The organism is Mesorhizobium sp. WSM4848 (assembly GCF_055811375.1).
In genome coordinates this window covers 1-115,343 of record NZ_JBVVPX010000001.1, presented here as the reverse complement: position 1 = coordinate 115,343, position 115,343 = coordinate 1, and the positions used below count along the sequence as shown (strand labels likewise).

General features: G+C 59.5%; 101 protein-coding genes and 8 pseudogenes (1 of these 109 running past the window's edge). 62 read left to right on the top strand and 47 right to left on the bottom strand.

Annotated elements, in window-relative coordinates:
- The 3 genes from AC0L16_RS00545 to AC0L16_RS00535 all read left to right on the top strand — a co-directional run.
- Positions 1-982 carry the 3' portion of a malonyl-CoA decarboxylase gene (locus tag AC0L16_RS00545; RefSeq protein ID WP_473618425.1) on the top strand. 413 nt of this gene lie to the left of the window's left edge, so 982 of the gene's 1,395 nt are visible here — the last part of the coding sequence; its start codon lies beyond the left edge, outside the window; the stop codon is at positions 980-982.
- Positions 983-1,004: 22 nt separating this feature from the next.
- A complete protein-coding gene (locus tag AC0L16_RS00540; protein WP_473618424.1) occupies positions 1,005-2,525 on the top strand; it encodes a malonate--CoA ligase in 1,521 nt (506 codons plus the stop codon).
- Between the two features lie 111 nt (positions 2,526-2,636).
- Complete coding sequence (locus tag AC0L16_RS00535; RefSeq protein WP_473618423.1) at positions 2,637-3,986, top strand: SLC13 family permease; 1,350 nt, start codon at positions 2,637-2,639, stop codon at positions 3,984-3,986.
- 179 nt (positions 3,987-4,165) lie between these two features.
- Here the strand turns inward: AC0L16_RS00535 and hutC are convergent, their stop codons facing one another.
- The 10 genes and pseudogenes from hutC to AC0L16_RS00485 form a co-directional block, all read right to left on the bottom strand.
- Positions 4,166-4,897 carry a histidine utilization repressor gene (gene hutC, locus AC0L16_RS00530; protein WP_473618422.1) on the bottom strand — a complete coding sequence of 244 codons (732 nt, stop codon included), beginning with the start codon at positions 4,895-4,897 and terminating at the stop codon, positions 4,166-4,168.
- Entirely contained in the window at positions 4,894-5,895 is a 1,002-nt protein-coding gene (locus AC0L16_RS00525) for a zinc-dependent alcohol dehydrogenase (protein ID WP_473618421.1), read from the bottom strand. Before AC0L16_RS00525 ends, hutC begins: the two co-directional genes overlap by 4 nt.
- 6 nt (positions 5,896-5,901) lie before the next feature.
- Complete coding sequence (gene hisD, locus AC0L16_RS00520) at positions 5,902-7,224, bottom strand: histidinol dehydrogenase (protein WP_473618420.1); 1,323 nt, start codon at positions 7,222-7,224, stop codon at positions 5,902-5,904.
- A 35-nt stretch (positions 7,225-7,259) separates the two neighbouring features.
- Positions 7,260-8,060, bottom strand: a complete 801-nt coding sequence (locus AC0L16_RS00515; protein WP_473618419.1) for an ABC transporter permease — start codon at positions 8,058-8,060, stop codon at positions 7,260-7,262.
- Positions 8,057-9,001 (bottom strand): ABC transporter permease, encoded by a 945-nt coding sequence (locus AC0L16_RS00510; protein WP_473618418.1) that lies wholly within the window; start codon positions 8,999-9,001, stop codon positions 8,057-8,059. The genes AC0L16_RS00515 and AC0L16_RS00510 overlap by 4 nt, the downstream gene beginning before the upstream one ends.
- A 66-nt stretch (positions 9,002-9,067) precedes the next feature.
- Entirely contained in the window at positions 9,068-10,174 is a 1,107-nt protein-coding gene (locus AC0L16_RS00505; protein ID WP_473618417.1) for an ABC transporter substrate-binding protein, read from the bottom strand.
- 32 nt (positions 10,175-10,206) lie between these two features.
- Positions 10,207-11,352: an ABC transporter ATP-binding protein gene (locus tag AC0L16_RS00500; RefSeq protein WP_473618416.1), complete on the bottom strand. Its 1,146-nt coding sequence runs from the start codon at positions 11,350-11,352 to the stop codon at positions 10,207-10,209.
- A 115-nt stretch (positions 11,353-11,467) separates the two neighbouring features.
- On the bottom strand, positions 11,468-12,241 hold the full coding sequence (locus AC0L16_RS00495; protein ID WP_473618759.1) for an SDR family NAD(P)-dependent oxidoreductase: 774 nt from the start codon (positions 12,239-12,241) through the stop codon (positions 11,468-11,470).
- Positions 12,242-13,075: 834 nt separating this feature from the next.
- Positions 13,076-13,666: a flavodoxin family protein gene (locus AC0L16_RS00490; protein ID WP_473618415.1), complete on the bottom strand. Its 591-nt coding sequence runs from the start codon at positions 13,664-13,666 to the stop codon at positions 13,076-13,078.
- 212 nt (positions 13,667-13,878) lie between these two features.
- Positions 13,879-14,232 (bottom strand): annotated as a pseudogene (locus AC0L16_RS00485) (ATP-binding protein); the annotation flags it as partial.
- A gap of 109 nt (positions 14,233-14,341) precedes the next feature.
- Between AC0L16_RS00485 and AC0L16_RS00480 the strand changes: the two are divergent.
- The gene (locus AC0L16_RS00480; protein WP_473618414.1) at positions 14,342-14,773 is read left to right on the top strand and encodes a PIN domain-containing protein; all 432 of its coding nucleotides are present in this window, start codon (positions 14,342-14,344) and stop codon (positions 14,771-14,773) included.
- A 197-nt stretch (positions 14,774-14,970) separates the two neighbouring features.
- Here AC0L16_RS00480 and AC0L16_RS00475 read toward each other — a convergent pair whose 3' ends face one another.
- Positions 14,971-15,330: a hypothetical protein gene (locus AC0L16_RS00475; RefSeq protein WP_473618413.1), complete on the bottom strand. Its 360-nt coding sequence runs from the start codon at positions 15,328-15,330 to the stop codon at positions 14,971-14,973.
- A 426-nt stretch (positions 15,331-15,756) separates the two neighbouring features.
- Here AC0L16_RS00475 and AC0L16_RS00470 point away from each other — a divergent pair, with 426 nt between their 5' ends.
- The 5 genes from AC0L16_RS00470 to AC0L16_RS00450 all read left to right on the top strand — a co-directional run bounded on the left by AC0L16_RS00470 (position 15,757) and on the right by AC0L16_RS00450 (position 22,406).
- Positions 15,757-16,383, top strand: coding sequence for a transglutaminase-like cysteine peptidase (locus AC0L16_RS00470; RefSeq protein WP_473618412.1), 627 nt, complete (start codon positions 15,757-15,759; stop codon positions 16,381-16,383).
- A gap of 674 nt (positions 16,384-17,057) precedes the next feature.
- The gene (locus AC0L16_RS00465; RefSeq protein ID WP_077381146.1) at positions 17,058-18,863 is read left to right on the top strand and encodes an ABC transporter ATP-binding protein; all 1,806 of its coding nucleotides are present in this window, start codon (positions 17,058-17,060) and stop codon (positions 18,861-18,863) included.
- 6 nt (positions 18,864-18,869) lie between these two features.
- Complete coding sequence (locus tag AC0L16_RS00460; protein ID WP_077381145.1) at positions 18,870-20,048, top strand: glycosyltransferase family 9 protein; 1,179 nt, start codon at positions 18,870-18,872, stop codon at positions 20,046-20,048.
- Between the two features lie 8 nt (positions 20,049-20,056).
- The gene (locus AC0L16_RS00455) at positions 20,057-21,244 is read left to right on the top strand and encodes a glycosyltransferase family 9 protein (RefSeq protein ID WP_143744668.1); all 1,188 of its coding nucleotides are present in this window, start codon (positions 20,057-20,059) and stop codon (positions 21,242-21,244) included.
- Between the two features lie 247 nt (positions 21,245-21,491).
- Positions 21,492-22,406 (top strand): glycosyltransferase family 9 protein, encoded by a 915-nt coding sequence (locus tag AC0L16_RS00450; RefSeq protein ID WP_143744667.1) that lies wholly within the window; start codon positions 21,492-21,494, stop codon positions 22,404-22,406.
- 116 nt (positions 22,407-22,522) lie between these two features.
- Here the strand turns inward: AC0L16_RS00450 and AC0L16_RS00445 are convergent, their stop codons facing one another.
- Positions 22,523-23,257, bottom strand: coding sequence for a hypothetical protein (locus AC0L16_RS00445; protein WP_473618411.1), 735 nt, complete (start codon positions 23,255-23,257; stop codon positions 22,523-22,525).
- A gap of 21 nt (positions 23,258-23,278) precedes the next feature.
- Here AC0L16_RS00445 and AC0L16_RS00440 point away from each other — a divergent pair, with 21 nt between their 5' ends.
- The 3 genes from AC0L16_RS00440 (at position 23,279) to AC0L16_RS00430 (ending at position 25,124) form a co-directional block, all read left to right on the top strand.
- Positions 23,279-23,638 carry a hypothetical protein gene (locus tag AC0L16_RS00440; RefSeq protein WP_473618410.1) on the top strand — a complete coding sequence of 120 codons (360 nt, stop codon included), beginning with the start codon at positions 23,279-23,281 and terminating at the stop codon, positions 23,636-23,638.
- A 38-nt stretch (positions 23,639-23,676) separates the two neighbouring features.
- A complete protein-coding gene (locus tag AC0L16_RS00435) occupies positions 23,677-24,441 on the top strand; it encodes a sulfotransferase domain-containing protein (RefSeq protein ID WP_473618409.1) in 765 nt (254 codons plus the stop codon).
- Between the two features lie 107 nt (positions 24,442-24,548).
- Entirely contained in the window at positions 24,549-25,124 is a 576-nt protein-coding gene (locus tag AC0L16_RS00430) for a sulfotransferase family protein (protein ID WP_473618408.1), read from the top strand.
- An 18-nt stretch (positions 25,125-25,142) separates the two neighbouring features.
- Here the strand turns inward: AC0L16_RS00430 and AC0L16_RS00425 are convergent, their stop codons facing one another.
- Positions 25,143-26,063 (bottom strand): sulfotransferase family 2 domain-containing protein, encoded by a 921-nt coding sequence (locus AC0L16_RS00425; RefSeq protein WP_473618407.1) that lies wholly within the window; start codon positions 26,061-26,063, stop codon positions 25,143-25,145.
- A 313-nt stretch (positions 26,064-26,376) separates the two neighbouring features.
- Between AC0L16_RS00425 and AC0L16_RS00420 the strand changes: the two genes are divergently transcribed.
- From AC0L16_RS00420 to AC0L16_RS00380, 9 genes are all read left to right on the top strand, one after another.
- Complete coding sequence (locus AC0L16_RS00420) at positions 26,377-26,994, top strand: sulfotransferase domain-containing protein (protein ID WP_167378820.1); 618 nt, start codon at positions 26,377-26,379, stop codon at positions 26,992-26,994.
- 111 nt (positions 26,995-27,105) lie between these two features.
- Entirely contained in the window at positions 27,106-28,275 is a 1,170-nt protein-coding gene (locus AC0L16_RS00415) for a glycosyltransferase family 4 protein (RefSeq protein ID WP_473618406.1), read from the top strand.
- A gap of 109 nt (positions 28,276-28,384) precedes the next feature.
- The gene (locus AC0L16_RS00410) at positions 28,385-29,200 is read left to right on the top strand and encodes a glycosyltransferase family 2 protein (RefSeq protein ID WP_473618405.1); all 816 of its coding nucleotides are present in this window, start codon (positions 28,385-28,387) and stop codon (positions 29,198-29,200) included.
- A 78-nt stretch (positions 29,201-29,278) separates the two neighbouring features.
- Positions 29,279-30,010 carry a glycosyltransferase gene (locus tag AC0L16_RS00405; RefSeq protein ID WP_473618404.1) on the top strand — a complete coding sequence of 244 codons (732 nt, stop codon included), beginning with the start codon at positions 29,279-29,281 and terminating at the stop codon, positions 30,008-30,010.
- A 730-nt stretch (positions 30,011-30,740) separates the two neighbouring features.
- The gene (locus AC0L16_RS00400; RefSeq protein WP_473618403.1) at positions 30,741-31,880 is read left to right on the top strand and encodes an acyltransferase family protein; all 1,140 of its coding nucleotides are present in this window, start codon (positions 30,741-30,743) and stop codon (positions 31,878-31,880) included.
- A 923-nt stretch (positions 31,881-32,803) separates the two neighbouring features.
- The gene (locus AC0L16_RS00395; RefSeq protein ID WP_473618402.1) at positions 32,804-33,499 is read left to right on the top strand and encodes a Crp/Fnr family transcriptional regulator; all 696 of its coding nucleotides are present in this window, start codon (positions 32,804-32,806) and stop codon (positions 33,497-33,499) included.
- A gap of 406 nt (positions 33,500-33,905) precedes the next feature.
- Positions 33,906-34,676 carry a response regulator transcription factor gene (locus tag AC0L16_RS00390; RefSeq protein ID WP_051505894.1) on the top strand — a complete coding sequence of 257 codons (771 nt, stop codon included), beginning with the start codon at positions 33,906-33,908 and terminating at the stop codon, positions 34,674-34,676.
- Between the two features lie 59 nt (positions 34,677-34,735).
- Positions 34,736-36,676, top strand: coding sequence for a GNVR domain-containing protein (locus tag AC0L16_RS00385; protein ID WP_473618758.1), 1,941 nt, complete (start codon positions 34,736-34,738; stop codon positions 36,674-36,676).
- A 437-nt stretch (positions 36,677-37,113) separates the two neighbouring features.
- A complete protein-coding gene (locus AC0L16_RS00380) occupies positions 37,114-37,812 on the top strand; it encodes a sugar transferase (RefSeq protein ID WP_473618401.1) in 699 nt (232 codons plus the stop codon).
- A gap of 71 nt (positions 37,813-37,883) precedes the next feature.
- Here AC0L16_RS00380 and AC0L16_RS00375 read toward each other — a convergent pair whose 3' ends face one another.
- Positions 37,884-38,129, bottom strand: coding sequence for a hypothetical protein (locus AC0L16_RS00375; protein ID WP_473618400.1), 246 nt, complete (start codon positions 38,127-38,129; stop codon positions 37,884-37,886).
- Between the two features lie 151 nt (positions 38,130-38,280).
- On the opposite strand from AC0L16_RS00375, the gene AC0L16_RS00370 reads away from it, so the two are divergent.
- The 5 genes and pseudogenes from AC0L16_RS00370 to AC0L16_RS00350 form a co-directional block, all read left to right on the top strand.
- Positions 38,281-39,714 (top strand): hypothetical protein, encoded by a 1,434-nt coding sequence (locus AC0L16_RS00370; RefSeq protein ID WP_473618399.1) that lies wholly within the window; start codon positions 38,281-38,283, stop codon positions 39,712-39,714.
- A 68-nt stretch (positions 39,715-39,782) separates the two neighbouring features.
- Positions 39,783-39,952 (top strand): annotated as a pseudogene (locus tag AC0L16_RS00365) (IS66 family transposase); the annotation flags it as partial.
- A pseudogene (locus tag AC0L16_RS00360) lies at positions 39,942-40,255 on the top strand (transposase); the annotation flags it as partial. The pseudogenes AC0L16_RS00365 and AC0L16_RS00360, both read left to right, overlap by 11 nt.
- A 103-nt stretch (positions 40,256-40,358) precedes the next feature.
- Positions 40,359-41,156: an FkbM family methyltransferase gene (locus AC0L16_RS00355; protein ID WP_473618398.1), complete on the top strand. Its 798-nt coding sequence runs from the start codon at positions 40,359-40,361 to the stop codon at positions 41,154-41,156.
- A 68-nt stretch (positions 41,157-41,224) separates the two neighbouring features.
- Positions 41,225-41,779 (top strand): annotated as a pseudogene (locus AC0L16_RS00350) (transposase); the annotation flags it as partial.
- Between the two features lie 18 nt (positions 41,780-41,797).
- Here AC0L16_RS00350 and AC0L16_RS00345 read toward each other — a convergent pair.
- Both AC0L16_RS00345 and AC0L16_RS00340 read right to left on the bottom strand, forming a co-directional pair.
- The gene (locus tag AC0L16_RS00345; protein ID WP_077381127.1) at positions 41,798-43,234 is read right to left on the bottom strand and encodes a polysaccharide biosynthesis/export family protein; all 1,437 of its coding nucleotides are present in this window, start codon (positions 43,232-43,234) and stop codon (positions 41,798-41,800) included.
- A 14-nt stretch (positions 43,235-43,248) separates the two neighbouring features.
- Positions 43,249-44,115, bottom strand: coding sequence for a glycosyltransferase family 2 protein (locus tag AC0L16_RS00340; protein WP_473618397.1), 867 nt, complete (start codon positions 44,113-44,115; stop codon positions 43,249-43,251).
- 334 nt (positions 44,116-44,449) lie between these two features.
- Here AC0L16_RS00340 and AC0L16_RS00335 point away from each other — a divergent pair, with 334 nt between their 5' ends.
- The 5 genes and pseudogenes from AC0L16_RS00335 to AC0L16_RS00315 all read left to right on the top strand — a co-directional run.
- Positions 44,450-45,733 carry a glycosyltransferase gene (locus tag AC0L16_RS00335; protein ID WP_473618756.1) on the top strand — a complete coding sequence of 428 codons (1,284 nt, stop codon included), beginning with the start codon at positions 44,450-44,452 and terminating at the stop codon, positions 45,731-45,733.
- Between the two features lie 233 nt (positions 45,734-45,966).
- Positions 45,967-46,950 carry a class I SAM-dependent methyltransferase gene (locus AC0L16_RS00330; RefSeq protein ID WP_473618396.1) on the top strand — a complete coding sequence of 328 codons (984 nt, stop codon included), beginning with the start codon at positions 45,967-45,969 and terminating at the stop codon, positions 46,948-46,950.
- 30 nt (positions 46,951-46,980) lie between these two features.
- Positions 46,981-47,940, top strand: a complete 960-nt coding sequence (locus AC0L16_RS00325; RefSeq protein WP_473618395.1) for a glycosyltransferase family 2 protein — start codon at positions 46,981-46,983, stop codon at positions 47,938-47,940.
- Positions 47,941-47,980: 40 nt separating this feature from the next.
- Positions 47,981-48,970: a hypothetical protein gene (locus AC0L16_RS00320; RefSeq protein WP_473618394.1), complete on the top strand. Its 990-nt coding sequence runs from the start codon at positions 47,981-47,983 to the stop codon at positions 48,968-48,970.
- 503 nt (positions 48,971-49,473) lie between these two features.
- A pseudogene (locus tag AC0L16_RS00315) lies at positions 49,474-49,705 on the top strand (transposase); the annotation flags it as partial.
- Positions 49,706-49,738: 33 nt separating this feature from the next.
- Here the strand turns inward: AC0L16_RS00315 and AC0L16_RS00310 are convergent.
- Together AC0L16_RS00310 and AC0L16_RS00305 are read right to left on the bottom strand one after the other, a co-directional pair.
- On the bottom strand, positions 49,739-51,184 hold the full coding sequence (locus tag AC0L16_RS00310) for a lipopolysaccharide biosynthesis protein (protein ID WP_473618393.1): 1,446 nt from the start codon (positions 51,182-51,184) through the stop codon (positions 49,739-49,741).
- Positions 51,185-51,811: 627 nt separating this feature from the next.
- Positions 51,812-52,021 (bottom strand): hypothetical protein, encoded by a 210-nt coding sequence (locus AC0L16_RS00305; RefSeq protein ID WP_473618392.1) that lies wholly within the window; start codon positions 52,019-52,021, stop codon positions 51,812-51,814.
- A 175-nt stretch (positions 52,022-52,196) separates the two neighbouring features.
- Here AC0L16_RS00305 and AC0L16_RS00300 point away from each other — a divergent pair, with 175 nt between their 5' ends.
- Positions 52,197-53,021, top strand: a complete 825-nt coding sequence (locus AC0L16_RS00300; RefSeq protein ID WP_473618391.1) for a PIG-L deacetylase family protein — start codon at positions 52,197-52,199, stop codon at positions 53,019-53,021.
- A gap of 1 nt (position 53,022) precedes the next feature.
- The gene (locus AC0L16_RS00295) at positions 53,023-55,305 is read left to right on the top strand and encodes an FG-GAP repeat domain-containing protein (protein ID WP_473618390.1); all 2,283 of its coding nucleotides are present in this window, start codon (positions 53,023-53,025) and stop codon (positions 55,303-55,305) included.
- A 208-nt stretch (positions 55,306-55,513) separates the two neighbouring features.
- Here AC0L16_RS00295 and AC0L16_RS00290 read toward each other — a convergent pair whose 3' ends face one another.
- Positions 55,514-56,854: a nucleotide sugar dehydrogenase gene (locus AC0L16_RS00290; RefSeq protein WP_287374588.1), complete on the bottom strand. Its 1,341-nt coding sequence runs from the start codon at positions 56,852-56,854 to the stop codon at positions 55,514-55,516.
- Between the two features lie 321 nt (positions 56,855-57,175).
- On the opposite strand from AC0L16_RS00290, the gene AC0L16_RS00285 reads away from it, so the two are divergent.
- Entirely contained in the window at positions 57,176-58,138 is a 963-nt protein-coding gene (locus AC0L16_RS00285) for an NAD-dependent epimerase/dehydratase family protein (RefSeq protein WP_287227199.1), read from the top strand.
- Between the two features lie 23 nt (positions 58,139-58,161).
- Entirely contained in the window at positions 58,162-59,451 is a 1,290-nt protein-coding gene (locus tag AC0L16_RS00280; protein WP_287227196.1) for a glycosyltransferase family 4 protein, read from the top strand.
- A gap of 802 nt (positions 59,452-60,253) precedes the next feature.
- On the opposite strand, the gene AC0L16_RS00275 is transcribed toward AC0L16_RS00280, so the two are convergent.
- The 7 genes and pseudogenes from AC0L16_RS00275 to rfbF form a co-directional block, all read right to left on the bottom strand.
- Positions 60,254-61,309, bottom strand: a complete 1,056-nt coding sequence (locus tag AC0L16_RS00275) for an acyltransferase family protein (protein WP_473618389.1) — start codon at positions 61,307-61,309, stop codon at positions 60,254-60,256.
- A 167-nt stretch (positions 61,310-61,476) separates the two neighbouring features.
- Positions 61,477-61,616, bottom strand: a pseudogene (locus tag AC0L16_RS00270) (IS630 family transposase); the annotation flags it as partial.
- A gap of 158 nt (positions 61,617-61,774) precedes the next feature.
- Positions 61,775-62,947 carry an acyltransferase family protein gene (locus AC0L16_RS00265; RefSeq protein WP_473618388.1) on the bottom strand — a complete coding sequence of 391 codons (1,173 nt, stop codon included), beginning with the start codon at positions 62,945-62,947 and terminating at the stop codon, positions 61,775-61,777.
- A gap of 145 nt (positions 62,948-63,092) precedes the next feature.
- A complete protein-coding gene (locus AC0L16_RS00260; RefSeq protein ID WP_473618387.1) occupies positions 63,093-64,307 on the bottom strand; it encodes a class I SAM-dependent methyltransferase in 1,215 nt (404 codons plus the stop codon).
- 2 nt (positions 64,308-64,309) lie between these two features.
- The gene (locus tag AC0L16_RS00255; protein ID WP_473618386.1) at positions 64,310-65,563 is read right to left on the bottom strand and encodes a class I SAM-dependent methyltransferase; all 1,254 of its coding nucleotides are present in this window, start codon (positions 65,561-65,563) and stop codon (positions 64,310-64,312) included.
- 19 nt (positions 65,564-65,582) lie between these two features.
- A complete protein-coding gene (locus AC0L16_RS00250; protein ID WP_473618385.1) occupies positions 65,583-66,626 on the bottom strand; it encodes an NAD-dependent epimerase/dehydratase family protein in 1,044 nt (347 codons plus the stop codon).
- The gene (gene rfbF, locus AC0L16_RS00245) at positions 66,562-67,401 is read right to left on the bottom strand and encodes a glucose-1-phosphate cytidylyltransferase (RefSeq protein WP_473618384.1); all 840 of its coding nucleotides are present in this window, start codon (positions 67,399-67,401) and stop codon (positions 66,562-66,564) included. The genes AC0L16_RS00250 and rfbF overlap by 65 nt, the downstream gene beginning before the upstream one ends.
- Positions 67,402-67,490: 89 nt before the next feature.
- Between rfbF and AC0L16_RS00240 the strand changes: the two genes are divergently transcribed.
- The 4 genes from AC0L16_RS00240 to AC0L16_RS00225 all read left to right on the top strand — a co-directional run bounded on the left by AC0L16_RS00240 (position 67,491) and on the right by AC0L16_RS00225 (position 72,220).
- On the top strand, positions 67,491-68,315 hold the full coding sequence (locus AC0L16_RS00240) for a PIG-L deacetylase family protein (protein ID WP_473618383.1): 825 nt from the start codon (positions 67,491-67,493) through the stop codon (positions 68,313-68,315).
- A gap of 229 nt (positions 68,316-68,544) precedes the next feature.
- Complete coding sequence (locus tag AC0L16_RS00235; RefSeq protein WP_287374573.1) at positions 68,545-69,123, top strand: FG-GAP repeat domain-containing protein; 579 nt, start codon at positions 68,545-68,547, stop codon at positions 69,121-69,123.
- A gap of 108 nt (positions 69,124-69,231) precedes the next feature.
- Positions 69,232-69,978, top strand: coding sequence for an FkbM family methyltransferase (locus AC0L16_RS00230; protein ID WP_287227175.1), 747 nt, complete (start codon positions 69,232-69,234; stop codon positions 69,976-69,978).
- A 157-nt stretch (positions 69,979-70,135) separates the two neighbouring features.
- Positions 70,136-72,220, top strand: coding sequence for an oxidoreductase (locus AC0L16_RS00225; RefSeq protein ID WP_287227172.1), 2,085 nt, complete (start codon positions 70,136-70,138; stop codon positions 72,218-72,220).
- 51 nt (positions 72,221-72,271) lie between these two features.
- On the opposite strand, the gene AC0L16_RS00220 is transcribed toward AC0L16_RS00225, so the two are convergent.
- Positions 72,272-73,852, bottom strand: a complete 1,581-nt coding sequence (locus AC0L16_RS00220; RefSeq protein WP_473618382.1) for a DUF4214 domain-containing protein — start codon at positions 73,850-73,852, stop codon at positions 72,272-72,274.
- Positions 73,853-74,123: 271 nt separating this feature from the next.
- On the opposite strand from AC0L16_RS00220, the gene AC0L16_RS00215 reads away from it, so the two are divergent.
- Together AC0L16_RS00215 and AC0L16_RS00210 are read left to right on the top strand one after the other, a co-directional pair.
- Positions 74,124-75,290: a glycosyltransferase family 4 protein gene (locus AC0L16_RS00215; RefSeq protein WP_473618755.1), complete on the top strand. Its 1,167-nt coding sequence runs from the start codon at positions 74,124-74,126 to the stop codon at positions 75,288-75,290.
- 94 nt (positions 75,291-75,384) lie between these two features.
- Positions 75,385-75,840 carry an NUDIX hydrolase gene (locus AC0L16_RS00210; RefSeq protein WP_473618381.1) on the top strand — a complete coding sequence of 152 codons (456 nt, stop codon included), beginning with the start codon at positions 75,385-75,387 and terminating at the stop codon, positions 75,838-75,840.
- 30 nt (positions 75,841-75,870) lie between these two features.
- On the opposite strand, the gene AC0L16_RS00205 is transcribed toward AC0L16_RS00210, so the two are convergent.
- A complete protein-coding gene (locus AC0L16_RS00205; RefSeq protein ID WP_473618380.1) occupies positions 75,871-76,980 on the bottom strand; it encodes a calcium:cation antiporter in 1,110 nt (369 codons plus the stop codon).
- A 396-nt stretch (positions 76,981-77,376) separates the two neighbouring features.
- On the opposite strand from AC0L16_RS00205, the gene AC0L16_RS00200 reads away from it, so the two are divergent.
- On the top strand, positions 77,377-78,033 hold the full coding sequence (locus tag AC0L16_RS00200) for a TerC family protein (protein ID WP_077381109.1): 657 nt from the start codon (positions 77,377-77,379) through the stop codon (positions 78,031-78,033).
- A gap of 238 nt (positions 78,034-78,271) precedes the next feature.
- On the opposite strand, the gene AC0L16_RS00195 is transcribed toward AC0L16_RS00200, so the two are convergent.
- Together AC0L16_RS00195 and AC0L16_RS00190 are read right to left on the bottom strand one after the other, a co-directional pair.
- Positions 78,272-79,402 carry a site-2 protease family protein gene (locus tag AC0L16_RS00195; RefSeq protein ID WP_473618379.1) on the bottom strand — a complete coding sequence of 377 codons (1,131 nt, stop codon included), beginning with the start codon at positions 79,400-79,402 and terminating at the stop codon, positions 78,272-78,274.
- 428 nt (positions 79,403-79,830) lie between these two features.
- Positions 79,831-80,268, bottom strand: coding sequence for a CBS domain-containing protein (locus tag AC0L16_RS00190; protein WP_473618378.1), 438 nt, complete (start codon positions 80,266-80,268; stop codon positions 79,831-79,833).
- Positions 80,269-80,559: 291 nt separating this feature from the next.
- Between AC0L16_RS00190 and AC0L16_RS00185 the strand changes: the two genes are divergently transcribed.
- Positions 80,560-80,970 (top strand): DUF427 domain-containing protein, encoded by a 411-nt coding sequence (locus AC0L16_RS00185; protein WP_473618377.1) that lies wholly within the window; start codon positions 80,560-80,562, stop codon positions 80,968-80,970.
- Between the two features lie 56 nt (positions 80,971-81,026).
- Here the strand turns inward: AC0L16_RS00185 and AC0L16_RS00180 are convergent, their stop codons facing one another.
- Both AC0L16_RS00180 and AC0L16_RS00175 read right to left on the bottom strand, forming a co-directional pair.
- A complete protein-coding gene (locus AC0L16_RS00180; RefSeq protein ID WP_473618376.1) occupies positions 81,027-81,443 on the bottom strand; it encodes an HD domain-containing protein in 417 nt (138 codons plus the stop codon).
- 169 nt (positions 81,444-81,612) lie between these two features.
- Positions 81,613-81,849 carry a hypothetical protein gene (locus AC0L16_RS00175; RefSeq protein ID WP_077381104.1) on the bottom strand — a complete coding sequence of 79 codons (237 nt, stop codon included), beginning with the start codon at positions 81,847-81,849 and terminating at the stop codon, positions 81,613-81,615.
- Positions 81,850-82,052: 203 nt separating this feature from the next.
- On the opposite strand from AC0L16_RS00175, the gene AC0L16_RS00170 reads away from it, so the two are divergent.
- Entirely contained in the window at positions 82,053-82,433 is a 381-nt protein-coding gene (locus tag AC0L16_RS00170) for a hypothetical protein (protein WP_473618375.1), read from the top strand.
- Positions 82,434-82,599: 166 nt separating this feature from the next.
- On the opposite strand, the gene AC0L16_RS00165 is transcribed toward AC0L16_RS00170, so the two are convergent.
- The 4 genes from AC0L16_RS00165 to AC0L16_RS00150 all read right to left on the bottom strand — a co-directional run bounded on the left by AC0L16_RS00165 (position 82,600) and on the right by AC0L16_RS00150 (position 85,043).
- Entirely contained in the window at positions 82,600-84,006 is a 1,407-nt protein-coding gene (locus AC0L16_RS00165; protein WP_473618374.1) for a PAS domain S-box protein, read from the bottom strand.
- A 174-nt stretch (positions 84,007-84,180) separates the two neighbouring features.
- Complete coding sequence (locus AC0L16_RS00160; RefSeq protein ID WP_023799553.1) at positions 84,181-84,345, bottom strand: DUF3309 family protein; 165 nt, start codon at positions 84,343-84,345, stop codon at positions 84,181-84,183.
- Between the two features lie 285 nt (positions 84,346-84,630).
- A complete protein-coding gene (locus tag AC0L16_RS00155; RefSeq protein WP_254021342.1) occupies positions 84,631-84,852 on the bottom strand; it encodes a hypothetical protein in 222 nt (73 codons plus the stop codon).
- A gap of 8 nt (positions 84,853-84,860) precedes the next feature.
- Entirely contained in the window at positions 84,861-85,043 is a 183-nt protein-coding gene (locus tag AC0L16_RS00150) for a hypothetical protein (protein ID WP_292481750.1), read from the bottom strand.
- A gap of 171 nt (positions 85,044-85,214) precedes the next feature.
- On the opposite strand from AC0L16_RS00150, the gene AC0L16_RS00145 reads away from it, so the two are divergent.
- Entirely contained in the window at positions 85,215-85,646 is a 432-nt protein-coding gene (locus AC0L16_RS00145; protein ID WP_287061255.1) for a hypothetical protein, read from the top strand.
- A gap of 115 nt (positions 85,647-85,761) precedes the next feature.
- Here AC0L16_RS00145 and AC0L16_RS00140 read toward each other — a convergent pair.
- Positions 85,762-85,869, bottom strand: a pseudogene (locus AC0L16_RS00140) (DUF4396 domain-containing protein); the annotation flags it as partial.
- A gap of 168 nt (positions 85,870-86,037) precedes the next feature.
- Here AC0L16_RS00140 and AC0L16_RS00135 point away from each other — a divergent pair.
- From AC0L16_RS00135 to AC0L16_RS00120, 4 genes are all read left to right on the top strand, one after another.
- Complete coding sequence (locus AC0L16_RS00135) at positions 86,038-86,244, top strand: sugar phosphorylase (protein ID WP_473618373.1); 207 nt, start codon at positions 86,038-86,040, stop codon at positions 86,242-86,244.
- Positions 86,245-86,306: 62 nt separating this feature from the next.
- Entirely contained in the window at positions 86,307-87,713 is a 1,407-nt protein-coding gene (locus tag AC0L16_RS00130; protein WP_473618372.1) for a Do family serine endopeptidase, read from the top strand.
- Positions 87,714-87,884: 171 nt separating this feature from the next.
- On the top strand, positions 87,885-88,322 hold the full coding sequence (locus tag AC0L16_RS00125; protein WP_473618371.1) for a DUF2267 domain-containing protein: 438 nt from the start codon (positions 87,885-87,887) through the stop codon (positions 88,320-88,322).
- A 50-nt stretch (positions 88,323-88,372) separates the two neighbouring features.
- A complete protein-coding gene (locus AC0L16_RS00120) occupies positions 88,373-88,837 on the top strand; it encodes a YbhB/YbcL family Raf kinase inhibitor-like protein (RefSeq protein WP_473618370.1) in 465 nt (154 codons plus the stop codon).
- Between the two features lie 28 nt (positions 88,838-88,865).
- Here the strand turns inward: AC0L16_RS00120 and AC0L16_RS00115 are convergent, their stop codons facing one another.
- Positions 88,866-90,341: an FAD-dependent oxidoreductase gene (locus AC0L16_RS00115; RefSeq protein WP_473618369.1), complete on the bottom strand. Its 1,476-nt coding sequence runs from the start codon at positions 90,339-90,341 to the stop codon at positions 88,866-88,868.
- Positions 90,342-90,739: 398 nt separating this feature from the next.
- On the opposite strand from AC0L16_RS00115, the gene AC0L16_RS00110 reads away from it, so the two are divergent.
- Complete coding sequence (locus AC0L16_RS00110) at positions 90,740-91,492, top strand: hypothetical protein (protein ID WP_473618368.1); 753 nt, start codon at positions 90,740-90,742, stop codon at positions 91,490-91,492.
- Between the two features lie 138 nt (positions 91,493-91,630).
- Here AC0L16_RS00110 and AC0L16_RS00105 read toward each other — a convergent pair whose 3' ends face one another.
- Positions 91,631-92,689: a LacI family DNA-binding transcriptional regulator gene (locus tag AC0L16_RS00105; RefSeq protein WP_473618367.1), complete on the bottom strand. Its 1,059-nt coding sequence runs from the start codon at positions 92,687-92,689 to the stop codon at positions 91,631-91,633.
- 210 nt (positions 92,690-92,899) lie between these two features.
- Between AC0L16_RS00105 and AC0L16_RS00100 the strand changes: the two genes are divergently transcribed.
- The 7 genes from AC0L16_RS00100 (at position 92,900) to AC0L16_RS00070 (ending at position 100,499) form a co-directional block, all read left to right on the top strand.
- Positions 92,900-93,889 (top strand): autoinducer 2 ABC transporter substrate-binding protein, encoded by a 990-nt coding sequence (locus tag AC0L16_RS00100; protein ID WP_292397206.1) that lies wholly within the window; start codon positions 92,900-92,902, stop codon positions 93,887-93,889.
- Between the two features lie 86 nt (positions 93,890-93,975).
- Entirely contained in the window at positions 93,976-95,490 is a 1,515-nt protein-coding gene (locus tag AC0L16_RS00095) for a sugar ABC transporter ATP-binding protein (RefSeq protein ID WP_473618366.1), read from the top strand.
- Positions 95,483-96,484 (top strand): ABC transporter permease, encoded by a 1,002-nt coding sequence (locus AC0L16_RS00090; RefSeq protein WP_473618365.1) that lies wholly within the window; start codon positions 95,483-95,485, stop codon positions 96,482-96,484. Before AC0L16_RS00095 ends, AC0L16_RS00090 begins: the two co-directional genes overlap by 8 nt.
- Complete coding sequence (locus tag AC0L16_RS00085) at positions 96,481-97,476, top strand: ABC transporter permease (RefSeq protein ID WP_473618364.1); 996 nt, start codon at positions 96,481-96,483, stop codon at positions 97,474-97,476. The genes AC0L16_RS00090 and AC0L16_RS00085 overlap by 4 nt, the downstream gene beginning before the upstream one ends.
- Positions 97,477-97,481: 5 nt before the next feature.
- The gene (locus AC0L16_RS00080; RefSeq protein WP_473618363.1) at positions 97,482-98,330 is read left to right on the top strand and encodes a sugar phosphate isomerase/epimerase family protein; all 849 of its coding nucleotides are present in this window, start codon (positions 97,482-97,484) and stop codon (positions 98,328-98,330) included.
- A 4-nt stretch (positions 98,331-98,334) separates the two neighbouring features.
- Positions 98,335-99,810, top strand: coding sequence for an FGGY family carbohydrate kinase (locus AC0L16_RS00075; RefSeq protein WP_473618362.1), 1,476 nt, complete (start codon positions 98,335-98,337; stop codon positions 99,808-99,810).
- Positions 99,807-100,499, top strand: a complete 693-nt coding sequence (locus AC0L16_RS00070) for a class II aldolase/adducin family protein (RefSeq protein ID WP_473618361.1) — start codon at positions 99,807-99,809, stop codon at positions 100,497-100,499. Before AC0L16_RS00075 ends, AC0L16_RS00070 begins: the two co-directional genes overlap by 4 nt.
- A gap of 75 nt (positions 100,500-100,574) precedes the next feature.
- Here the strand turns inward: AC0L16_RS00070 and AC0L16_RS00065 are convergent, their stop codons facing one another.
- Entirely contained in the window at positions 100,575-101,048 is a 474-nt protein-coding gene (locus tag AC0L16_RS00065; RefSeq protein ID WP_473618360.1) for a phosphatidylglycerophosphatase A family protein, read from the bottom strand.
- Between the two features lie 265 nt (positions 101,049-101,313).
- Here AC0L16_RS00065 and AC0L16_RS00060 point away from each other — a divergent pair, with 265 nt between their 5' ends.
- Positions 101,314-101,940, top strand: coding sequence for a CDP-alcohol phosphatidyltransferase family protein (locus AC0L16_RS00060; protein WP_473618359.1), 627 nt, complete (start codon positions 101,314-101,316; stop codon positions 101,938-101,940).
- Between the two features lie 66 nt (positions 101,941-102,006).
- Here the strand turns inward: AC0L16_RS00060 and AC0L16_RS00055 are convergent, their stop codons facing one another.
- Positions 102,007-102,681 (bottom strand): protein-L-isoaspartate(D-aspartate) O-methyltransferase, encoded by a 675-nt coding sequence (locus AC0L16_RS00055; RefSeq protein WP_473618358.1) that lies wholly within the window; start codon positions 102,679-102,681, stop codon positions 102,007-102,009.
- Between the two features lie 42 nt (positions 102,682-102,723).
- Complete coding sequence (locus tag AC0L16_RS00050) at positions 102,724-102,972, bottom strand: hypothetical protein (RefSeq protein WP_473618357.1); 249 nt, start codon at positions 102,970-102,972, stop codon at positions 102,724-102,726.
- Positions 102,973-103,253: 281 nt separating this feature from the next.
- Here AC0L16_RS00050 and AC0L16_RS00045 point away from each other — a divergent pair, with 281 nt between their 5' ends.
- Positions 103,254-104,246 (top strand): glycosyltransferase family 2 protein, encoded by a 993-nt coding sequence (locus AC0L16_RS00045; RefSeq protein ID WP_473618356.1) that lies wholly within the window; start codon positions 103,254-103,256, stop codon positions 104,244-104,246.
- Between the two features lie 187 nt (positions 104,247-104,433).
- On the opposite strand, the gene AC0L16_RS00040 is transcribed toward AC0L16_RS00045, so the two are convergent.
- Entirely contained in the window at positions 104,434-105,669 is a 1,236-nt protein-coding gene (locus AC0L16_RS00040) for a polysaccharide biosynthesis/export family protein (protein WP_473618355.1), read from the bottom strand.
- A gap of 160 nt (positions 105,670-105,829) precedes the next feature.
- Here AC0L16_RS00040 and AC0L16_RS00035 point away from each other — a divergent pair.
- The 3 genes and pseudogenes from AC0L16_RS00035 to AC0L16_RS00025 form a co-directional block, all read left to right on the top strand.
- A pseudogene (locus AC0L16_RS00035) lies at positions 105,830-105,960 on the top strand (molybdate ABC transporter permease subunit); the annotation flags it as partial.
- 479 nt (positions 105,961-106,439) lie between these two features.
- On the top strand, positions 106,440-106,655 hold the full coding sequence (locus AC0L16_RS00030) for an exopolysaccharide production repressor protein (RefSeq protein WP_473618354.1): 216 nt from the start codon (positions 106,440-106,442) through the stop codon (positions 106,653-106,655).
- Between the two features lie 576 nt (positions 106,656-107,231).
- The gene (locus AC0L16_RS00025) at positions 107,232-109,100 is read left to right on the top strand and encodes a Wzz/FepE/Etk N-terminal domain-containing protein (RefSeq protein WP_473618353.1); all 1,869 of its coding nucleotides are present in this window, start codon (positions 107,232-107,234) and stop codon (positions 109,098-109,100) included.
- A 274-nt stretch (positions 109,101-109,374) separates the two neighbouring features.
- Here AC0L16_RS00025 and AC0L16_RS00020 read toward each other — a convergent pair whose 3' ends face one another.
- The 4 genes from AC0L16_RS00020 to AC0L16_RS00005 all read right to left on the bottom strand — a co-directional run.
- Entirely contained in the window at positions 109,375-110,478 is a 1,104-nt protein-coding gene (locus AC0L16_RS00020; protein WP_473618352.1) for a glycosyltransferase, read from the bottom strand.
- Between the two features lie 273 nt (positions 110,479-110,751).
- Positions 110,752-111,717 (bottom strand): glycosyltransferase family 2 protein, encoded by a 966-nt coding sequence (locus tag AC0L16_RS00015; RefSeq protein WP_473618351.1) that lies wholly within the window; start codon positions 111,715-111,717, stop codon positions 110,752-110,754.
- Entirely contained in the window at positions 111,714-112,994 is a 1,281-nt protein-coding gene (locus AC0L16_RS00010; protein WP_473618350.1) for an O-antigen ligase family protein, read from the bottom strand. The genes AC0L16_RS00015 and AC0L16_RS00010 overlap by 4 nt, the downstream gene beginning before the upstream one ends.
- Positions 112,995-113,271: 277 nt before the next feature.
- A partial coding sequence (locus tag AC0L16_RS00005; protein WP_473618349.1) for a LamG domain-containing protein occupies positions 113,272-115,343 on the bottom strand: 2,072 nt, incomplete at its 5' end.

Genomic DNA, 115,343 nt, shown 5'->3' with positions numbered 1-115,343 from the left:
CGAGCGCCTATTAGCCATGAAGGATGCGACGGAACCGTTTCGCGCCGTCGATGCCGACTTCGCCCACCTGTTCGGCTCGTGGTTCAATCGCGGTTTTCTGACCCTGCGTCCGATCGACTGGTCGACGCCGGCCGACATCCTGGAGAAGATCATCAGATACGAGGCGGTGCATGAAATCGCCGGCTGGGAGGAACTGCGGCGGAGGTTAGCTCCAGCCGACCGCAGGTGCTTTGCGTTCTTCCATCCGCGACTCGCAGACGATCCGCTGATCTTCGTTGAGGTTGCGCTGACCAAGGCGATTCCCTCCGCCATCGCTGATGTGCTCGATGTAAACCGTTCGCCGATCACGGCCCAGGACGCCACCACCGCTGTCTTCTATTCGATCTCCAACTGCCAGGACGGACTGCGTGGCATCTCTTTCGGGAACTTTCTGATCAAGCAGGTGGTGGAGGATCTGCGCCGCGACCTGCCTGGCTTGAAGACCTTCGTGACGCTGTCGCCGGTTCCGGGTTTCGCTGGCTGGCTGGCAAGACTGCGCAAGGCGGCCGATGCCAGCCTCGATGATCAGACCCTCAAGACGCTCGAGCTGCTGGACGATCCGGGCTGGGCGGACAGTCCGCAGAAGGCACGGGTCGTTGAACCTGTGCTTCTCCCGCTCGCCGCACGCTATTTCGTTAGGGAACGGGCCACCGGCAGACGGCCGGTCGATCCTGTGGCGCGTTTTCATTTGGGCAACGGCGCCCGCCTTGAACGGCTGAACTTCCTCGCCGATCGCTCTGCCAAGGCGATGCGGCAGTCCCACGGCTTGATGGTCAACTACTTTTACAAGTTGGACGACATCGAGGCGAACCACGAAGCCTTGGCGCAACATGGCGAGATCGCTGCTTCGCCGGAGGTGAGAAAACTGGCGGCAGCCGCTTCGACCGACGCCGATATCGGCGCCCCGGTTCGTCGACGCCGCACCGAAATGCAGAAAACCTGACAAGCAAATTGGGAGGAGTTCAATGAGCAATCACCTGTTCGACGCCATGCGAGCATCCGCCAGGTCAGGCGAGTCGATTTTCATCGAGACGATTGATGGTCAGCGTTGGACCTATGCAGATGCGCTGCGGCTCTCCGGACAGATCGCCAGCGCAATTGATGTGCTCGGCGTTCGCCCGGGCGACCGCGTCGCGGTCCAGGTGGACAAGAGCCCGCTGGCTCTGATGCTCTATCTCGCATGCGTGCGCTGCGGGGCGATCTATCTGCCGCTGAATACCGCCTATACGCTGGCTGAACTCGACTATTTTATCGGTGACGCCGAACCGCGGCTCGTCATCGTCTCCTCGAAGTCGCGAACTGATGTCGAGAGGATCGCGCACGGCCACGGCGCGATTGTCGAAACGCTCGATGCGGACGGCGCCGGGTCGCTCATGCAGTTGGCCCGGGACGAGTCTGCCGATTTTCTCGACGCGGCGCGCGCGCCTGACGATCTCGCCGCGATCCTGTACACATCTGGGACCACCGGCCGTTCCAAGGGCGCAATGCTGACGCACGACAACCTTTTGTCCAATGCAATGGCACTGCGCGAATGCTGGCAGGTGACGGCAGCCGACCGGCTGATCCACGCGCTGCCGATTTTTCACACGCATGGGCTCTTCGTGGCGACCAACGTCACGCTCATTTCCGGCGCCTCGATGTTTCTGCTGCCAAAGTTCGAGCCGGAGGAAATCCTTTCTCTGATGCCACGGGCGACGCTGATGATGGGCGTGCCGACCTTCTATGTCCGGTTGCTTCAGCATCAGGGCCTGAACCGGGAGACGGTCGCCAATATCAGGCTGTTCATCTCCGGCTCGGCGCCGCTGCTCGCTGAGACGCACGCCGCATTCAAGCAGCGCACCGGTCACGCCATTCTCGAACGCTACGGCATGACCGAAACCAACATGAACACCTCAAACCCCTATGACGGCGAGCGAAGGGCAGGGACAGTAGGTTTCCCACTCCCGGGCGTGTCGGTGAGGGTCACCGATCCGGCCACGGGCGAGACGCTCGGACCAGGCAAAACCGGCATGATCGAGATCAAGGGCCCGAACGTTTTCCGGGGTTATTGGCGGATGCCTGAAAAGACGGCGGCGGAGTTCACCAAGGACGGCTATTTCATCAGCGGCGACCTCGGCAAGATCGATGAGGCGGGCTATCTCCACATCGTCGGCCGCGACAAGGACCTGGTGATCTCCGGCGGCTACAATATCTACCCGAAGGAAGTCGAGGGTGAGATCGATCAACTCGACGGCGTCGCCGAGAGTGCGGTCATCGGCATTGCACATCCGGATTTCGGCGAGGGGGTGACGGCCGTCGTGGTGCTCAAGCCCGGTGCGACGATGGACGAAAAGGCCGTGCTCAACGCGCTGCGCGACCGCCTCGCGCGCTTCAAGCAGCCGAAACGGGTGATCTTCGCCGAGGACCTTCCGCGCAACACCATGGGAAAGGTGCAGAAGAACCTTCTGCGCGACCGGTTCAAAAGCCTTTACATGCCTGCCTCCTAGGAGGCGCTGACGACCCTGCGTTGGTGCTTGGGAGCGAGACCAACGCGGCTGATCCACTACCGATGAAAATGAGAACGGGCGCCTGAAGGCGTTTCCCGAAGGGAGGAAGCTATGAACATCCAGATTCTGTCGATTGCGCTGCTGGTCGGCATGTTCGTGATCGCCACCATGCAGCCGATCAATATGGGCGCGCTCGCCTTCGCGTGCGCTTTTCTGGTCGGCTCGCTCGTCATGGCCATGAAGCCGGCGGAAATATTTGCTGGCTTCCCGAGCGACCTCTTCCTGACACTGGTCGGCATTACCTACCTGTTCGCCATCGCCCAGATCAACGGCACTATCGATTGGCTGGTCGAGGGCGCGGTCAAATTGGTGCGCGGACATGTGGCGTGGATTCCCTGGGTCATGTTCCTGGTCGCCGCCGTCATCACCGGCTTCGGTGCGCTCGGACCTGCGGCGGTCGCCATCCTGGCCCCGGTGGCGCTGGGTTTTGCGTTCCAGTACCGCATCAATCCGGTCATGATGGGATTGATGGTTATTCACGGGGCACAGGCGGGCGGCTTTTCGCCGATCAGCGTCTATGGCGGCATCACCAACCAGATCGTCGAAAAGGCGGGGTTGCCGTTCGCACCGACATCGCTGTTTCTCTCCAGCTTCTTCTTCAACCTAGCCATCGCAGTCCTCGTGTTCTTCGTCTTCGGCGGCTCGAAGGTGCTGCATAAGTATTCGGTCGCGTCGGGACCGCTGCCTGACCTCCACCCCGAGGGCGTGACGCAGTCAATCGTCGGCCACGGCGGCACGCTGGCTACTCCGATCAGCCATCACGTCTTTGAGGAGCAGACAAAAAATGTATCGGCGCTTTCCGGCCTGACTACGGAAAGGTTGACGACATTGATCGGCCTGACCGCGCTCGCGGTCGGCGCGCTTGTCTTCAAGTTCAATGTCGGCCTGGTGGCGATCACTGTCGCGGTCGCGCTGGCGCTGCTCTCGCCGAAGACCCAGAAGGCGGCGATCGACAAGGTCAGCTGGTCGACGGTGCTCCTGATCGCAGGCATCATCACCTATGTCGGCCTCATGGAGAAGATCGGCACGATCGACTACGTCGCCCAAGGCATTTCGAGCCTGGGCATGCCACTGCTGGTCGCACTTCTCCTGTGCTTCACCGGCGCCATTGTATCGGCATTCGCCTCGTCCACGGCATTGCTGGGAGCCATCATTCCGCTGGCCGTGCCCTTCCTTCTACAGGGGCAGATCAGTGCCATAGGCGTGGTTGCCGCGATAGCGATCTCCACCACCATCGTTGACACAAGTCCGTTTTCGACCAACGGCGCGCTGGTCGTCGCCAATGCCCAGGAAGCAGAGCGCGAGGGCGTGCTGAAGACGTTGCTGATCTACAGCGCGCTTATCGCCATCATCGGCCCGGTCATCGCCTGGCTGGTTTTCGTGGTCCCCGGGTTGGTTTGAACGGCCGGCCAATCAGTCTGGCCGCTCCGGTGCAATTTTGACCGGCGGCCAGGCTCGATACCCAACCTGATCTGGTCGGCATGAATAAGAAAAACGGCGGCGCAGGCAGAGCCGATGCCCTGTCAAGGCAGCCATTGGGCCGATAGCGCCGCCCGCCCTGCCTGGCGGGCCGTCGCTGCTCATGCGGGTGAGGGCGCGTAGCGGCTGCCCAGCGAATAGCGGCTGCCGACATAGGTGAGCTTGTTGACGGTGGCGACGGCCGCGCCCGACCAGGTCCGCCGATGCAGGAGCAGGCAGGGGTCGCCGGGTCGGATCCTCAGATGGCGGGCCACCATTTCTTCTGCCGCGACGGCCGAGATCACATGCTCCACTTCCGTCAGCGGTGTCGCCCGCTGCAAATAGTCGTAGGTGGCGGTCGCCACGAAGTTTTGCCGATGGTAGTCCGGTGCGAGCGCCGGATTGACAAAACGTTCCTCGAGCTGGACCGGCACATCGTCCTCGAAATGCACGATGATCGAATGGGCGACCGGCCTGCGGCGCGTGAACTCGAAGGCGACGACGAGGTCCAGCGCCGGATTGCGGATCCTCTCAAGGACGACGACCTCGGCCCTATGGCGTGCGCCGCGCGCGGCGATCTCGCCGGCGATGTTCCTGATTTCGATGAGGGCCGATTGCGGTTTCGGCGGTGCCACAAAGGTGCCTACGCCCTGGATGCGCAGCAGGTGGCCTTCCGAGGTCAGTTCTCTCAGCGCCCGGTGCACGGTCATGCGCGAGACGCCGAGCGTGCTGACCAGTTCGTTTTCGGAAGGCAGCCTGCGGTCCTTCGGCCAGTTGCCGCTGCCGATATTGCCGAGCACGTAGTCCTTGACCTTTTCGTAGAGCGGTCCGGCGGTTTCGGTAAGCCTGATCATCCTCTCTCCATTCGGACGATGGTCTTCAACCCGCCGCTCGCGCCGGCGATCAGGCGCTGGTAGGCGGCGGGAATCTCGCCGATCGCTATCTCGTCGGAGACGAAGAGCGACAGCGCGGGCGCGAGATCGCCAAGCATCGCGACGGCCGGCGCAAGCTCGTCGGCGGAGGCGTGGCAGCCGACAAGCGCGATCTCGCGCTCGACCAGCAAGTTGGGGTCGAGGTCGAGGCGGCCATGCGAAATGCCGACCAGCGCCAGCGTGCCGCCGCCGGCCAAGACATCGAGCAGCCGCGCCATCACCGTCACATTTCCCGTCGCGTCGATGGCATGGCGCAGATTGGGATCACGGGGCAGGGCGTCCAGGTCGACGACAGTCGCGCCGCTCACCTTGGCCACAAGATCTGCACGCGCCGCATTGCGGTCGGCGACGAGGACCTGTCTCTCGCCCGGCCGCGACAGCAGCAGCGCAGCCAATCCGCCGATCGGGCCGCAACCAGCGATAAGCACCGGCGCTCCGGCCGGCGCCGCCAGCCGTTGCACTGCGTGCAGGGCGACCGCCAGCGGCTCCGCCATGGCGGCGATTGCGGGATCGAGCGTGGCGTCGTGGCGCACAAGCAGCCGCGCCGGCAGCTGCGTCTCTTCCGCGAAGCCGCCGTCGCAGACCTCGCCTACAAAGCCCAGTCTGGCACAGACATTATGCCGGCCGGCCCGGCAGGCAGGACACTCGCCGCACCAGAAGCGCGAATCGGCCACGACCCGGTCTCCGAGCGCAAACTGGGACACGCCGGCACCCACGGCGATCACCTCGCCGGCGAACTCATGCCCGGCGACGCTCGGCGCGCGGCTGATCCACTGACCGGTGCGGAAGTTGTGGAGGTCGGAGCCGCAAATGCCGGCGGCCGTCACCCTGAGCCGCACCCAGCCAGGCGCCGGTTCGCCGGGAGATGGCACGTCCTCAACCCGCAAATCGCCCGCCGCATGGAGTCTGGCCGCCTTCATCATCCGCTACCGCGCCAGATATCGGTCGCGCACGCCGGAAACGGCGTGTTCGTGCGAGGAGAAGCCTTCATAGCGGGCAAGTGTGCGGGCATGGCGCGCGAATTCCGGATAGGCCGCGGCCGTCACGTAGCCGATGGAAGAACGCTTGACGAAATCCGTGACCGAGAGCGGTCCACAGGTACGCGCCCAGCGGCTGGTCGGCAGCACGGCGTTGGGGCCCAGCCCGAAATTGCCGATCGAGATCGGCGTGTGCGGCCCCATCAGGATCTCGGCAGCTTCGGTGATGTGGCCAAGGTGCGCGAAGGGGTCGGTGGAGAGAATCTCCAGATGCTCCGGTGCGTAGTCGTTGATGAAGCGGTAGCTCTCCTCGATCGAGGCCGTCAGCACGATGCCGCCACAGGCGCCGGTCAGGACCGCGGTGGAGAACGCGACCCGCTGCTCGGTCATGCGCGCCCAATGCTCGGGCAGCGCCGCCAGTGCCTCCTCCGCCACGCGGCGGCTGTGGGTCACCAGATACGCCGACGAGTCCGGTCCGTGCTCCGCCTCGATGAGGAGGTCGAGCGCGGCCAGCCCGCCATGCACGCTGTCGTCGGCGAGGATGATCGCTTCGGACGGACCGGCGGGAAGGCCGGGATCGATGACGCCGGCAAGCAGCCGCTTGGCCGCAACCACCCAGGGGCTGCCTGGACCGACGATCTTGAGCGCGGCGTTGATCGTCTCTGTGCCGTAGGCGACCGCGGCGACCGCCTGCGCGCCACCACATTTGTAGACCGTTTCGACACCGGCGAGGCGCGCCGCAACCAGCGTCGCTGAGTCCACCGAACCATCGGGCGCCGGCGGCGTGACGATGGCAAGCTCCGGGACGCCCGCCACCACTGCGGGCACTGCGGTCATCATTGTCACCGAAGGGAACGCCCCTTTGCCGCGCGGGACATAGAGCGCCACCGAGCGGATCGGCGTGAAGCGGTCGCCGGCAAAGGCGCCTGGCCGCATTTCCTTGAGCCACATCGCTTCCGGTTTCTGCTCTTCATGGAAATGCCGGATGTTGTCGATGCCGAAGCGAATGGCGGCGATCACGTCCTCGTCCACCATGCCGAAGGCGGCGTCGAACTCGGCGGGGCTGACCTTCAGCCGCGCGGCATCGAGATCTGCCTTGTCCAAGTCGCGGGCGAAGCGGACGAGCGCGGCGTCGCCTTCTGTCCGGACCGCCTCGATGATCGGTGCGGCCTTCTCCATAAAGCCGGAGAGATCGGTCTCTGAGCGCCGCATCAATGCCGAACGAGCGGCGGCGTCGAGTTGGCTCAGATCGTGGATTGATACGTTTGGCATAAAATTTCCTTTGCGGCCCGACGAGCCGGCTTTCCTCATTTCGATTTCAGGAAGATGTCGAGCCCAACCAGCCTGTCGAGCAGGAAGACGGCGATGCCAGAGCAGGCGATGAAGACCACGGAGATCGCGGCAAGATCCGGCGTGATGATCGAGCGGATGGAGTTGTAGATCAGCACCGGCAGCGTCACGATACGCGCATCGACGAGCAGCAGGCTGACCAGGAATTCGTTGAGCGCCAGGATGAACATCAGCAGCGAGCCGGTGATCACCCCCGGCATGACCGCCGGCAAGGTGACGGAGAAGAACACCTGGAGCGGCGGCGCGCCGCAATTGGCGGCGGCCAGTTCAAGATCCGGGTCAAGCCCGGTGGCACTCGCCGTGACCGCCCAGATCATGAACGGCAGGTTGATGACGCAGCAGGCGATGCCGACCGGCCAGAGCTGGCCGAGAATGCCGGCGTTGCCGAAGATCAGCATGAGGCCGATGCCTGATCCGATCAGCGGGATGGTGAAGGGCAGCAGCAGATAGATCTGGATCGTCTTCTCAAAACGCACCGCATATTTCGCCAGCGCGATGCCGGCCAGCGTGCCCACTGGAATGGCAACGATCGTACAGACCGTCGCGACCTGGAGCGTGCGCAGGAAAGCATTGCGCAGGTCGGAGGCCTGCGAAATACGCGCGTACCACCGCAGCGACAGCCCATCCGGCGGAAAAATGATGATGTTGCCGCCGGTAAACGAAGCGCCGAGCACCACGATCGTCGGCGCCGAAAGGGTCACCAGGGCGATCGTCACCAGGGTCCACAGGACAATCGATTTGCTGCGCGAGCCGCTCACGCCCGGGACCTCCCCATGGCGAGCGTTCCGGCTCCAAACAACGCGAACACCAAGCCGACAAGGATTGACCCGAGCGCGACCAGCATAAGCGCCAGCATCGCGCCGAGACCCTGGTCGGAGGTCCGGAAGAACTGATCGTAGATGGCGTTGGCGATGAAATCCTGCGAGCCGCCGCCAAGGATCGCGGGGACTGCGAAATCGGTGAGCGAAAGCGTCAGCACCACCACGCCGGCGCCGATGAAGCCTGGACGAGCGAGTGGCAGCACGATGTGGATGAACGTGCGAACCCAGTTCGCGCCGAGCGATCCAGCGGCTGCCTCCAGCTCTTCGGGAATGGCGGTGAGTGCCGGCGCCAGCATCAGCACGGCAAAGGGCAGCATGTACTGGACGAGGCCGAACAGCACGGCGGGATAGTTGTAGATGAGCCGCATCGGGGCGACCCCGACAAGGCCGAGCGCCTCGTTCAGCATGCCCTGGTTGCCGAGGATGATCAGCCAGCCATAGGCACGCACCACTTGGCCGATGAAGAACGGCAGGAACAGCGCGATCAGCAGGAATTTGCGCAATCCTGGCGAACGCGTGCGTACCATCAGATAGGCGTAGGGAAAGGCGAAGACCAGCGTCACCGCGGTGACGATCAGGGCGGCGACCAGGCTGCGCTGCGCGACAACCAGGAACAGTGGCTCGGTCAGCGCGCGGCGGAAATTGGTGATGGAATAGTCGTCGGAGAACTGGAAAGTCGTGGTGTCGAGCGTGCGCAGGCTTGCGTCCGCGATCTGGATGAGACCGAGCACCAGCAGCCCGACAAGCAGCACCGCCGGAAGCAGCATCAGATAGGGCGTAGCGCGCCTGAACCGCGCAGGCCAGATAGCGGCGGCAACGCCTTCCAACGCATCCATGATGCGCCATGTCAGGGGATAGGCTGTCCTGGTTGCCCGCATGAAAAATCCGTATACGACGTCGTCAAGGAGCCGGTGCCGCACGAGCGCAGCACCGGCCGACCGGCGTCAGCCCTGCATGATCGCCTTGAACTTGGAAAACCACTCGCTCTCATTCTCGACCTGGATCTTCGACGAGATGCGGATAAGGCGCTGGAAATCCGCTTCGGTGGTCGGATAGGACGGATCGCCCACCAGATCCTTGGGCGGTGTGAGGCCCGGCACCACGCCCGGCAAGCCAAGCCCGTCCAGCCAGACCTGCTGGGCTTCCTTGGTCAGGGCATGATTGATGTACTGCTTGGCCCAGTAGAGTTCGTTTTCCGGCAGGCCCTTGGGGATCCACAAACCGTCCGTGTCGAATTTTGCACCCTCTTCCGGCACCACCCATTCGATTTTGACGCCGTTCTTGCGGGCCTCCCGGGCGTTGGTCGAGATGGTGCAGGCGGCGTCGATCTCGCCGTTCTGGAACCAGGTGGTGAAGTCGGGATCTTCGCCGAGCAGCGGCTGCTGCGCCTTCATCTTGGTGATGAAATCCCAAGCCGGCTGCATGTTGCCCGGTATGTCCTCCAGCTTGCCGCCACCGGCGACCTGGGCGGGGAAATGGAAGCCGATGCCGTCATTGTAGAAGGCAAGCCGACCCTTGAACTTCGGGTCAAGCAGATCTTTCCAGGACTTGGGCGGTCCGTCCGGGAATGCCGCAGGCCGATAGGCCAGCACATAGACATAACCGTAGGTATTGACGATCGGGAAGCCTTCCAGCCCGGCCGGCTTGGCAAGGTCCGTCACATTGGCGAGGTTCGGCAGGTCGGAGAGGTCTTCCGTCACGCCGCGCAGTGCCGATTTCGTGGCATTGGTGGTGGTGTCCCAGTTGATATGGATCGGCGGGACGCGTTTCTGCGCCACGGCCGCCCAGACCTTGGGCTGAATCTCGTTGTCTTCGGTCAGGTCGTGACGGACAGCAATCCCCGTCATTTTGGTGAAGCTGTCGGACACCCCGGCCTTCAGGCTGTCCACCCAACTGCCGCCCCAGGCGCGCACGATGATCTCTGCCGGCTTTTCCGGCTCCTGCGCATAGGCGCCGCGCAGGCCGAGCGCCGAGGCGCCGCCGAGCGCAGCTGAGGCCTGAAGGAAGGTTCTGCGGGAAACATGGGATATCCTCGGCTTGAAGCGCTTCATCTGCATTCTCCTCTGGGTTTGAGTTTCCGGTTCTATCGAAAAACGAGCATATCCCTGGCGTTCCACCCCAGGAACACGCTTTCGCCTATGTCGAACTGCGTGTGCGCGGCGGGATCATGGTCGAAAACGCGAATGACCTCGTCGCCAATCGCGGCGCAGGCTACCTCATAGACCATGCGCTCGCCTTCGAAGATCGTGTCGGTGACGGTCCCGGCCAGCACGCAATCGAGCGTCGACAGCTGCGCAGCATCGCCGGCGAGACGGATCTGCTCGGCGCGGATCGCTCCCGATGCCTTGTCGCCCTCGGCAGGCGGATTGACCGGATCGCCGACCTTTCCGGCGAGCATCAGATCACCCCGAACGATGGAGACGTCGCCCGCTTCCGATACGGCCCGTACCGTACCGGCAATGAAGTTGGTGACGCCGATGAAATTGGCGACAAAGGCGTTGCGGGGCTGGCGGTAGGTGTGGATCGGCCGTGCCTTCTGCTGGATCTCGCCCTGATCCATGACGACGATATCGTCGGAAACCACCAACGCCTCGCGCTGGTCGTGGGTGACATTGATCGTGGTGACGCCGAGCTCACGCTGGATGCGGCGGAATTCGAGCTGCATTTCCTCGCGCAGCTTGCGGTCGAGCGCAGCCAGCGGCTCGTCGAGAAGCAAAAGGTCGGGCTCAAACACCAGCGCGCGCGCAATCGCGACGCGTTGCTGCTGCCCGCCGGACAGTTCGTGAATGCGCCTGCCGCCGTAGCCTCCGAGCCGCACCAGTGCCAGATACCGCTCGACGCGGTCGGGAATGGTGCGTGCGTCGCGCCGGCGCATCTTCAGCGGGAAGGCGACATTCTCGGCCGCCGTCATATGAGGAAACAAGGCAAGCCTCTGAAAGACCATGCCGATCGACCGCTTGTGCGGTGGCACCGCGCTCACCGCTTCACCGTTGATGAAGATCTCGCCTCTGCTCGGAGTCTGGAACCCGGCGATCATGCGCAGCAGGGTCGTCTTGCCGGACCCAGACGGCCCGAGAATAGTGAGAAACCGGCCCTTCGGCAGATCGAAGGACGCATTCTTGACGGCTTGAACCCCATCGAAGTCCATCCCGACGTTGCGGACCGTGACGGCGATTTCCCCGTCGCCTTCCGCTTCGCGCGAGGCTGTGGCCCCGAAAGGCTCCTGCATTGTGGTTCCCCTTTTGTCGCCGGTCGCATGCAAGGGCGCCCAGCGTGTCAGGTGGTATATACAACCATATACAAGCTCGGTCTACACAGTCCTCGTTGCTCCGCATCTCAGTCGCTCAGATGGATGCGAGATAGCCGCCGTCCACCGGAAGGCAATGCCCGGTGACATAGGCGGATGCCCCGCTCGCCAAAAACACGACAGCTCCGGCCAGATCCTGCATCGTGCCGAAGCGCCGCTGCGGGATCTTGGCCAGCATCGCCGTCTGCCAGTCGGGATCCTGATAAAAGACATCCGTCATCGCCGTATGGAAATACCCCGGAGCGATGGCGTTGACGCGGATGCCGAGCGATGCCCATTCCGCGGCGAGTGCGCGGGTCATGCCCAGAAGCCCGGACTTGGACGAGCCGTAGGGTACCGCGGTCGGAATGCCGACATAAGAGGTCAGCGAGCACAGATTGATGATCGCGCCACCACTCTTGTCGGCAGCCATCCGCCGCGCCGCAGCCTGCGCGCAGAAGAAGGCGCCCTTCAGATTGGTCGATACGATGCTGTCCCATACCGCCTCGTCGACGTCGAGCGAGGGCTGGACTTTTTCGTAGCCGGCGTTGTTGACCAGGATGTCGAGCCCACCAAAGGCATCCGCCACCTCTTCGACCACCACGCGGATGCGATCGGTGTCGAGCACGTCCAGAGACCGGCAAAGCGACCTTCGCCTGTGTGCGCCAATTCGGTCCGCCGTCTCACGAAGGGAATTTTCGTCGCGGGCGGTCACCGCCACATCGGCACCGGCCGCCGAGAGCGCCTCCGCCATGGCCTGGCCGATGCCGCGGCTGGCGCCCGTCACCAGCGCCTTTTTTCCCGTCAAGTCGAACAGGCGAGCGGCGTCCATGGCGGTTTCCTGCATTCCCGAAAAACACATGCGGTCGGATTGGAAACGAACACCAGTTGCGGCCGGTTGTCTATACATGTTGCGTATTGCGGGGGGCGGTCGCAACCCTAAGGTCGGTGAACTGATCCGATCCGTCGAGGCTGCTCGGGGTTGCGCACCTGGGCGGTTCAGCGGGTTGGGGTTCAGGCGCGACGAAATCACGAAGCCGCTCGGTGAGGTCTGCCGAAAGGAAGAGCTGTTCGGGTCGGAGACAGGTGACGAAACGACTCGGGAGATAAAGCCCTTCGACGGCCCGGGCGTGATGGACATCGCGCACGGAGACGATCGAAGCCGTTCGCGCGACGCATTCGTGAGTTGCGCGAGGATTCGGTCCGCGTGACCGACGGAACGACAGGCGATTTCGAGCCGCAGAAGAAACGGGTGCTCGTCATCGTCGTGCCGAACGAGAAGCGCCACCGGCTCCGTTTCGACCGTGACGAGAAAGAGGCCGTTCGTGGGATACGACAACGGCGCCGCGTGATCATCGGCGAGGCGCTCGAACTCGATCGGCCCGGCCCACCATTCGTCGGCACCCGGGGCGAGTAATTCCGCCAGTGACACCCGTTTACTTCCCTGCCTACCGTACACTCCGAACGAACATGCGGTATCGGGCTGGGAAGATAGTTGCTCCACCGCCGATTGAATACCCGCGCCGAGCACGAGGAGCTCTTGCGATTTCAGGACGCAAAGCGGTAACCGGCCGAGACTCAGGTGTTCCGAAAGTCGGGTGGGAAGATTGGTCATGTTTGGGCCCCTCGTGTCTCACCACGCGAGGAGGCAAGAGATGTGCCGGTATCACCTGCTCCCGACCCACTGCCGGATCTCGTCAGCCAATTGCTCGAGAACGCCCATCGTCCCGGCGGGGAGCGGGTCCGGAAACCGTTGCTCGGGATACGCGAGCGTTCCCCCCAGATGGACCGGCTGGACGCAGGGCATCTCGTGCTGTTCGAAAAACTTGATCATGTTGTCCGCGCATAGGCGCACACTCGGATCGTCCGCGGGATCGGTGGCGCCGTTGACGATGACCGCTCCGAGTTTTCCTTTGAGCTGTTGTCCGTCGCGCCACAGGGGATCCGATCTGTCGAGCAAGACGACGCCCAGGGCCGGCGGCATTCCGAAGCAGGTGGGAGTAGCCATCAGAATCATGTCCGACTCTTTCATCAGTGACAGAACACGATCGATCCCGTCGCCGTGGTATCCGAACGTTTGATAACACTGCTCGCACCCGAGACAGTCGATACGCTCATCGGCCAGACGCACCTGTTCCACGACCTTCACCCGCCGATCTCTCTCGAGCGAGCGAAGAACCTCGCCGAGCATCCGCGCTGAGTTACTGGACGCGCGTGGGCTGCAGTCTATTCCAATGATGGTCGTCGCTTTGTCCATGTGAGGATCCCTAGTAAGGCGTGACCGCTCGATACCGAATGGCACGGGGCGAAGTTTTGAGTATCCCCACCGATGGCTTCAAAGTCGACGATACTCGCTCTTTACCTTTGAATTTTCCGGATCACAATATTGACCCCCTAAGGTCGGTGAGCTGATCCGATCCGTCGAGGCTGCTCGGGGTTGCGCACCTCGGCGGTTCAGCGGGTTGGGGTTCAGGCGCGGTTCTTGAAGCGCCAGCTCTCGTTGCCGGTCTCGACGATATCGCAGTGGTGAGTGAGCCGGTCGAGGAGCGCGGTGGTCATCTTGGCGTCACCGAAGACCAAGGGCCATTCCCCGAAGGTCAGGTTGGTGGTGACGATGACCGAGGTCTGCTCGTAGAGGCGGCTGACCAGGTGGAATAGCAGTTGGCCACCGGACTGGGCGAATGGCAGATAGCCAAGTTCATCGAGCACGACGAAGTCTTTGCGCCCGAGATAATCGGCCATGCGTCCCTGCCGGCCGGCTCGGGTCTCAGCCTCGAGCTTGTTGACCAGATCGACGACATTGAAGAAGCAGCCGCGGGCACCCGAAGGGAACGGGCGTGCTACTCGTCCCTGTGCCGAAGCGGGAAGCGCTGAAGGGACTGGCGAAGGGCGCTTCGGCGACGGAATATCGCGACCGGTCGGACCGTGTCTGATGGTGCTCGTCGATACCTCGGCTTGGATCGAATGGCTGATAGGCTCCACGACTGGAGAGCAGGTGGCCGAGCATCTGCCCGAGCGAGCCGACTGGCTCGTTCCGACCATGGTACAGTTGGAACTCGCAAAATGGCTCACTCGCGAAGTAGGCGAAAACAAAGCCGATCAGACCATCGCCTTTACGCAGGTCTGTAAGGTGGTCCCGCTTGACACGGAGATCGCCCTAGCAGCCGCCGAAGCCTGCCGGAAGCACAAATTGGCGGCCGCAGATGCGATCATTTTCGCGACCGCTCGGGCGCATGACGCGACGCTCCTGACTTGTGACAAGCATTTCGAGAGCCTGCCAGTTGTCACCCTCATCGAAAAATCTGACATTATTGCGCCGCGGGGTAATGTCGGCTCCCTACGGCATGATTGCTGCGAAAGATGAATGGCGGCGGTTTGGCGACGCGGAATTTGGGTGACTTCGGCACGACTGGTCTCAAGTTGTTCTCTCCGTGGGAGTTCTGACCCGTCGGATCTGGCTCATTCAGGACTGACGGCAGGCTTTCTAGCGCCCTTGTCCAACCACCCCCGCTGAATGCGGGGTGATTGGACAGTTTTGCATGGGAAGAAAAGTTCAGCCTATCAACGGCTGCCCGCCCATGGCGCACGACCCTTAAGGACCTCGCCGGGCTGTGGCTGTTCTTCTTTCGGAGCTGCCACCGGTTGAGGCAAGGAAGCCGTGTGACTGGTATCCAGGGTGATTCCGCTGTTGTCGACGCCAGTAGAGAAGCCGCGGGTCGGGTCGCGATCCGGGTTTTGATTGGCAGCGAGCGAGACGCCTGTCGACAGTGCGAGGAGGGCGATAGCGGTTACAAGTTTGTTCATCGTAGTTTTCCTTTCAATAATGAGCAGGCCCGCCAACGGCGGCTCGCGCGGAATTGACTCCTGCTTGCGAAATCCCGTCGGCTCCGAAATCTCGTCGGCTCTCTGTCTCGTCACCATGACGAGGCTTCCTGCTCACGGATGAAACTAGGCTACGCCTGTCGCAGAGGTTTGCCCGAGTGCTATCGAAGTGTATCCGAATGTATGAGAATCCATGCGAGGGCCCGTGGCTCTGGGACTTCGACAAATTTGGCTACAATTTTTTTCGGCCGCCTGTCGGCGTTGGCGCAGTCAAGTACCTGTCGGCGTCGTCATCAGGTCCGGCAAGCGGCGCTGCCGAAGACCGCCGATGGCGTAAAAGCGCGGGACAATTCCCCTGATGGGGTGAACGCACAATTTGCTGATTGGGCGACCGCGCGGCGCCCACCGTCAGGTGGTTCGCGACTGTCGCTCTAAATTGTGCGGCGGCTGTGTTGATGCGCCTGGGAAAAGATGGTAACGCGGTATTAAAGATTGTTTCGGGTCGTTACCTCAGGGGCGGGGCGAATGGGATTGGTGGTACCGCGGGCATGGCTGTGTGCCGGCCTACTGATAGGCTTGATGATGTCCGCGACGCCGATGCAGAAGGCCTCGGCCGACGTCGTGCCTGGCGCCATGGCCACCGGGCAGCCAACCTCCGTCCCTGTCGGCTACATCGAATTCTGCAGACGGCGGGCCGCGGAGTGCGCAATTCGATCAGGCATCAGCGCTCCAGTCATTCTGTCCGCGGGCATGGAAGGCAAGCTCGCCTCCGTCAACAAGCTGGTGAACAGATCGATCAGGCCGGCGAGCGATTTGGACGTTCACGGCATGATGGAGTTCTGGTCCTATCCTGATGGCGCGCTCGGCGACTGCGAGGACTATGTCCTGCTTAAGCGCCGGTTGCTCAGGCAGCAGGGCATATCGCTGTCGAACCTTCTGATCACCGTCGTCAGGAAACAGGACGGCGAGGGGCACGCGGTGCTGACCGTCAAGACCGACAGAGGCGACTACGTGCTCGACAACCTTAACGACGATGTGAAGCCTTGGTCGGCAACTGGATATCGATTTATAAAGAGGCAGTCGTCTACGCATACCGGGCGCTGGGTCGCGATAATTGAACACCCCGATGTTCTGGTCGGGGCAGTCGACTGAATCTCCCGAATTAGCGGATCGACAACGCTTGGCCGGGCGCCATGCCGAAGAACGGCCAGGGATGCCCGGCTCCGCGTCTGTTTCCGGACCGGCCGAGCAAGTGACCCGTGATCTTGAGTCGCACTCCATGGGAGTTCCATTCCAGGCATAGGCAACTCATCTACAATGGCCTGCGCGGGGTCGAAGTTGATATTTCTGTAAGACGGAACACACGCGATCTGTCTGCTTGTCAAGGCACGTCGAATTTCCTGCGCGAAGCAACTCCCCATCGTGAAGAATATATCGTCAGAAGTGAATATTGAGGTTTTTTGGATTGTAATGGTGCCAGAACTGACAAATTTATCATACTTCTTGTTTGATTTGTTCGATGCCATCAACCGGATCGGTTTAACGTATCCGAGTTGGTGGCGGAGCCGAAGGTACTTTCGTCGAACTCGCTCTAGGAATGTCACTATCGCTCCATGATCATAATAGGTGGCCGCCCACAGCAATGCCTGACACGTAGTCCGCTTCGCCGCTAGCAGCAATCAGGAGGATTCAAGATTGACTATAACTTCGAACGAAGTCAGACGTCAGATATTAGTTTGGCGCATGTGTGACGGCGTCGAGAGAATTTTCATGGATCGGCAGCAGCGAGGGTCGTCAGAAAACGATACATCGCATCGGGAAACGGAATGAGCGCAAAGAAACGAATTTCAGCGGCCCTGGCATACCCGCTGGTCAAGCGCCTGATCATTGAGAACCTGCCGCCGCACATAAAGCTGTATGTCGCCGGTTTGCTGTGTTCGATCGCCGCTGCGGCGGCGACCGCCGCAGCGGCTTGGATCATGAGTGTCATGGTCAATTCCATCTATGTGGATCGGAACGCCGCCGCCGCAACGGGTATCAGCGCCGTGATTATCGGCATTTTCCTGATCAAGGGGATCGCCGCCTACTGCCAGACTATTACGACGGGGAAGATTCGCCGGGCTATCGTTTCGGACCTTCAAAACCGCCAGTTTTCCCGAATGGTGCGGTTCGACATCAGCCGCTTCGCCAACCAGCATCCGGCGAAGTTCGTCTCCAAGATCATGTTCAACGCGCGCGCCGGGGCCGCCGTTATTCTCACCCTCACGAGCAGCACCGTTTCCGATGTGCTGACGCTGATTGGTCTGGCAAGCGTCATGGTCAAGCAGGATCCGGTGATGTCGCTGGTATCCGTGGCGGTTCTACCGCTGCTGTTCCTATCGGTGGGCGTCATAACCAGGAAGCTCAAGGCGCTGGCAAGGGGCGAGACGGAGTTGGCTGCATTGGTCCAGTCGATCGGCACGGAAGCCGTCGAAGGTATCCGCACAATCAAGTCATTCCAACTCGAAGACAAGGCTGCCGCCAGCTTCGCAAAGGCCGTCCGCAAGATGGAAAGGCGCGGCATCCAGATCAACCGGACATCAGCGTTGATGAGTCCATTGATGGAGACCGGCGGCGGCGTGATCATCGGGCTTTTCGTCATTTATGCCAGTTGGCAGACGCTCGGCAACGGCAAGACGCCTGGCGAATTCATGGCCTTCATAACCGCCTTTCTGCTTGCCTATGAGCCCGCCAAGCGGTTGGCTCGGGTCAATGTCGACATCCAGAAGCAAATGGTGGCCGTCGAGCAGATGTATGATTTGATCGATACCCCCGAACAGCGACAACTCGCAACTGCGGGCGAGCATCTCACCGATGTCGAGGGCAGCATCCGTTTTGAAGATGTCGCCTTCACCTATGGCGGCAACAGCCCGGCGCTGCACGGTGTTTCCTTCGCGGTGCGACCTCGTGAGAAGCTGGCGATCGTCGGCCGCTCCGGCGCCGGCAAGACAACCATCGTCAATCTTGTCCTGCGCCTGATGGAGCCGGACAAGGGCAGGATTCTCCTCGACGGAAAGGATATTTCGAAGATCAGCCTGTCCGACGTTCGCGACAATATCGCACTGGTGTCACAGGACGTCTTCCTGTTCGAAGGCTCGATCCGTGACAACATTCGTGACGGACGCCCGAACGCCACCGATCGGGAGATCGAGGCCGCGGCGGACCTCGCCCGGGTCACCAGCTTTGCCTCTAACCTGGAAAACGGGCTCGATACGCTTGTCGGGCCGAGCGGTACCAATCTGTCGGGCGGGCAGAAACAACGCGTTGCCATCGCACGCGCCCTGCTCAAAAATGCTCCCGTGATTGTCTATGATGAAGCAACATCGGCGCTCGACGGCGAAAACGAGCGGGCCGTCATGGAGGCAGCCTTCGACGATGCATTTCAGCGCACGGTGATCTGCATTGCGCACAGGCTTTCAACCATCAAGGCGGCCGATCGCATCCTCGTATTCGACGCAGGCTTGCTCGCGGACTCCGGGACTCATGACGAGCTTGCCGGGCGCAGCGAAATCTATCGCTCGATCTTCCATCTGGAAGCGTCCGCCCCGCGCGTCGAGGGCGGCAAAAAGCTGCGTCAGAGCGTATTGCGCTGAAGGCCGATGACCAGCTTTTACCACGGTTCCTATATCCGGTACGTGATTGGAGGATTGGGCCTGCAGTTGCGCCGATACACAAAGGCCGTGCGGAGGCTGTTTACCGGCTCCAAACCTCGTTCCGTTCTTGAGCAGCAGGCCAGGGCCGACGCGCTGATCGCGCGCAGGGACTGGACAGGGCTTGAAGCAAGTACCAATGAAATGGCCATCATGGCCGATCGTGCCCGCGACCCTGAAATGATGCAGAAGGCGGGCCAGGCATTCGAACGGCTGGGCAACTTCGCGCGCGCGGCCGAGCTTCGGCTTTCCGCTCGCCGGCAACGAAAAGGGAAAGGTGCCAATGAGTGGACTGGAGAAGACCTCGGTTCGGATACACTGCTGATCGATCTTGTAGAGGATGACCCTCGCAGTCTTGGCCGGGTTATCCGTCATGCGCGACTGGCCGGCGCCGCCGCTGCATGTGCGCAAAGCGCGACCATTCGGGTCGAGCCTCGGCTCGTATCACTTGTGCAGCGGACGTTCCCGAATGCGACCGTGGTCCCAGCGCAGCAGAATGTCGTAGGCGACAAATTTGCGACCTTCGAAAATCTCGCCTGGGTTTTCGGCCGCGATGCCGAAAGCCTTGCCGCCGATTTCGTGCCGCTGCGAGCTGATCCTGAACTCGTCGAGACATTCCGCAAGCGCTATCGCTCGATGACGGATCTGCCACTGGTGGGTCTTTCCTGGGGCAGCAAATCACACACCAAGGACGTGCCCGATTTCCCCGAATGGGCACGGTTCATCGCCCAGACACGCGCGACATTCGTTTCCCTCCAGTATGGACAGATCAAGCCGGCGCTGCGGCGCCTGCGCAACGGCAATGACGCGCGGCTTATCTATGACGACAGTGTCGACCAGATGGTTGATATGGAGCGTTTTGCCGCGCAGATCGCCGCGCTCGATGCCATCGTAACGATCAGCAATACGGCGGCCCATCTGTCTGGAGCACTCGGTGTTCCGACCGTTTTCCTGATCGATGACAATTTTCAGACGGCGTGGCCAGTGATTGGCGATCGAACGCCATGGTATCCTAACGGCGTCGTCATTCGCAAGGAAGGCCGTGCGTGGCCGGTGGTGCTCGACGACGTCGGCCGCCGGCTCTCGTCGATTTTGACGGCGCGTTCGACGCTGTCTAGCGATAGTTGAGGGTCGCCGTGCCGAACAGACGATCCATCCTTGAAAAGGCGAAAGCCGCCGACCTGCGCCCGCAAGGCGTTGACGGCAAGGGGCTGAAGAAGGTTCTCGATCGGGCGAAAAAGTTTTTTAGGCGTCCCTCGCGCCATGCTGAAGAAAGCGTCGAACGGCATGTCAGCCTGATGGCGCAGAGTGTCGAGCGGCGTGACTGGCATGCGGCCCGGGATCATGCGCTGGCACTCGGCCTGCTCGGTGAGCAGCTTGGCGATCCCGGGCTTGTCAAGAAAGCCGGGCGTGGACTGAGACGCCTCGGCGGCGGGAATCGTGCCTGGCAGTTGATCGCGTCGAGCAAGCAAGTACCCGGCCGGCCCGAATGGGATGGCGGTGATCTTGCAGATTGCAAGCTTGCCGTCGAGCGGCGCGAAGGCGATCTTGCAATCTTCTTCCAGTTCGCGTCGCTGCTTGGCCCGGTGGTCGCAACTGCCAACCGATGCACCGTCTTGGTCGAGCCGCGACTCGCGCCACTTTATCGCCGAACATATCCTGCGCTCGATGTCAGGCTAGAGGGAGAAGGGGAGGTGGCGGCGGTCGACGCCGATGTCTTCGCCAGTTTCGAGACATTGGCGAAGTTCTTCTGGCCGGATGAGCCGACAGCGCGCGCGCCATTCATTCCGTTGGAGCCGGACCGGCGGCTGGTAGCCGAGCTACGCAGCACCTATCTCAATCGTGGCTCGGGGCCTCTGATCGGCTTCGCCTGGGGAAGCCTGAACAAGAGCAAGGATTTGCCGGCTCTGGATGATTGGCGGGCGCTGCTCGGCAATCTGCCGGGACGTCTCATCAGTTTGCAATATGGCGATGTCGGCCCAGCGCTCGCCGAATTCGAACGCTGGGCGCCGGGACGCATCATCCATGACGCTTCCGTCGACCAACTGTCGGATATGGACCGCTTTGCCGCGCAAATCGCAGCACTCGATGCGGTGGTGACGATCAGCAATACCGGCGCCAATCTGGCGGGAGCGCTTGGCGTTCCGACTGTCGTCATGCTCGACGATGGGTTTCGGCTGTCGTGGCCTGCCTTCGGCGACACAGTAGCCACATATCCAACCGTTCGACTGGTTCGAAAGGGCGGCCAGGAATGGGCGTCCGCAATGCAGGAAGCAGGCGGACGGGTTATGCAAATCGTCGGTGGAGTTGGTGATGGCCGGTAGCCAACTCCTTCGCCGGTTCCGCGGCGTTGTCGCGCTTGCAGGCTACAAATATAAGGTCTGGTTCCGACGCCACCGGCGGCAGCTTTTCCTTCGCTGGCGTGATGGCGACATTGCCGACCAGATGGCGGATTATCGGCGAAGCATCGAGGCGCGCGATTGGTCGGCCGCGCTGCCGAAAGCCCTGGCTCTTGGGTCGATCGCGAAGTCGAGGGGCGAGGTTCACCTGCTCGACGAGCTTAGCAAGGCGTTGATGCGCATGGGCGCGTACGGCCCGGCGGCCGAGCTCAAGATCGCCCGGCGCCATATTGTTGAAGGCCGCGTCAGCGGCGAATGGCTCGGCCAGGATATCTCGGGCCAGGTCCTCCTCGTCGATCTGATGGAGACCGAAAAGCAGGGTCTGGCCACCGCGATCCATCATGCGAGTTCCGTCGGCCGTGCGCTCGCCCGGGCTGCTCGTTTGATCGTCCTGGTCGAGCACCGCTTGGTGCCGCTCTTTCAGCGGACATTTCCCGCGGCCGATGTGCGAGCGGTCGGTCCCGGGAACAAGGCCGCCTATGGCGAGGCCCAGGCCTTTGCGGGCGTTCAGCATCTGACTGCCGTGTTCGAGACCGATGAGACCACGATCCGGGAGCATTTCGTTCCCCTGAAGCCGGATCCGGCGCGGGTCGCTGAACTTCGCGCCCGCTATCGGAAGGACGAACGGCCGTTGGTCGGCGTCGCATGGGGCAGCTCCAATCCTGGCAAGGACCTGCCGCCACTTACGGCATGGCGCGGGCTTATCAGTCGTCCGGACCTCCGGTTCGTTTCGCTGCAATATGGCCAGGTCGAGTCTGACCTGAAGATCCTGACCGATGGCGGGCTCGCGCGTATCCTGCATGACGGGTCAATCGACCAACTCGTCGATATGGACCTTTTCGCGGCGCAAGTGGCCGCGATGGACGCCGTGGTAACCATCAGCAATACCGGGGCGCATCTGGCGGGCGCGCTCGGCATCCCGTCGGTCTTTATTCTTGGTGACGGTTTCAAACGCTCCTGGCCGGTCGAGGGCGATCGCACGCCCTACTATCCTTCCGCCGTGCTTGTCTCGAAACGGGAACGGCCTTGGGCCGCGGTGATGGAAGACGCACAAAACCACATGGGCTTACTCATCAGCGCTATTTGAATCCACCATGCAAGGCATCGCGATCGCGAGTGTGAAAGGCAACTCACAACCGGCGGAGTGGTCAAGCGCCTTTCTTGACGGCGGGGGGATTGTAAACTACCCGGCGGGCGGCCGTTCTAAATTTCACGGATAAGAGGCGATGCATATCTTTGGGTAGGTTGGGAAACAAGGCGGCTTCTCCTGTCAGCGAAGGCGTCGTGCAGCGGCTCCTCGCGGCGTATCGGCTTGTGCATCCAGGAAATCTGTTGAAGCGTGGGCGTATCTACGCTCGCGGCAGGGCAGCGACAAGGACCGTCTACTTCGTCCCACACAACCGCAACAATGTTCGTCTGCTGGCCGACGCGGCAGAAATTCTGGCTGATCGCGGCATCCGATGCGTGTTCGCGCATCTTGATGGATTGAAACGCGGCGGCGTAGCACGACCTGAACTCGACGCCCGGAAAATGTCGCATATCGGCTTTGCCGAACTCGAGCGGATGATCAGGCCCGGCGACATGCTGGTGACTGGAAATGACTATGCGCCACAATTCTTTAGGCGATTCATCGATTCCATCAACTTCGGCATGGTCCGTGTGGTCGGGCTCATCGGAGGTGCGCGACTGCTGCAGCCGCATCGATTTGTGAGAGCTGACTACATCCTGTCGATGGGACCAGCGGCGCTGCAGCAAAGACGACAGCCGACATATGTTGTCGGTTCCCCGGTCATTGAGCGTGCCGTCGGGAGCGCTGGCGCCAGGCACGACGAAGGGCTTTTTGTGCTGATCAACTTCAAGGGGGATATCGAGAACCCCGCAGATCGCCGGGCGATTGAAGCCGTGGCAGCCGCATGTGCGAAACTCGGCCTTGCCCATGTCGTTAGCGTCCACCCTACGATGTTCGCAAAAGTCGATGTGCCGAACAAATCGCCCCTGGATTTCGCACAGCTGCTCCCGGACGCTCTGGCGCTCGTAACGCGCCCAAGCACGACTGTTTACGAAGCAGTCGCCTGCGGCATTCCGGTGGTGCTGTTTCCGCTCGTTTCGCCCATGGTCGAGTTCGACAGGCCCATGGGCGCCTTCAAACCAACATTGTCGGGGCATGACCTCGTCGAGGATATCCGCGCTGCGGTCAGGTCAAGGCCGACCTATTTTGAGCAAAGCCGGGACTTCCTCAATGCCAATCTGTCGATCGATCCAGAGGTGCCGGCTTCGCAACGGATCGCCAATGCCCTAATCGATATTTACAATCGCTGATCTGCTCGATCAAAATGCCCGCAATCGGAGTTCGCACGTTGAGTTTGTTGTCCAACTTTTTTGCAAGAAAGCCGTCGCTGCTTGTCGTCTCATTCCCCAAGTCCGGGCGGACCTGGCTGCGCGTAATGCTTGACGATCTGGGCGTTGATGCGGCCTACACGCATGACGGTTCCGACCACAAGGATCTGCGTGACATTACGCAGATCAGCGCCGACAAATCCCGCTATAAACGGCAACGGATTCTGTTCCTGACGCGAGACCCCCGCGACACTGCGGTGTCAGGATATTTCCAGGTCAACAAACGCCATGGGCTGGAAGCAGGTCCGATCGGCGATTGTATAAGAAGCCCCAAGCACGGTGTCGAGAAGATCGCGCTTTTCAATCTGCAGTGGTTCGCAGCCGCAACTCACATGCGAAAGATTGCGCTTCTGCGCTATGAAGATGTGCAGCGGGATACAAACGACGCATTGCGCAGCATCGGAAAATTTTTGGGAAGATCTTTTGACGAGTCCCAGCTTGCCGATGTTGCTGTCAGCAGATCGTTCAAACAAATGCAGCAATCTGAAATCTCAGGAGAACTGGGTGCGCGCTACGGCGGGAGATTGCAACCGCGCGATCCTGACGACCCGGAAAGCTTCAAGGTTCGAAAGGGTAAGGTCGGTGGTTATTTGGACTACCTCAGCGCGGACGACGTAGCCTTCTGTGACGACGTGCTTGCGCGGCTCGATTACTGGAGGCGGCTCGATGAAGCCTTTCAGCGGCATGGCATATCTTATGCCGACGACAGGGCAGGTGTGAATTGATCCGATGCAAAGGCTTTGTCTGCGGATGCGGACATAGCGGCACCACGCTGATAGCGACGATTCTTGCTTCGCATGCCGATGTCTTTTTGCCATTCGAAGAAACCAACGTGTTTTTCAAATGGGCTCCACTTGCGCTGTATCGCTACTCGAAGCTGAAACGGGCGGCCATTGGGGCGGGCAAGTCGGTGCTGCTTGAAAAGACACCGCGTCATATCAGGCGTGTCGACCGGATACGACGCCTGGTGCCGGGCGCGAAGTTCGTGATGCCGGTACGCGATGGGCGCGATACCGTTGCATCGCTGACCAGGCGGCTTGGCGATGCGACTGAGAGCCTGGATCGCTGGATTTCGGACAACACAATGGTGCTTGCCGAGCGCGGCAGCACGGACGTCCTGATTTACCGCTACGAAGATCTTGTCGATGACCCGGAAGCAACCGTCGAAAAGATCTGCATCTTCCTGGGATTGTCGTTCGACCAGAGTTTGCTCGACTATCATCGGAGCCCGCAACGATGGTTCACACTTGATGCGCAACCCCAACATGCAGCGTTGCGCAACCAGCAGGTGAACCAGCCAATCTATGATGGCCGCGGCCGCTGGAAGAGCGAACTGGGTCAGCAGGAATTGATGGAGCTTACCGAGGGGCGTGGGAAGCCCCTGATGCAGGCGTTCGGATATCTTTGAGACAGCGGCGCGACCGCTTTACGCTGGAAGCGCGCGCGGATAGCCAAACTGATCGAAGTCGCGCTCATACGCACGATAGATGGTGTCAGCCAGTTCTGGCGTGAAATAGTCCGCAAGCCTGCGGCGCGAGGAGGTGTGCAGAGGTGGCATCGCCGCGCGTCGCACCTCGTCGCTCGCATCGACATGATCGAGAACCCGTTCGAAATCCTTTGCGAAAGTTTCGGTCTTGCCAATAAGGTCGAACGCAACGCCTGGGAGGTCGACGATGTCGCTTTGGCTCTGCCAATGCTTGTCGATGCGCCATGTGGACGTCGTGCAGGCAAAGGCGACGAAATCTGCAAAGGACAGGCTCTTGTCAGCACCGACAGGCAGTGCCGGATCAGCCCTTTCGCGGTGGGCCAGATAGACCTCCACCCTGCCGTAACCAGGCACAAGAGGACGGTCGCGGTATTGGTCGGCCCAGCACGACAACAGCCTTGTATAGGGATTGCGAACGAAGGTGAACCGCAAGGCGTCGGGACTTGTGGCCATGCGATGGAACTGCACGACGCCATGACGAGGCGCCTGCAAGTTCGACGCCTTTCGGTTGTGCACCTTCCAGTTTTGGTCGCTGCGCCAAGCCGACACGGTGTCGTTTCCGATCATGGCTGCAAGGTTGCTTCGGATGCGGCTGCTCGCCGCCTTCGGCATGGCGAGGTACAGGATTTTGAGTTGCGGCACCACGTCGATCAGGTCGTCCGGCAGATATGCGGTTTCCATCGCCCTGCGGTAGAATGCCAGCGCCTCGGGATTGCGCCAGCTCAAAACCTGCTCGACAACCCGCCACCGGAGCGACCGCAGCTTGGGCCTCAACTGGCGCTCGATTCTCCTCAATCCACGAGCCTGCTTCGATTTCGGGACGGGAATCTCATACGAGAGGTGGGGGGTGCTGGTATTCATCCGCTGTTTCCTGTTGATTTCTAAATGCCTCACCAGTGGGAAAACCGCAAGCAACACCCGCCGCCATGATTGGAAAGCGCTTACGGACGAGGCGCGACAAAATATGTGGTTGCTCATTGGCTAAGTTTGATCGAGATCACCCGTCATGTCATAAGGCCCGGAAGCCGGGTCCTTAGCAGCCGGCAACTGATAGGGTGTTTGCGAGGTGATCATGAAATTACTGCGGTGGCTCAGGCCGAAGGCACAAGAAAACTCCAGTAATTTGGGCCTTTGCATTTCCTACCCAAAGTCAGGGCGGACGTGGTTAAGAGTCATGCTTGACCAGCTTGAGGTCTGCCTTGATTATAGCCACGGCGGCAGCGCGTTTCACAGCAAATCTTTCCGCTCGGCCGAAGCTTTTTTGGGAAAACGGCCCTTGCTTTTTTTGCATCGCAATCCGATCGACACAACGATTTCCGGATATTTTCACGTCACCAAACGCGAAGCATGGCGCGACTTATTCCAAGGCGATTTGTCAAGCTTTGTACGAGACCCACGGTTTGGTATCGAGAGGACCCTCCGCTTCAACGCAATGTGGCTGGCGGCAATAAGCGAAAGGGATGATGTGTTGATCACACGCTACGAAACGCTCCACAGCGATGCCGTCTCCGAGCTTAGACGAATCGCAAAATGGTTGAAAGTAGAACCAGACGAGGACAAAATTGGGAAAGCAATTGACGCCGGTCGATTTGACTCCATGAAAAGCAAGGAGTCCTCGGGGCAATACGACGAGCGCTATGGGCATCGCTTAAGAACAGCAGACGCAACCGATTCCGATAGCTTTAAAGTTAGACGCGGCCTAGTTGGCGGGTATAAGGATTATCTTACCGAAGAAGAAATTTTATACTGCGAAAAGGTCATGGAAAGTTATGGTGTATCTTCCTATAAATGAATAGTCTTTACTCCAGCAGCGCGCGGATAGCCAAACTGGTCAAAGTGCGCTCATGTGCGCGACTGATCAAATTCGCCAGTTCCGGAATGCAAAAGGGCGTATCGAGATCGCATGGGTTTGTCACGGCATGATCAACGGGTTCAAGCTGACCCGAAGACGCCTATCCTGTTCGTGCGCCAGCGCTACGCGCCCTTTGGCGGAGGCGAGATCATGCTGGAAAACATCATGGCGGCGTTCGCCGCGCGTCAACGGCCGGTGGCCGTGCTGTCAGGCGACTGGCCGCGACACGAAGGCATAGAGTTCATCCAGTGCGCCGGCCGCCGCTTTCCCCGCTACCTGCGGGCGACGTCCTTTGCACGAGCCGTCTGCCGCAAGATCGCCGAAATGCCGCCGGCCCTGGTGCAGAGCAACGATCGCCTTCCGTGCTGCGACGTCTTCCGGGCCGGGGAAGGCGTCCATGCCGCCTATCTTGCCGAGCGACGGCGTTTCGAGACGCGGCTTGGCAGGGCAGCGATGGCGCTGAGTCCGTTTCACCGCCAGACGCTGCGCCTCGAGCGCGCGACCTATGCCAGCCCACGGCTTAAAGCGGTGATTGCCATTTCGAAAATGGTGGCCGAGGACGTTGTCCGTCACTACGACTATCCGGCCGAACGCGTGCACCACATTCCCAACGGGGTCGACTTGGACCGCTTCAACCTGCAGTTGCGTCAACGGCATCGGGCCGCGGTCCGCTCACGGCTTGGCGTCAACGATGACAGGCCGGTCGTTCTCTTCGTAGGCTCGGGTTTTGCGCGAAAAGGACTTCTTGCCTTGATGAAGTCCGTCGCAATGCTCGATGGTGAGCCGGAGTTATGGGTCATTGGCCACGATTCGCGCGCCGATACCTTCCAGCGGGCTGGTGACAGGCTTGGTCTTGGTGCAAGGCTTCGCATGCTGGGGCCGCAAAAAGATACGCTGCCATGGTACGGCGCCGCCGACATTGCCGTGCTGCCTTCCATCTATGATCCATTCGGCACAGTCGTGATCGAAGCCATGGCCAGTGGCTTGCCCGCCGTGGTCAGCACCAGGTGTGGGGCGCGCGAGCTTGTCGATCGCTTCGAGCCGGCGCTTGTTTGCGACACAGCCAGCGTAAACGAGCTCGCCGCCGGGCTTGCCCGCGCGCTGCAACTGTCGTCACGGCCTGAGACTGCGGCCAGGGTCAGGGCGGCAGCCGAACACTACGATTTCAACGTGATGATCAGGAGAATGATAGCGCTCTACGAAAGTCTCGACCTGAAATGATTTTCGACATATTTTCTGAATCCGTTAGTATCACCGGAGTGCCAACAGGTCCGGGGGAACAGTTTCATTTGAACAACAGTCGCAGTTTTGACGGCGGAACCATCTGACCGTGCCGGCGCTCTCAGTCGTCATCATCAGCCGCAATGAGGGGGCGTGCATTGCACGTTGCCTTCGGTCGGTAGATTTTGCCGACGAGATCGTCGTCCTCGACAATAACAGCACCGATCAAACCAGGGACATCGCCAGTGGGCTCGGGGCCAAGGTCCTGATCACCCTCGATTGGCCGGGTTTCGGCGCGCAGAAAAACCGCGCCCTCGCCGCGGCGACGGGCGATTGGGTCCTTTCGCTTGATGCCGACGAATGGGTCGAGCTGCCGCTGGTCGCGGAAATCAGGGCCGCCATCGCCAACCCGAAAGGCTGTGACGGCTTCGAAATACCAAGACGATCGCGCTTTTGTGGGCGCATTGTCCGCCATGGTGGCTGGTCGCCCGATCTGGTGCTCAGGCTCTTCCGTCGCCAGTCCGGCCGCTTCACCAACGACACCGTGCATGAGAAGGTGGTGGTGAATGGCAAGGTCTCGCGATTGTCCCATCCCATGGAGCATGACTCGATCGCCGACCTGGCGGACGCGCATGACAAGATCGGCCGATACGCGCAAGCGTCCGCCGCGCGGATGCTTGCCGAGGGGAAAAAAAGCTCGATCAGCAAGGCGGTTTTGCGCTCGGTCTGGGCTTATATGAACAGCTATGTCTTCAGGCTGGGGTTTCTGGACGGTTCGACCGGTGCGATGGTCGCCGCTTATTCGGCCGGCTACACTTATCAGAAATGGGCGCTTGTCGCGTTGGGCGGCAAGTCGAGAAGCGCCGAAGAAAGCCGGGCAGGGGTGAAGGGCAAATCCGCGGGCTTCAGAAATCGCCCTGGCTAATTTCCGCGCCATTGTTGCCGTGCTGTTGCCAGACAGTTAGTGTATGACCGTTTTGAAATTGGAGCCAAGGTACTGAATATGACTGATGCGTTTAGGGTATTCGTTGGATGGGACAGCCGTGAGCCGATCGCCTACGACGTGGCGCGGCACTCTTTGCTCAAAAACGCTTCGGTGCCTGTCTCCGTCATTCCAATCAAACAGGACGAACTGCGTGCCCGTGACCTGTATTGGAGGGAAAAAGATCCGCTCGCGTCAACAGAGTTCACCTATACGCGGTTTCTCACGCCTTTTCTCGCCGACTATACGGGCTGGGCCTTGTTCTGCGACTGCGACTTCCTGTGGCTCGGTGACGTCGCAGGTTTGCTGGAATACACGAAGTCGAATAAGGCGGTCTATTGCGTCCAGCATGACTATACGCCGAAGGCCACCACCAAGATGGATGGCGTGGTCCAGACATCCTACCCTCGAAAAAACTGGTCCTCGCTGATGCTGTTCAATTGCGCGCATCCTGCGGTTAAATCGCTTACGCCGGAGGTCGTGAACCGCGAAAGTGGCGCCTACCTCCACCGAATGCAGTGGGTTGCCGATGAGGATTTGGGCTCGCTGCCGGTAGAGTGGAACTGGCTTGAAGGTTGGAACGAAAAGCCGGCGCATGGCACACCCAAGGCGGTTCACTATACAAGCGGCGGTCCGTGGTTTGCCGAGTGGCAGAATGTCGATTATGCGGATCTGTGGATAGCCGAACGCGACGAAATCCTGAGCAGTGCCGATCAAGCAGACGCTGCTCTTTCGCGCTCGGCGAGCCGGTAGCCAGTCAAAAAACCCAGCGGCTGGCGGTAGCGATGCCTAACGCTGGGGGTTCCCGCGCTGACGGCCGCGCGCCGTGCTGCGGCATGGCCTCGCCGAACACCGGGTTGGGCGCGCTCTTCGCGGGCGCCGGGACGGCCCGTATCGTTTCGACCAGGGTCGGGCGCCTGCTTCGCCCGGCACAAGCGCCCTCTACACCTGCCCGTCCAGCCATTCCCGCAAATCGCGGTCCTGCTTGTTTTCGGCAATGGGCAGCGAGGGCCGCCTCCAGACATACCAGATGGCGGCAAGCACGCCGGCAGCCCACGTGCCGGCGAAAACATTCGCAATGAGGTCGATTGGAACCTCCCAAGCCGGCTAGAACATTAGCACGGCATCATTTAGGAGGGCGACGCCAATTAGGAGTAGAGCGGGTGGAGCCGTAGGAGCGTCACCGCCGTCCAACCAGCTAAAGCTATCGCTTGCGAGGTCGCGCCCAAGACGGCGATGAGCAACAGCCATGCGGTCACCTTGGAAGACGGCGCGTAACATTCTTTCGTCAATGGCAGCGATCGGACGCAACGCTGCTCAACATATTAAGGCGCCGAGCAATCCAGGCGTGGTGGATCTGCTCACGAAACAGGTCATATCCGACGGTTAATCAATTCGGCTATGTCCGAATGTAGTAGCAGGCTTACTGACCGTTTCACGATAGTATTCGACCTTGGCCTCTGGCAAGGTTCGGAAACATTATATGGAACGCAATGTCCACTACCACGTCATGGACTTCTTGCGCATTTTTGCAGCGCTCTTGGTGTTACTGAACCATTTCGCGACATTCGCCTGGAGCAGTGCGTCAGTCACCGAGGGAAGCGATGTCGCCTTCGGTTTTCTGTCGGCGTTTGCCGGTTTGGGTGCTGTAGGGGTCGAAATTTTTTTCGTAATTTCCGGGTTCGTCATTGCCATGAGCGCCGCAGGCGAAGGCGGCGCGTCGCAAGCGCTGCGTTTCGCGCGCATGCGCGCTACACGTATTTTGCCTGCCTTGTGGCTGTCCGCGCTCATCAGCTTGGCCGCACGAACTCTCTATGGCGAGGATTTTTCCCATCTTCTGATGGATTTTTGCAGATCGGTGACCTTGTCTCCCAAGGGCCCTTATATTGACGGGGTCGTATGGTCTCTCGTCGTCGAGGCCGTATTCTACGTCCTGGTGGCCGCGTCAGTTTTGTCGAGGTTTCGCTTATCACTCTATGATCTGGCCAAAATAATAGGGTTTTCGAGCTCGGTATACCTTCTCATTCTCTCCGGGTTGCACCTGCTGCCGCCGTCCACGCGGCCGGAAGAAGCGATATCAGTGCTTTCGCGGTTCCCCTTCAAACTGCTTCTGCTGCAGCACGGCGTTTTCTTCGCGACAGGCATGATCTTCTTTCTTGTCAGGAACGGCGGTGATGGCCGTAGCGAAATGGGGCATGCGGGGAAGACAGGATTGATGTTGTTTTTTGGCTGTATGGGCGCCGCTGAGATTTTTGTCTCGGTTGAACGCGGTTATGCGTATAAAACCGCCGCCGTGATCGTGTGGTTGATGTGCATGTATGCAATGGCAGCAGGAATAAGGTATAATGAAGTTATAAAGTACAAGATTTCAGGCTGCCGTAATTTCGTGAGATACATTGGGGGAATTAGCTATCCAGTATATTTGAATCATTACTCGGTTGGCATGGTTGTGGTCTGGTGGTTATTTTCGTTAGGTTTTCCGACGCCCATTGCATTTGTACTGTCCGTGCTATGCGTTTTGGCTTTGAGCATGGCGGTCATGTCGCTGGAAAAGCGGATTCAAAACGCCATCAGGCGAGGGTTCCCTAGACCCGACACCAAACGAGATCAAATGGCAGTTTAGCGTCTCCGAGAGGAGGGCAGGAAATCCCACGGCTTTTGCGTGGTGAGCAGTGGGATGCGGGCCGACTATGTCAACAGCCAGCGCCGAGCCTGGCGACAATTTCGGATACATCTCTTCCGGGGACGTGGCGAGCGGTCTGTTCGCACGTGCGAGGCAATCAAGGGGCTCATAGCTAACTCGAATGGGGTATACCTCGCCCCCTTGATGTCGCGGCTGAACCCGGAGAGACAGGTTGGAGGCGTCAATCGGCCTGCTCCGGTCCTGGAACTGCAGCCAAGGTTAGTCATCGAGCCGAAGTGGCCCGAGCCTGTGAACGAACGCTCTTTGTCCGTTGAAACGTCGTCACGGCAATGAGGAATTCTCGTCCCAGGCTCAGCGCGACCTGCCGGCTTTGTGAGGCATCTGACCTGCAGCGGTTACACCCGGTCTGGCGGGAACCGGGGGGAACCCGAGGTGCTATCTGCGAGTGAAGTCAGAAGGTTGCACCCATGGGGTAGCGGCACGTTCCGCCCGATTTGAACGACCGTCGGTTCGCCCCGACAACGTCAGCGCGACCGCAAGTCAGCAGCAATGCCTGGGCTGCAGTCGGTAGGGCGAGCCAGTCACGCCGAAAGCCGTAAGCGATCCGTAAGAGTGGCGTGTTCGAAAGTTGCACGGTGTCACCATGCGCTTCCCACCGCCGGAGACCTCGCCATTCGAATGGATGGTGCAGAAAGTCGGTCGAACTTTATGATGAATTCGGGTCCTACTGCGCTCGATCAGGCGTGATCCTTGCTTTCTTGTGAGGGTGCAGTGCAATATCACCCAATGGTTGTAGCCCGTGCAGGGTACTCAACATGTCAAAGCTGGAGTACGTTTTTGCGTAGGGAGGTTATCAGGGGAGGATTGGTGGGGTTCGAATGACGTATGCTACAAGCCTTTCATTGAGTGAGAATGAAAACCGTCCGACGTCAGTCGCAGTCAAAAGCGACGATAAGGCGTATATCAAGGCGCTAGGCTTCATGCCGAAGCGATATGCAGCGGAGACCTCTATCGTCAATCAGGGGGAGGACGGCGATCGCGTCTTCATAATCGAGTCTGGCTGGGGTTGCATTTCTCATGACCTTGCCGGTGGACAGCGACAGATTTTGGACTTTGCCCTGAAGGGCGACATTGTCCTGCCACAGACGTACACGGGCGCTGCTCTCCAGACATTTGTGGCTCAAACCGACCTTGCGGTGCTGGAAGCCTCGGCCAAGACGCTTGCTCTTGGAGCAGCGAAGTCGCCCCACATAGCCTCGCTTTTTCTTGAAACGCTCGCGCGCCAGCGAGCGCTTGTTGCCCAACACCTCACCAATATAGGCCGACGCAGCGCCTTGGCGCGTACAGCGCACTTGCTGCTCGAACTGAGAGCGCGCTTGGAGCGCGTCGGCGCTGCCAGCCGCACTGGCTTTGCATGCCCTCTCACCCAGTACGACCTCGCGGACGCGCTCGGCCTGACGCCGGTCCATGTCAATCGAATGCTGCGGGAATTACGGGAACGCGGGTTTCTGGAGTTCCGGCAAGGTCATGTCCGCGTGCTGGATCGGCTGGGCGTAACGAAGTTTGCCGAGTTCGATGACAGGTATATCGATGGTTGAGACTTACTTTGGCGCACGGTGCAAAGGCGGCGCGACGCGCCTTGAAGCCGCACTGCCATCGGCGACGCCGGCTATCTTACCGACGGTCCGCCGCGCCTGGCAAACAACGCGAGGCCCAGATTCCAGTCGGGGTGTTCTCTGGCTACCCTCCTCCTAGACCAAATTGGTAGGGCCAAGTGAAGGGGTAAAAATTTTTTTACGTTTTATTAACCTAAATTAGTGAAGGCACATCTTTTCGGCGATAAACATTATGGACGGGGTAGTGCTGTCCAAGGTGGGGCTTGGGAAATCCCGAGGTTATAGTGAAGGCGACGCGAACAGATCATCGTTCGCGGGAAATAGTATTTGCCTGCAGTACATCTCGTACTGGTCTCGAAACGTTGGGTAGAGTTTGGGGAGTAAGTTCATGGTTCCGACAATTCAACTGGATAGCAAATCACCCGGTGCACTGGAATTCGTATCGCGCAAGGCCGGGAATGGAATACATCTTCATAGACATGGCCTGACCGAATCTTGTCTGGCTCTGCTGGACGAGCGAGTGCTTGACCGACAATGTCTTGCGCAATGCCTGACCGCATATGGCATCGGGAAGGAAATCCTGTCGTTCGGCTCGATCGAAGAGTGGCGGCATCAAGAGAATGCACTGTCGATATCGGCCATTCTGCTGAACGTGGGCAGCCGAAAGGTGACAGATGCAAGGACCGGCAGCGAAATCGCCGATCTCGTGAATGAGGCCCATCCGGTTCCAGTGGTGATTTTGGCCGATACCGACGATCTGGAGCAGATTCTGAAGGCGTTGAATTATGGCGCAAAAGCCTACATCCCTTCATCGATCCGTTTCGAGATCTGCGTTGAAGCCGTAAATCTTGTCCTTGCCGGTGGCACATTTGTCCCTGCAAGCAGCGTGCTTGCCCAGCACAAGGCAATCGACACAACGGTCGAAATGACAAGGCCCATGGCGAGTGTGTTCACGGAGCGGCAAGAAGAGGTCGTCCAGGCTCTCAGGCGTGGGAAGGCGAACAAGATAATCGCTCATGAGCTCAACCTTCGAGAGAGCACGGTCAAGGTCCATATCCGCAACATCATGAAAAAGCTGAAGGCGACGAACAGGACGGAGGTCGTCTACAAGCTCAATGAGATGTTTCCTGGCGCCCACCTGTTGGGCCGATCGAGCTAAACGGTTGTCATCATACCGGTGGCGCGGCTGCATGCTCGAACCGGGGCCCATCTGTGGCGATGCTGCTCGACCGTTGCAGTTCGCCGCTCTTTTTGTTGCAGATATGGATTGAAGCCATGCTAGACCGGCCGTCGGTGGCAATTGCTCATAAGCCATGGCTCGAGGCGGATGCACCGCAGGACTTTATCAGCCTCGCTGACGTTGTCTCGTTTGCTCGGCAGTATCTTTTCTCGATTCTTGCGTTCGTCGTCGCCGGAATCGTTTGCGCCACGTTCTACTTTGCTACCTCGGATCCTATTTATTCCGCGCGCACCCAGATCCTGATCGAACCGAAGATACCCAGAAGCCTTCAGCAGCAACCGGCCGAAGTCAACCTGTCGCTCGATACCGCTCAGGTTGAGAGCCAACTTGCAGTTCTGCGCTCCCAGAAGATCGCGATGATGGTGATCGATGACCTTGGACTCATGGACAATCCAACCTTCAGGGGTCTGGACGGTCCGACCATCGGCGAGAGGTTTCGCAGAGCCTGGATCAGCATCATTGATGCTGGCGGACTCCATACCGGCAATGCTGCGCCGACGGACTTCTTCCATCGCGTGCTGCCCTGGCCGGATCGAATGGAGGCGAACGGTCCGCAACTGGAATCCGAGCGTCGGCGTCGCGCGGTGGAGATATTCAGCGACGGCCTGGATGTTCAGCGTGTCGGTGTCTCCTATGCAATGGACATTACATTCCAGTCTCAGGATCCAGCGTTGGCGGCACGCATCGCAAACGCCACGGCGGAAGCGTTCGTGCGCGAGCAAGTGCAAACGACAACAGCAACGGCTAGCGAAGGCATCGCATGGTTGGAAAGGCGGATGCGGGAGGTCGGTGATCAGATGAACAGGGCGACCCGGGTCGCCCAGGAGTTTCGCGCAAAACACGACTACAGCATCGGCCAGGACGAGACGCCCGTCGCGGGACAGGACCCCGCGCTCGGCGAAGCACAGCCAACACACCAGATTACGCTGGAGCAGTTGGAGGTTACCGCCGACACCTATCGAAAGATGTATGAGAGCCTGCTAGCGGCGTATACAAACTCGGTCGACCAACAGCCTTATCTGATCGCCGATGCTCGTGTCATCACCTCTGCAACCAGCCCAAAGAAAGCAAGTCGGCCGCGCAAGACGCTGATCCTCGCCTTTGGCGCGCTTGCCGGGATGGTGGCTGGCATCGGGTTCGCCGTGGCGCGACGCGGCCTCGATCGGAACGTGAGGACCCCGCGTCAGATCCGTCGCGAACTGGGCCTGGCCTGTATTGGAGAATTGCCGCCGGTCAGTTTCAGGCGGGGTGGTTTTGGCCGGCTTGACGAGGTGCTCAGGAATCCGGACTCTTCATTCAGCGGCAGCCTCAGGAGCGTCAAGGCGATCATGGGCCTGGCCGGGGCCACCCCTTCAAGGCGTCGCATCGGAATTACATCCGTGTCCCCCGGTGACGGAAAGAGCACAGTTGTAAGCAATCTGGCGGCGCTGTGTGGGGGGTCGGGCACGGCGACCCTCGTGATCAACGCCGACGATAAGTCGGCACTGGCCAACGAACGTCTCTTTTCCTCCGATTTCACCGCGGTCGATCGGGATTCCGGCAGCCCTAAAGACATCAGCAAGCAAATCCAATTCATTGAAAAGACATCGTTTTATTACCTGAGGAACGATGTGTCGAATTCGGCGAATTTGCTGGTTCCCGATAATATGGAGAAATTGCTGGGCGAGGTCGGTAGTTACAGTATCGTCATTGTTGAACTGCCACCGTTTAGTTCCGGTGCCGAAGGGCTTGCTCTCTGCCCGCTTCTTGATGGCGTGATCGTGGTGGCGCAGTGGGGCATGACGTCGCTTGATCAACTGGAAGACCTGACGCAGACACTCAAAAACACCAATTCCTCCGTCCTTGGCGTGTTGATGACACGTGTTCGTACTGTTTCGGCCCGGCGTTACCGGAAGCGCGCAGGTCAGGCGCCGCGCTGACATCGACGTCCTCCTCGCGGCGGGTCGAGCTGATGCATGTCAAGCATGCCCCCGGGCCTGACCCAGAGCTTGAACCGAGGGGTGCGCAGCGGTTTTGCGATGACGACACGCATCAAAACAAGACTTAAAGCGCGTCGCATGAATCCGTTTCAAATGCGACGCGCTTTAGAGTCCGCGGCAAGTCTCGACACCTCCCCGTCCGACGCTTGCCCGTCAAAGGGAATCCGCGCCCTTCAGGGCGTCGCGCGTCGAAAAATCGATTCCGAGATCGTGCCAGGCATTGAACGGAGCAGCCATTCGTCCGTACCCGGCCTAGCAACTAAGGGGTAGCCCAAGCTGCCAAACACCCCCGATCTACCACCTTTTCCCTGCTTGCCGGAGATCATCCGTCGTCGCCAAAATGCAAACGAAAAGTTGAAATCGAGCGCAAGCGGAAAATGTCCAACGTGATCGAAAGTAACCTGCGGCAGTGCGAAGAGCTGGCTATTATGGACGACGATGTCCGGACCGAAAGCCGACATCCGCTCGGCGGTTGGGCCAAGAGGCTCCTGGATCTGATGGTAGCCTCGATAGCGCTCATCCTGGCCGGTCCGATCCTGGTTCTGATCCCGCTTCTGATCAAGGCCACCACAGGCGCTCCAGTGCTGTTCGTTCACCGGCGCATTGGATTCAATGGAAAGGCCTTCGACTGCTACAAGTTCCGCACCATGGTGCCGAATGCCGAGGAGGTGCTCCAACGGCATCTGAGTTGCAATCCACAAGCTGCCCAGGAGTGGGCCGACAACCAGAAGCTGAGCTGCGATCCGCGTATCCTGTTCTTCGGAAAGATGCTTCGCAAATCGAGCCTGGATGAGTTGCCGCAGTTGTTCAACGTCTTGCGGGGCGACATGAGTTGCGTCGGCCCGCGTCCTGTGGTTGCCGACGAATTGCAACGCTATGGCGCCGCATCGCACGAATATTTGAAGACGCGGCCAGGACTGACCGGCCTCTGGCAGATAAACGGGAGAAACACGACCGAGTATTCGCATCGCGTATTGCTGGATACGCAGTACGTTCGGACATGGTCTCTGCGCCGCGATCTTTCGATCCTGATGCGGACGATACCGGCCATGATGAAGTTCGATCAGACTTCCTGACCTTGGCTGTGTCAGGGGCGCGGCAGAAACGGCCTCAAGCGATCGTCGCCCACAAGGGATCGTCGCCCACTCTATTGTCGCTGCCTTGGGCGATGCCGCAGCACGGCAATTGCAAGGCCGACCAGATAGGCAATTTGGGTGACGACAACAAGATAAAACGTCGAGCGGATGGTGCTTGGAACAGACAGGTGAAGAAAACTGCCTACAGCGATGCTACCGACGATCACCACCAAGGTCGCCACGATCAGCGCCGGCGTGCGAAACGTAAGCCCTATTGCCAGGGCAATACCGGCAACGCCGGCAACGGCAAGCAACACGGCGACCTCCTCCCAGGGTCGATCGACGCCGCGCAAGACGACCCCTGTCCCAAGCAAAGCAGAGTCGCTCGTTTTTGTGAAGCCCAACATTTTAGCTCAGCGGTTCCGGCGGCGCAGTCAGGGTCTGGTTCATTGATCGTGGCGGTGTGAAATGCAGGTTTCCGTCATTGGAGTACTGATTTGCACGGGAATCCTGGCCCTCGTCGTCTATATGCGCTGGTCGATGATCACTGCGCTGATTGCCTCTCTGGCGTTTGGTGCGACGTCAATCGGGACAATAACCTCGCTTGGCGGTTCATCGCCGCTTATCTTTACCGTCTTTGATATGTTCGTGATACTAGCCTCGCTGGCTCGACGCGGAATCTGGAGGGAAATAGGAGCAGTCTTCGTTCGTATAGGTGCCGCATGGATCGTCTGCGCGCTGATGATCTATGTCTGCATCGGAGCGGTGTTATTTCCGAGGCTCTTTGCAGGGCAGACGAGCGCCTTCGTCGCGTCTCGCACGGGCAGGGGCGTCTACGAAGCGGCCTTGGCGCCGGTGTCAGGCAATATCTCTCAGGCGGGTTACTTTGTTCTGGGCGGGTTGACCTTCCTGGCGGCCTGTCTGCTGCTTCAGCGCAGCGGCACGTTAGGGGATATAAGGCGGGGCTTCTTCCTATGGTTCGGCTTGCACGTGCTGATGGGCGTCCTGGATTTCTTGGGCAAGATGCTCGGTGCCGGCGACATCCTTGCCCCGATCCGTACCGCCAACTACGCCATGCTGACGCAGGTCACCGCAGCTGGGTTTTGGCGGATCGCGGGCGCGTTTTCAGAGGCATCGACATTCGGCGCGGGATCGCTGGCAGGGCTGGCGTTCACCTACACCTATTGGCGCAAGACCGGATCCAAATTCGCATTGGGGTTGGGAGCGGCCCTGTTTGTTCTCCTGCTGCTGTCGACATCGTCGACCGCCTATGTCGGCCTTGCGATCGTAAGCGTGCCTGTTGTGTTTTCTATCGTGAAGTCGCTCGCTTCAGGTCGGCTGAGGTCGGCGGAGGCACTGCTTATCGCGTTGCTGCCGCCCTTGCTCCTCTTTGCGGTGGCGGCCGGCCTGTTCTATCCGCAATTCTTCGATCCGGTCTTGCAGCTTTTCGACACCACGGTAGCCAACAAGCTCACATCAGCCTCCGGCCAGGAGCGCAGCTACTGGAACTACAAGAGCCTGCAGTCTTTCTTCGATACAGGTGGACTGGGGGTCGGGTTGGGAAGCTCGCGCGCGTCGAGTTGGCCCATTGCTCTGCTTTCCCAGTTGGGGCTGTTCGGCACCGCGATGATGGCAGTTCTGTTGGCAATGCTGGTGCGGGGGCTGCGGGGTTGCCACGGTCGCATCGATCCCGAGGTCGACGCGATCGCGTCGAGTGTTCGCGCTTGCGCCTTATCGGCGCTCGTGGCCGCGTCCCTTTCAAGCGGCAGCGCCGACCCGGGTATCGTTTTCCTGATTCCTCTCGCCGTCGTTCTTGTCAGCCGGATCCTGGTTGTTGAAGACAGCCGCGATACCCGGGCGCCAAATCCTCACGGTGACGGCCGGCTCGCTGAGGTAGGCTGACGGCTGCCAATCCTAGCGCAAGCACTAGGAGTAGTCTGTTACGAAGCATCAGATCGAAGTGATCACGTCGTGGCCCCAGTCCGTTGTCCCAGGCGCTGTGCTGGGCGCATGCACGTCGCAGTTCTTCATGCTCGCCGACATCGCTGCTAATGGCAAGCGCGGCAAGGGTGCCGCACCAATCTCCCCGATCGCGTTCGAGGTGGTCAAACGCATGGACGCCCTGTTAAATCGAGCGCGATAAGCGCGAGACGGGAGAGCAGGATCTTTTCCGCTCCAGGCTCGATCAGATCATTCAACATGAAGCACGAGCTGGTGCGCCTGGCGCAGGCGATGGAGTGGCCGGTGCTGGAGAAGCGTTTCGGTGCGCTGTATTCGGACTGTCCCGGCATGCCGCCGCTGCCGACCCGGCTGATGGCGGGGCTGGCGATCCTCAAGTACACCTTCAACCTGTCGGACGAGGTGCTGTGCGAGCGCTGGGTGGAAACCCTACTTCCAGTATTTGTGCGGCGAGGAGTTCTTCCGCCACGCACTGCCCTTCGACCTCTAGCCCATACCTCGCATGGCTAAATTGACTTTCCTTGCGCCGTTTCCTCCACTGGCGGCGTGGCGTGCGCGCTTCCCAAGCTCATCAACAGGGGGATGGCATGACGATAATCCAAACGGCCCAAAAGGCGCGTCACCATCGGTCGGCGCACGCGATTTTCAAAGGCTTGATGAACCCGCAGAACATTTCGGCTGTCGCCAAAATACTCGGACAATGCAACCGTCCAATTGATTTCCTCCGTCGCTACCTGTCCTTGGGTGGAGGTGAATACCCGGTGTCATACGTGATCTCGACACCCACAGGTAAGGCAAATGTTACTGCGTTCAATGCCGACGACATCATAACAATTAACGAGATCTTCTTCCGTGGAGATTATGGAGACAGCAGGAAGAAGGAAGTCATCGTCGACTTTGGCTCGAATGTCGGCATATCTTCTATCTATTTCCTGACCAGGAACTCCGGTAATTTCGTCTACTGCTTCGAACCTCTGCCACAGAATGTCGAGCGCCTGAAAAAGAACTTGAAGGCGTTTGAAGGTCATTTCGAGATCAATCCAGTGGCGGTAGGCTATGCCAACGGAACCGTTGAGTTCGGGTGGGAGCCATCCGGACGCTATGGCGGCATCGGCCAGCCTCTCGCCGACAAGATGACGGTTCAATGCGTTGATTCAAACAAGGCGCTCGAGAGGGTGATTAAAAAGCACAGTCGAATTGACTTGCTGAAGATCGACATCGAGGTGCTCGAACGGGAGATCACCGAACGCATTCCAATGGAACTGTCCAGATTAATCGAGAGAATCGCGATAGAATGGCACTTTGTGAACAATCCATTGCCCGCAACGCACGAGATGGCTTGGCGGAGGCCGATTACGACGCTTGTTCGCCTGCCAACACTGTGATGGATTGACGCCTTTGAGGATTCCCACGCGTGTTGCCAACGGGCGGGACGCCAAGCCTATTTGCGGGTCGCCAGCGTGGCCGCAAAATCTACAGCTTGCATGCGCACGAGGTGGAATGCATCCGTAAGGGTAGGGCGCATGACGAGTTCGGTGTGAAAGTGTCGGTGGCCACCACACTGAAGCGCTCAAAGGGTGGCCAGTTCGCCCTGCATGCAAAAGCGCTGCCCGGCGATCCCTATGACGGCCACACGCTCGCCGCGATCATCTCTGACATGGAAAAGACCCATCGGATCAGCCGCGTTCTCGCCGACGCCGGCTATCGCGGCCACAACGCACCGGAGGCCACAAGTTCAGGGTCTTCACCGGCGGCCAGAAACGCCGTGTCACCCCAGCCATCAAGCGCCAGATGCGCCGGCGCTCCGCGATCGGGCGCGTGATCGACCACATCAAGGCTGAGCACCGGATGGGCCGCAACTAGCTCGCCGGCAAGCAGGGCAACGCCGTCAACGCCATCCTTGGCCGCCGCCGGCTACAACTTGTCCCTCCTGCTCAGGTGGCTGAAGGCTCTTTTGTGGCTTCTCCTCGCCGCCGATCAGTCGCGCGCTTCTACCTCATCCCGCTAGCAAAGTCCGAACGGAAGGCTACGGAATGCCTGCAGTATCGCCGGCGGTTTCTGCCTTGAGTTCTATTCCCGGCGCCTCGTGCCGCTCGGTCGATGTCAGGTCCAGCGCGCCCGTTTCATCCTCAGCCAGTGGTATTTCAACCTTGATCGTGTCTCCGGGCTCGACGGCACTCGTTTCGCTAGCTTGGATTTGCACTGTCGCACCATCCGCCGACGGCCGGAAAATCGTGTAGATCGGCGCAGCCAGCTCCGCATCAGTTCGGCGGGCAAGAAGGCTCGGGGCAGATACCGCGGACTCGTACAATAGCCGCCTTGCCGTCTCTGTCTTGCTTTCGAGAGCATCGAGCTCAGCTTGCGTTTGACGCAGGTCGATCGTTACCTCATTTTTGCGCCCATCCTGGAGCTCGAGAATTGATATGTCAGTTTTGCTGATTTCCTGACGCCCACGCAGCAGACTGGTTTCCGCCGACAACCTCTCGCTCTGCGCCTGGGCAAGGGCCCGCTCTAGAGAAAATTCCCGCGGCGCCGCCGCCAGACCTTTGACCACCAGCGCCGAAACCGCTGTCAACTCTTTCTGGATTGAGCCGATCTGCTTGTCGAGGAAAACGAGTTGCGCTTCCAGCGAGGCAAGTTCCTTCTGGAGGAACTCGCGCAGACCATGAAGCGCCCTGACCTGAGTGTCCAATCCCTCGCTGCGCGCCTGGAAGATCAGGCGCTCCTGCTTCAAGAGCATGGCAAAGACGTCGTCTTGAATGCGGGAGGTCAATTGGGCCGGAAACTGAATGTCGCTGGCATGCGAGAGTTCTGCCTCGAGTCGTGCCTTGCGAGCGAGGAGACTGGCCTCGTTCAGTCTGAGCAGGCTCACATCCCCTTCGCCCTGGATCACTTCGCGCTCGAACCTGGCGTCCCTGTCCTCTCGAGTCCGCAACCCGCCCGCGATGCTCAATGCCTGCAACACGGTCAGCCCAGGCCGGTATGCGAATTCTCCCGACTGCGTCACCTTGCCGACAACATAGAACGGTCGGAACTGGACAATTTCCACCGCCGTATTCGGTTTTCGGGCAAGGCCGGTACTTTTCATGAGGCTGTCGCCGATCGAGTTTGCGATCTCACCGGTGGTGAGTCCGGCAGCCTTGATTTCGCCGACCAGCGGTAGCGAAACGGAGCCATTGGGACCGACCGTGTACTCGTCGTTGAGAGCATCCCAGCCAAAAATCTTGTCGCGTGACGCACGCCATTCGTAGACCTTGACGCGGAGCTTGTCCTGCGGGCCGAGCACATACTCTTTGGCGTTTGCAGCCGAGGCACCCAACATGCCGGCCAGGGATATCCCCGCATACACCACGATGTGGAGAATGCGCCAACCTTTGCGCCGAGCCGACAGCTGGCCCAGGCGCCGAACTCGATGATTTGAACGAGCGTCGCTGTCGACTGAAAAGGGCAGTTCCTGGAGCATCTCTTACCTCTGCACTAGATCTTCAGAATATACTCGGGCTCCACCCGGCCCCTTGCCACATGTGAAAGGGCCAGGAGATTGCCGCGCAGACGCCCTCGCCGGTCGACGTAGGATTCCGGCCAGAGGCTGCGCGCGAGATTGGCGAGCAGATTCTTGCCCATCAATCTAAGTGCGAAAGTCGATGGAACGGTCCCTTTGCGGACGAGGTAGATCGGATTCGCCACTTGGGAATAGCCGAAACGGATGCCGTTTACGCGACCGCTCTTGATGCCGAGGTGAACCCCGCGGATCGACGGCAAACGGACGACCCGCCCTCTGACTCTCAACTGGCTGGTGAAATCAACGTCTTCCTGCCAGCCATAGAGCGCAAGCCGTTCGTCGAAGCGCAGTCCGTCGATGAATGCGGCCCTGATCGACATGTTGCATCCATAGGCGCTGAGTTGATCCACCCCACGCGATTCAGTCGCAGGGCCGGCTTCGCGAAGCGCCTGGATACCCTCGTCCCACGTGAGCCCTGCGGTTGTCGCGCCGTCCTTCAGCACGTGTCCCGTCATCACCGCCCAGTCGGGTTGCTGCTTGAACGCCTTCGATACGCCTTCGAGGTAGTCGTCCGCCGGAATGAAATCGTCGTCGAAAAAGGTGATTATGTCGAAACGGTCGCCTGCGACGTCGAGGGCGATGTTGCGCTGCGCCGGCAAGCCGGTCTTTCCGACGACGCGCGATACGGGAAACCGGCAAACCGTGTCGCTGGGAATATGGCTGGCGTCGGGGGCCGACAGTATCACGGCGTCTGGCAGCAGGGTCTGTCGCTCAAGCTGTGCGAGAAGCCGAGCCACGTGTTCCTTGCGACCAAACGTTGCGACGATCACGACCACTTTCATCGACGATCAACTCTCCTCGCGAGCAATGCATTACAGATACGGCGTGCGACCACTGCTTGCGCGGTGATCCTAATCCGCCGGCCGCGCCGATACAGCCTGCGCATAAGGTTAGCGTTGATGCGTGCTTAGGCCCATCGAAGTAGGAGACGTACCTCGTTGGAGTACATCCGGCCTCGGGAGGGTGCGGCGCTTAACCCGATAGGCAACTTGTTTGGACGGGACGGACGGCACACAGTCGCTGAGCATCCGGGCAACAAGAATTCCCGAAAAAAAGGTGCCAACATTCCGTGAGGGGCAAAGCATGCGCCATGTGCGACAGCCGAAAGCAACCACCATGGTGGGCCGTGATGCCAAACATTTGCGATCCATCAGCAAGACGCCATTTGCCGCGATAGACCGCAACGCCCGCATCGCCGTCGTGCATGATTGGTGCCCGAACTTTCGGGGAGGGGAGCAGGTCCTTGCCCGGATCTGCAAGATTTTTCCGAGAGCCGAGGTCTTCACCCTGTTTGATTTTCTCCCGAAGGAGATCAAGGAAGAGTATTTTCCAGGCGTAATTTTCCACGTTTCCGGCTTGAATCGACTTCCCTTCGTGGAAAAGTACTACAGGTCACTGTTCTTTCTCTGCCCGTTTATGATCGAACAATTTGATGTCACAGGTTATGACGCGGTAATTTCCTCGTCGGCCGCATTCTCGCGAGGCGTTCTGACCCGCCCGGACCAACCACATTTGTGCTATGTGCACAGTCCGGTGCGGTATGCGTGGGACGAACAATTCTCCTATTTGCAGCAAGCCCGCTTGGGATTTGGCCCGAAAGGTCTTGTCTTTCGCTACATGCTTCACAGGCTGCGGACCTGGGACACAAGAACGGCACATGGTCCTGACCTGATGCTGGCAAATTCGAATTATGTCCGCTCTCGAATCGAACGGATTTATGGCCGCGATGCGCGGGTAGTCCATCCGCCCGTCGCCATCGAGGATCTTGAACTCGTCGTCAACAAGGATGACTACTACGTCACGGCCGCGTTCCACGCCCCGTATAAACGCACGGATCTGATAATCGAGGCGTTCAGCAAAACGCCGTCGCGTCGCCTGGTTGTTGTCGGCGACGAAGTACAATCCCAGCATCTGCGATCGCTTGCCGGCCCCAACATAATCTTCACCGGCTATCTGCCGCGGCATGAATACATCGAGAAAATCGCCAATGCTCGTGCGATGGTGTTTGCTGGATGCGAGGATTTCGGGATAACGCTTGCCGAGGCCCAGGCGTGCGGCACGCCATTGATCGCCTTCGGCCGCGGCGGCGCACGCGACATTGTCCGGCCGCTTGGCGAGAGCGCCCATCCGACAGGTGTGCTCTTCGACCGTCAGACCATCGATTCCGTAGCTGGGGCCATTGATCTATTCGAGAAAAATGCGGTGTCCGTTACGCCGCACGCCTGTCGTATGAACGCGACCCGGTTCTCCGAGGAAAGGTTCGACGTCGCAATACTCGACGCCCTTGGCCTGGCCCAGTCTGTCCAACTCGCTCGCGCAACCGAGTACAATGAACTCTTCGGAACCGAGAGCTCGACGCGCGATATAACCGGTTCACTGATCGAGCCAATTTTACAATGAATTCATTTGACCTTCACATGGCAAGCAACAGAAAAGCGCTTCGACCGGCCGTGTGCCCGTGCTGCTCGGCGCCAGTCAGCCGGTCAATCTACCGGGTCGAATCCATCCCGGTGCATAGTTGCGTCCTGCTGAACTCGGCCCGAGAAGCCCACGCCTTTCCCCGCCGCGATCTTGACCTCGCATTCTGTGAGGCATGCGGATTCATATTCAACAGCGCCTTTGACGAAACGATCATGGGGTACTCGACCAACTTCGAGGAATCCCAGCATTTTTCCAGCACCTTCAACAGTTTCGCGAAGGGACTTGCACGCGAGATCGCACAAAAATGTGCCATAGCCGGCAAGCACGTGTTGGAGATCGGCTGCGGCAAGGGTGAATTTCTCCGCGAGCTTTGCATGTCGGGCGGCGCCACCGGGCTCGGCATTGATCCAGCCTATCGAGCTGACAAAGGCCGCAATGATGAGTACGGCGACGTCAAGATCATCGTCGACTATTTCGGACCGGACTACCAGCATCTCCAGGCGGATACGGTCCTCTGTCGCCACACGCTCGAACACGTAAGCTCGGTGTCGAGTTTCGTGCGGCTGATCCGCAAGATGATCGGCAAGAGGACCCAGGATTGGGCGGTCTTCGAGACGCCGGATGCAAAACGTGTGCTCGTGGAGAGCGCGTTCTGGGACATTTACTACGAGCATTGCTCCTATTTCAGTCCTGGCGCGCACGCACGCCTGTTTCGCCAGGAAGGTTTCGACGTTACCGATCTGGATCTCGTCTACGACAACCAGTACATCGTTCAGTACGCCCGGCCGTCGGCCGGCCGGACGACGCCGAGACTACCGCTCGAGCACGATCTGGAAGTGATGCACCGTTTGGCGGAAACCTTTCCCGCCCGGGTGCGAGCCGCTCAGACTTCCTGGCAGGAGCGCATTCGCGCCGCGCACGCCGCCGGCCGGCGGGTCGTCCTGTGGGGCGGCGGCTCCAAGGCAGTGTCGTTCCTGACGACCTTGCAGCTTGGAGACGAAGTCTGGGCAGCAGTCGACATCAACCCCTACAAGCAAGGCAAGTTTACGCCCGGATCCGGTCACCCGGTCATCGCGCCAACCGACTTGTTGAACGCTCCCCCTGATCTCGTCATCGTCATGAACCCGATATACCTGAATGAAGTGACGCAATCCTTGATTGCGCTGGACCTTCGACCGGAAGTCGTCGCGGTCTGATTGCGCTCTCTCGTCAAAGAAGAACCCGAAATGCAAGATTCCAAGTCGCCGCAAGTGTCCCTTGGCATGCCGGTCTACAACGGCGAGAATTTCGTCGCCGAGGCGATCCGGTCGATCCTCGAGCAGGACTTCGGTGATTTCGAACTCGTCATCACCGACAATGCTTCGACGGATAGAACAGCCGATATATGTCTGGAATTCGCGAGGCTGGACAAGCGCGTCCGTTATGTCCGAAACGCGCGCAATTTGGGCGCCGGTGCCAATTTCAATCGAGCTTTCCAGCTGAGCACAGGCGAATATTTCAAATGGTGCGCGCACGATGACCTCTTGAGCGGTGGTTTCTTGACAGACTGCGTGCGTGCGCTTGACGCGAATGCCCGCCACGTCATTGCCTATCCGCGCCTGCTGGGAATCGACGAGACCGGGCAGCTCACTTCCTATGTCGAAAGGGTGCTGCCGGACATGGAAGGATCGTCGCCCGCATCCCGCTTCCGGTTGATGGTTGCTGCGCACGGTTGGGATGCCGCGATGTTCGGCCTTTGGCGTCGGGAATCCTTAGCCAAGACGACATTGCACGAGCCCTACTACGGCTCCGATTGTGCGCTTCTGGCCGAGATGGCTCTTCTCGGGACGTTTGTTCATGCGCCCAACGCGATACTATACAGCCGTGACCATCCGACGCGCTCGGTGCGGTTGCCAAGCTCCGAGCGATTGGCTTGGCAAAATCCTGGTGGCTCGACGGCGAATGCCTTTGAATTATCGAGGCGGATAAAACACCTTGTCGCAATTGCCTATCGGCGCAGGCGCACAGCACCGTTGGGCATGACACTGCTTCATCTGGTTGCGTGGATCTTGGATCCGCTGCTTATCGCGAGATTGTTCCTGGAACTTGTAGGCGCCGTATCTCCGCAACTTCGTACCAAGCTCCGCGGCGCCGGCCTGGGGGCGATGAAACGCATTCATGCCGTGTCAAACCGATCGCCTGGCTAGAAACGAGTGATCTGGTGCGACGCCCGCCGGGAGGCTTTGTATGAACCTTCGCCAAGTCACGCCCGCGGCCTCAGCAGTGTCAGCCTTCCGAAAATTGCCGGAGGGCTCGGGCAAGAGAAATCTGGTCATCGTCCGGGCGGGGCGTAGCTCTTTGCATGCCGGCTGGACTGAGGGGGTGGGCGACGCCGACTTCGATCTTCTCGTCGCCGCCTACGAGGCTGGCGTCTCCCATGGACAGAACGATTTCAGCGTATTTCTCCCGGGGCGCAAGATCGCCGGCTATCATGCCTTGTTTCAATGCTACCCTGAAATTGCAACGCGATATGATCTCATTGCACTGATCGACGATGACATCGAGACGACGAAGCTGGACTTGAATCGTCTGTTCGCCATCGGCCGCCACTATAAACTTGATCTGTTTCAGCCAGCACTGTCTTGGGACAGCTATTTCTCCTACGCAGCGACGCTTGTCAGCGGCAAGCGATACTTGTTGCGATATACCAACACGGTCGAGATGATGTGCCCGGTGTTCAGCGCCAGGTGCCTGCAAACGGCGTTGAAATTGTTCGGGCTCGGCTACGAGACGGGAATAGACCTTCTTTGGACACGTCTGATTGACACGCCATGGTTGCGGTACGCCATCGTTGACGATGTCGTTGTAAGACACACGCGGCCGGTCGGGACAACAAAGTCGCTTCAAGGTTTCGCCGCCGACGAGCGTTATGACGTGCAGGTTGATGCTGTGCTGAAGAGGTTCGGCGCTGTGTTTCGCGGGTTCGTAACCTATGCAGCGGTGGACCGGCGCGGACAGCTCATACGGTCTCGCTTTCTGATCGGCCTTAACTCCCTGTCGCTTTGGCGGGCGCTGGCCAAGACGCCACTTAGATGGCCGCAGTTTATGCGCCGCTCGACCGACTATACGCGACACTGCTGGCTGAGGCCGGTCAACCTGCAACGGATCGACGTCGATGGAGTGGTAAACTCAGGCCGTCAACCGCAAAGTTTGGATCGCCGGCTCAGGCAACGATGATATCGGGCGCAAGACCAAGCTTTGGTGCCGCCTGGGCAACTTCGTCTCGATAGAGCGGGTTCATCACGATGATTGACCGCACGCGTCGGCCGCGCAGGCTCTCCGGCCCAACCACAGCTGTGCCTGTACCTGGAGCAAAGCACCCTTGCTTGTGCGGTTGACGTCGACCAGAGCGCTGATCCGCGCGCCTCGGGAACGACGTTGACGAAAGTGATACCGTTTAATCTCGCACCCCAGGCAAGGTAATGGGTAATCGCGCCACCAGGCGACTTTGTCGCGATAGTTTTGGTCGAAACGGCGGACCAACGTATCAATCCTTCCAGGTCTTGAAAGACCAGCGGTCATCCCGGTTTCGGGAGGCTTGCTTCGATGAAGAGGCACTGGTCACGGTCGCGTCCCCACAGGTGGTGTAGCTCAGCTCGGCGGTAGCGACGCCGCTCGCCAGCGCGCCCCTCGATAGCGCTGTTGCGAGCGAGCGGCTTTGCGGTGGTCATCGACAGAACCTGCGCGCGCTCGAGGAGAAGACTCCGGATTCCGATCTATTGCGCGAGATGATTGGCTTTGCCGCCAAGCGGCTGATGGGGCTGGAGGTTGGAGTCGCCATCGGCGCCGGCTACGGCGAGAAGAACCCGTTGCGCACGGCCCAGCGCAACGGCTATCGCGAGCGCGACTGGGAGACGCGCCGGCACCGTCGAACTGCGCATCCCCAAGCTCAGGAAGGGCTCCTATTTCCCGGGTTCTTCTACAGGGTCGCGCCCGGACACCAAGCTAGCCGCGAAGCCTGAGGAACAAGTCTCGCGCATTGAACAGGTCAGAGCGCACCAGCACGAAGATAGACGTACAATAGACAGCGGCTCCAAGGACAATTGCGCTAATAAGAAGCGTCTCCTGCGCGGCGTGCTCAGGCGCGCTGCTTAGCCACGCACTGACGGCGCCGAACATCAGGAGGGCGGCGAGAGCCAGTCGCGGGAAGATCTCAAGGGGTCTCAGCACGTCGATACGCGCGATGCGCTGAGCGTAGAAGAGGAAGATTGGTAGGAGGACCAGGCCGCAGGCTACGAGCGCCACCATCGTCATCTCAAGGCTGATCTGCGCAGTGACGGACAACAGCATCGTTGCGACAACGGAGTAGGCTATATTCAACTTCAGGATCAACCTGGAGTGACCCATTGCAAGGATCGTAAACGCGCAGAGGCTGTCAATCGTGCGTTGCAGGCCCAGCAGCATGAGAATCTGGACAGCGACGACCCCGCTGGCCCATTGCGGGCCGAAGATAAAGGGAACCGCGATCGGTGCGATCGCGGCAAATCCGATGAATGCAGGGAAGCCCGCTATCCCGGCGATACGGACAGTCGTGTCGAAGAAACGGTCGATCTTTTCGGGTTGATCTTGAATCCGTGCCACCGTGGGCATAGTGACAGCCATCAGCGGACTGAGGAATACTTGCACCAGAAGGTCGAGCGGACGACGGGCGAGAGCATAGACTCCGACCGCGTGGGGGCCGAGGAACGTACCGAGTAGGACCTTTGGAATTTCCTCATTCAAAAAACTCCAAAAAGTCTGGACGATAAGCGGGCCGCCGAATCCTAATAGGTCACGAACCTTTGCATAGGAGAAGGTCAGACGGGGCCGCCAAGAACTGCCAACGAGAAGTACAGCGGTTTCCACAGCCGCTTTTGCAAGGTGCATCCAAATCATGCTCCATACGCCGAAACCGGCTATTACCAAGACGATGCCGAGCGTGCCGCCGACGACTGTGCCGGCAAGTGTACGCAACGCGAACAAGCGGAACTCGAGTTGGCGCTTCAACACAGCCGCAGGTACCGACGAGAGGGCCTGAATTACGACGACCACGCTGCTCCAGCGGATGAGATCTTCGAGAATGGGCTGTCCGAACGCTGCAGCAATCAAACCGGCAGACATCCAGATGAGCCCGCTAATCACCGCGCCGCTCGCGGCGAGAAGCCAGAAGGCCGAGTCAAAGTGTAAGGACTCAATTTTGGGGTGCTGAATGAGTGCCTCCGGTATTCCGGTCGTGACCGGAACAGCAAGAATGACGGGTACAACCATGGAGAGGGCGGCGAGGCCGAATGCTTCAGGTCCGAGGTGCCTGGCCAATACGACAAAAACGGCAAACATGGCTGCTTGCCGCCCCCATGTTTCGACTGCTGTCCAAGCTGCGCCGCTGACAATCTTCGCGCCGATCGATGTCATCGCATGCCTCTTTGTCCGTTGGAGGACGGAACTGCGACTTTCGATCGCGCAGTCAAGGCTTTCCGTCTTCGTCTCACGGCTGCGCCGCTAGCGATCTGGCCTGGTCTACGTGAATAAAAACGAGAGCCGTCGATCTCTCTCCGGCTATCGTTTATCGAGCTGGAATCTCGCGAACGCAGAGTCGTCGCGGGACACAGATGGCGTTTCTCATGCATGCTCGTCATTCTATTCCACCACCCCACAAGCACGCATGGCTGAGGATGCTGTGGTTGGCGAGGAAAGGTGGCTGCTTCCAGTTCTTATTGGTCATAGGCAGCTCCTCTGGAAATCCTCTTTGTAGCGCAATCAAATTAGGCAGTGTTACGGCTGATATCCTGATGTCATCGCGGCGGGCGCGTTGCTGGGATTGGAATTCGTTCGAGTGCATCGTGCCAAACCTTACGCCGGAGCGTGGGAACGTAAACGTCCCCAAACGGCGTATGTCTGTTTGGTGCAGCCTGATTACCGATTGACCATCCCGCGTTCCACAAGCCCACCCGCGCGGGCGATCAAGAAGCGGGCTTAGCAGCTGTCTCGGTCCGCTCGGCGGTGACCTTTCCAGGCTATATCCCTGCTCGACCATCTCTTTCAGCGCACGCCAGTCACGTAGCGTGGCGTTTCACATCCCCGGGTTGCGGCGTGGACCGTCAAGCTGCCGTTCAAGGGAATGTAATCGCTGAACCAGCGCTTGATGTACTCGCCCTTGTATCCGAGCGCGATGGCAAAGTCGCGATGGCCGTAGCGGTAGTAGTGCATCATGATGTGCCACAGCATCGGCATCGGACCGATCTCGACCATCGGCTTGGGACGGCTCTCTCCTTGGCCAGCAGTGGCCCAAATCCCCCCGCGAGGATACCCACTTTCATAAAGTCTTCCCCACCAACAAACACGGGTCTCGAACGCCCATGAGTTCTGTTACCATGGGCGTTCGGCGTTCAACAACGCGAGCGAACGGATGATGGGAAGCGCACCAATGTGGACCATTAGGCGGACCTTCAGCACCATGCTTGATCGTCAACTGCGACTGCGACTTAGGCCGTTTGAGATAGGCGACTGGTCAGCGTCGGCTGTCATTGTTGCGCCGCATCCGGATGACGAGACGCTGGGTTGCGGTGGCGTTGTGGCCAAAAAGATTGCCTCGGGCGCCCAGATCCGTTTTGTTTTCGTCACCGATGGCGCCGCGTCTCATCGCCACCTTATGCATCCTGAAACCTTGCGGACGACACGCGAGGCCGAAGCCATAGAAGCAGTTCATCGTCTGGGCGCATCATCCGAAAGTGTTACATTCTTACGCCTTCCAGACGGGGCGGCCAATCATCACGTTCATGAGATAACAGATGCGGTCGTGTCGATGCTCAACTCATGGCGGCCGCAGAGCGTTTTCGTGAACCATGCAAAGGATCCGACTTCCGATCATGTCGCCGTCAATGCAGCAGTTCGCGCGGCGCTTCGTGCCTATGGTCGCCCTGTCACGGTATTCGAGTATCCAGTCTGGTATTGGTACCATTGGCCATGGACAAGTCTGTGGGGCGATTTGCCGAATATGTGGCGTGTTACTTTGCGGCAGACGATCAAGACGGCGGCAGGGCTGCGGGCGCCGTCCACGTTCAATAGCCTCGCCTATGTTGGCGATGTTATCGGCGTAAAGCGTGAAGCGCTGGCGGCGCATGCGTCGCAGATGCAGCGCCTGGAGAACCAAGATGAATGGCGGACGCTGTCGGACTTGTCGGGGGGAGATTTCGTCGGGCGGTTGCTGGCCGGCTACGAAATGTTCACACGCTACGAAATCAACATTTAGCATGTTCGGCCGCCTGATCGCGGTCCTGATGATCGGGTACACCCTCGCAAGTTGCGACGCCGCTCAGGGACAGGGACCTGCCGAAGAAATTCTAGAGTCGGGTCTTGTTTTTGAACGCAAAGAGATTGCCCCCTATTCAGGAGACGTAAAGCTTGTTGGCGATATAGACGGCGATAGTCGACTAGATTTCGTTCTTGGCGGCTTCCCCGAGGATGCGATGTCTTGGTGGCGGTGGCCCGATCTGGTTCACACCGTAATCGCGAGGCCCCGCGTCGAGTTCACCACCGACGGCGTGCTTGCCGACATCGATGGGGACGGTGATCCCGACATCGTCACGGCCGATGGGCCCGATGCTGTCAATCTCGTCTGGTTCGAGAACCCGCGGCCGAATGGTAACCCGACCCGCGGTCCCAGCTGGAAGCGTCGGGAAATCGGTGCAGTCGGCAGCTGGGGCAAAGACATCAAGGCGGCTGATTTCGACGGGGACGGCCTCGTTGATATCGTCGTTCGGGCGCCTGGCGAAGTGATGATTTTCTTCCAAGAAAGCCCCAGCTCCTGGACCCGCGTGGGCTTGTTCTTCTTCAACCTTGGCGAAGAGGGAATGGCAATCGGTGATATTGACGGCGATGCTGATGTCGATCTCGTCCTGCACGGAGTATGGGCGTCGAATCCAGGCGCAGCGGCAGCACGCGATGCAGCACTATGGCGCAGCTACGAGCTTGGTCCGTTCAATCCTGCATTCAAGGCGCTTGTCACCGACCTTGACCAGGACGGCCGCGCCGACATTCTGACTTCAAGTTCCGAGCACACTGACGACGTCGCCTGGTTCCAGCCCCTCGCCGGACCGACGGGCCGCTGGATCCGCCATGTCATTCAGCCTTCTGTCGCGGGCGCCCATACGCTGCAGGCCGCCGACATGGACGGAGACGGGGACAACGATGTCGTTGTCGGGCAGATGCATACGACCGAGGAGCGCAAGCTCGCGATCCATTACAATATCGACGGGCGAGGAACGCGCTGGGCCCGTCAAGTGATCGACGATGTGGGTCTCCACAACGGCGTCGTCGCCGATGTCGACAGGGACGGCGATTTTGACATCTATGGGGCGAACTGGGTGGGCAACCCGCCTGTCAGAGTGTGGATCAATCGGCTGGATCCGCCTGCATCGGTCCGCCTCGACCGCTGGACCTATCATCGCATCACGAACGGGCACGTCCGCTCCTTTGGGATCGCTTTTTCCGCCATGGATGGTGATGATCTCACTGACATCATCTCGGGTCCGTTCTGGTACCGTCAACCGTCCGAAGCCTGGAACACAGAATGGGAACGGACCCCGCTTGCCGAGGGTGTGGACGCGGTCGCAGCCCTGGATCTCGATGGTGACGGGCGCGGGGAGGTCATAGCACAGCGCGGCGGAGGCAGGGCGCTGCACCTGGTGTGGCTCCATGCCGAGGACATTGAAGCGCGCCGCTTTGAAGAGCACGGGATCGGAGAGGTTCCCGCCGCCAGTCATGAGCTCGGCTCTCAGGGCCATGCGCTAGCCCAGGTCGTAAAAGGTGGGAAGCCGGAGCTGGCGGTCTCGAGTGGCGGTGGGGTTTTCTATTTTAAGATTCCTGACGATCCGACAGTCGAGCCATGGCCGCGCACCCGCATCTGCGCCGAAGCGTCTGATGAAGGGATCGCATTCGCCGATATCGATGGCGACGGTCTACTTGACCTTGTCGCCACGACCGGCGATGCAAAGACGGTCGCATGGTGGCGCAATCCAGGTGACGGCTCGCCAGACTGGGAGCTTCGGCATGTTGGAAAAGTTCCTGAAATGGTCTATCCCGACCGCGTCGCGGCCGCCGATCTTGATGGCGATGGACGTGCGGACATCGTCGTGACCGAGGAAAATGGCAAAGCCGACAGCGCTAAGGCGTATTGGTGGCACAACCCCGGCGACAGCTCCTCCGACTGGGAGCAACACGAAATCACCTCGCGCGGTTCCCTTAATAGCCTTTCAGTGTCCGATATGACTGGGGACGGCAGGCCGGATCTTATCATGGGCGAGCATCGCGGCGCACTTCGCCTCTCGAGCTGGCATAATCTGGGTGGGGGACGGTTCATCGAGCAGCTGGTCGGCGAAGGGATGGAAAGCCATCTGGGAGCAAGGACGGTCGACCTCGACGGTGACGGAGATCTCGACATCGTGTCGATCGCATGGGACGCATTCGAAGCGATCCATGTCTGGCGGAATGACGCGGTCGGCAAGGATGCTGATGGCGACCAAAAGGCCCGCTGACGGGGAGGGGTGAGCATCGGCCGGCGCCGCATGAACCGTAGCGACCTCGTCCGGCACCACCTGTTTACGCGGCTGCGCGGGCGCTCATGCCTCGACGCTCAAGTCCGGGAAAAATGCGATGCGCTGAATGAATTCAACCGCTCGACGTGTTAAACTATTCGACGTTGTCGCTAGCAGGTTGACCAAGCCAGTGCGCAAGTCCGGCCGCTCATGCCTTTACGACGTTGTCGGTGCGTGACTGACTACGCGCACAAGCATTTCTGGTATCGAGCACCAGCTTTGCGTGCTTGGTGATGTTCTGCCAATCAATCGCATCATGATCTGTCGAGATGACAACGGCATCATACGATGCCAAACTGCTAGCGCAGATATCCACAGAGGAGCGACCTGCCAGGGTGGCGTACTCTCTTGTTCCGGGTATCTCCGGTACGTAGGGGTCGTGGTAATCAACGACTGCCCCGCGTCGCTCCATGATGTCGATCAGCTTCAACGATGGGCTTTCTCGTGTGTCACCCACGTTTTTCTTGTAGGACATCCCGATCACCAAGATCCGCGAACCGCTCAGGCCGCGGCTGGCTCGCCGGTCCAAGGCCTCCACAAGGCGGTCAACCACATAATGCGGCATGTTCGTGTTGATTTCACCGGCAAGCTCAATGAAGCGTGTTGTTACTTCGTACTCTCTTGCCTTCCAGGTCAGGTAGAATGGGTCGATCGGGATGCAGTGCCCGCCGAGGCCGGGGCCTGGATAAAACGCCATATATCCGAACGGCTTGGTCTTGGCGGCTTCGATCACCTCCCAGACGTCGATGCCCATCCTGTCAAAAATCACCTTTAGCTCATTGACCAACGCAATGTTCACAGAGCGAAATATGTTCTCGGTCAGCTTCACAGCCTCTGCCGTTGCGGTGGAGGCCACGGGAACGGTTTGCACGATGATCTGGTCGTACAGTTCCTTGGCAACCTGTAGGGACGATGGGTCGTCGGCGCCTATTACCTTTGCAACTGTGGCGGTGGTGTGTACGTCGTTGCCTGGGTCCACCCGTTCGGGCGAATAGGCGAGAAAAAAGTCCTTTCCTAGAGAAAGATTCGTCGCCTCGAGCAGCGGCTGCACGACCTCTCGCGTCGTTCCTGGCCAGGTCGTCGACTCCAGAACGACAAGTTGACCAGGGCGCAGCCGCTCCGCGATCGCACTTGCGCTGTTTTCGACGAACGACAGATTCGGCTCCCGGTTTTTGGTAAGCGGCGTTGGCACCGCTATCAAGATCGCGTCGGGTTCGCTTAGGTCGGCGAAATCGCTGGTGGCCCGAAACCGCTTGCTGTCGACAGCCACTTTGATGGCAGCACCAGGCAAATGATCTATGCCGGTTTCTCCGCGGTTAAGAAGTGCAACCCGAGACGCGTCGATGTCGAAACCGATGACTTTGAACCCCGCGTCCAGCGAGATCATGGCGAGCGGCAAACCAACGTAGCCGAGGCCCATGATGCCAATGGTGTAGTCGCGCGTTCGGATGCGGTTAAGCAGTTCCTGAAGGTCTGGAGCAGTCTGCATGAGATGCTGGCACTTTCGCTTCAATGTCGACAATAAAGGATCGCCTCAATTACCGCGGGGAAGCAGTTCACAGCAATCAGCAAAATGTATGCGCTTAGCCAACCCCGGAGCTGAAAATAGCATGGATTGCACCATTGGGAGAACAGCCGAAATGCTTACCCCAAGCCACGTTGTCAAATAAACCTTGCGCTGCCACATTTAACTTTCAAGCGACGTAAAGGATCTGGGAGCCACCTGCGCTCGCGAGATCGAAGATGCCGCGTTTGGCGAAGGGACGCACATTGCGTCAGTCGATTAAACTGTTCGGTTGAGGTGGGGATTATGACGCAATCGATCCTGGTAACTGGTGGAGCGGGCAATATTGGCAGTGCCCTCACTCGCGCGTTGGTCAAGCTACCTCAGACCCAGGTGGTCGTCGCTGACAACCTGTCGACCGGAAGTCGAGACAAGGTACGAATAGACGCGGGCAATCTGACCGTAGTAAAGGCGGATGCAAACGATTTCGACGACATCTCATCGTTGTTCTACCGCTTCCATTTCACCCACGTCTTCCACTTCGCAGCCGTGGTCGGTGTGCAGCGGACTTTGGCAAATCCGTTGCTCGTGCTGCGCGACATCACCGGTATCGAGAACGTGCTGAGGCTATGCAAGAATACCGGCGCCGAGCGTGTCTACTTCGCTTCGTCATCGGAGGTATATGGCGAGCCTTTCGAGATTCCTCAAAACGAGAGCACCACGCCGCTTAATTCACGTCTGCCGTATGCAGTGGTGAAGAATGTTGGAGAGGTCTATCTGCGCACTTTTCAGCGTGAGTTTGGACTGCCATTTACCATTTTTCGCTTCTTCAACACCTACGGACCACGTCAGAGCGAGGATTTCGTTCTGCCGCGATTTGTGCGTGCCGCCCTGCGCGGCGAGCCCCTGACGATTTACGGGGACGGTTCGCAGACACGCACCTTCTGCTATGTCGACGACACGGTTGACGCTTGCATCGCGGTTCATCGAACGCGCGCGCACGAGAACGAAGTGATCAACGTGGGCAGCGACGTGGAAATGAGCATTCGACAGCTGGCCGAGTTTGTCATCGAAGTGCTGGGCTCGTCATCGAAGTTGGAATTCGGACCGCCCCTTGCGGAGGGCGACATGACGCGCCGCTGTCCTGACACGAACAAGATGAAGGCTATATTGAACCGCCCCCTGGTGCCGCTCGAAGAGGGCATTCGCCGCCTCGCCGACCACCTCTCCCGACCGGAAGACCGCCCTGCACTTAGAAGAGTCGCCTGAACGAGCTGACGGTGGGGAGTGACATGAAGCTCGTATACGTCGGTCAGCCGTACGATAGACTTTTTCCGCCTGTTCAAAACTCAATCGGGCTGATCGTCTACAATACGGCGCTGCGGCTCGGCGAAGGCCTGCAGATTACGCTCTATGGCAAGCATTATCGAGACGATACGGTGCCCGCGGACCTGCCGTTCGCGGTGCGGCGGGCTCCGGCGCGGCGTGACCACGCGCTGCAGCGGGTCATCCACCAGTTTCCGCGTCTGGCGCGCTGGTTGTGGCTGGATCGGAAGGCCGATGACCACTCGCAATATCGTAACAAGGTTCGTCGCTACCTCGCCGTCGATCAACCAGATATCGTCCATTTGATGAATTACTGGAAATGGTGCCGGGAACTGAAGGCAGCCAGCTCATCTCATCGGCTCGTGCTTGAGATGCAGTGTGAGTGGCTGTCACAGCGTGACCGCGATCAGGTGGCCCGTCAGCTCAAGGTGGTGGATGCGGTGGTCGCCGTCAGCGACCACATCGCAAGGACCTTTCGTTCTGCATTCCCGGACTATCCTGGCGTCGTTGCCACTGTCGGTAACGGCGTGGACGTTTCTTACTTTCGGCCGAGCGAGCAGCGGGCTTCCGCATCCACCAGAACCCGACGTGTTATCCTGTTCGTTGGGCGGGTGTCGCCAGAGAAGGGGCTTCACACACTGATCGAGGCCTTCAGTGAGGTTGCGGCCAGGTTCGCGGACGTGGAACTTCGGATCGCAGGGCCGCATTCGCCGCTTCCGGTGGACTTCGTGACCAGCCTCTCGTCGGATCCGCGGGTTACCGCGTTGAGCCGTTTCTACGATCGCTGGGGCAATTGCAAATATCGGGAACACTTAGAGGAACTCATCGAGAGCCACGGGTTACGTGATCGAGTTCACTTCGTGGGCAACGTGCCCCACAAGGACCTCGTAGCGACGTACCATGAGGCCGACATTGTGGTGAATCCGTCACTCAGCGAGAGCTTCGGAATATCGGTCGTGGAGGGCATGGCCTGCGGGATACCGGTGGTGGGAACGCGCGTGGGCGGGATGTGTGAATCCATTCTAGCTGGCAGCACCGGGATGCTGGTCGAAGTCGATGCTCCTGGCGAGCTCGCCCAGGCATTGATCACGATGCTGGAGGATACGGTCCGGGCAAGCGAAATGGGAAACGAAGGGCGCAAGCGTGCCGTCGAGCTGTATTCGTGGGAGGCGCGCGCAGAACGGCTCAAGTCCGTCTATCAGAAACTGCGCCCAGGCACGCGGGTCCATGTTTCCACAAAGATCGTGAGCCATTGAGCCTTAGCGGTGGGCGGCGATCGCCAAGTGCCTCGCAGCTTGTAGGCCGATGTGATGCGCATGCGGCGACCCTCAGTGTAGCGCTCAACCCGGTGAGCGTATCGGTCTACGGCCAACCCATGTCGGATTGGAATGGGCCCGTCAGGCCCGCCGTTCTCTTCCCTAACGGCCGTCAGGTGCACCCAGCCCAAAAGGCGGAGTGAAGGAGGCCGAGTGAACCTGGCTGTAACGCTCCGCAATCTGTTCTCCAAATCGCAACGCATTGCTGGTGGCGAGGCGGGTGGCCTCAGGATCGTAACGCGAGGCGGCGACCCAGATTTTGCGCGGGGCGCCTACGAGCCGCCGGTCCAGCAGCTACTTGCATCGAACCTGAACGCAGGTGACGTATTCTACGACATCGATTGCGGCGCGCCCGCGTGGGGGCGGCAGGGCGCGTCTACGCATTTGAACCGGTGCCGCAAAGCGCTGCCGCGATTGAGCAGAGCGCTCGGCCCAACAGGTTCGACACCATCTGTGTGTTCGCCGAAGCGGTCGGTCCTAAGTGCGCACCGCCCACAGGTGATCTATGAGCTCGACGACGCCAGGCGCGAGGGCTTCAGCGCAAGGCCCGGGCGATCGCGTCGTTTATGGCATCGATGGACTATGGGTAACCATTCTGCCCGCTTCCTACGCCAATGGGAACTGGCACGTCGAGCATGTGCTGGCGGTCCGGCGAGCGAAACCGCGTCTATCCGACGGGCGGAGCCGTCGGCTTCGACCGAGGTCGTCTTCAAACATGGGCACCGGCCCAACGACAGCCGAACTATGCAGTGCGGAGGATCGGCAGCCGCATATGAATCGCGCGTTTCTCAACAAGATGCCAGCTGAGAAAGCCCGCGCAGACTGCTATAGGCAAGGTCAAGATCGTTAGCTGCATAGGCGTGATTGCCGGAACATACATGATCAGTAGCTTCTGAATCGGCCATGCGTAGAGATACACGCCGTACGATATATCATTCCTTCGGTTAATCGAATTCAAGACGCTGTTCTCGTTTAGAAACGCCAAATACAGGACCAGATAACCTCCAAATACGCCCACTGCGAGGGGCGCTAGCCGTTCCGAGCACATCCCGCCTATGAGAAGGATACAGCACAAAAGCGCTACCCGATTGCTCCTCCTCACATTCTCCTTGAGCAGCTGAAACAACGCCCCAATGGAAAATATCATCGTAAAACGTACGGCATCGTCCACGTTACCGATGGGCTCAAAGTTTCCAAGGTCGTAGCGAAAGTAGACACCTTGCGAAATGGAACTAACGAGGATTATGGCCAGTGACACTGACATGATCGAAAAGACAAGCGTGGCGCGACCGAGACAGAATACCACAATTGCCACAAGCACATAACAGCGAAACTCGTATGCAATAGTCCATAGTGATCCATTAACATCTGGTGCATGGGACCCGGCAAACGCCGATCCTACCTGCGCCGGGTTCAGCAAGAGCGCCATTTTGGAAAGCTTAGCCGCCCACTGGCTCGGAGATAGTTCATCAAAGTCACCACCTCCAAGCCAAAATACCAGACTAATGCTGATCAAGTATGCCGCAACAAAACCCGGAACTATACGAAGTACACGTCTGGACATAAAGGCGTAGACGCTGCTTCGCATCGCGCTGTCGAGCACGAGGAAGCCACTAATGAAGAAGAAGCCGTAAACAGCTACCTGGCCGGAGGTCAACGTACCGAAGATGTTCTTCAGCACCTCACGATTCGAGTTCCCATCTATAAGTTCCGGCGAGTGGGATATAATAACAAGCGACGCAAAGAATAGCCGGAAGAAGCTTAGAGCGTTGGGCCTTCGTAAGTCGAAATCACTCATTTGATAGCCTTCGAGAAGTGACCTCTTGCGTCGGGCATTGCGATCTCAGCAAGGAGACCCGTTTTTGGGCAGAGCGCGTCAAAGTGAGCTTAGAGGCCGCCGATGGGCATTGTAAGTTCGTCCTTTGAGAGCCGAATTCATCCTTTCGAAGGTACGTGCCTCACGACCTAGTGGATTGATTCCAACGTTTGGAACCCGCGGTTTCGGGCGGCGATGATGTCATCGGGGTTGGCTTCCAGATGAATGGTCGCGGGTTCTCGGCATTGTATTCGCGGATGAAGCGGTGGATGGCGGCCTGAAGATCGCGACACTGCTGGCTGAGGCCGGTCAACCTGCAACGGATCGACGTCGATGGAGTGGTAAAGTCAGGCCGTCAGCCGCAAAGGGTGGGTCGCCGAATGCCACCGCCTGAATCTACCGAGCGTCCGTCCACCCGCTCATCCGGAAAATCGCAAGGTACTGGTTTCACGTCATATTAGATTGTGAGTCAGACTCTAAGGCATCTGGCCTTTGGACTTTCCGGGTAGTCCCCATCACAGTTTCCTCGGTAATGGCGCGCGGCTGCATGGGAGGCGGTGCCACAAACAGCCTGGCGAGGCGTTGGTAGATGCCGAGGTCACCAGCGAAAGGACGCTCAAGCAGATGATAGGTTGCGAAACCCACGGCTACCGCCGCCGCCATGGTGGCGGGCGCGAGCAGGGCGCGAGCAGCGTCGTTCAACTCCAACCGATTGGCAAGGGCGATGACCGCCGCGATAAAGAAATAGTGTGACAGATATATCGAATAACTTGCGTCACCCGCACGTTGCATCAGTGGAGAGCCGATCCTTGTCCCTGATTGCTCCAGCCCGACTACTCCCGCCACAATCAAGCCGGATGCGATGCCGAACCTCAGGAAGGTATCGGTCGGTGGCGAGACGAGGACGTCGCCGAAACCGATGACTTCCCCTCCAAAAGCGAGCCAAGAGACCCCGGCGGCGAGGCATACCCACCACCTCATGGGATTTCTGGCGGTGCGCGCCGAATCGTGGAAGTAGCTCGCCGCCAGCACTCCCAATACGAAATCCATCAGGATTGGCCGCGTATAGAAAAAAGCCGCGACCCCATAATCGGAAAGACCTCCAATGCTGTTTCCGATACCGGCAAGAGAGACGATAACAGCGGTGATCGCCATGAGCCTGGCGCGTTTGGGCAACAACAACGCGACTGCAAAAATGCTGTAAAAAAACATTTCGTAGTTCAAAGTCCAACCAAGGTAGTAAATTGGGTAAAGGTTATCTGGCGTTTTCTCAAACGGAATAAAAACTAGAGCTTTTGCGATTTGAGAAACTTCTATTTGAGTGCTGTTTAAAACATCAGGCATGGTCGCGCTCAAAATCACTATAATAATTGTGAAAAACGTGTACAGAGGGGCCACCCTAAGGATACGCTTCCTGTAGAATTGAATGGGCCGTATGTTTTTATTTTGTGTCGTGCGGACCATGATGAATCCACTTATGACGAAAAATAGGTCCACACCTCCGTATCCAAAACTCCTGAGCCAATGCGGAAGGACGTCGGTCACGATCAGTTCCTGGGTATGAACCCAGACCACCAAAGTCGCGGCGATCGCCCGCATGACCTGAACATTGAAAACCATACCGGAAGGATTCCCGACTTCAACGTGGGCCTGGGCTCCGCATTTTCCTCTCGTCGCTGCCTACAAGGCGGGCGCTCCAGTCAACCTCGACCGGATCGACATCGGTGGGATCACAGACGCAAAGGGCAAGCCGCAGATCGCCGAATTATGCCACAATGATCTCTGCTGAGAGACCGAGCTTGCAGGCGGCCTGGGCAACTTCGTCTCGATAGAGCGGATTCATCACGACGATAGACTGCAGGGGCTTGCCGCGCAGGCTCTCGGGAGCAACCACCGGTGTCCCGGTGCCAGGAGCAAAGCGCCCCTGCTTGTGCGGGTTGACGTCGACCAGCGCCCCAATCCGCGCCCCTTCAGGAACGATGTTGACGAATGTAATGCCCTTTGATCCCGCACCCCAGACAACGGTCTGCTCCGGGTCTCGTGTTGCAAGGTAGTTGCGCCACCAGGCGACCTTGTCGCGATAGGTTCGGTCGAATCGGTGGACGAGCGCATCGATCTTTTCAGATTTTGAATACGGGGCCATCATCCGGGGTTCGCTAGGCTTTGCTTCGATGAAGAGGTACTGGTCACCGAACGACGCGCCCTGGTCAAGCACCTCGAATCCTGCTGTCTCCATCGCCACCCGCAGTGAGTGCGGCGTGAAGTAGGATACATGCTCGTAGATCAGATCCCAGATCCCCATGTCGCGCAATGTATAGAGGGCATTAGGCACCTCGATGTAAAATACGGTGCTCGGCTCAACGCCTGGATGGGAGCGAAGCCCCTGCAGGAAGGCGATCGGGCTGGCTATGTGCTCCAGGACGTGACGGCAGGAGACGAAGTCAGGCTTGACGTCCGGATAGGCATCGCTGAACCAGTCATTGATGAACTCGACGCCGGCGACGTCGTCGCCCCGATTCTCTTCGAAGCTCCTGTCGAAACCAATGCCTCTGGCGCCGCTGGTTGAGCAAAGTCGCTTGAGGAAATCACCCTTGCCGCAACCGATGTCCAAGGCCAGTTTTCCATCGAGTGCGTAAGCTGCGGACAGGCGATCAGCGAGATCCTCGACGAAGGCCACGAAGCGCGGCGAGAAATGCAGGGAATTCTCATAGTTTTGCGTATAGCCGATCCGACCGTCTTCAAACGCCGCATTGAAGAAATGTTCACAACTGCGGCAAAACGCGAGGACGAATTGGCCAGTCGGCGCAGCAGCGGCCGAGTTTGCGTCAGGGTGCAGGGAATTGCACGAAAATGGAATGGCTTCGAATGATACCGAGTGCAGCAGATCCTTGCGTCGACAGACAGGACAATCGCCGCGAAGACGCATCGAATTCGTCGTCGGTTCATACGCCTCGGCGCAGGCAGCGCTTTGGACTTGCACGGTCACACGATCCGCGGGTTCGGCACGGGAACGATGAATTTTCCGCCCCTGGCTCGATATTCAGCCTGTTGTTCCATGATTTCATCGAGGAAATTCCAGGCAAGCACGAGAACGTAGTCAGGTTGGGCCTCCAACAGAGCTTCCGTAGAGCGGATCGGAATTTTCTGACCGGGCATGTGCTTCCCCTGCTTGTGGGTGTTGCGGTCCACGACGAAGTCGACGAGATCGCGTCCGATGCCAACCGTATTGATCAAGGTGGCGCCTTTGGCCGCCGCCCCATAGGCGGCGATTGAGGCGCCGCTGGCTTTCAGCCGGTGTAGCAATGTGGAGAGCTCGACTTTCAATTTGTCGACCGTCGCGGAAAAATCGAGATAGTAATCGATGGCGTCGATCCCTCGTGCTCTTTCATGAGCGATCTGATTGGTGACGCTCGCTCCGACATGTTCCCGCATTTCGACATACAGGCGGAGTGAACCGCCATGAATCGACAAGTGTTTTACCTCGTTGAGATAAAGGCCATGGCGTCGAAACAGCTTGTCCAATGCCGTCACTGAAAAATAGCAGAGGTGCTCGTGGTAGATCGTGTCGAATTCGCAATGGTCGATCATTGGTTCGACATATGGCGCCTCGATCACCGCAACGCCGTCGTCCTTGAGCAACCGCGCAATGCCTGCAACAAAACCGTTGGTGTCGGCCACGTGGGCGAGAACGTTGTTTGCGTGAATGACGTCGGCCCGCATCTCCTGTTGGCGAAGCTTCTCCGCCAGTTCACGGGAAAAAAAGGCCAGGCGTGTCGGCACGCCTATTTTCTCCGCAGCGGCGGCGGGTCCTTCGGCGGGGTCGATGCCGAGTACTGGTATCCCCGCCTCGACATAGTTCTTCAGGAGATAGCCGTCGTTACTCGCCAACTCGACCACAAAGCTGTTGGCATCCAAGTTACGACGCTCGATCAAGTCACGCGCATTGTCTCGGGAATGCCTCAGCAGCGCTTGAGAGAATGAGGAGTAATAGGGGTAAGCATCGGCAAACAGAATTCTCGGGTTAACCGTCTCCGTGATCTGTACCAAACTGCAATCACAACAGAAGGCGACGTTGAGTGGGAAAGTTGGCTCTTCCTGGTCATCGTCGACGCTCACGGGAAGCCGATCGGCAAGTGGCGTCGTGCCGAGCTTCAGGAACGTGTCGATGTGACTCCCGCCGCAGGAGCGGCAAACCTGCTCGGTTACAGAGGCTGCACCAGCAATCATCATGGCCATGGCTCCCGGCTGTGTTTGCTCAAACCGCTACCGCAAACTGCGGCGTGCGGCGCAGATCGGTATCCAGTTCGCCATCTTGGATCAGCTTCTGCACATGGGCGATGCGCTTGAATCGCTCGCCCTCGAAGTCCCCAAGTGCAAGGCCTGCTGCGCGAAACGTGTGATAGAGCTGTTCGATACCGCGCCGCGCCGTCCATTGCGGCTTAAAACCGTGCAGGCGGCGACCAATATAGGTGCAGTCGACGCGATAGCACCGCTTGTCTGGCCCGGCGTCGGGCGCGAACTTCACGCGGCTGTCGGGAACGATCGTTTGCACCAACTCCGCGATCTCCCGAATCTGATAGTTTTCCGTGGTCAAGCCGACATTGAATGCCTCGTTGTGGACCAGCTCTCGCTCGGCTTCGAGTACGGCGATATAGGCCAGCGCGATGTCCTCCACATGGACGATCGGACGCCATGGCGAGCCGTCGCTCTTGAGATAGACCAGGCCGGTCGTGTAGGCCCAGGCGGTCAGGTTGTTGACCACGAGATCGAAGCGGATGCGAGGCGACAGGCCGTAGGCAGTGGAAGCACGCAGGAATGTCGGGCTGAACGATTGATCCGCCATCGGCGCGACCGCTCGCTCCACATTCGCCTTCGAGGCGCCGTAAGGCGTAACCGGGTTGAAGGGAGCATCTTCAGTTAGAAAGCTGTCGCCGGCCGCGCCGTAATTGCTGCAAGAGGAGGCATACAGGAACCGCTGGACACCGGCAGCCTTGGCGAGTCTCGCGAGCCTGACCGAAGCGCCGCAGTTGATTTCCTCGGTAAGCTGGGGTCGGTAGTCCCCCAACGGATCGTTTGACAGTCCGGCGAGATGGATGATCGCGTCGAAGCCGGCGACGTCGTCGATTTCGACGTCACGGATGTCTTTCTCGATCGTCGGCACATCGGCCAACGTCCCTACGAAAGTGCATGACCGGAAGATGTCGCTGTCCAGGCCCGTAACGTCATGGCCGCGTTCAAGCAGCATCGGAGTCAGGACGGAACCGATGTAACCGAGGTGGCCTGTAACCAGAACTTTCATCGATCAATTCCCATGTTTTCCAGGGCGCTTGCCCGCTATCCCACAATTTCTGAAGGAGATGCTTTTCGCGGATGGTGTCCATGCATTGCCAGAAGGATTCGTGGCGAAATGCCATCAGTTGGCCGTCGGCTGCGAGCCGTTGCATTGGCGCGTGTTCGAACATGACATCGTCGCCATCGATATAGTCCTTTATGCCCGGCTCGAGCACGAAGAAGGCGCCATTGATCCAACCCTCTGAGGCCTGTGGCTTTTCCGTGAAGTCGACAACGCGATGGCCGTCGAATTCGATGTGCCCATAGCGTGCTGGCGGACGCACCGCCGTCATCGTTGCAAGCTTGCCATGCGATTTGTGAAAGGCGATCAGTTTATCAAGGTTGACGTCCGAAACCCCATCGCCCCAGGTGAGCATGAATGTCTCGTCGCCCATCCAGTCGATCAGGCGTTTTATGCGGCCGCCCGTCAGCGTATTCAGTCCCGTCTCCACAAGATCGACGGACCAGTCAGGCAGCGAGTTCGAGTGGCGCTTGACGCTTCCCGATGCAGCATTGACAGTCAAGCTGCCATCGAATGCGACATAGTCGCTGAACCAGCGTTTGATGTATTCGCCCTTGTATCCCAACGCGACGGCGAATTCGCGGTGTCCATAGGCATAATAATGCATCATGATATGCCAAAGGATCGGCTTTGCTCCGATTTCGACCATTGGTTTCGGCCGGATCTCGGTTTCTTCCGCTAGCCGTGTTCCCAGTCCGCCAGCAAGAATTCCTACCTTCATTGTTTTCTCACCCCAATCGCCTACAGTGTTTTGCTACCATGCGCAGGTCGGGTTGAACCACACCGAAGAAGGGATGATCGGAAGCATCGATGCATGACGTCAGGCATACGATTGGCGCTATGCTCGATAGAGCGATGTGTAACCGGTCTCATCCATTCGACGTAGCAGACTGGCAGGCATCGGCGGTCATCATCGCACCCCATCCCGATGATGAAACGCTGGGATGTGGAGGGGTCGCCAGCAAGAAGCTTAGCTCGGGCGCCAATGTCCGGTTTATTTTCGTTACCGACGGCTCGGCGTCCCATGCAAATCGGGTTGACAGTGAGGCACTGCGGATCGCCCGCGAGGACGAAGCGATCGAGGCGGTTTGCCGGTTGGGCGGGTCGGCCGATCGGGTCAGGTTCCTGCGTGTTCCCGACGGGATGGCAAAGCATCATATCGGCAAGATCGCAGAGGCGATCGCTCAGTTGCTTTTCGTTTGGCAACCGCAGAGCGTGTTCGTCACCCATGCAAAAGAGCCGCCCGCGGACCATGTTGCCACCAATCGTGGCGCGCGAGGCGCGCTTCAGCTGTATGGCCGGCGCGTGACCGTGTTCGAATATCCCGTCTGGTACTGGTATCAGTGGCCGTGGGTCCGCCTGCACGATCGAGTGCCTGGCCTCGGTCGCGTCGCATTGCGGCAGACGGTCCGGACCCTTGCCGGCTTGCGCGGCGTTAAGATGTTCAACTCCCACGCTTTTATCGGCGACGTGATAGATGTAAAACGTCACGCGCTGGCGGCTCACCGGTCCCAGATGGAGCGGCCGGCGGGACTCGACGACTGGCCTATCCTGGCGGATGTAGGTGGGGGCGATTGGCTGAATCGGCTGCTGAGCGAGCACGAGATGTTCACGCGATACGAGCTTAATGCGTGAACGTAGGCGGCCTGAAGCGTCTCGGGAGGAAGTCGGCGGGGCGGCCATGACCTCTTCGGGGTTCGACCCAAAGCTGCGGTGCGGCTTCGATCCCTCTGCGACTTGACTTGCGGCCCGTTTTGGATGCGCCGCCGTCCCATCCAAGACAGAGCCTCGGGTCCGTTCTGGTATCGCCGGCCGGCCGATCCCTGGCAAGGTGAATGGGAACAGGATCCGGCTCGGCGAGGGAGTGGATGCGATCGCGGCAACCGATGTTGACGACGACGGACGCGCGGAAGTGATCGCCCAGCGCGGCGGGGGCGAGACACTGAACCTGGCGTGGCTTCAGGCGCAGCAGGCGTCAGCGCGGGGCTTTGAGGAACATGCGATCGGCGAGGTGGCCGACCATGCGAAGGCCCATTGGTGGCGCAATCCCGGCGACATCAGGCAAAACTGGGAGCAGCAGGAGGCCACCTCGCGCAGCTCGCTCAACAGTCTTTCGGCGGCCGATATGAATGACGATGGCCGGCCGGACCTCGTCATGGGCGAGCACCGCGGCGCCCTGCGCCTTTCGCTCTGGCGCAATCTGGGCGGCGGGCGGTTGATCGAGCAGTTGGTCGACGAGGGTGTCGAGAGCCATTTCGGCGCCCGCACCGTCGACCTCGACGGCGACGGCGATCGTGAGATCGTCTCGATCGGGTGGGATGCTCCCCAGGCGATCCATGCTTGCGCAACGTGGCACCGTTCCATCGGACCGAGAGGCCGGGCAGGTAGGCCCAAGATGAGATGTGGCCCCACGATCGGAGTAGCGATCAGCCGGAGGGAGTAGGAGCCGGCCACCGTTGTCGGGCTCGATCCCGGGCGCACAATCTGTCACCTTCGCCGCGAGCGGCCGGGCTAGCCCGCGTCCGAAGCATCGCAGAATGGGGAAGAGCGCGTGACATTGACGGCAAGGTTCCTCGGCGCGTTCGGGCATGCGCGCGTCATTGCCAAGGGAGAGGCCGCCGGTCTCAAGCTCGTGGCGAAGAGCGCCGATCCGAACTTTGTGCGCGGCACGTACGAGCCGCCCATGCAACAGGCGATCGCGGCAAACCTGGCGCCTGGCGACGTCTTTTACGACATCGGCGCGAATATCGGTTTCTTCTGTCTCATCGCAGCGCGCCGAGTCGGGCCGCGCGGCCAAGTCTATGCGTTCGAACCAGTTCCCCGCAACGCCGCCGCTGTCGCAGAAAGTGCGCGGCTCAGTGGGTTCGGCACGATACGGGTGTTCGCCGAAGCTGCGGGCGCGACAACCGGCCGTGGGCAGCTACTGCTCGCCCACCACATCGGCGGCGCCGCGCTTGCCTCGGCGGGAGCACCGCCGGACATGAGCGGCCGCCTGGACGTCAGCATAGTCGCTATCGACGATGCCATCGCCCACCGAGGCCTCAGGCCGCCCTCGCTGGTCAAGATCGACGTGGAAGGCGCCGAAATCGACGTCCTGGGCGGTATGATGGAAACGCTGCGTGGGCACCGTCCGAAGGTGATTTATGAGGTCGACGATGCAACGCGCGAGGGACTCGACCGCAAGGCCCGAAAGATCGCGGAATTCCTGACTGCTGCAGGCTACGCATTGAAACAGTTGCCAGCCTCCTATGGTAATCGAGAATGGCAGGTAGAACACGTCTTCGCGCAACGATCTTAGTGGCGCCATGGCTGGGAATCTCATGCAAGGACAGCAAGCGTGATCAAACGGGACAAGCGAAGCGGTCGCGAATTCTGCCCGGGGCAGCGACGCGTCGATGCCTTGAACAACCTCGTACGATTTTCGCGCCGCCATGACGACGTGAGGAGAGTCTTAGTTGTTGCACCGTCATGACTGGGCAGAAACTGCTGAAGAGGCTGGATCCGGCGTTGGCCGGCCGGAGGTTCTTGTCGCAGACAATTTTCAAGATGAACGCGCCCGCGGTGCGGTAATTGGCACCTTGGCAGTCAAGGGAGGTGTCAGGCGAGGACGCGACATCGAACGTCAGATCGCGATCGATCACGGCGCACTTCGTTTCCAACCGCTCGTCAGGCCAGGCTGGGGCCGGCAAGGGATCTCCTATGGTCCCTTTCAGCGAGAGGCTGGTCTGGTGCTATTGGTCTCGATCACCAACGGCCACAACACATCGCAGGGATCGCCATTGCCTGAAGACCTCGCCAGGCGAGTCTACCGTTGGCTGCGAGGACCCGGCATTGATCCATGGCCGGGCCGTCTGGTTTCCCTGATACATGCGCCACGAAAGAGGCTCACCCTTCGCCGTTTTTGGTGGTGGACGCTTAGCACCTCCAGAACCTACCGGGGATCGAACATCAACGAGAACCTGGCTGTCGGTTGGTTCCCCAGTGAGGCGCCGATTAATCCCGTGGAAGAGGGCTGCGGCTTTGTCGTGCATGCCGCCGAAGGCGAAAACGGCGAGCTGTGGGCTCGTGTAGGAAAGCAATGCCTGAGTGCGTTTCGGCGCCTAAAGAACGTTCATGTCTATTATGTCGTGGCGTTGCGAGAGCAGGGCGCTGTCTATTATGCGGCCGCCGACCAAAAAGCCCACGGTCTTGCCGCTTTTCCGATGATGCGTCCGATCGCGATCGATCCTTTCAACAAGGACGAAAAGCTGTTTGCGGGTGTTCATCAGTCGGCACTTGGCCAGATCGGGTTTCGGGTCGACACACGCGTCCAAGCGGTTCAAGTCGGGCGGATACCTGAATTTTCGACGCTGTTTGGCACCGCCCACGCTGCCGATGCACTCGTCGAAGGCTGGCCGGGGCAAATCGCTGCAATCGGGGGACGGTGGCATTTTTCGCAGGACGCTGGCGATAACCTATCCGTCGTCGATCCTGGTCGCCCTTCAGGATTGATCCACGGGCTGCTGGCAATTGGCGCCGTCTCGGATGTGTGTGGTCTTGTCTGTCGGTTTCGGGACAACGACAATTTCTGGGTGCTGAAACTGTCGACGCTCGGATGGACCTTGGTGCGCAAGCAATCGGGCAAAGAGATTACGATCGCGACCGGTACGGAACACGCTTTGCGCGAATGTACTACCCATTCGGTCCAGATTCTTGACTGGAACGGTCAGGTGAGCTGCTTTCTGGACGGGTTTCGCCTTTTTGGAGCGTCTGTCGAGGCCGATTCAGTTGAGAACGCTACCGGAGTAGGTATATGGAAAAGCTTCGGCAGCGAGCCGCGCTGGCATAATTTCGAGGCTCATCCTTGCGAAGTTCCCATCCCATTGATGGCGCCTCTGGGGGCATCTTGGAACCAACTCGGAGCAACCCTGTCCTATGCCGACGGCTTTACCGGTACTGCCGGCGAACTGGATCGCCGCACGTCGGAGCTGGGCGGCGGGCAATGGGCTAGAACATTGGGCACCGGGGTCATTGAGGTCGACGGGCTGGGTAGCGCCCATGTGCGCGCGAGCGTAGACAGACCGAACCCGGGTCGAACATTCTATTCGCTGCCATGGGACCTACCGGGATTCGCCGACCTCGAGGCCACAATCAGGCCTCCTGGGGAGCGCCGAGGACAAGATCAGCGCAGCCGGGCAGGACTGCTCTTCTGGCAAGACAGCGACAACTACGTTTGTGTCACGACCTGGCTCGACGACGTCTATCAGGGTGCTTCGATTTCGGTGTTCATCAAGCGGCTCGGCTTTGAGGAACTTTATGACGCGGTCTGGACCAATGTGGCGGACAAGGTCGTTTGGGGAAAACCTTTTCGCATGCGCGTTGCATTCGACGGAAATCGGTTTGCAATCTTGATCGACGACGAACTGGTGATGCAGCGAAGCCTCACCGACATATACCCCGATGACGCCGCCCTTCAAATTTTGCGGGTCGGACTCGCCGTCAACTGGGAGTGGGGAGATGACACGGGCTCGGTGTTCACGTCGTTCAAGGCCCGGCGCTGAGCGAAAGAGCGGTTTCGCTTTGTCGGCCGAAAAAAATCATTGGACCGCCAGCTAAGGCTCGTTGGCAAACAGAACCGTGTGTCTGGAGCGAAACTCATACGAATGGATGAATTCGGCCACGATCTGTTCTCCACTCGCCTCGTCGCTGTCCAGTCTCGACACGTAAGTAGAAAGCCCATGGCCGTCTGGCTCCCGTCCCAGCAACGTCCGATAGAGAAGGGTCACAAATTGCGCATTTCCAAGCCCAACCGGCTGATTGTCAGTCCTGAATTCGACCGAAAGCAACATCTTCGTCAGTGTCGGAAAGATAGATGGATCCTTCTTCATCGCGACGACCGCGCGCCACTGTTCGGCCGGAGATGGCATGCGACGCAAGATTAGGCAGTAAGCATATGCAATCTGGTTGGCGTGGTTGACGACAGACTTGTCGAACGCATCAAGCGAACAGGGGTGAGATGCACCGATGCTGGGAACGCGGGGTGCCGACGTCTGGTCCGCAGGCGGCAAGCTCTCCCTCGCGACCGTCGACGAACTCGAGCCTGCATTGCCGTTCGCAATGGCCTTCTTGACGGCATCGTATGCCGGCTTTCGCCCGCTCGGCGCCCATAGCCCATCGCCGCGCTTCTTCAGGCGCACGAGGCCCATAAAGGCCTCGTAGCTTGGTGCGAAGTACGTCTCGTCGAGCAGTTCGTAGATATGGGCAGCTTCCAATCCATATGGAGATTGATATCGGCGCAGTAGCGTCATCGTCTGGACGAGACCGTCCGCCTGCTGACTTTCTCCCGTCTGGCTGCCTCCAGGGTGGTTGAATTCGGTCAGCCAGATTGGACGACCGAGAGTGGCCAGAAACTTGAAAGCTTCCTCGGGGTCGCCCCCGTAATCGTGCCAGACCGATATGTCCCATCTGATGCCATCCTGCAGCATGCGGGTGAACGCTGCGCGGTGACCCCAGCCGGCCGTTCCCATTGCTTTTCTTATAGTCGCATCCACTGCGATGGTTGCATCCGACAGACCGCGCAGCACTGCGCTTACCTTCGCCCAGCGTGGACTGAAATAGTCGGACGTCTCGGTGCCGCCGGCAGGGCCCCAGGAGCAGTTGTATTGGATTCCGCTGTCCTGCATCTCGCATGGCATCAAGATGGCGTAGTTCTCCATCTCGTTGCCAAGCTCCCAAACGCGGATGTCGTCCTTGAAGCGGGATACCAGTGTCGACGCGAGATGGTAGGCCTGCGCATAGAGGTCATCGACGGTCCCATTGTCGAGGTCCAGGTCGGGCGTGATTACCGGTAGGATCTGGACTCCGCGCTCCTTGCCCGCTTTGACCAGTTCGGCAAGTTTGGTGGCGCTGTCGGCGCTGGAAATGTTGACGCGATACGACTTCATGCCGAGGTCGCGGACATAGTCGAGTTGCTGTTCGATCGATATCCCGGGATAGGCGTTGAAGGGATGGCCATTCACCCCCCAGAGCAGATCCGCTGCGCACGAAGCTGTCATGCCCAGCAGGCATGCCAGGGTTGTCCACAAACGTCTGGTCGAGGCGACGGCCCGTCCAACGGAACCTGGTTGCGATGGAATGGTCGGCCGCTGCATCAGCGCGAACTTGCTTGTTTTGCGCCAGACATCATGCGGCATCACTCCACTCGCTGAACTCGCCTGACATCCATCCGAGCACGACGATTGAGATCTGCCGCACTGCCCAACGCAGTCTATCAAAACCGCGCCACGCAGAACCTCACACATTTGGCGTAAACGCCCACGATTGGCCTCGCCATTCGGATGAGAGCTGCCGGGAAGCTTCTGAGGCAAACGACCGGGTACGTCACAAAGGCCAGGATGACCCTGCTGTCCTGGTCGTCCAAAGTCGTGGAACTGAGGCATGGCGCCGGTGACCAAAAACCCTGTGATGACACGACATTGGACGATCAACGGCCGTTTTCTCGCGCAGCCGACCACCGGAGTTCAGCGGTACGCACGCGAGATCGTTTCGGCGCTGGACGCCTTGATCGTCGGCCAGGCTGCCTTGACACGGGATCTAACGGTCGAGTTGCTGGTCCCGCCGGGGACGCTTGATAAATTGCCCTTGGCAGCGATCCGTGTCCGGACTGTCGGCAGCTTTGGTGGGCATTTATGGGAACAGGCTGTGCTTCCGGCCTATTTTCGCGGCGGGCTGCTTAGCCTCTGCAATACAGGCCCTCTGACGGTTCGTCGGCAGGTGCTATGCATTCACGACGTCAATACACGGGCATGCCCGCAGAGCTATTCATTTCCATTTCGGCTTCTTTACCGCACCTTGGTTCCTGCCTTGGGCCGGGCCACGCATAAGATTACGACGGTGTCGAAATACTCTGCGGGTGAACTGGCGCGCTATGGCGTGTGCCCGGCGGCAAAGGTCGAAATAGTAGGCAATGGGCATGAACATGCGTTGCGATGGGCTCCTTGCCACTCAGAACAAACACTGGCAGTCGCCGGCCCTCGTACGATCGTCGTGCTGGGCAGTTCTATCCCGCACAAAAATGTCGGCTTGATCATCGGCATGCACGACCGACTTGCCGCGGCGGGGCTGCAGATTGTTGTCGTGGGCGCGTCGACGTCCCGCGTTTTCGCCAGCAGCGGCGACCAGAAGTCGCCGAACGTCATTTGGCTGGGAAGAAGGTCGGACGCGGAACTCGGCGCGCTTCTGCGCGATTGCCTATGCCTCGCGTTCCCCTCCCTGGTCGAGGGTTTCGGACTGCCGCCCCTCGAAGCCATGACACTGGGATGTCCGGTGGTCATGTCGGACCGTGCCAGCCTGCCCGAAATCGGCGGCGATGCGGTTTTGTACGCATCACCTTGCGATGAGAATGCATGGTTTGATTGTTTCATGCGCCTGGTCCACGAAGAAGGCCTCAGAACCAGCTTGATCGCACGCGGTCGCGCAAGGGCGGCGCAATTTCAGTGGGCCGCGTCGGCTCAGCGCTATCTGGAGCTGATGGCCAGCGTGGATGGACTTCCAGAAGTGCCGCCACCACCGCTTAGGGAAGTCGAATGCGATCCGAATGAGCGACTTGCGGCGGCGGCCAGTATCATTTGAGATAATCTCGAGCCTAACGGCATCTGCCATTCAGGCGCATCACTCCCGTTCAGCCTGCCTGCGATGATAAGCTGCATTCAGGAGGCATGATGCGATGGCGAAAAAAAGTGCGGGCATCCTGCCTTACCGCAGATCATCAAACGAACTGCAGGTGCTGCTTGTCCATCCGGGCGGGCCGTTCTGGCAAAACCGCGATCTTGGCGCATGGTCGATTGCAAAGGGCGAGTATGGTGATGACGAACAGCCGGAAGCTGCGGCGCGTCGCGAATTCGTGGAGGAAACCGGCTGGCAGCTCAAGGCAGCACTGCTTCCGCTGGGAGAACTACGTCAGCGCGGCGGCAAGCTCATTACGGCGTTCGGCGCCGAAGGCGATTTCGACGCTAGCAGCCTGCGCAGCAACATGTTCGAGATGGAATGGCCGCCGCGCAGCGGCCGCATGCAGTTCTTTCCAGAGATCGATCGCGCAGGCTGGTTCGGCCTCGATATGGCCCGGGAAAAGTTGCTTGTCGGCCAGCGGCCTTTTCTCGACCGGCTTGTGGTGTCTGTCTAAGGGTCGACCCAATGGCCGACCGACATCTTCCTACGGCACGAAGATAAGGAACAGATAGGCGACAAACACGACGAGATGAACGAGCCCCGTCAGCATCGTTGTTCGGCCCGTCCCAAAGCTCACGATGCTGATGGCAAGCGCGAGGATGAGAAGCACGGTATCCCCTGGGCCCAGACCGAGAGTCAGGCTTCGTCCTGTGAGCAGGCTCGCCGCACCGATTGCCGGGATTGTCAGGCCGATTGTGGCGCAGGCGGAGCCGAGGGCGACATTCAGCCCTCGCTGAAGCTCGTTATTGAGCGCTGCCCGAACCGCCGACACCGCCTCCGGCATGAGCACAAGCGCAGCGACGAAGAAGCCCACGATTGCGTCCGCCTGGATAACTTGAAGAAACTCGAGCCCATTCTCGATGCTGCCGGCCACCTGCTCGGTCAGAAGAACGATCCCTGCCAGTCCGACAAATAAAAGGAGCACGCTGGTGGTCACTTTCCCGCCCTCAGACACATGCGCCTCATGTTCCGCGCTGGACGTCAGATCTTCGATAAAATCGCCCCGATGGCGCACCATCTGGGCAAAGACGAAGGCACCATAGAGGAGAATTGAAAGAACGCTCACGAAAGCGAGCTGCGATGCGGAGAACGTACCGGGGCTTGTTGCATGAGTGTAGTTTGGAAGGATCAGCGCAAGAACCGTCAGCGCCATAATGACGGCAAGCGAGGCGTTGGTGCCCTGTCGTTTGATGTCCTGATATCGATGCTTCAGCCCACCCAGGGTGAGGCAGACCCCGACGACGCCAGCGCATACGATCATGACCGTCGAAAACACGGATTCGCGTGCCAGCGTCGGGTTGTTCTCGCCGTGCAGCATCATCGAAACGATGACCGATGCTTCGATGGCCGTCACCGAAAATGTCAACAGCAGCGTGCCATATGGTTCACCCAGCCGCAGTGCGACGGCTTCTGCATGATGCAAAACCACAAACACGGTCGCGAAGATAAAGATAGCGACGACGATCAACGCCAGGATTTTGACCGAGAGCGGCGAATGCTCGATCGACGCGGCGCTGAAATGAATGAGTGCGGCCAGGCCCAAGGAGCCGATTGGGAACAGATATTGGCCGATCGGTCGCCGATGAGCAGCCAAGACGGAATTCCTTCATCGCGATCGACGGTCGCAGATCGGGTATTAGAGAAATTGACCGAAACCCACTGTATCAGTCTACTTGCGGCTGCCGGCCCGTTCAATGGCCGCGTGGCCGGTCGACCTGGCTTAACCAAACTTGCCGAGCTCGATGCCGCATATGCGGATCACAATTAAGCCTTGAGTTTTTGCGCTTAGGGCAATAGCTAGGAGCTACCAGGCCGGGCCCCTCTGGCAGTCCATCAGGATTGCGATGTCGGACTGGAATTCCAATCCGGGTGGCCTGGCTTTGAGTTTTCTTCAGCTGTAGCGGCATTTCTCTTGTCATACGCGGTGTCCGCGTTGCTCTACGGTATGCTCGCAAGCCGCGTCACCCCTAGCTGAACGCAAGGGTGCCGTATGACAGAATTTTTCAGTCCCGAAGCAATGACCGCTCTCTTGCAGGTCATCATGATCGACCTGGTGCTGGCCGGCGACAATGCCATCGTTATCGGCCTTGCCGCGGCCGGACTACCCAAAGAGCAGCGCAGAAACGCAATCGTCGTTGGCATAATCGCAGCGGCCGTTCTGCGCATCGGTTTTGCGGCCGCGACAACGCAACTCCTGCAGATCGTCGGGCTGCTGTTCGCCGGCGGTCTATTGCTGCTGTGGGTATGCTGGAAGATGTGGCGCGAACTCCGGCAAAACCATGCGCAGGAAACACAGGCGATCGAAGCGCTTTCGGAAAGTGACGTCGACTACGATGGCATCGTAGCTGGCAAGGCTCCGCGCAAGACCCTGGCCCAGGCAACCTGGCAGATCATCATCGCCGACGTCTCCATGTCACTCGACAATGTTCTGGCGGTAGCCGGTGCTGCGCGCGAACATCCGAACGTGCTGATCTTCGGCCTTGTCCTCTCCGTCGCGCTGATGGGCATCGCTGCAAACCTCATTGCCAATCTGCTTCAGAAGCACCGCTGGATCGCCTATGTCGGGCTGGTGGTCATCCTCTACGTAGCTGGCGACATGATCTATCGAGGTGCGCTTGAACTTCTGCCTCACGTTCCGGGCGCGTGAGACGCGCAAAAGATGGGCGGCCGGAACGACGCCGTTCCGGCCGATGTCTGCCCCTAATGCATGTCGCGCAAAGCATGCCCTCGGGCCTTGACCCGAGGGCGCGCAGCGGATCCGTTCAAATGCGACGCTCTTTAGGCAAGGCTAATGGCCCATATCTGCACGATCTACCTTGGCTCGCTCCCTAACGAGCGCGCGCTCGCTCGATTCGGCGGTAGGGCGGTGAAAAGGATCCTCGTGCTCAGATCCGTGTGAATCGCGGCTTGGCCCCACGCAAACGACCAAATCGGAAGGCATCCGACACGGCTGAGCGGATCATGAGCATCTCGCCTATGGTTTCGTGTGTCATAAGCCCGACCAGCCGGTCGGAATTGTCCACGACGGCTACAGCAGGCACATCTGCCTGCTGCATCAGCCGCAGGCTTTCCTCGAGACTTTTGCGGTAATGTATTTTCGGGATATCGTGTCGCATTGCGCTCGCGACCGGTGCGGCGGGTCCCTTTTCCTTCAATGTCCGGATCATGCCGTTGCGTGTCACCAATCCTTCAAGACGGCCAGCGGAGTCGATGACAGGGAATTCGTGCTGCGTGGTCGCGAGCAGCATCTCGATTGCCTGGTCGAGCGTCGCCGACCGTTCCAGCCGGGCGAACTCGGTGATCATCACATCCGCCACAAGGACGCTTGTGGCTACCTCCCGGATCTGTGCGTTTTGCGCTTCCGCTGCCGCGGCGAGATAGACGAAGATGCCGATGAAGATCAGCAGCGGATTGTAGAACAGCCCAACGAAACCGAAGACGAAGGCCAATCCTTGCCCGATCGTGGCTGCGATCTGGGTCGCGCGCGACCACGAGAGGCGGGCGGCGAGTGCGGCGCGCAGGATACGGCCGCCATCCATCGGGAAGGCTGGGATCATATTGAAAAGGACCAGGAAGACATTGACCCCGGCGAGCCTGGCGAGAAAACTCATACGCGGGTCCTCGATCCCGGCCATCTGTTCGACGCCCGCCGACCCGCCGAGCAGGACGAAGATCAGCGCGGCGATCGCGACATTGACCAGCGGCCCCGCGACCGCGATCACGAACTCCTGCCCTGGCTCTTCGGGCATGCGTTCTAGTCTGGCGACGCCGCCGATCGGGAAAAGCGTAATGTCCGGCGTGCTGATGCCGAAATACCGTGCGGCGGCGATGTGGCCGAACTCATGCAGGACCACGCAGGCAAAAACCGCAATGATGAAGGCAACGCCTTGCCAGGCCGCTGGCGTGCCGCCGATCTGATAGTGCGTCAGCCAGATCCAGACGAGCAGAAGCAGGAAGGTAAAGTGAACGCGCACGGTGGTGCCGGCGATCGTCCCGAGGTTCAGCGACCAACCCAAATCCGTCCACTCCGAGAGGCCCGACCTTCGCAAGAGGCCCCACCTTCGCAACAGGCTTTGGCAGGACGCTTGCAAACGTTCGAGAACATCAGGTGCTCAAGCTCATCGTCGGCGACTAAGGGCTGCGCGGCCGCGAGATGCCCGCCTCGGTGGCGCGCGGTCCCGTCGCAAGAAGAGCTTATCACGACACGACATCCCCGTGAACGTCTCGGCGCGTGATCTGACGCGTCCGCGCCTGCACGATGATTTCGCTCTGCCGCGCTTTTTTCGGCGCTGGAAGGCACGGTGCTTCGGATCGTTGTCATGGATGCTCCTGAACCTTTGCCGAAGAACCTCGCAATGCAGAAGGTTCCGGCGGGGCGCCGGCATTGGCCGACGCACCGCGAAACAAGTGATGTTGACCTTGCACTAACATGTCTCGGCGTCAGTCAGTGGGCAGTCTGCGAATGCTCGCCACCCGGCTTCGAGATGTCGCTTAAAGCCTCTCCCGCTTCTGCCGATTCGCCATTCGTCGCGAGATCACCAAGAGAGATGATGCCGACGAGCCTCTTGTCGCGGTTCAGAACCGGGAGCCGACGCACCTGCAGGTCGCCCATGTTTTCAAGCACATGCTCGACGTCTTCATCATCGAAGCAATATTTGACCTCCGGGCTCATGACATCACGCACTTTCGTGTCAGGACCGTTACCCAATGCTACGCCGCGGATCGCGATATCCCGATCGGTGATCATCCCGACCAGCCGGTCGTGGTCGCCCACGGGCATCACTCCGGCGTCAAGCCTGCCCATGATCTCAGCTACTTCGCGGATGGACTGTTCAGGGTTAGCGACCTGGACATTTCTCGTCATGCAGTTGCCGACTTTCATGGCAATCTCCCTTCATTTTGCGAAGCCCCCCCGCCGATACGGCATTGGTGACCAATGAACGAAGTTTTCGGCGGTAACGTTCCCTTGAATGTGGTTTGAACAGCCCGCACAGGGTTTTTGCCGGGCCAGGGTGGGCTGGGAACGCCTGCGTCGCCGGCATCTTGCGGTATGTCTGCAACCACCCGATGTCGCAGGCTCCCCGATGCCGCCGGCTCCAACGAGGCTCTCGCGGTTGGAACCCTGATGGGCGATACGACGTTCCAGGAGATCGGCAGCCAACGGAGAAGTCGAATGCAGCCCTTAGGCGCAAATTCCACCAGCCGCCCCGGCGCGCTGACGATTACCCCGTTCGATGGAACCGTGACGGTCAGGTTCTCCGACGCGATCATTGCCTCGACCGAGCGGGCAAAAGTGCTCTATGAAGATGGGCACGATCCCGTCTTCTATATCCCGTTCGAGGATATCTATTTCGACCTTCTGGAGAAGACGAACACCACAACCCAATCCCCGCTGAAGGGCACGGCCAGTTACTGGCGGGTCCACGCGGTCGGCGGAGCGGCTGACGACTTCATGTGGGCCTACGAGACGCCCGACACGCCGGCATTGGCCATCGCCCGTCATGGCGCCTTCGATCCCAACAAGGCGCGGATCGATGCCGATCCTGCCGAGGACAAGCGACATACGCCTCACATCCCCGAATAGAGCCTCGCATGAAGGTCCCACATCGGCCGATCACGCCACAGGCGACAATCCTTTCGTCATTCGGAGAATTCTTCGTCGAGGATCCGCAATCCGTCTTCATATTTCGATGTCGACGCGCCAATCTGCTGTGCCTGCCATAGGTTGTCGGTAAGATCGGCGCGCTTGACCGGCAGCGCCAATGGGTTGGCTGCTGCCCTGCGCACGAAATCGAGGTCGTCCTCGTCCGGCCTGCGTGTCATCGCATCGACTGCCGATACGATGGATGTTCCGAAACCAGCCGCCTCGAGCCGCTCGCGATCCCAATCGTCGCTTTTCTCAAGAACGTCGTGGAGGTAGGCAACGGCCTTCTGGTCGAGCGTTTCGACGGCATCAACGACCCGGCGGCAATGCTCGATATAGGGCCGTCCGGTCTTGTCCGTCTGCCCCGAATGAGCTTGCTCGGCGATTTTTGCCGCGCGGTAAAGGAAGCTCACTGCCTTGATCCTTGCTGGCCTGTGTGATGATGCAACCGGCCTTGTTCCGGTCCACAACATGCTCACCAAACGCACGACGATTGCCTGAAGTTCCACAGAATGGGCAAGGCTCCGCACGCTGTTGCCGAAGCGTCTCTAGCGCCGCGAGGCAACCTTATAGCTTACCGCTCTAGTCGCTAGACACTCCATCGACAATGTCGGAATTGGGCAGAATTCCAAAATCCTGCGACTTGGCACCTTGTGCTGCCGTCAAAAATCCGTCGGCATGGAGACCGCGCCGCAGCAACTCTCTCACGGCCGCCGACCGGCTTGGCATGCGCCTTTCGAAGCGCCAGTTTTCCAAAGCAGCCAACTCGTCGGACGTTAGCATGATCTGCAGTCGTTCGGGTCTTTCCAGCTCGGCCATTTCAGCCTCCACCGCTCAAAGTTAGTATTTATCTAAGAAGTAGGAAACACCTAACCAGTCGTCAAGACCGGTTCATTAGTCATTGGCGTGAAAGGCTGACAGGTACGGCAAGGCGTCGATTATGCGGTCTTTGTCATATGCTAAATCATTGATTGTGTGGGTAATTTAACTAATTCGGCTTGCTATTCGGATCGATAGGGCACATGCTGATCACGAGGGACAAACCGCTCCTGAAAAGGGGGTTTTCCATGCGCTTCGGTTACTCCGCTCATTTGTGTCAAGACGTCAACCTCCAGGTTTGGGCGGCCGCCCGGGGTAAGGGGATACTCAATGTCACTGCGGTGGCCGAGGCTGTGCGGCTGCGAAACCTCGCAGAAAACGTTGCGCTTGAAGACGTCGAATGCCTGGTGCTGCAAGCCGCCCAGTTCTACGGGGCGGCCATGGAATTCGACAGCCTGACCGTATTTGAAACAGGTAACGTCCATCGGCACCCAGTTGGCTGCGATTCTGGAAGAGGCGACGTCGACGTTCTGGAGGACAGGGCTGTTTCGCCTTATTTTCGCCCGCCGGACCAAGCGCAATAATGCATGTCGCGCAAAAGTGTGCAGCGGTTTTGCGATAACGACATGCGTAAAAACAACAACCTAAAGCGCGTCGCATGAGGTCGGCCAAACGCGACGCGCTTTAGGTCAGGCCGAACACAGTCGGTCGCGGGGAAGGGCTCAGCTTCACGAGCGCGGCGAAATTCCTTCAATCGGCCGCGATTTCGGCCAGTGATGTCTGGACGAAATGCAGCGGCGCCTCGAGCGTCCAGGTGATGCCTCGGGCGTGGAACTCCAGCCGCCCACTGCCGCTGAGAGCCTGCGGCGCCACTCGCTCGAGCACGACCAGTCCGAAACCGCGCCCCCTGACAGCGTCCAGGATTGGCCCGTCCAGCTCACGCCAGACCAGTCGAAAGGTCTCAGCGCCGTCGCCCGCAGGGACCACGTGCCAATCGATCTCGACGCGTCCGCCGTTGCACGACAGCGCTCCATGTTTTGCCGAATTGGTGGCGAGTTCGTGAAAGGCTATGCCGAGATATTGGACGGCGTTCGGCTGCAGCACCACCATTGGCCCGGCCATCGACACGCGGGACTGCGCTGCGAAGGCCTTGAGCTGTGCCTGGATGAGCTCGCCGACCGTCGCGCCGCGCCATTCGGCATTGACCAGGAGATCATGGGATTCCGAAAGCGCCATGATGCGCTCTCGAACTTGCCCGAGGAAAGCCTCAGGTGTGCTCGTCAGCTTGCTTGTCTCACGGATCATCGAGATGATGACCGAATACTGGTTCTTCACCCGATGGTTGACCTCGCGCATGAGCAGTCGGATGCGCCGTTCGTTCTCCTTGTGGGAACTGATGTCGCGGGCGATCTTGGAGGCGCCGACGACCCGCCCGATCCCGTCGCGGATCGGCGAGACGGTCAGCGAAACCGAAACGAGCGTGCCGTCCTTGCGCAGGCGCATCGTCTCATAGGAGGGGACGCGTTCGCCGGCGCGGATCCGGCTGATGATCGAGACTTCCTCGTCGAGACGATCGGGCGGAATGAGCATCGTCACCGGCCGGCCGATCGCCTCGGCAGGCGTGTAGCCGAACAGGCGTTCTGCAGCGTCGTTCCAACTGGTGATGATGCCATTCATGTCCTTCGAGACGATGGCGTCCATCGACGACTCGACAATGGCGGCAAGACGCATGCGAGCTTCATCGCCCAGCGTCTGCGTGCGCAGGTCGAGCAGCGTGTTGATGGCACCGACAACATTGCCCGCTTCGTCGCGAAGCAGGCGTGGGTGAGCCCTGAACGGGACGAGTTCGCCGTCCGGCCGCTCCGCAATCGCCTGGTCCCAGGAGACATCCCGTCCTTCGCGCAGCGCCACGGCCATCGGACACTCGCCATGCGCCATATCCCGACCGTCCAGATGACGAAGCTTCCACGAGCCGCACCATAGGTCCCGACCGATTACAGGACGATGGCCCCAGAGCTCAGCTGCGGCTTCGTTGAAGAAGGTGATGCGCCCCCGTTCGTCCACGGTGTACACGGCGACCGGCAGTGCCTGCATTAGTTCGGCAGTCGCAATCCCCGGAACTCCGAGGCCGATATCGGCTTGTTCAACGAAGTTCACGTGTGAGCGCCATTCTCGTGGATTTCTGCAGCGGACATAATGTCCTTGAGCGATTTCGGTTCCGTCGAGACGATCACGTGCGCCCCTTGTCCGCAGCCGCGGCGACATTCCCGGACGAGGCCCTGGAGCGACACCGGATCAAAGCTGAAGTTTATCCGCCTGGTCGTGCGGGCACTAAATGCGCCCGAGAAGAACCAGGATAATCACGATCAGCAGCACGAGACCAAGCCCGCCACCGCCATAATAACCGGTGCCGTAGAACGGCCCGCCACCCAGGCCGCTGAACCCGCCAAGCAAGATCAGAATCAAAATGATGATGAGTATGGTTCCAAGGCTCATGGTGGTTCTCCCATTCTCGCGCTGCCGCGCCAAACAAAGGGCACGTCCATGCGCCGGTTGATGACGGTAGGAACTCCCGGAGGGGCTTCCTGTTCCACCAGAAGTAGTGTCGTGTGGCTCGCCTAGCGGGAAAAGCCGGTAGGCTGAGGAGAAAGCCCGCCGGCTGGGAGCCCGCGGGCCACAGGCTTTCTCAGCCTCGGACCGCCTGGAGGAACGGCGATCACAGCAAAAATGCCTGACGCGGTCCGACGTTGCGGCGGCGGTCCAAAAAAGGCCACAGCCACTCTACCTTCCTTTGTGTGCCGGTCGGGTGCCGCCGCCCTTCTTTTCCGGGTCATGAGTATGGTGGCTGTCTCGTTCGCCTCCGCCGCCTGAGATCTTGCTGCGGCTGCGCAGATCGGAATCGGCGGGCGGCTTTTCTATCACCAGCGGCTCCTTGGCATTTTCGTGCGATGCGCCAGGACCGCCATGGCGGATGCTGGCGCGGGTCTTCTTCGACGTGGACATGAAATCACCTAACGGTCCTGCTGGTGGCCTTGATGGGTCGTATTGACCCTCGTGTTGCCCTGCTGGCCCTGTTTGTCGGGATTTGGGGCGGAATGGCTGTGCTGCGTTTGGTCGACAGGAACCGACTTCTTGTCGCCGGGACCCTTAGGGCTCTGGTTCTCTGCCGGAACGGGTGGTGGTTTTGTGCTCATGACGTTCTCCTTTCACTAGCCAAAACAAGCAGGCCCCCGGGAAGGTTCCTGATGCGAACCGGGCGAGGGGCAAACTCCTAAACATTGGCAATTCCGGCCTTGCCGGCGCGTCGCAGCGCAATAATCTTTTGTCAGGGCGTGGGCGCTTCGACCTATTGAAAGGAGCCGACTATGAAACACCAAACACTCGACCAACTGCAGACAGTTGCGAAAGTCGAGCCCTCGGCGACATACCCGACCATGACTCGGGCGCAGCGGATCGAGCGTTGGGCAGAGCTTCTCGAACAAAATCCACGGCGTTGCCTCGGGGCCCTTTCAGGCACCGAATATCTCAGTCCTGAAGCTCGTGACGTAGCGCGTGGCGCGGGGTCGCCGATCACCGTTGCCTATGAGGATCCGGTGCTGCGCGCCATGGGTCTGAAAGATGATACTTACGGTGAGGCAAAGCGCTTCTTCGAGCTGAGTGACTGGCAGTTGCACAACATCGTCTGTCACTGCCACGTGGGTGCTACGATGCAAGCGCGATGGGCTGCCGCCAGAGTCCGCCGGACAATTACCGGGAACAGACTTTTGGCTTGGCTGAGGGCAAGGCTTGTGCATTGAAGCCAGCCCAGAACGGTGACGACAGGTCTTGATCGTTCTCGTTAGCGGCTGGCCGCCAAAGGCTGGTGGCATCGCCGGCAACGCAGTGGATCGTGGAGCCGATGCCGTGCTTTCAGAGCGGCCGGGTGAAGACCTCATGCTCGCCCGGTCGGGGCTCATTGTCGGCGAGCACAGTTTGAGCGGAGCCCATCTGGAGGGTGACCAGGATGAAGCTCGACTTCATGCGAACACGGCCCGCGCCCATGATCCATGCCACCACAGATGCATCGTTGGCGGAATCTCGTCCCTGTGACATGCCGCAGATGCCGCAGATATCGTCGGGGAACCTTTCTTGAGAGACATGGTTGGAATGTGCGGCTGAAAGAATCCGGTCTGCGCCAGGAGGTTCGCCATGAGGCTTCGCGAGTTGATGAACCAAGTGAAGGATCTGCGCCCGGATACCCTGGTCTGTGCCGCTGAGATCGACGAGGCCTTTGCGGCCAACATTGCCGGCATAGAAACAGTAGAAGGCGCCCGGATTGAAAGCCGCAAACCGGACGGCACCGATGCTGTCGAACTCGCCAACGGCAACGACAGGGTTGTCGTAATCTGCTGGTGAACCGCTGAATAATGCCGGAGCGGTCGCATGCTGATCACTGAACGCTGGAGGAGTCGCAGACCATGTTTTCGGTATTGAACCAACGACTTTGCGCCGGCCTGATCGCCGGAACCCTGATGCTCTCGGCCGGCGGCCTTGCTCCGCTCGCAGCCCAGGAGATCCCGAACGACTTCACGGCAATCGTGCGCGAGAAAATTCCGGCCGTGGTCGCCATAACGACCAAACAGATCATCCAGGACCAGGCGACGCTGGGTGACTTTCTCAGTCCGTTCGGCAGTCCCGGCCTCGGGCCGGCGCAACCGCAGGTGCGAGAGGCGCTTGGCTCAGGCTTTGTGATCAACGCCGATGGGCACATCGTCACCAACAACCATGTCGTTGCCGATGCAAGCGAAATTCATGTCGTATTCTCCGACAAGGAGACGTTGCCTGCGCAGCTCGTTGGCCGCGATCCGGCGACCGACCTCGCGGTGCTGAAGATCGAGCCACGGCCCAATATGACAACGACCGCCTGGGGTGACTCCGATGCAGTGCAACCCGGCGCATGGACGATCGCGATCGGCAGTCCGTTCGGGCTCGGCGGGACCGTTACCGTCGGCGTGCTTTCGGCCCGTTCGCGCGACATCAATGCCGGTCCCTACGACGACTTTCTCCAGACCGACGCCTCAATCAATCGCGGCAATTCCGGCGGCCCCCTGTTCAATGCGCGCGGCGAAGTGATCGGCGTCAATACGGCCATCGTATCTCCCACAGGTGGCAGCATAGGGATTGGCTTTGCGGTGCCATCCCGCACCGCCCGGAATGTCGTCGACCAGTTGATCCGCACTGGCCGGATCGAGCGCGGTTTCATCGGGGTGCGTCTCCAGGAGGTCACGCCGTCGATTGCCGAGGCGCTTGGAATACAAGGCAGCAAGGGAGCGCTGGTCGCCTCGGTCGAACCCGGCGGTCCGGCAGAACAGGCAGGCATACAGGCGGGAGACGTGATTACACGCTTTAACGGCAAGGACATCCAGAGCGTCCATGATCTGACGCTCGCGGCTGCGAGCCAAAAGCCCGGAACAAAAACGACGCTGACACGGAACCGCGGAGGCAGCCAAGAGGAAATAGCTCTGACCATCGGACAGCGCGACGATGAGGAGCAACAGACCAGCGCCGTTCCAAAGTCGGAAACGGCCGACGCGCGTCTTGGATTGTCGCTCAGCCCAATACCGGATGAGGCGCGCCAGCAGCTCGGACTCCAGCCAGATACTACGGGCGTGTTCGTCCAGGAAGTGGCTCCAAACAGCCTCGCCGCCGAAAACGGCTTTCAGCCTGGTGATGTGATCGTCTCGGCCAACAACCGGGATGTGACACAGCCATCGGACATCCAGGAGGAGTGGGCGAAGTCCCGTCAGCAGAACAAGCCGATATTGTTCCGCATCAGCAGGCAAGGGCAATCACTTTTCGTTGCCGTGGCCACGGCCAAATCTTGACGGGCCAACTCTTGATGGAAACGCGTTAAAGCTTGGCGAGCGTAAACTTGGCCGATTAGATCACACGCTTTCGCGAGAGGTGCCTTTGGTGCCTTTTAGAGACGGGAACAAACAGCCGAACAAGGCCGTTTCGTCCAAATGAGTCATTCAACCTGTTGAAAGGAGGCTTCGATGAGCGCCACCGGACTCGACGTATTCGACAAGACGCTGCAGACAACAAACATCTGGCTCGACGAGATCATGACCGAGATCGGACCGGATCGGCAGGTCGCATGGCATGTGCTTGGAGCGGTGCTCCACGCCTTGCGAGACCGCATGCAGCCGGATCTTGCCGCCCACCTCGGCTCGCAGCTGCCGATCCTCGTGCGCGGCGCCTATTACGACCAATATCAGCCCTCCAAGACTCCCGAGAAGTTGCGGTCGCTCGACGAGTTCCTGGCCAAAATCAAGGCGGAGCTGGAACTCACCCGACCAGTCGATTCCAAGGATGCATTCAGGGTCGTATCCAAGGTGCTCGCTCACCATGTGGGAGGGGGGCAGATGATCAAGGTTTGGGATTCCTTGCCGGCAGAAATCAGGCGCGTCGCGGAAACTCAGCAAGCGGCGTGAAATAGCGCCAGATATAGCTGGCTGTAGCGCTTCTTATTGGGGAGATGGAAATGCCACTCACCCTTATCAGCCCGGCGTTCCCGGCGGGCGGGAAAATCCCTGAAAGATATACCCGCGACGGCGAGAACGTCTCACCACCGCTGAAATGGTCCGGTGTTCCGGACGGTACCAAGAGCTTTGTTCTTGTCGTGCAGGATCCCGACGCACCGAGCGGGATTTTCGGGCACTGGGCGGTGTTCAATATCCCGCCCGATGCCGGCGAGCTCGCCGAGGCGCAAGACGGCAAGCCAGGCCCGTCGGCACTCAGGCAAGGCACCAACGATTTCGGCAATGCCTATTACGATGGCCCGCAGCCACCGGTGGGACATGGCGTCCACCACTATCATTTCCGGCTGGCCGCGCTCGACGTGCCGAGCCTCAGTGTGCCGGGGCAGGCGGGCGTGCAGTCTGTCTGGAAGGAAGCCCAGAAGCATGCGCTGGAGCAGACCGAGTTGGTTGGAACCTGCGCACGGTAACATCGGGCCGTGTCAGTCGCCGCCTTTTTTACAGCGCGGCCGGGGCAAGCGGTTTTCGAGCCGGGCCATGGATGACCGAACCGTCGGCGGCGAAAATCGAGCCATGGCAAGGACAATCCCAGGTGTTGTCCGCGTTGTTCCAGGTCACGGTGCAACCCTTGTGGGTGCATGTCGCCGAAACCGGGTGGAGCACCCCTTCAGAGTCTCGCCACGCCGCGATCTTTTCGTCACCCCTGACAATCACACCGCCCATGCCGGGCACGATGTCGTCGAGGCTTGAGACAATCGATTGGCTGCGGCCATTCTTGTGAAAGTCCTCGGGATAAGACCGCGCCGGATCATAGAGCTTTTGCCATGGGCTCGGCCGCGCGCAGATCAGATCCGCGATCATCGTGCCTGCGGCCGTTCCATTGGTGATGCCCCAGGCGTTGAATCCCGTGGCGATATGAAACCCGGAGGCTTTGTCCGCATCGGGCTCGCCGGCATACGGAACCCTATCGGCGGTATCATAGTCCTCATTACACCAGCGCCACGCAACGTCCCCAACTGGAAGGCTCATTCTTGCCCATTGTTCCAGTTCGACAAACCGTTTTGCCACATCGCCGTCCTGGCCCGTGTCGAACTTGGGGCCGAGTGCGACAAGCAGCGGGCCTTCGGCGTCACGGCCGGTGCGGATGGAATGCGTCGGATCGTCGATGCCGATGAACATGCCGTCGACGGCAAGAGGGTCATCGATCCGAAACGCCATGGCAGTGTGGCAGCGCGGCTGGGTGCGGTTCGCCATGCCGACGGGGCTCTTCACCGTCATGTTGGTGGCGACGACCACATGCTCGGCGTGAACGGTACCGCTGTCAGTGACGACGCGCCAGCGGCTTGCCTCGCCGATCGAGATCGCGCGGCTGTTTTCGAAAATCCGTCCGCCACGGGCCGTCACCGCTTGAGCCAGGCCAACCAGATACATCGCCGGATTGAACTGCGCCTGGTCGGAAAAACGCAGAGCGGCGGCCGTTTCGAAAGGCAGCGGCGCGCGCTCCAGGACATCGGCGTCCAGCCCAACCTGGCGCGCGGCTTCTGCCTCGGCCACGATCTCCGCGCGCTGGCTTGCATCGCAGGTGTAGCTATAGGCATCCTTGTTCTCGAGATCGCAGGGAATGGCGTAGTTGCGAACCCATTCCCGGATCTGGACGGCGCCGGCGGAATTCGCATCGGCATAGGTCTGCGCCGGGTCCCGCCCAAAAGTGTCGATGAGATGGCGATAGATGAGCGCGTGCTGCGTCGTGATCTTGGCCGTCGAGCGGCCGGTCACCTGGCCGCCTGTCCGCAGGCCTTCGATAACGATCACCGACCGACCGGCCTCGCAAAGGCGAAGCGCGGTCGTCAGCCCGACAATCCCGGCGCCCACGACAACGGCATCGGCATGGATCGAGCCTTTTAGCGGTGGATAGTCCGTAGCGGTGGCCGCCGCCACCCAACAGCTTCCCGGTTTTCCCGCAAGAATGCCCATTTCTCCGGCGTCCCATGCGTTTCGATGCATCTCCATCGACAACCCGCGCCGCCGCGAAAACGTTCCGGATTTACCGTCTTCAATCGTGTTCTTATCGTGACCAGGCTGCTTTTCGTCGCGTCCGCTTTACCAGTTCCGCTGCCTTGGGTTTGCAGCTGAGGCCCATTTGCTTGGTGAGTCCTGAACGCGCAGCCGCGCAGGGCGGCGCGTCGCTATCAGAATTATGTATAAATCAGGCTGCTGCATCGTGTTTGGGTGCCAATTGAAAGCCCATGGCTGTCAGGACGGCGAGCGTTGTTGGTATAGGCTGATGCCATTACTGTCGGCCCGCGGCCGAAGACTGCGCCGTTACGGCCTGCGGCGAAGATCACCTGCGCGCGCCCGGCAAAGCCTAAAGAATGGTTCGAGCCACCCGCATCCAGTATTTTGGCGATAAAACAATTCGTACCTTGTTTTTTCCCAGTGCAATTGCCAACCATGGAAATGGATTGATTCGGAGCTTGTCTATGCGTGGACTGCAAGTGGCTCTGGCTGCGGTGATCTTGGCCATTTCAGTCAGTTCTGGACTCGCCGATGACAATTCTCCCTTCATCTATTTTGCGACCCAAGACCCTTTCGCAGACGGTTTGCCGACCAAGAATGATGTCTATGTCTTCGGTGGCGTCTTTACGCGCGGGGCCTTCGGGGACGCGATCAATGTTTTGGGTGCCGACTACACGGACAACTATATAATCGGAGCTGCATACGGTCGCGATTTCGTCGATATCGGCGCTGGCTTCGTTCTTGGTGGCGTCGCCGGCGCGGCCATAAGATTTGGCGAGGACGATGATACGACTGGCGAACTTTGGGCGGGAGCGCGACTGCGCCACCACGGCCTTGTCATTGGTGATTTGGCGATTGCGCCCGCACTGACAGCTGGATTCAGCGCCGTTACCGGCCCTACCGAGATCGAGCGCGAACGCGAAATCCGCCACGATGGCGATGCATCATTCCTCGGCTTCGTTGGTGCGGAGCTTTCGTTCAGAGTGAGGCAAGCTCCCAACGTCGAACTCGTCTACCAACTCCACCATAGATCCGGCGCCGATGGTACGTTTGGGAATATGACAGAGGGTTCCAATGCGAACGCTCTTGGAATCCGTTATCGCTTCTAACGCTCGGTGCTGTAGCCTTTTTTACAGGCGCCTACGCACCCACCCTGTTGGTTCAGGACGGCGACACTCGCGTGAGGGTCGGCACGATGAACCATCGAAAATCTCAAGGCGGGATCGCCCTATAGCGCCGTGTCACCCTCATTCTATATCCTTCAGCGTATCCAGCGGCCCTTTCAATGCAGACCTGGGCTGAATCAACTCTGGCGCAATCAGGAAGGTCTGCGGTGCCGTCGGCGGTTCATCGATCAGCTCGAATGCCTTCGTGATCATCGCCTCAACATTCTGCCGCACCATGATTACGGGGAAGGACAGGAAGGAGCCGAAGGGGTCATAGTCGTAGCAACCGACGACGAGTTCGCTGAACATTTCCGCTGGCCGGCCCGCCATGAAACGCAGCAGACCTTCCATATTGATCGATGAATTGATGAACAGCGCGCGCGGCAGCTTGCCACGGCATTGGTAAAACGCCTCGAAGGCACGCAAAGTTATATCAGGCGAATACCCGGAGGACTGCACACCATCGTCAGGGTCGGCGCCCAGCAGCGCCTTCTTGGTCGCATGGAAAGCGGCGATGCGTTCGCGGCTGGCGTGGTCGTTGCGGCCGCCAAACAGAAACAACTCGTCCGGCCGCAGAGGATCGTCGTTGCCGAAGTGGCGGATGATTGCTTCCGTCAGCATCCGCGCGCCCTGATAATTGTCGCTGATCACCGAATGCGCCTTCGCTCCCGGCAGGTCGATGTTGATATGCCTCAGCCCCGCCAGTTCGCAGACCTCGTGCACGCCATCGGGATCGGTGGCGCCGACGATGAAGAGCTGGTCGATTGAATAGGAGATCAGCGTCTCCGCGGTCCGCCGTTCCTCTTCCGGGTCGCGGCTGGCGCTAACCACGACCGGGCATTGTCCGCGGCTGCGCACATGCCCCTCAAAAGTCTGCGCCATGGAGGAGAAGTAGCGATTGTCGTGGACGGGCAGCATCAGGCCGACCAGGCCCGATCGCGAGCGGCGCAAGCCTCGCGCTTGCAGATTCGTGGTGTACTGGTGGAGTTCGGCGAGGCCGAGAATTGTTTGCGCCGTACTTTCCTTGATGCGGCGCTTGCGCCAAGTGCCGTTCAGCACGGCACTCACGGTCGACGGCGAACTGCCCGACAGCACGGACAGGTCATAGATCGTCGCCTTCCTTTTGACCCGCTGATCCATCTGGCGCCTCCGGCGCGTCTATTTAGAGCAATAACCCGCTTGACGAGAGCTTCTCGATGCACAATAGTTTCTGCACCATCGATTGTGCAAGCGAAAACCGGTGGATGATCGATGGGGAAGTGCCCCGTCTCTTCGGGGAGGTTTCTAACGGCCGCCGTCGTTCGACGGCTCGAGTGTGTTCCCACTAGGAACGTTATGGGAGGAGTACAGATGAAAAAGCTCATGATCGCGGCGCTTGCCGCGACCCTTATGATTGGCGGATCATTCGCTGCGCTGGCACAGCAAGCCGGCAAGGTCGGCGTTGTCGTCAAGATCGGCGGCATTCCGTGGTTCAACGCAATGGAGGCGGGTATCAAGGAGCGCGGCCAGAAGCTCGGGATCGACGCATTCATGGTCGGCCCGACCAGCGCTGATCCAGCACTGCAAGTTCGCGCCATCGAGGATCTGATCGCGCAGGGCGTCAAGGTCATCGGCGTCGTGCCGAATGATGCGAAAGTGCTTGAACCAGTGCTGCAGAAGGCCAAGGACGCCGGCATCATCGTCATCACGCATGAATCGCCTGGCCAGAAGGGCGCCGACTGGGATTTCGAACTCGCATCCGCGACCGGCTTCGGCGAGGCTCACGCCAAGCTATTGGCGGACAAGATGGGCGGCAAGGGTGAGTATGCAGTCTTCGTCGGCTCGCTGACGGTGCCGCTGCACAATGCCTGGGCCGATGCGGCAATCGAATATCTGAAGAAGAACCATCCCGACATGAAGCTTGTCGGCGAACGTTATGGCGTCGCCGAGGACGTAGACAAGAGTCGCAGCACTGCGCTTGACCTGATTTCCGCAAATCCAGGCTTGAAAGGCTTCCTCGCCTTCGGCAGCCAAGGCCCGATCGGCGCTGGCCGCGCAATCGAAGAGCGCCGGAAGGTGGGCGAAATTTTCGTGCTCGGACCATTCTCGCCAGGCCAAGGCCGGAAGCTCATCAAAAGCGACGCGATCTCCGGCGGCTTCATGTGGAATCCGAAGCAGGCGGGCGAGGTTTTCGTCACGCTGGCTGACCATCTCATGAAGGGCAACGAGATCAAGGACGGCGATACGATCGAAGGGCTAGGGACAGTCAAGCCGGACTTCGAAAACCGTAACATCATCGTCGATCAACTCGTCCCAATCAACAAGGACACTGTCGACGATCTCGCGGCGATGGGCCTGTAAGGCCTCAAGCTAATGGCAGCCGGGCCGGCGTCGAGCCGGTCCGGCTGCAGGATTGCAAACGCGATTGGATCCAGGGTTTCAACTCGATGGCTGATCAGGCACTCGATGGCGCCGCATCACGGCCGCTGCTGTCGCTCCGCAACGTCAATATGACGTTCGGCGGCGTGAAGGCGCTGAAGAATGTCAGTTTTGAGGTGCTGCCGGGCGAGGTCCATTGTCTTGCCGGCGAGAACGGCTCCGGCAAGAGCACGCTGATCAAGGTCATTACGGGCGTGTACAAGCCCGAGGCGGGCGCCGTGATCGACTATGATGGCCAGAACTACTCCCATATGTCGCCGGTTACGGCGCAGGCCAGCGGAATTCAGGTCATCTGGCAGGACCTCGCCCTGTTTCCCGAGATGACTGTCGCCGAGAATATCGCGTTCCAGACCGTCATCGGCCGCTGGCCGCGGCTGGTGAACTATGCCGAGATGCGCCGTGTCGCGATCAACGCCTTGCAACGTCTTGGTGTTACCTTCGATGTCGATCTGGCACTCCACCACTTTCCCATCGCGCAACGGCAGATCGTAGCAATCGCGCGCGCCCTCGTCGGCGAGGCAAAGCTCGTCTTCATGGACGAGCCGACGGCGTCGCTCACCCAATCCGAAACCGACTATCTGCTGGACATTGTGCGCAATCTGTCGGCGGCGGGCGTCGCCGTTGTGTTCGTCAGTCATCGACTGGCGGAGGTTCTTGAAATCTCCAGCCGCGTCACCGTGCTGCGCGACGGCGCCCTGGTTGGCGTCTATCCAACCAAAGGCCTGACCCAGTCGCGCATCACCGAGCTGATGACCGGCAAGACCTTCGATTATTCCGTCCTGCACCGCGATTTGAGCACGAGCCCGGTCATGCTTGAGGTCAAGGGACTGTCGCGGCCCGGCGAATTCGACGACGTGTCCTTGACGGTCCGGCGCGGCGAGACGCTCGGCATCACCGGGTTGCTCGGGTCAGGGCGCACCGAATTGGCGCTGACATTGTTTGGCATGCGCAAGCCGAAATCGGGCTCTGTCGTCCTGGATGGCAAACCCGTTCGCTTCGGATCCAACCGTGACGCGATCGCCGCCGGCGTCGCCTATCTTTCGGAAGACCGGCTGTCGCTCGGTCTCATTCAGCCCCAGGCAATCGCCGACAACATGGTCATCGCCTCGCTGGACAAGATCCTTTCAGGCGGTTTCATTTCGAGCGATCGCAAGCGATCTCTGGTCAATCGCTGGATAAGGGATCTCGGGGTCAGGATCGGAAAGCAGGACGACGCGATCTCGACCCTGTCAGGGGGAAATCAGCAACGTGTCGCCATTGCAAAATGGCTGGCGACCGACCCGAAGCTGCTTATCCTCGACGCACCGACGGTCGGCGTCGATGTCGGCGCGCGCGCCGGCATTTTCGACATCGTTTCCAAGCTGGCGGACAGCGGCCTGGCCATTATCCTGATCTCGGACGAGGTGCCTGAAGTCTATTTCAATGCGGACCGTGTGCTGCACATGGCTCAGGGGCGCATTGTCGGCGAATTTACGCCGGGCACTACGACCCTCCAGGCGATCGAGGAGGCGGTCTATGCGTAGGTTTGTCCGCTCCCACGCAACGGAACTGGCTTTGCTCGCCGTTATCGCAGTCATCTGCGTCTTTCTTTCGTTCGCGACAGACCGGTTCTTCACCCTCGGCAACGCGTTTGACCTTCTGAACACCAGCTCGGTCAACATCATTTTCGCCGTCGGCCTGCTCGTCGTGCTGGTCGCCGGCGGCATTGACATTTCCTTCGCGGTTGCTGCCTCCGTTGTGCAATATCTGACGGCGACCGTCCTCGGCTGGGTCGGCGGCGGCAATTGGATTATCGGCGTCATCATCGCTGGCGCATTGGGCGTCGCGTTGGGCTGCATCAACGCCTTCCTGGTCCACGGGTTCAGAATCATTTCGATCGTCGCCACGATTTCGACTTTCAACATTTTCTTCGGCTTGCTGATGTTCTTCACAGGCGGCGTGTCGATCTACAATCTTCCGGACTGGCTCACCAACCGTGTCGTGCTGTTCGAGCGAGAGATGGCTGACGGCAGCTGGGCGGAAATCACCCTACCTGTGCTCATTATGGCCGTCTGCGTGTTCGCTACCTGGACGTTGATCACGCGCACCACCACTGGGCGCCAGCTCTACGCATTTGGCGACAATCCGGAGGGCGCGCGCCGCTTCGGCATCAATATTGGCGCCATGCAATTTATCGCCTTCGGCTGGCTGGGCCTGATGGCGGGCATCGCCAGTCTCGTCCAAGCGCATTACGCACAGGAAGTCGTGCCGAACGCCCTTTATGGGCGCGAACTCGACGTCCTGGCAGCCGTAGTCCTTGGCGGTGCGCGGCTCGGCGGCGGCAAAGGCAGCGTGCTCGGCTGCATTCTGGGCGTTCTGTTGGTCTCGATCACCCAAAACGGACTCAATTTGATGGGTGTATCGCCTTTCGCGTTCAAGATGATCGTCGGCGCCATTATTCTTGCCGCCATCACCCTGTCGAACACCAGCATCGAACGCCTGCTGCCGTTCCTGAAAAGCCGGCGGGTGCCTTCATGACGGTTTTGATTGAACGCGCCCGCAACGCGCTCGGCCCCGAACTGGCAGGTCCGCTCGCCGCGTTCGTAGCGGTCATGGTCGTGTTCGGCTTTGCCGCGCCGAACTTCTTTTCCCGTGCCACCTTTGGATCGGTCGCCTTCCAGCTGCCGGAACTCGGCCTCCTCACGCTTGCCATGCTGCTGCCGATCCTGACCGGCGGCTTGAACCTGGCCATCACCTTCACGGCCAACATGGCCGGCCTGACATTGGCTTGGGTACTGCAAAGCCAGGGAGGCGTCGACGCAGGCATCGGCGCCTTTGTCCTTGGCTCGGTCCTTGCCATCGCGGTCGGAGCACTGAGTGGGCTGATCATGGGGCTCGTCATCGCCTACACCAAGGCTCACCCGATCCTGGTCTCGCTGTCGATGATGATCTTCCTGCGCGGTCTCGGCGAATTCCTGACGCGCGGCGGCGACGTGTCCGGCATTCCCGGCTTCTTCGCGGCGATCGGCTACGGTTCGATCTTTGGCATCCCGGTACCGTTGCTCATCTTCATCGCTTGCGTGCTGATCTGGCATGTCTTGCTGACGCGCATGAAGCTAGGCTTCAACACCTACATGATCGGCTCCAATATCGAGGCCACGCGCTATTCCGGTATCAATACGCGCAAGGTGCAGGTTCTCGTCTACACATTGTCCGGTGCGATGTGCGCGGTCGCCGGCATCATCATGCTGGCGCGCTTCAATTCGGTGCGTGTCGGCCACGGCGAGTCTTACCTGCTGATCACCGTGCTTGCCTGCTTCCTCGGCGGCGTCAATCCGTTCGGCGGCTTCGGTCGGGTGATCCCGGTCTTCGTTGCGCTGGTCGTGCTCCAGCTTCTGTCCTCCGGGCTCAATCTGATGGGCGCAAGCCAGCATCTTGCGACGGCAGTCTGGGGCATCCTGATGATCACGGTGATGATCCTGCGCTGGCTTGCCGGGCGCCTCAAATTCCTGAACACAAACAGAGGATGAGTTAGATGCATGGTTTTGGGGTCCACACCTCGATGTGGACGATGAACTGGGACCGGGCCGGCGCGGAGAAGGCGATCGCGGCTTCCGTCAAATACGGGATGGACTTTATCGAGATCGCGCTTCTGAACGCGCCGGCGGTCGATGCCGCGCACACACGCGCCTTGCTCGAAAAGCACAATCTTCCTGCCGTTTGCTCGCTTGGCCTGCCGGAGCGCGCCTGGGCCTCGGTGCGGCCGGATGCCGCCATCGAACATCTCGAAGTGGCGATCGACAAGACCGCGGAAATGGGCGCGCTGGCGCTTTCAGGCGTGATTTTCGGCGGCATCGGCGAACGCACCGGCTTGCCACCGACCGAAAAGGAATACGACAACATCGCCCATGTGCTGACCGTCGCCGCCAAGCACGCCAAGAAGCGCGGCATCGAGCTCGGAATCGAGGCGGTGAACCGCTACGAGAACCATTTGATCAATACCGGCGCGCAGGCCGTCTGGATGGTCGAGAAGGTCGGGGCCGACAACATCTTTGTTCATCTCGACACCTACCATATGAACATCGAGGAGAAGGGGGCCGCCAACGGCATTCTGGCCGCCCGCGACCACCTGAAGTACATCCACTTGTCTGAGAGTGATCGCGGCACACCGGGCACCGGCAACTGCCCTTGGGACGAGATCTGCGCGACGCTGGCGGCGATCGATTTCAAGGGCGGACTGGCCATGGAAAGCTTCATCAACATGCCGCCGGAAGTCTCCTACGGTCTCTCGGTCTGGCGGCCAGTCGCCAAGGACGAGGCCGAAGTGATGGGCAATGGCTTGCCGTTCCTGCGCAACAAGGCTCGCCAATACGGTCTGATCTGACACGATGGATGACGGGCAGAAGGCGGACGGCGCAAGGATCGCCGTCTTCGACGTCGGCAAGACCAACATAAAACTCTCCGCGATGACGCTCGACGGCGTGCTCGCGGAGAGCCTCTCTGTCCACAACGAAGTGCGGCCCGGTCCACCTTGGCGGCATCACGATCTCAACGGCATTAGCGACTGGCTGTTCGGCTCGCTCGCCACTTTGTGCCGTCATCATCCGCTGGAAAAAGTGGTCGGCACTGGACATGGCTCTGCGGGTGTTCTGGTGAACGCAGATCCCGACGAGACTTGCGCCCTGCCGATGATTGATTATGAGCAGGACCTGCCGCCTGCAATTCGCGATGGCTACGCGCCGCTTTCGGGCGATTTCTTCGATCGCGGCAGCGCGATCATGCTGAAGGCCGCCCACCAGGCGCGCCAGCTGTACTGGATGCAGCAGGTTGATCCGGAGCGCGTCGCTCGGGCTCGCTGGTATCTGGGCTTGCCGCAATATTGGGCCTGGCGGCTGTCAGGCGTGCCATCGGCCGAAACGTCGATCCTCTCTGCGCAATCACATCTATGGAACAATGTGCGCAAGCAGTGGGCGCCCATTGTGGCGGGGCAGGGATGGCAGCGCCTCATGCCACCATTCCATCCGGCCTGGCAGACGCTGGGGCCGATCCGGCACGATCTGGCGCGCCGGCACAGCATACCGGAAAACCTGTCCGTCCTGACAGGCGGCCACGACAGCAGCCTGAACCTCTACCGCTACCAGGCGGCAGGCATGCGCGACGCCTGCGTGATCTCTACCGGAACCTGGATTGTCGGAATGTGCGCGGCGACACCTCTCGACCAACTCGATGAAAATCGCGGAATGGTGCTGAACAGCGACGTGACAGGACGCCCGGTCGGCGGCGTTTTGACCATGGGCGGACGAGAGTTCAGTCATGTGGCAGGGCAGGGGGTGGCAGGGCGGGGGCAAGAAGGAACTGCGGCCGACGCTGCGCTGGTCAGCTTGCTGATTGAGCGCGGCACTTTCGCATTGCCGTCGTTCGGCGACGATGACGGCCTGTTTCCGGGCAGCGCTGTGCGCGGCCGGTTTGAAGGGCCGCCTGCAGAAACCCCTGCTGAGCGCAAGGCGCTCGCAGTGCTCTACGCCGCGCTGCTGACGGTGGAATGTATCGATGCGCTGAACGAAAATGGGCTGGTTGCATTGGATGGCACCTTCCTGAGGGATCCGCTCTACGCCACGCTGGTTGCCGCGCTGCGGCCAAACGCCGAAACGGTCTACAACCTCGACTCCTATGGTACCGCTTCGGGTGCGGCGTTGCTTGGCGAACATGAAACTCGTGACACGCCGGCTCCGATCGCGCTCAGCCTGCCGACTGTCTTTGCCGGCGATCGTGAGACGCTCGCAGCCTATGCACGGCGGTGGCGCGAACTGGCGAAGCGAAACAACTTGCAACGGGCCAAGACCAGCAAAAGGAACGATCGATGACTGATGACAGCGCTCTGCGCCGCGAGATGGTGGATGTTTGCCGCCGGATGAACTCCAGCGGTATCAACCAGGGCAATGCCGGCAACTTGTCGGTGCGCTGCGGCGACGGTTTCCTGATCACGCCCTCGTCGCTGTCCTACGACACAATGACGCCCGAAGACATCGTCGAGATGGACTTTGACGGCACCTATGTCGGCCGACGGCCCTCCTCGGAGTGGCGCTTCCACCGTGACATTTTGAGAGAGCGGCAGGAGATCAACGTCGTACTGCATTGTCACTCGCTCTACGCCACGACGCTGGCCTGCCATCATAAGACGATCCCGAGCTTCCACTATATGACAGGAGTGGCGGGCGGCACCACCATCCGCTGCGCGGGCTACGCGACCTTTGGCACGCAGGCCTTGTCCGACAATGCGTTGGTTGCACTCAAGGATCGCCTCGCCTGCCTGCTCGGCCAGCACGGCCAGATTTCGCTCGGCAAGACCATGGAAGCGGCGTTGTGGCTGGCGAACGAGGTCGAAACCCTGTCGCGCATGTATGTCCAGGCGCTTAGCCTTGGCGAGCCGCCGGTCCTTTCCGACGAGGAGATGGCGCGGGTGATCGAGCAGATGAAGAAGATGAGCTATGGCCAAGCGCCGGATCCGGAGGGAACGAACGATTTGGCACGGCCGCGCGACGCTGCGGTCTAGCGCTGCTCCGGCAGCTTTTAGTGAAGAGAGGTTTGGTTTCGCGCTGGGTGGCAGGTGAAGACTGAGATGTCTTCCTTACGGCAAACGGTGAATCAAATCGTTCAGCAAAAACAGCGACGCGCCGGCGAAGACGGCCGCAGCCGCGTCGTCCAGCATGATGCCGAGTCCACCTCTTACCTTCTCATGCACGACGCCGATGGGCCAAGGCTTGACGACGTCGAAAAACCGGAAAGCAAGGAAACCTGCTGCCCACCAGACCGGGTCTGGCGGCAGCATGGAAAGCGTTGCGGCGGTGCCGAAGGTCTCGTCAATGACGACGATCTGCGGATCCTCCGTCCTGGTATGGGAGACGATATGCGACGACGCCCATACTCCCACGGCGAATAAGGCCACATAGGCGAGCACGATCAGCCAAGGCGATGCAGGTATCAGGACCGCGGCAACAGCCACTCCGACGCCCGCGCCGGCCGTGCCCGGCCATACCGGAGATAGTCCTGCGCCGGCAGAGGTCGCGAGCAGGTAAGCAAACCTAGGCAGAAATCTACGCATGGCGTTTCGAACGGCTTCCTGGTGAATTGCGGATATGCGTTATATCAGTCTATCCGGTTACTTCCGCCAATGCGGTCGCGCAAAAGCATGCCCTCGGGTCTGACCCGGTCAGGCCGCGACGCGCTTTAGACCGCCAGTCGATTTGCGACAGCGGACACAACGGGCATTGCGCTGACCACCTCGATCGGCGCCGACGGGCTGGAACGAACCCACAATTTGCCGGTTAAACTTCGCGGAACGACATCATCAGAGGAGCCAAGTCATCATGATCGCCGGTCTCATGAAACGCCGTATCGACCCGCTATGGGAGCAGGCCGCCTCTCCGCTGATCGGGATCGGCATGACCCCGAACCAGGTTACATCAGGCGGGCTGGTGCTCGTCGCCCTGTCGTGCGCCGCCTATGTGTACCACCAGTCAAGCCTTGCCTTTGGCCTTTGCCTGGCGTTTGCCTTCACCTTCGACGCGCTCGACGGGGCCGTTGCCCGTCGCAGACATATGAGCACCAAGGCGGGTGGCTATTTCGACGCCATGGCCGATCGTTATCAGGAATTCGCCGTATTTGTCGCAATAGGCTGGGTCGCCGATCTGTGGGCGATCGCCATGATCGCATTCGCCGGCGGGCTCCTCACCAGCTACGCCAAGGCGCGGACGGCGATCGAAATCCCCATAGAAAACCACGCATGGCCGGATTTCTTCGAACGGATGGAACGCCTGGTGTTCATTTGCGTGCTGTTGGTCGCCGACGGATTGGCGACCGCCATGGGCGCCGCTTCACCCTGGATTCTGACTGGCGGGTTCGCGCTGTACGCACTCGTGGCCAACGCCACAGCGCTGCAACGGATCAATCGCGCATTTGCGATGCTCAAACGAGCGGACGCGCAGCAGCTGTGAGACGGCGAAATCCCATAAGGATGAGGCGGCCCGGCGCTCCCTGCGTGCCAGATGTCCGCGCTCTCGTTAGACCGTTTCGAGCCGGCTGAACCGAACCGGGATGATTTTGCGGGTCTTCAGTTGTCCTGCCGAATCCTTATCGATGACCGTCAGCAACTGCCCTTGTTCAGGGCCCACAGGCAGAACCAGGCGGCCCCCTGGCTTGAGCTGCTCAAGCAAAGCCGGCGGCGCCCGCCCCGCCGCGACGCTGACCAGGATCTTGTCGAATGGGGCGTGCTCGGGCCAGCCGCGAGACCCGTCCCCGACACGAATGCTGACATTGGATAGACCGAGGTCCTGCAGCAGAGCCTCGGCATGGCTTGCGAATTCCTCGATGATTTCGACGCTCCAAACGTGCCCGGCGAGTTCCGCGAGGATTGCGGTTTGGTAGCCCAGGCCGGTGCCGATCTCGAGCACCGCCTCGTGCGGTTGGAGAGCAAGGAGATCGGTCATGAGCGCGACGATGAACGGCTGCGAGACGGTTTTGTCGAAGCCGATCGGCAGTGGCATGTCCTGGTAGGCATAAGGCGCGACCGAGCTTGGCACGAACAGATGGCGCGGCACCCGCTGCATCGCTGCCATCACCCGTTCATCGAGCGCCGCCTTGCCGAGCTCTTCGCTTGCAAGTTCGGTATGGATTGCAATCATCTCGACCATGTGCCTGCGTAGCACTGCGAGATGCTCTTCCTTCATTGGCTTCATGACCTTCGGGCTTTCTTCAACCAGGCTTGCTGCCAGTCAGGCTTATATCCTGTTCGTCACAGCAACACCCGGCTTCGTTTCCAGTTGCGGGTGGCCCACGGCGACCGCAGGTAATTTTGGCGTTGCATCTTGATAGATATCGTCGGCGGCCCTGGAGATCAGTGCCATGTCGCCATAACGATATGTCATGGATCGCGGTGATTGAACGATGAACGGCTGAATCGCGTGCATGCGTGGGCAGCCGGCGATCTCGACCGGCGTTGTCGTTGTAGTAGTGGACGCCTGTTTCACCGATGCTGCGACTGCTGCGTGGCTTCGGCAGCGGAATGCCGTGACAGGCGGTCCGGGAGGTTCCTCACGCACCTACCCAATCGGAGTTCCTAAATATCCAGCTAAAGTCTGGAGGCCGCTGCTTTATCGCTTCCAAGAGTGCTGAGTGGAACTCGGCGGGGACCTCCGCCTTGCCGCTCGGCCGTCGCGGTTGAATCCTCATAAGCTAAAGTAGTGAAATCTGATGGAACTACCGGCCCTGATGTGCCATTTTACCACGTCGTGAGAGAAGACGAAGGCAAATGAGCCAGCACAATGCCACTGTGATAGGCGTCGTGGTGCCCATGTTCAATGCCGAGAGAACCATTCTCCCGACGCTGACCAGCATCTGCCAGCAGAGCCACCAGGCGCTGGACATTGTCGTAGTGGATGATGGGTCGACGGACCGGTCCGCGTCAATCGTGGCCACCTATGCCGAGCAAGATCGGCGTATACGCCTTTTCAGGCAGCCGAACGCGGGTGTTGCGCACGCACGCAACAGCGGCGCCGCTGCCACTGATGCGGAGTTTTTAGCGTTCGTGGACGCGGATGATCTTTGGGCTCCATCCAAAATCGCACTGCAACTGCGCGTCCTGCAGGAAGGAGGCTCGTCAGCTGGCCTGGCATATTGCTGGTTTGCGGAGATCGACGAGGACGGTCGGATATTTTCATTCCAACAGCCCGATGCCGATGGTCGCGTGCTGCAACGCATGTGCAGAAACAACTTTGTCGGTAACGGAAGTTCGATGCTTGTACGTCGCTCCGCATTCGAGCGGGCGGGACAGTTTGATCCTTCCCTGAGGGCGAGGAACGCACAAGGCTGCGAAGATCTTCTAATGTGCCTCAGAATAGCGGAGAATTACGAGTTTCGTGTCGTGCCCCAACATCTTGTGGGTTACCGGAGGACGATCGGCAACATGTCGAGCGATGTCATGCAGATGTTTCGTTCGTATGAAATTGTCCTAGCCGAGTTTCGCGAGAAATATCCGCAATTTGTGAGCGATCTCAATGCCCATCTGCTTGACACGGTCAATGGGCTTGCCGTGAGAGCTCTGGTTCAAGGGCGGCCTTCCGCAGCCTGGTACCTGTCGAAGAAGCTCTTTGTCCTGGAGCCGCGCACGGCCATTTCACGTCTGCCTCATACGGTCGACGTCTGCTGCCGGGGGCTGGTTCCTCGCTGGATTAAGGTTCGAGTGAAACGAATGCGAAACGCCGAGTCTCGGCCTCTTTATGGAAAGATTTATCTGGAGAGGTGAGCGCGTCCCTGATCGGGCGTACCGAGCCGGAGCTGTTGAGCTAGATGCTTGATCCCAGGCTTTGGCGGCGCACGTGGCAGTCACGTCATTGCCCGGACCCTGAGCGGCCACCAGAACGATCTTGCCCCGACCACATTTCCATAGGACACGTGCAATTACGCGCCGCCTCTATACAATATTTAATTGTTTAATTCGCGACCGCCGCTCCTGGTGGGACCTTCAGCGTAATTGTGATGGTGTCACCCGGAGCAAGCAGAGTATCTTCAGTCGCCTCGGTCGTCGCTGCCCGTCCGTCAGTGGAGCGGGTTACACCGATCGTAATTCGGTCCCCTTCGCCTACAAGGTCGCTGCGCATCTGCATCACGTAGGCGATTTGTTTGGTCAATGAATCCATCTCAGCGCGCATTTGGTTCATCGCCGCGCGTTCAGTCTGCAAGTCAGCCAACAGGTCGATTCGACCCTGGTCGATAAACTTTTCAAGACTGCGCTGCAAATCCCCTTGGTCGCGTTCAAGTCGAGCGATCTCAGCGCTGGTTTGCAAAGCGCGGGTCGCTGACAAGAGCACTGCGCGTTGAGCATTGTTGACGCTAGTGATCTGGACCAGACCTTTTTCGAAGAGCTTCTTGAGGCGAACAAGTTCCGCTGCATCTGCGGCTGCGCCCGCTTGATCCGCCTTCTGCTGCTCCTTCAGATAGCCCATTCGTTCCGCCGCCTTGGTTGCGGCCAACTTAATTGAAGCGCGCTCCTTCTCCTGATCCGCATAGACAGCTTCAAGATGCTTCCCCTCCTGCTGCAAAGCTTCGTCGCGACGAGGTTCGAGGCTCGGGTCACGTTCTGCGTCCGGAACCTCAATCGCTCTGGCGCCGCTCAGCTGCGCCTCTATGCGAGCAGCTTTGATTTCGCTTTCCTGGTACTTGATGCGCAGAATGTGGAGGCGGCCGCCAAGGTCCGCTGCTGTCATTTCAGGGTTTTGAAGCTCACCGCGACCGTAGCCGCCGCTAGTCGCCACAGCTTGTCGGACAGTCATTCCTGGTCTGAAGGCCTGAGTCCCAGGAGAGGCAATGTCCCCGTCAATATAGATGGGTCGGTATTCCTCAATATCAACTACAATCTGATCCGGATAAAAACCAGTCCAAGTCTCAGTGCCATCGGTGGATCGTTGCGGAAGGGATTTTGGTTTTAAAACATCAATTACCTCCTTCCGAACATCCTCTATTGTCTTCCCGAGAACTTTTAGGGGGCCTAGGACCGGCAACACAACTACACCGCTTTGGTCGATCACAGCTCGCTTTTGCATCTCGGGATAGCCTATGACAGCGAAGCCGATCACGTCGCCAGTCTGCAGACGGTACTCGCCGGCATTGTACTCCTCTGCTAGGGCAAGGCCATTCGACAGATTCGCGTTTGCGAACAACAGAAACATGCATGCGAGCGCAGCGCAGCTGCCTGCCCGTATCCAGCGCACCGATCTATTCAACATTCGCGATCACCCCGCAATGCTTGAGCATGACATCGGCGCAGACCAATGCCATTCTTTTGAGGCGAATTTACGCTCTGAACAACGGCAACAAGGCAGACGATGTTCCGAGATCGCGCCACTTTGATCGTCATCCGGCTGGAAGGATACAACTATCCGGCGCCCACCGCGATCACGGCGATCATGCTGTTGCTATCGTTCGCCATGCTCCTGGTCGTCAATCTGGTGCAGTCGTGAAGCCCAAACGCCATGGCCGACGTCACCATCGTGTCGCCGATCGGAAGCGACACCGCCGGCCAGCGTGCAGCCGGTCGCGCGCTATCTGATGGCAGTCGCGTTCTGGTGACCTGAGCGGCATTGGCCGCCGCCTGAGGCGCTGGCCGCCATGTCCGCCGCTCCGCTAAACACGGAAGCTGCGCGGCGGACATACCAACGTCGAAGCCATCCCATTTTGCTCAGCTTGGCCGACACAACTCGACTCAGCCTCTGCCTAAATCCAGATCGCATGGCATGGCCAGTCCGTGCGGCAAACCTCTCTTGGCCGCCGGGAGTTGGTCGCCTGGAAGCAAGCGTCCCGGCACAGGTTGGGGCGTCTTTATTCGCACATGCTAATATATCGGTCGCTCTGACCGGTTCCGATATGTTATGATGGTTAACGCGCTGAGGCCTGGATAGCCAAGGAGCGCGTCACGTCAGCGGCTGCGAGTGGGACGGCGATGTCCTTTTTGCTTTTTTTGCGAGGCCTTATCATAGTACTGTTGGCATTCGCCATCAGTATATATTTGCTCACCGGCTCCCTCTGGGGCACGTTTATCCAAACGTTAATTTGTGGGGTCTTGATACAGATTGGGTACTTTGTCGCTGTCATGCTGCTAATGTGGCGCTCGGTCTCCAAAGAATCGGTGACTCCGAAGTCACACATCGCGCGATGAGTCGAAAGGGAGCAACTGCCGAGCCACTTAGTGAGGCGGGCTACTCTCCGCCTTTATAGGCTCTGGCTGCTAGAGCAGGACGATCAGCAAGATGACACCCCACACCACGAAACAAAATGTGACTGCAACCTGTCTCATTCGGGCAGCGGAGAGGCTTTCCGCGAGGCGCCAGATGCGCGCAGGACCCTTGAGGTGATTGTTATCGCGCGTCTGTGATCGACGAGCCATTCCAATCGACCTCCCTGTTCCCGCAAGACAGGCTCAACCGGAGCCCGGAATCTCTTGCTCAGATGTTTTGCCATCTGGCAATACGACTCAATTTCTTCCTTCAATTGGAGCTTACGACATGCAGCGGAATTGCGGCAGTCGGAGCATGGGCTTCGTGAGGTTTCGGTTTTATTGCATCAGAGGTTAGGAGTTGCGCCGTTGGCGAAGAGCGGGCTGATGCCCGCCCCGAGCGGTGTGCCCTGTGCTCCGCGGGCGTCGATATTGAATCTGCAGACATTTAGCCAGATGATGTGGTATGGTGTTTGTCACTAATGCGCTGCCAGTCTCATGCCACGGGTTTGAAGGCTTATGCTCCGCGAAGTTGAAAAGCACCCGGATTCTGCCTTCACATTCGGCGATCCTCAGTGGGGAACGATTGATCTCGAAACACTCGTGGCGGCAGCGCGACGGCAGTTGAGGTTCGTCCTTACATGCGCGCTCGCAGGACTTGTGCTGGGGCTGGCGTATCTCTGGGCCGAGGTGCCCTTGTACGAGTCGACGGCTAGAATCCTGATCGACAAGAACCAGCCATCCGTCGTGACGAAGTTAACAGAGAGCGGAAGCTCCACACAGCTTGACCCGATGATGCTGAGTCAGGTCGAATTGTTGCTTTCCGACCGCATCGGGCTAAAGGTCGTTGACAGCCTCGGTCTTGCTACCGATCGCGCTTTCTTGTCAGCGTCATATTCATTGCTCAACAGTCTCACAGGATCGGTCGCTCGGTGGCCATTCATCGGCAGTTCCGAAGCAAGCGGAGCGTCGGTGAAATCGAGTGCCGCGCGAGGATCCGATCCTCGATGGCAGGCATTTGGCATTCTGGCTGCGAATATAACGGTAGCTCGTGTAGGGCAATCTTACATTCTGGAAGTCCAATTTCGGTCGCCTAGCGCCGAAATGGCGCAAAAAATAGCCAGTAAGTATGCAGAAATCTATATTTCTGACCAAGTCGGAGCCAAAGACGAGTCGATTATCCGAGCTCGCGGCGCACTGGCGGAAGAGCTCGAGACGGTGCGGAAGCGATCGGTTGATGCCGAGCTCGCAATCCACAGGTTCCGAACAGACAATACGCTGACCAAGGAAACGCTGGTTACCTTGCGCCAGCTCGAACTTGAGGCATCCTCTCTCAAGTCGCAATATGAAGAGGTCCTGCAGCAGTACCAAGCGAGCCTGCAGAACCTTTCGGTGGCGTTGACGGAGGCGCGGACTATCTCGGAGGCACCAACCCCCAGCAGCCCGAGTTCTCCGAACAGCAGTCTTACGTTGGCGTTCTGCGTCGTGCTCGCCGGCATGGTTGGCGCCGGTGTGGGCGGAATTCGGGAGTACCGGGAGCGCTTTTTCCGCACGTCGGCTCAAGTGCGCGAGGAGCTCGGACTTCAGACGCTCGGAATGATCCCATTACTGGACGGAAAGCCAATTCGCCGAAACAAGCACGATCGTGCGGCCGGAGAGCCGTCATTCATCGAGGTGGGGAACAGCGCTTTCAACTGGGTAGAACAACATCCGCGCTCTGAATTCGCTGAAGCGATGCGAACTGTGAAAGTCGCTGTTGACGTCGAGTTACCAAGGAAGAGCACCAAGGCGCTCGGCATCGTTTCTTGCCTCCCGGGAGAAGGGAAGTCTCTGATCGCTGCTAATTTAGCGATGGTTCTTGCTATGCAGCGTTGTAAGACGTTGTTGATCGATGCCGATATCCACAATCCTGGCTTGTCCCCTATGTTAGCCAACGGCTGGGAACGAGGCCTGGCCAACTTGTTGGCTGGAGAACTCAATCCGAGAGACTTGCTGGCCCATCAGTCATTGCCATTGAGGTTCCTGCCCGGCGTGAACCAGAGCCAACAAAAGCTCGCAAACACCGTGCAGCCTATCGAGAAAATGGGCGACTTTCTGCTCAAGGTGGGCCCTATGTTCAACTACGTCGTGGTTGATTTGCCCCCGTTGGCTCCAGTCGCGGACGTGAGGTCCTTTGTCCAGCACCTCGACGGTCTTGTTCTGGTTGTTGAATGGGGTGTGACCGCTCGTAAATTCGTGCGCGAAATCCTCGACAACAACCCGATCCTGGCGGATAAATGCATCGGCGTTCTGCTCAACAAGGTCGATATCAAAAGAATCAAGCGGTACCAAAAGTTCGGCAGTGCCGAATTTTACAGTGAACGTTATCATCAGTATTACCAGGCCTAGTTATGGAGCAGGCATTGTTTTGTCTTGAGCAGATAGCCCAAGGAGGGGCTTTGACAAAAAAAGCTCCGTCCGGGCCTATCCGCGCGAGACCAGGAGATGGTGTTCGTCGGCAAGGACCGGCGATACATGTCGCTTCCTCCAGCTGGTGGGCTGCACGCTGGCATCGGACTGGGAGAACGGGCCAGGTCGAGAACCATGTCGGACAGGTGGGATGCCGATCAGTCAGAGTTCGCGATTGGCCCGGCTATCCTGGTCGCCAGTCCTTTGCCGGTCCTTACATTCCGCCACCCAACACCGCCGTAGCGCGGACCCGCAAAGCACCCTGCGAATAGGCCTGCAGCGTATCCTGTCGCGCCTGCATTCCAATTCTCCTGCAGAGCGTTTCATCGCCCGCCAACACCAATGCTTGCGTCACCGCCGTCTCCGCTGAAGAAGCAGTAAGCTTCAGCATATTCTCTCCATGCCTGCCGTAATCCCGGATACCGCCGACGTCGGTCGCGATAACCGGAAGGCCGGCAAGCATCGCCTCGGCGACGACGATGCAGAACCCTTCCGTATCGGACAGGTTGATGAACACGTCACGATCACAGGCTAGCTCGGACCAGCGCGCGACATAGCCATGGAAATGCACGCGATCTGCAATGCCGAGCTCATCCGCCTTCCGTGAAAGCGCCTGCCGTTCCGGCCCATCGCCGTACAGATCGAGGCTTGCAGAAACGCCGCGGTCTTGGAGCATTCGGATGGCCTCGATCAGGCGGTGAAAGTTCTTTAGCGCGATAAGCCGTCCGGCAGCAGCAAGGCGCAACGGTGTGTGAAGCGCGTAATCGCGCTTGTGGCTGGAAGCCTCATCGGCGCAAAACAAAGGCACGATATGCGAGCGGCGTCGGCGCGGCAGGAAGTATGCTTGCGTCTCCTGCAGCGTACTTTCGCAATCAGCCCAGATTTCGTCAACGCGCCAGGACAGGGCCTTGAGCACAGGGCCATAAATGCCTGCGGCGCGCCGGGAGCGGTAGCGGGTAGTGTGTTCAAATGAAACGCAGTGCAGCCGAGGGGCAAACATCGCAACAAGCCGTCCCAGGAGATTGGCCTGCTTGAGCGATAACGCAACCATATCCGGCCGCCACTCCCGGATGAGGCGCAACATTACAAAGAACGTGCCGACAAAGGTGCGCAAGGAAGGCTCTTCACTCTGCGACGTCAGGATAAGATTGTGCTCTCCGATCTTTGCGGCGATTTCATCGGCAAGAGCCCCGTGACCACGGCAAAAGGCGAGAATCTTCAACTCGTGGCCGCTGAAAAATCCTGCTTGCAGCAAGGTGAGTAGCCCATGCTCGGCGCCACCGGGATCGAATCCGTTGATGAAGTAAAGAATTCGCATGTGATAGTGAAGCGCTCCGATTCTCTTGCACTCGTATTTACTGTCGCAACTAACCGCCAGATCTTGTGTGGAATTCTCCTGCGCTTGTGGTGAGGCCTAGTGGTGGGGTCTGGAGACCTCTCAAGTTTTTACCCGTGTTAAGAGACTTGGCGGCCCCGGAGCTCTGATTTCACCTCCGTTATGGTCCTGTGTCGCGGTACAGAATAATCGCTACGGAAGGATTCCAGGGCTGCCGCCTGAGATGCTCGACCTTTCGCCATTCGGCCAGCATCTTTAAGAGCCGTCAGCAAAGTCTTTGCGCAAGGCGCGGTAGAACAATAGCTTGGCTGCACGGCGCACCTGCGGATCCATGCCCCTCGGCAGGGCGCAAAGAAAAAAGTAAACGTACACCCGCCATGACAATGGATCGTGCCACATCGCGCGAATGAGCAAGCGCGCTCCGCGTTTCTTTTCGCCTTGAGCCACGCAATCATTGCCCGCCTTTGCGTATAAACGCCCGTTGCGCCGACGCGCGAGATGCGTAAGTTCCGGCCGTCGCATGACCCATTCTCGCGTGAGGCGTTCGGCTACCGGCAGAAGCGCGTCGAGTCTGCGGGTTATGTTCGAGCCATGGCGCCGTTTATAGACGAGTGCTTCGGCCACATGTTGAAATGTCCAACGCTCGGCTGCGCGCATACAAAACTCTGTATCCTCTCCAGTCCTGAATGCCTCGTTGAACAACCCGATATCTTCGACCATCTCGCGCCGCATAACCATACTGGAAGGAATAATAGGCCCATCAAGCAGAAAATATGTCGGCAGCGTATCAAATTGGTCCGCGCGATAGCGGCGCACGGCGATGTGTAGAGCATCGGACAGATCCGGAGCGGAAAAATCGACAAAATCGCCATAGACAAGACCTGCCTTGCAGCCATTGCCCAAGACGGCTAATTGACGCTCAAGCTTGTCCTCGGCCCAGAAGTCATCGCCGTCGAGAATTGCAATAAGATCGCCGGCAGCATGTCTGATGGCAAGATTCCTCGCCGATGAAAGCCCGATACCCGCCGTCGTCAGGACATGTACGCGCGGCTCCCTGCGACCCAGCGATGCAATCACTTCCGACGAGCCGTCCTTCGAGCCATCATTGACAATGATGATCTCTTTGATGTGGCTCGACGCGGTCTGATTAATCACGCTTTCCACCGCCTGCACGATGAAGCGTTCTTCATTGTGGCATGTCATGATAACCGAAACACTCATCTCGTGTTTCCTGGCAAGGGGCTCGCGAGAAATCGAGGATGCCTCATGCTCCTGGGGTGGCTCCTCCGCATCCTGTGCAATGATAGGCAAAGCCCGTGCCGCGTCAATTCAGGCAGGAGCGAGACAAGACTCAGCGCGACGAAAGCTCGTGTGCCGGAGGCTTCTGTTCCAACGTAAAAGGCGCAAGGAACAAGGAGCACGAGGGGCAGAAGCCGTGCCTGGGCCGCTCCGATCAACCCGTGGAAAAGTGCCCAGCTTAGAGTACGGCTTAAGCGAAACCATGCAGCAATCCATATGAGTGCATAGAGGCTGAGCCCAATGATGCCGTTCTCGGTGAGGATACGTTGAAACTCGCCATGGATCGCAAGCCGCAGCTCGTCAGGAAGTCCGCTGAAATCCGTTTCGATAATATTCTTGAATTGGTTCGTACCCACGCCCATCAGTGGATGTTCGGAGATGAGTTGTCTGGACAGAGTGAAAGCAAACGCGCGCTGGACATTGCTCGGCGTGTCTCCAGGGGCATATTTCCCCGTCGCCGCCAGGTATTCGTGTTGACCCATGCTCAGCGGATGGAGGATGGTCTGCAACTGGTTTCCGACATATGAGTTTTCTACTGTGGTCGCCAGCACGAAAAGACCCACGAAGCCGACGGCGATCGCCGGTACAATCGCAGCGAGCCGTCCGCGCATCAGTAGCGCAGCAGTCAGAAAGAGATAGATCAATAATGCCTTGCGTTCCCCAGATAGCACGAGCAGGGGAAGTATCCCTGCCCATGCAAGCCAAAGGGTGCGCCGCTTGGCCCGATTGGAGAACATGAGGAGCCCCGCGAGCGCAATTGGAACGAAGCTGAACGCGAGCTTCGGATCGAACAGATGCTTCCAGCCGACCAAGTAGCCATGGGCGACATGCCAGGTGATCGTATAGGCGAGGATCAGCACCATGCCGAAAAGCAAGATGTTGACGGCCTTGTGCGTGTCGACCCGGCTGGCCTCCTGTGCCAAGGCGAACGCAAAGGCGCCCACAGCGGACATCTGCAACAGCTCGCGCAGGCCGTTCTCTGCGTCCACGCTGAGGGCCGAGACCATGTGCCAGCCCAAGAAGGGCAGGAGCAGTAGAAAACCGGCTGAAAAAGCCAATCTTCGCCAACGCCCCGTCGCCAGGCCAATCAAGAGCGTCAGCAATGCGATCAGCTCGAACGGACGCAGCAATACAAGATCCGTCTCGAGCCTGATTGGCAGGAAGAGGCTCAGTATCGCGAATGTGAGGAGATAACGCATCACAGCCCCCTCGCGGCGCGATATTCTTTTAGCATGTTCTCTTTCCCGGAAACAGAACTTGTTGGATGTATCAATGCCAGCCCGTGGAGAAACACTTGACCCTGCTCCAGACCGACGACCTCATCGTTCCGCCCGCTGTGGCATCGCATATCGAAGAGGTTTCCGCCTGTTGGGAAAACTCACCCTCCTCGGCTGCGGGGAGGCTTACTGGTGGCAGAGCTCATCAGCAGTCCGACGAGAGTGATGACGCATGCTGGCGTCGCGCAGTCGATGCGTTCTAGCCGACGGTCTCGCTCTCCGGGGTCCAGGCTTCTGGCTGGTCGAGCACAGAGACCGCGCGAACATGGCAGCGAATCTTATGCCCGACATCCCGCGAGCTGAGCTCATAGCTTGTGCCGGTTTCGCCCACGATCGGAACGCCGTCACGATACCATAGACACTCTATTTGCGACGCAATAACGTTCGGTACGACGGTCAGCGCCTGGCCCGGTGAGGTCTGGCCCGAGAAGGCCGGCAATGCGCTGAAGGCCGTCGGGACCCTGGCTAGATCCGTTTCCGTCTGCCGGACCCTTATATAGTCAATCACCATGTCATACGTCTGCGACGGGTTCGGTTGAGCGCGACCCTTTTTGTCGTCATAGGCGAAATCCACCATGATGTATTTTTTCGCTGCGAGTTCCGGTGTCGTCGGAACGCGCGCTACTTCATGGCCGTCGATCACGAAATACGTGTAATCATCCTCGATCTGCGCGTACCAGGTATGAAATTCGCCATCGTATATGTCGATCGTCGCGGGAAAGCCATTCGATGGATCGACTTGATAGCCGGCGATTTTCCGGTGCACGCCATGTGGCGTGATATGTGGATCTGCATAGCCGAGTCTGGGTTTGTGCACGTGCTGGCTGATGTTGATATAGGCCCCGTTGAGACCGTCATATTCCCAAAAGTCCGTCTCAAGACGATTGCGCGTCCGCCAGAATAGCTGCTCCTTCCCATACGCCCAGAAAGCAGGAAAAAATCCCGGGCGGGGCGCGAGTATCTTCGGCAGTCTGGCGCGGATCTCAAAGATCCCCTTTCCCCAACACCGCCCCTGGCCATTGTTGTTCACGGAAGAGAACGCACCTGTTCTCCAACGGCCCTTATGCAAGAGCCGGAGCGCCAGCGTGTGGCTGGTGGCGTCGTGCAAATAGGAGGAGGGCGACGCCGAGATCGGCGGGGTAACGGCGTCAACACCAACGGTCGTCAGATGGGTCGGCGCATACCAGATGCTGCTTTGCTCGCCTTTGGAATCATCGACAACCGAGTTGGATTCGAAGTCGTCAAAAAAAACTGTTGTGTAAGCGCGGATCGGCCGCGCCGCCTCACCACGATGAGCATATCGCCGCTCTTTGCCGATGGCTGCCCAGGACGCCCACGAGGCCGAATCGAATTCATAACGAGCGGGTTTGTCGTTCGCATCCAGGGCTGAAGGAGGGCTCTGGCGATAGGGATGATCGTCGGGCAGGTCGGCTTGCCGGCCGGCGCGCCACATGCCCCATCCCATCAGCTTCTCGATCTGCGAGTCATTTAGTTCGCTTTGCCCGATGATGACGCAATCGATCGCGACATCGGCCCTCATCGGATTGTTCACATCGCCCATGAAGCTCTGCGATTTCATCCGGTTGGGTGTCAATGCATAAACCGTCTGGCCGGCCGTCTTGACCCCATTCACCACAGCCTGCATCACGAATCCGCGGCGGTACCCGACCATGACATTCCAGTCGTCAAAATCGGTCGAGCACTGCCCTTCCTCGCTCTTGAGCTTGCCGTCATGGAGCTGCGAAACGAATGTGCCGGCCGAGGGCTTGAAACAGACCCGCGGCTGGCGATGCACCGAGCCACCCTCCGCTCCATTGGCGCAAAGAACGGAAACGTTATTCGCGTCGGCGTTGACTGCCGAATTGCACCGGGCGATCACCAACCACCAGCGGTGAAGATACGGGGCATCGTTATCGGCGGGCCAGGTCAATGCCTGTTTCGTGCCCTTCTTGAAGAGAACGCCGCCGTTATTCGGAAGCTTTGTCGGCCGCAGGGAGGGCTCGGCCTGCATCGCAGCCACCGGCTTCACGCCGCCCGATTTCCACGAGGAGACTTCGCCTTCGGCCAGATCCTCCTGAAACCAGGATTTCACAATCATTTCCGGGAACAGACCAGGATGCCAGGAGTGAGCTTTCGGCTGCGAGCCTTGAGCCGGACCGGCGGCGCGCGCATCCCGTCCTGGGCGACCGGCGGCCGCCAGCACAAGGGCGGCGCATGCGGCCCGCGCCAGGTCCCGGCGAGAAAGGCGGTTGGTCATTGTCGTGTGCCAAT

Coding starts and splice junctions, on each gene's coding strand:
- AC0L16_RS00540 (WP_473618424.1), top strand. CDS start 1,005: ATGAGCAATCACCTGTTCGACGCCATGCGAGCATCCGCCAGGTCAGGC.
- AC0L16_RS00535 (WP_473618423.1), top strand. CDS start 2,637: ATGAACATCCAGATTCTGTCGATTGCGCTGCTGGTCGGCATGTTCGTG.
- hutC (WP_473618422.1), bottom strand. CDS start 4,897: ATGATCAGGCTTACCGAAACCGCCGGACCGCTCTACGAAAAGGTCAAG.
- AC0L16_RS00525 (WP_473618421.1), bottom strand. CDS start 5,895: ATGAAGGCGGCCAGACTCCATGCGGCGGGCGATTTGCGGGTTGAGGAC.
- hisD (WP_473618420.1), bottom strand. CDS start 7,224: ATGCCAAACGTATCAATCCACGATCTGAGCCAACTCGACGCCGCCGCT.
- AC0L16_RS00510 (WP_473618418.1), bottom strand. CDS start 9,001: ATGCGGGCAACCAGGACAGCCTATCCCCTGACATGGCGCATCATGGAT.
- AC0L16_RS00505 (WP_473618417.1), bottom strand. CDS start 10,174: ATGAAGCGCTTCAAGCCGAGGATATCCCATGTTTCCCGCAGAACCTTC.
- AC0L16_RS00500 (WP_473618416.1), bottom strand. CDS start 11,352: ATGCAGGAGCCTTTCGGGGCCACAGCCTCGCGCGAAGCGGAAGGCGAC.
- AC0L16_RS00495 (WP_473618759.1), bottom strand. CDS start 12,241: ATGGACGCCGCTCGCCTGTTCGACTTGACGGGAAAAAAGGCGCTGGTG.
- AC0L16_RS00490 (WP_473618415.1), bottom strand. CDS start 13,666: ATGGACAAAGCGACGACCATCATTGGAATAGACTGCAGCCCACGCGCG.
- AC0L16_RS00480 (WP_473618414.1), top strand. CDS start 14,342: ATGGTGCTCGTCGATACCTCGGCTTGGATCGAATGGCTGATAGGCTCC.
- AC0L16_RS00475 (WP_473618413.1), bottom strand. CDS start 15,330: ATGGTGACGAGACAGAGAGCCGACGAGATTTCGGAGCCGACGGGATTT.
- AC0L16_RS00470 (WP_473618412.1), top strand. CDS start 15,757: ATGGGATTGGTGGTACCGCGGGCATGGCTGTGTGCCGGCCTACTGATA.
- AC0L16_RS00465 (WP_077381146.1), top strand. CDS start 17,058: ATGAGCGCAAAGAAACGAATTTCAGCGGCCCTGGCATACCCGCTGGTC.
- AC0L16_RS00460 (WP_077381145.1), top strand. CDS start 18,870: ATGACCAGCTTTTACCACGGTTCCTATATCCGGTACGTGATTGGAGGA.
- AC0L16_RS00445 (WP_473618411.1), bottom strand. CDS start 23,257: ATGGGCAAGGCCGAGTTTCGCACATGCGGCTGCCACGGCTTCAATCGC.
- AC0L16_RS00440 (WP_473618410.1), top strand. CDS start 23,279: ATGTTCGCAAAAGTCGATGTGCCGAACAAATCGCCCCTGGATTTCGCA.
- AC0L16_RS00425 (WP_473618407.1), bottom strand. CDS start 26,063: ATGAATACCAGCACCCCCCACCTCTCGTATGAGATTCCCGTCCCGAAA.
- AC0L16_RS00420 (WP_167378820.1), top strand. CDS start 26,377: ATGCTTGACCAGCTTGAGGTCTGCCTTGATTATAGCCACGGCGGCAGC.
- AC0L16_RS00415 (WP_473618406.1), top strand. CDS start 27,106: ATGGGTTTGTCACGGCATGATCAACGGGTTCAAGCTGACCCGAAGACG.
- AC0L16_RS00405 (WP_473618404.1), top strand. CDS start 29,279: ATGACTGATGCGTTTAGGGTATTCGTTGGATGGGACAGCCGTGAGCCG.
- AC0L16_RS00400 (WP_473618403.1), top strand. CDS start 30,741: ATGGAACGCAATGTCCACTACCACGTCATGGACTTCTTGCGCATTTTT.
- AC0L16_RS00390 (WP_051505894.1), top strand. CDS start 33,906: ATGGTTCCGACAATTCAACTGGATAGCAAATCACCCGGTGCACTGGAA.
- AC0L16_RS00385 (WP_473618758.1), top strand. CDS start 34,736: ATGCTGCTCGACCGTTGCAGTTCGCCGCTCTTTTTGTTGCAGATATGG.
- AC0L16_RS00380 (WP_473618401.1), top strand. CDS start 37,114: ATGTCCAACGTGATCGAAAGTAACCTGCGGCAGTGCGAAGAGCTGGCT.
- AC0L16_RS00370 (WP_473618399.1), top strand. CDS start 38,281: ATGCAGGTTTCCGTCATTGGAGTACTGATTTGCACGGGAATCCTGGCC.
- AC0L16_RS00355 (WP_473618398.1), top strand. CDS start 40,359: ATGACGATAATCCAAACGGCCCAAAAGGCGCGTCACCATCGGTCGGCG.
- AC0L16_RS00345 (WP_077381127.1), bottom strand. CDS start 43,234: ATGCTCCAGGAACTGCCCTTTTCAGTCGACAGCGACGCTCGTTCAAAT.
- AC0L16_RS00340 (WP_473618397.1), bottom strand. CDS start 44,115: ATGAAAGTGGTCGTGATCGTCGCAACGTTTGGTCGCAAGGAACACGTG.
- AC0L16_RS00335 (WP_473618756.1), top strand. CDS start 44,450: ATGGTGGGCCGTGATGCCAAACATTTGCGATCCATCAGCAAGACGCCA.
- AC0L16_RS00330 (WP_473618396.1), top strand. CDS start 45,967: ATGGGGTACTCGACCAACTTCGAGGAATCCCAGCATTTTTCCAGCACC.
- AC0L16_RS00325 (WP_473618395.1), top strand. CDS start 46,981: ATGCAAGATTCCAAGTCGCCGCAAGTGTCCCTTGGCATGCCGGTCTAC.
- AC0L16_RS00320 (WP_473618394.1), top strand. CDS start 47,981: ATGAACCTTCGCCAAGTCACGCCCGCGGCCTCAGCAGTGTCAGCCTTC.
- AC0L16_RS00310 (WP_473618393.1), bottom strand. CDS start 51,184: ATGACATCGATCGGCGCGAAGATTGTCAGCGGCGCAGCTTGGACAGCA.
- AC0L16_RS00305 (WP_473618392.1), bottom strand. CDS start 52,021: ATGGTCGAGATCGGTCCGATGCCGATGCTGTGGCACATCATGATGCAC.
- AC0L16_RS00300 (WP_473618391.1), top strand. CDS start 52,197: ATGTGGACCATTAGGCGGACCTTCAGCACCATGCTTGATCGTCAACTG.
- AC0L16_RS00295 (WP_473618390.1), top strand. CDS start 53,023: ATGTTCGGCCGCCTGATCGCGGTCCTGATGATCGGGTACACCCTCGCA.
- AC0L16_RS00290 (WP_287374588.1), bottom strand. CDS start 56,854: ATGCAGACTGCTCCAGACCTTCAGGAACTGCTTAACCGCATCCGAACG.
- AC0L16_RS00285 (WP_287227199.1), top strand. CDS start 57,176: ATGACGCAATCGATCCTGGTAACTGGTGGAGCGGGCAATATTGGCAGT.
- AC0L16_RS00280 (WP_287227196.1), top strand. CDS start 58,162: ATGAAGCTCGTATACGTCGGTCAGCCGTACGATAGACTTTTTCCGCCT.
- AC0L16_RS00275 (WP_473618389.1), bottom strand. CDS start 61,309: ATGAGTGATTTCGACTTACGAAGGCCCAACGCTCTAAGCTTCTTCCGG.
- AC0L16_RS00265 (WP_473618388.1), bottom strand. CDS start 62,947: ATGGTTTTCAATGTTCAGGTCATGCGGGCGATCGCCGCGACTTTGGTG.
- AC0L16_RS00255 (WP_473618386.1), bottom strand. CDS start 65,563: ATGGCCATGATGATTGCTGGTGCAGCCTCTGTAACCGAGCAGGTTTGC.
- AC0L16_RS00250 (WP_473618385.1), bottom strand. CDS start 66,626: ATGAAAGTTCTGGTTACAGGCCACCTCGGTTACATCGGTTCCGTCCTG.
- rfbF (WP_473618384.1), bottom strand. CDS start 67,401: ATGAAGGTAGGAATTCTTGCTGGCGGACTGGGAACACGGCTAGCGGAA.
- AC0L16_RS00240 (WP_473618383.1), top strand. CDS start 67,491: ATGCATGACGTCAGGCATACGATTGGCGCTATGCTCGATAGAGCGATG.
- AC0L16_RS00220 (WP_473618382.1), bottom strand. CDS start 73,852: ATGCCGCATGATGTCTGGCGCAAAACAAGCAAGTTCGCGCTGATGCAG.
- AC0L16_RS00215 (WP_473618755.1), top strand. CDS start 74,124: ATGACACGACATTGGACGATCAACGGCCGTTTTCTCGCGCAGCCGACC.
- AC0L16_RS00210 (WP_473618381.1), top strand. CDS start 75,385: ATGGCGAAAAAAAGTGCGGGCATCCTGCCTTACCGCAGATCATCAAAC.
- AC0L16_RS00200 (WP_077381109.1), top strand. CDS start 77,377: ATGACAGAATTTTTCAGTCCCGAAGCAATGACCGCTCTCTTGCAGGTC.
- AC0L16_RS00190 (WP_473618378.1), bottom strand. CDS start 80,268: ATGAAAGTCGGCAACTGCATGACGAGAAATGTCCAGGTCGCTAACCCT.
- AC0L16_RS00185 (WP_473618377.1), top strand. CDS start 80,560: ATGCAGCCCTTAGGCGCAAATTCCACCAGCCGCCCCGGCGCGCTGACG.
- AC0L16_RS00175 (WP_077381104.1), bottom strand. CDS start 81,849: ATGGCCGAGCTGGAAAGACCCGAACGACTGCAGATCATGCTAACGTCC.
- AC0L16_RS00170 (WP_473618375.1), top strand. CDS start 82,053: ATGCTGATCACGAGGGACAAACCGCTCCTGAAAAGGGGGTTTTCCATG.
- AC0L16_RS00160 (WP_023799553.1), bottom strand. CDS start 84,345: ATGAGCCTTGGAACCATACTCATCATCATTTTGATTCTGATCTTGCTT.
- AC0L16_RS00155 (WP_254021342.1), bottom strand. CDS start 84,852: ATGTCCACGTCGAAGAAGACCCGCGCCAGCATCCGCCATGGCGGTCCT.
- AC0L16_RS00150 (WP_292481750.1), bottom strand. CDS start 85,043: ATGAGCACAAAACCACCACCCGTTCCGGCAGAGAACCAGAGCCCTAAG.
- AC0L16_RS00145 (WP_287061255.1), top strand. CDS start 85,215: ATGAAACACCAAACACTCGACCAACTGCAGACAGTTGCGAAAGTCGAG.
- AC0L16_RS00135 (WP_473618373.1), top strand. CDS start 86,038: ATGAGGCTTCGCGAGTTGATGAACCAAGTGAAGGATCTGCGCCCGGAT.
- AC0L16_RS00130 (WP_473618372.1), top strand. CDS start 86,307: ATGTTTTCGGTATTGAACCAACGACTTTGCGCCGGCCTGATCGCCGGA.
- AC0L16_RS00125 (WP_473618371.1), top strand. CDS start 87,885: ATGAGCGCCACCGGACTCGACGTATTCGACAAGACGCTGCAGACAACA.
- AC0L16_RS00120 (WP_473618370.1), top strand. CDS start 88,373: ATGCCACTCACCCTTATCAGCCCGGCGTTCCCGGCGGGCGGGAAAATC.
- AC0L16_RS00115 (WP_473618369.1), bottom strand. CDS start 90,341: ATGGGCATTCTTGCGGGAAAACCGGGAAGCTGTTGGGTGGCGGCGGCC.
- AC0L16_RS00110 (WP_473618368.1), top strand. CDS start 90,740: ATGGTTCGAGCCACCCGCATCCAGTATTTTGGCGATAAAACAATTCGT.
- AC0L16_RS00105 (WP_473618367.1), bottom strand. CDS start 92,689: ATGGATCAGCGGGTCAAAAGGAAGGCGACGATCTATGACCTGTCCGTG.
- AC0L16_RS00100 (WP_292397206.1), top strand. CDS start 92,900: ATGAAAAAGCTCATGATCGCGGCGCTTGCCGCGACCCTTATGATTGGC.
- AC0L16_RS00095 (WP_473618366.1), top strand. CDS start 93,976: ATGGCTGATCAGGCACTCGATGGCGCCGCATCACGGCCGCTGCTGTCG.
- AC0L16_RS00090 (WP_473618365.1), top strand. CDS start 95,483: ATGCGTAGGTTTGTCCGCTCCCACGCAACGGAACTGGCTTTGCTCGCC.
- AC0L16_RS00085 (WP_473618364.1), top strand. CDS start 96,481: ATGACGGTTTTGATTGAACGCGCCCGCAACGCGCTCGGCCCCGAACTG.
- AC0L16_RS00080 (WP_473618363.1), top strand. CDS start 97,482: ATGCATGGTTTTGGGGTCCACACCTCGATGTGGACGATGAACTGGGAC.
- AC0L16_RS00075 (WP_473618362.1), top strand. CDS start 98,335: ATGGATGACGGGCAGAAGGCGGACGGCGCAAGGATCGCCGTCTTCGAC.
- AC0L16_RS00070 (WP_473618361.1), top strand. CDS start 99,807: ATGACTGATGACAGCGCTCTGCGCCGCGAGATGGTGGATGTTTGCCGC.
- AC0L16_RS00065 (WP_473618360.1), bottom strand. CDS start 101,048: ATGCGTAGATTTCTGCCTAGGTTTGCTTACCTGCTCGCGACCTCTGCC.
- AC0L16_RS00060 (WP_473618359.1), top strand. CDS start 101,314: ATGATCGCCGGTCTCATGAAACGCCGTATCGACCCGCTATGGGAGCAG.
- AC0L16_RS00055 (WP_473618358.1), bottom strand. CDS start 102,681: ATGAAGCCAATGAAGGAAGAGCATCTCGCAGTGCTACGCAGGCACATG.
- AC0L16_RS00045 (WP_473618356.1), top strand. CDS start 103,254: ATGAGCCAGCACAATGCCACTGTGATAGGCGTCGTGGTGCCCATGTTC.
- AC0L16_RS00040 (WP_473618355.1), bottom strand. CDS start 105,669: ATGTTTCTGTTGTTCGCAAACGCGAATCTGTCGAATGGCCTTGCCCTA.
- AC0L16_RS00030 (WP_473618354.1), top strand. CDS start 106,440: ATGTCCTTTTTGCTTTTTTTGCGAGGCCTTATCATAGTACTGTTGGCA.
- AC0L16_RS00025 (WP_473618353.1), top strand. CDS start 107,232: ATGCTCCGCGAAGTTGAAAAGCACCCGGATTCTGCCTTCACATTCGGC.
- AC0L16_RS00020 (WP_473618352.1), bottom strand. CDS start 110,478: ATGCGAATTCTTTACTTCATCAACGGATTCGATCCCGGTGGCGCCGAG.
- AC0L16_RS00015 (WP_473618351.1), bottom strand. CDS start 111,717: ATGAGTGTTTCGGTTATCATGACATGCCACAATGAAGAACGCTTCATC.
- AC0L16_RS00010 (WP_473618350.1), bottom strand. CDS start 112,994: ATGCGTTATCTCCTCACATTCGCGATACTGAGCCTCTTCCTGCCAATC.